Origin of the sequence: Coprothermobacter proteolyticus DSM 5265 (genome assembly GCF_000020945.1) — a bacterium.
Lineage (GTDB): Bacteria > Coprothermobacterota > Coprothermobacteria > Coprothermobacterales > Coprothermobacteraceae > Coprothermobacter > Coprothermobacter proteolyticus.
In genome coordinates, this window is the sequence record NC_011295.1 from 230687 (window position 1) to 343078 (window position 112392).

Below are 112392 nucleotides of genomic sequence, written 5' to 3' on the forward strand. Positions count from 1 at the left end.
TTGACCAAGATTATGATGGTCCCTTCAGCATGTATCTAAAGAGAAATGCTGTTAGGTTAGACAGGGTAGAAGATGTTACAAGCTTCATCTCGGGCGAGGTAGCAGAAGTGGCTTTACTTGGGAACGAAGATAGAATTCTCCGGGTTCTGCGGCAGTTAGGCGACGGTGACAACTTTACTGTTATTAAATCCCTCACAAGGGAAGATGAAGCTTTCTACGAGATTTTCGGACCGAAGGTTGGAAAAGGTGAGGCTTTAAACTACCTTTGTCAGCACTTTGGTGTGAGTCCTGAGGAGGTTATGTTTATAGGGGATGCTTATAATGACATCGATATAATGCCGCTGGTGGGTTTCCCTGTTGCCATGGGAAACGCCGTAGAAGAGGTTAAGAAATTTGCTAAGGCAGTAACCAAGAGCAACAATGAAGGAGGAGTGGCTTGGGCAATTAGGCACTTTGTGCTGTCGCCCAAGGGGGACTTCACTCGTTAATGCTTGTTAAAGACCTTTCACGTCTATAATGGGTACAGGAATAGGAGGTGGATTACGTATCATGAGCAAGAAAAGCATGTGGTCAATTAGTTTTTCCACGCCAGTTTTGGTGCTTATACCCGTTGCCGTAGGTATTAACTATGTGGGGAAGTTGTTTGCACAACTTCTCAAGCTTCCATTGTGGCTTGACTCTATTGGAACTGTAATTGCTAGTATGCTTTCTGGTCCGATTGTGGGTTCCATATCTGGAGCAATCAACAACATCATTTATGGACTAACCATGGATCCAATTTCTTTCGTTTACGCTCTTACAAGTGTTGCTATTGGTCTTACCGTGGGTATTATGGCTTACAAGGGACGTATTAATAATTTGTGGAGAGCTGTAGTAGTCGGCTTGGTGGTGGCGCTGGTGGCGGCCGTGGTTTCCACTCCGCTAAACGTCATATTTTGGGGTGGACAAACGGGAAACGTGTGGGGAGATGCTCTGTATGCCTATCTCATCGCACATGGTGTCCCTGTTTGGCTTTCCTCCTTCTTGGATGAGCTAGTGGTGGATTTGCCTGATAAGGTGGCTACTGTAATCATCGCTTTTCTAATCTTTGCCAGCTTGCCTAAGCGGTTGGTCCAGATGTATGAAGGAGAAGAGGCTTTGGAGAAGCTTGACTGATTTTTGATGTATCATGGCTCGTGTTTTAAGTTTATATGTTGAAACGAACACATTTGTGCAGAGGCTTGATCCCATGGTCAAGCTTCTGTACATTCTCGTTGCAGTCTTAATATCCTTCGTTATCCTGCCCTTTAGGTGGGTGGGTGCTGCTTTTATTGTGTTAAGTTGCTTGGCGCTTCTATATGCCAGAGTGTTTGCAAGAGTAGTGCCACTTCTGGGCTTCAGTTTTCTCATACTTATTTCCATCGTTATCATTCAAGGCTTATTCATGCCTGGTAATAAGACGCCCGCTATTAACATTTTGGGGCTGACCTTTTACAAAGAAGGCCTGCTTTACGCCTTAACACTGTGCATAAGGGTTTTAGATGTTTTACTTGCCTTCGCGTTATTGGTTCTTACTACCAGACCGTCTGATCTAATTCAGTCCCTGGTGAAGAGGGGTTTATCTCCGCGTTTTGGTTATGTGCTGAGTTCGGCATTGCAGGTTATACCCCAAATGATGTCGCAAGTAGGCAGTATCATGGATGCACAAAGATCCAGGGGATTGGAAACAGAGGGCAACTTATGGACCCGCTTAAAAGCTTTCTTGCCTCTAATTGGCCCAGTGGTAATGAGCTCTCTTCTGGAAACCAGAGAACGCGCCATGGCGCTGGAAGTTAGGGGCTTTAGTGCCTCTGGCAAGAAAACGTTTCTTTACGAAAGAGAATCTTCCACTTTAGATAGAGTCCTGCAGTGGACTCTAATTGTTGTGCTCATTTTGTCCATTGCAGCGAGGTTTATGCTGGTATGAAAGCTGTTGTGGTGGAGAATCTTAAGTATCGCTATCCTTCCACGGAGCGTCTGGCACTCAGCGGTGTGAGTTTTGAAGTGGAGCAAGGTGAGTTCATAGGCATAATCGGCAAGAACCTTGCTGGGAAATCTACTTTGTGTGAAGCTTTGGTTGGATTAGTACCTCATTTCTATAAAGGTGCCTACGGTGGTCGCGTGGTTGTGGATGGCGTGGAGGTACTCAGCAGTAGTGTGAGCGAGCTGGCACGCCATATTGGTATAGTGTTTCAAAACCCTTTCACTCAGATCACAGCTGCAAAACTTACGGTGTATGAGGAAGTGGCTTTTGGTTTGGAGAACTTGGGTTTCCAGCGCGAAGAGATGGTTAAGAGAATTGATTATGTGCTAAAACTGTTGGGTCTTTACGCGTATAAAGACAGAAATCCTTTTGAACTTTCAGGTGGCCAAATGCAGCGATTGGCCATAGCAAGTATCATCGCCATGAAGCCCAGTATTATTGTTTTGGACGAGCCCACATCACAGCTGGACCCTTTAGGCTCTGAGGAAGTTTTCAAAGCGGTGCAAAGTTTGAGCAAAGAAGGCATAACCATAATCATGGTTGAACAGAAAATGGAGAAGATTGCGCAGTATGCCGACAAGATCATTCTCCTGCACGAGGGCCATTTAGTGGACTTTGGCGTACCAGAAGAGGTATTTTCGCGTCCGGACCTTGAAAGTTATGGTGTGGAACCACCTGTGTTCACGTCTATTGCCAAAAAGTTGGGCATAAAGGATAATAACACCGGTTTGTACCCGGTCACTTTGGAACAAATGCGGAGGCTAATGATTGGTGAACCTCATAGAAGTTGACAATGTAAGCTTTGCTTACACAGAAGGAATACCTGTTCTAAAGAATGTGACCTTTTCCTTGAATAATGGCAGTGTGGCTATTATTGGACAAAACGGATCTGGCAAGACCACTTTGGTCAAGCTCCTAAAGGCACTCCTTAAACCGATTAGTGGCGACATTTTTATCAATGGTATCAATACGAAGGAGACTACAGCTGCTAAATTGGCTAGAACTGTGGGGCTGGTGTTCCAGAATCCTAATGACCAAATATTCAAGAACAAAGTTCTGGACGAAGTCATGTTTGGTCCACTAAATATTGGTCAAAGCATGGAGGAAGCGAGGGAAAATGCCATCAAGGCTTTGGAAACTGTCTCATTGGTAGATAAGAAAGAGGAAAACCCATACGACCTCAGTCTATCGGAGAGAAAATTGGTGAGCATTGCATCCATATTGTCCATGGACACGGACATAGTCATTCTTGATGAGCCCACCATTGCACAAGATTACTTGGGTAAAGCAAAGATCAGGAGTATCGTTCACGAGTTGGTGCAGAGGGGAAAACTTGTTATCACCATTACGCACGATATGGATTTTGTGGGCGAGTGTTTCCAAAGAGTTATTGTGCTTAGTGAGGGGCAGCTTTTGCTGGATGGTCCCGCACGTGAAGTTTTCTCAAAAGAGGACGTACTAAGGAGTGCAAATTTAGAGCCTCCTTATGTGGCGCAGCTGAGCAAAACAACGGGTTATCAAGGTGTTTTACTAAGCGTTGAAGAATTCGTGGCTTATTACCGCAGTGCTATGGAGGACTGGGAACGAAGGTCGTAATGGCGAAACAAAAACGCTTTGTCTTAAGTTTGTTGGTAATACTTGTGCAAACTGCTTGCTTAGTAGTTAGGGTCTTGAAGCTTGACGGAGTATGATGTCCAAGAGATCAGCTTGGGACGTGTATCCTCAAAAACGGTAAGCTTATCTAAGCCAACCAAGCTAAGCAATTGCTCAGCACGATCAAAGTTTCTACCGATGGCTTCCAGCTTATGGGCATCACTACCCACAGTAACCATGTAGCCACCTAAGTTTGTATACTGCTGTAAAATCCATTGCATGATTTTGAAGTTCTCTGACTTATCTAAACGAGCTGTGTTCAGTTCTAAGGCTTTTCTTCGTTCTATTAGTGTCCTCAATACTTTTTCTACCAAATCGGCATTCTGTACGTAGTCTTGCAGTGTAAAAGCTGTGTACCGCGCTGGATAGTCCAAATGTGCTAGGACTTGATACTGTTCCATGTGAGTCACGCAGAAAAGTGTTTCTTCAAGGTATGCTTTTATAAACGAGACGCTATCCAGATATGGCAGTGGTTTCGCCACATTGATTTTGTTAAAGACGTGTATGGAGAGTAAAATCACGTCAAACTTATGAGGTGCAATAAGTGATTCTGTTTCCTGAAGATTATCCTTGTTCACACCAGCTTCAAGCCCTTTTAGGATTTCCATAGTGGGGAAGTTACGACCTGTGTATTCAATGTCAGCTAAGTACCTGTCCAAGTCTTTTACACCTTCATCACCAGATGGGTCGTGAAGGTCTAAGTGATCCGTTATGGCTATGTGAGTCAGATTTTTCGCAGCACATTCTGAGAAAATGTGAGACAAAGGTTCCTGGCCATCTGGTGACCATAGGGAATGCAGGTGCAAATCAGTGGAAATCATTTCACAGAGATTTCCTTTGTTACAGTTCTGACGTTGTACATGTTGTCACTAGCTGCCACCTGTATAACGTAGTTCCCCGGTTCCAGGTGAGCAGAAACTGTCACAGGTCCATCGTACTTTTTATCTTCAGGCGTAGTATAGAGATTGTTTTCAAGGTAAGTTCCATTTGGCTGCGGTATCAATGCAGAAACAGTTATCTTGGTGGGTTTAGAGTAGGGTCCGTCAGTGGCAGTTACCGTGAAAGAGAATGTTGGTGTTACCACTGAAGGTAAGTCGAATGTTACCTGAGGCGGTGCATTAAGTACGATTTCAGTAGTGCCACCAGACTCCTCTAATACTCCAAAGAATGTGGCTACCTTGGCTGCAGCCGTTGCTACTAGCAGTGTGTCTTTGAGCTGTCCACCATTTTCCAATGCACATGCACTAAAATCGACGCTGGTTCTTATGTTAGACATGGACATGGTGACGGGTGTCCACTGTTCTCCTGTTGAGGTTTGGGTTTCGCTGCTCAGGGTGTACTTTACCCCCAGCTCTGAAGGTAAACCGCCTTGAAAAAGTATCCAGCTGCGAGTATTGTCTCTTTGAACGGCGTAGCTCATGTCCACACATTTGTTTTCATCCTCCACGTTTATATAGTTTCTTTCTTCATCTTCTGCTGGTTCCACATCGTTTAGTATTTTCAGGTTCAAAGCGTAATTGGCTGGTAAGCGATCTTCTGAAGCAAAGAGTAAAGGTATGAGGTGTGCATATGATATGAAGAACAGCGCAGCTATTACCAACACTACGATGGCAATGCGCGCCCATAGTTGCAGTCCTTTTTGTTGCTTAGATTTGTTTTTCTTGCTTTGTTGCTGTTGTTTTTTCGGTTTCTTCGAGCTCATAGCACTTAAACTATTATACCAGAGCACCAACCAGCCAAGCCAAGAAAATCTGGATAAGTAAAGCCGGGAGATAATTTCCCACCTTTATCTCCTTAATGCCCAACATTCTTAACCCTATCATGGCAATCAAAAGGTTGCCAACAGCAGAAAAATCGTTTACATACATGGGCAACTGCAAAAAGGACAATTGCGCACTGAACAGTGCAATGGCTCCTTGCACAATCAACACTGCGAGAGCGCTTAGAAATACACCTATCCCGTAGGCGGCTGATAGAGCGGCAGCGGAAAAACCATCCATCACCGATTTTAAAAACAGAATGCTGTAATCTTTCATAAGTCCAGCATTGATACTGCCGATTATGGTCATTGGACCTACCACAAAGAGCGTAGTAGCATAGACAAAGCCTTCAGTGATCTGCTGTCCTTGAAACCTTTGTTGCAGCGACTGCGTAAGGCGACCCAAATGCCCTTCAATGTCCATGACTGCACCAATTAGACCACCCACCAATAGGGAGATGAGTACAATGGCTGGACTGTTCATGTCTTTTATGCCGTATATCCCCAGTGCAAGCACTAAGACACCCACAGATTCTGTTATGACGTGCCGATATGTCTGCAGCGGCTTTATGAAAACCAGGCCTGCAAAAGCACCAGCCAAAACAGCGAGTGTGTTCACATAGACGCCTAGCATAGTAGTTAAACAATATTCTAACAGCATAACAGCATCTGAAATGGAAGAATTTCACAGCCGGAGTTAGAATGTTTCTAGATAGTATGGGAGGTGAGTAGTGTATGGCCATTTGGAAATGCAGCGTTTGCGGCTACGAAAAAGAAGGCAAGTGCAAACCGAAAAAATGCCCAGAATGCGGCAGTACTGGTACTTTTGAGAAAAAGGAGGGCTAGAGCTTTTCTAAGAACTCTTTAGTAGCTTCTTGGTACAGCTCTTGGTCAAAAACTCCTAACTCGGCTTTCAATACGGCTTCAATATCATGTACACCCATAGATTTGCTGAGGATGATGGTTTCTGCTAGTAGAATGTCAAGATTGTTTTGTTTTTCTTTGTAAGTACGAGCTTTCAAAAAGTTGGATATTTGCCGATTCTGCAGTGGCATAACGGGCTTGAATGGAGAGGCAGCTTGGCTGGGACGCCAGCTGGTTTCAAAATCAGTATTTAGCCTGCTGTTGAGAAAATAAGCCAATATTTCAGCGCCAGAGGGGTTCTTAGCCAGTTCGGTACCATAAATGTGGTGAGCCCAACCTTTGACAATATTTTCCTCAGGTTTGTCCAATGCGTTTATGGTCATAACGACAGCATCTGTTATCATTTCGAACACGTTCCAGTCGGTTTTATCTAAGTAATCGCTGGAGGAATGGTAATAGCGGTCGGGCCATGTAATGGGCATGATACCAGGTATGCCCTTTAAAGTGAAGGGTGCATGGTCAGATCCCAGTCCATATCCCTGCTCAGCCACCTTCAGCATATTGGATGGGTGATTGGCAAGTTGTTGCAGGTAAAACCACATGTAAGCGTCAGACGGGTGAAGCAAAGGCCATGGATTGTGGTTCAAGTTTATGGCACTGTTACTAAGGAGCTGTGATGCACCAATCATGTCTAAGTTTATATTCGCTTCCATGGGCAAGGTAGCATCCTTTTCTAACCACTGCACTGTGCCGTAGTGTTCGGGAACCCATAGGAAGATAACTCCGAAGTTTCTTGGCGGGTTCTTAACGAGTCTTTCCGCTACTCGGATCAAGCCAGCACTACCTGAGGCATTGTCATCGGAGCCCGGACCCACATGGCAGTAGTGAGCAGTTAGCACAATATTTGCTTTCTCAGAGGGATTCAGTCTGGCTTCAACTACGGGCATCTTTTCTACTTTAAAAGAGCTCTTTACTTCCAAGTGTGCTTCCACATTGTTTTGGCTGTTTAGTAGCCTTTTTAGCTTCCTTGAAATACTGGGTTTTACTTGTACCATGGGAATCATTTTTAGTTCCCTTAAGTGACTCTCATTTAGAAACAAACCCCTGTAGGTGTAAGCATCTATATCGCGTTCTTGGTACCATATAACGCCCAATGCGCCTTTTTCTGATGCTTTGTACAAAGCCACTAGCGGTTCCTCATCAGTGAGTACTATCTTTCCGGTGGTATTTGACCAATCTGGCAAAGGAATTACCAAAGAGCCCTCAGCTGTTCCACCAGGTGAGTAAGGCACTACAGCCAGTGTATGTTCCTGAGTGGAACAAAGCAGCTCCTTATGGGGACTTACCAGTTCACAGTATCCATCGGTTAGTTCCCAGCCCAGAGGCATGGTCAATCCCATAATGGTTTCTTTCCCGTCGTATTGGTAAGTACGTGCGACTACATCTAGCTCTAAATTAGAAGCTTCTTGTGAAATGATTTCTGCAGCCTCAATTAGCCCAGCAGTTCCTTGTAAACGATCCATTGAAGACAAAAGCCCCCAAACCTTTTTTGCGGGATCCATTCACGCATCACCTCAAGAACAGTTTATCTCACTTATTGCATAATATAATGAAATTGTGAGGCCGTTAGTTGCCAAAGTTATTCGAGATCCTCTTTACGGTGACATAAGGTTGAACTTCTTAGAAGCTGCCATTATGGATCATGTGGCTTTCCAAAGGCTGAGAAGGATAACACAACTGGCTGGAGCCCCTTTTGTGTACCCAGCTGCTGTCCATACACGTTTTTCACATTCTTTAGGAACCATGAACGTGGCAAAGCTTTACGCTGATGCGCTGGAGCTAAGTCCAGAGGATTATTTGATTACAGCGCTATGTGCCCTTTTGCATGATGTTGGTCATGGTCCCTTTAGTCACTGTTTTGAAGATGCAGCTTCTAGCTGGTTAGGTATGAACCATGAGCAGCTTGGCATGAGCATAATGCAGCTAATTGGTAGTACCCTGCTTGATCAGTGTTCTGCCAAGCTTTTGCAGGGCTTGGAGAGGGAATCGCACATTTATGGATTTGATAATGCGAGGGATTATGTGCAATGGGCTTTTGAGGAAACCATTTCAGCTGTAAAGAACGAAGACTACAGAGCTCACATTGTTGATGGTCCCATGGGTGCCGACAGGTTGGACTTTATAACTCGAGATGCGTACTTTACTGGTGTTAGTGCGTTTAACACAGTGGATATTTTCAGGCTCACAGGTAATGCGCTTCTAATGGATGGTCAGCTGGTGTACAGGGCAAAAGTTGTGGACAATATCTATGGTCTGACACTGGGGCGTTTTCTCATGTACAAGAATGTGTATTACCACAAAACCAGCAGGGCTGCTGAGCTTATGATGCAACTCATGATCACGGAAGCCATTGAGGAAGGGCTTCTAGATGGCTATCGAAGTGTGAAAGAGTTTAGCAACCTAGATGAGCCTACCCTCTTGGGTTTAGTGAAGATAAAAGGCGGTAAGAGCGCGCAGATTTATGACCAGCTTCTCCGAAGAAAGTTGTGGAAGGTGGTGGAAGAAAGAATTGTAAAGGCTGAGCAGCAGAGCCAGATTTTAGAAGAGCTTTATTTGTTGCATGCACCTTGCCATATTGACGTACCTGAGAAACTTAGCCTTATTAGTCCCATGGATCGTGGCGAGGTGCTCATCTTGGATGAAAAAGGTGTGGTCATGCCACTTTCACACTACGAAGAAAAGACTGGTTATTCGTTGCTTCAACAGGAAATGAACGTTTTTGTTAGAGTTTACAAGGAGGTGTAAAACACATATGAAAGATTTAGAGGAGTTAGTAAAGAGTTACGAGCAAGAGATGGTGGAAACGCTGTCCAAGTTAGTCAGTATTAAAGCTGTGAATGTGCGTTCTGGTGAAGGGCAGAGCGAATGGGACAGAGTGAAGTTCTTGGAACCCATCCTGAAAGAAATGGGCTTGGATACGAAGGTAGTTGTAGCTCCTGATCCGTTGGTGCCTGAAGGAAGACCCAACCTGCTAGCTGTGCTGCCCGGCAAGGACACGTCTAGAACCCTTTGGTTCATAGGGCACTTGGATACTGTGCCAGCAGGTGATCCTAGCTTATGGAGTCATGATCCGTTTGAAGCTCACGTGGAAGATGGAAAGATCTATGGGCGTGGAGCTGAAGATAACGGTCAAGCAGTGATTACCAGCTTGTTCGCAGTGAAAGCCTTGATTGAAGCCGGTATAAAACCCAATGTGAATATTGGACTAGCTTTTGTGGCAGATGAAGAAACCGGCTCAGAGTACGGTATCATTTACCTTATTCAGCAAGGTATTTTTAAGTCTACTGACATGGCCGTAGTCCCAGACTCAGGGGACAGTGAGGGTTCTTTTATCGAAGTAGCCGAAAAATCCATGATGTGGCTGAAATTCAAGGTCATGGGAAAGCAGACCCACGCGTCCATGCCTGGAAGTGGCATAAACGCTCACAAGATTGGTATGATGTTTGCTTTGTCAGTGGATGAAGCTCTACATGACAATTTCAGTGACAGAGACGAACTGTTTGAGCCACCATTTAGCACCTTTGAAATCACAAAGAAAGAAGCGAACGTGGAGAACATCAACACCATACCGGGAAGCGATGTTTTCTACATGGACATGCGAATTCTGCCTGATGAGAATTTGGATGACATACTAAGAATCATTGATGAAATAAGAACATACTTCGAGTACGAATACAAGGTGCGTATACAGTTGGAGATTATACAGCGGAGCGATGCTCCGGCTCCCACTGATCCAGAGCACCCCTTGGTAAAGACTCTTGCCAGCGTTATCAAGGAAACGCGAGGCATTGAACCGAAAGTTGGCGGTATTGGTGGCGGTACCTGCGCGGCGCCTTTACGCAGAGTTGGTATACCTTCAGTGGTTTGGGCCACCATTGATGAGCTGGCACATCAACCTGATGAATACGCAAAAATAGAAAATTTAACAAAAGATGCACTGGTTTTTGCAAAACTCATGAGTAGAATGGAATAAGGATAGGTCTTTTCGTGTATGACGAAAGGAGGTTGATTCAATTGCCATATGCAAAAACCAAAGACATTCTCAGCAAAGCTCACAACGAAGGTTACGGTGTGGGCGCTTTTAACGTTAACGATTTGGAGTTCATACAAGCCATTGTAAAAGCTGCGGTTATGGAGAATTCACCAGCCATCATTGAGGCTTCCGAAGGAGCTTTAAAGTATGCTGGTGATGGCGATGTGGAAAAGGGAGCTTTCATCTTAGCTGACATGGTACGTCGTTACGCCGATGCTGTTTCTGTGCCCATTTCCCTTCATTTAGACCACGGCCACGATCTTAAACACATCATGGCGGCTATAAAGGCAGGATTTACTTCTGTCATGATTGATGCTTCCGACAAGCCTTTGGAGGAAAACATCAGAATTACTCGCCAAATTGTGGAAGTGGCACATGCTGCTGGTGTGGCTGTGGAGGCCGAGCTCGGACGATTAATGGGCATTGAAGACAACGTTGCCAGTGCCGAGAGCGTTTTGGTGGATCCAGATGAAGCTAAGAGGTTTGTTACTGAAACTCAAGTAGATTTCTTAGCTCCGGCGGTAGGGACAAGCCATGGCGCTTTCAAGTTCAAAGGCGAAGCAAAGATTGATTATGAAAGGATTTCCAAGGTAAAGGAACTAACCCAACTACCACTCGTACTTCATGGAGCAAGTGGTGTGCCTGCCCAGTGGGTTGAACTTGCTGAAAAATACGGTGCTGACCTGTCAGGTGCTAAGGGTGTTCCTGATGAAGTGCTTCAGGAAGCCGTTAAGAGAGGTATTAACAAAGTCAACACCGATACGGACCTCAGGATTGCTTTCTTGGCTGGTTTAAGGAAGCATTTGGCTGAAAATCCAAAAGAGTTCGACCCCAGGAAATACTTCGGAGAAGCTAAAGATTTTGTTACTGAAGTAGTAAGAGACAGAATGAAAATGCTTGGTTCTTCGGGAAAAGCTTAAAAAGAACGTCAAAACAACAAAAAAAGGGGCTCCCCGTATGGGGAGCCCCTAATCAATTTCCTAAGCCTTTAGGGAAGCTATGGTGTTACTGATTTCCACCAAGTGCAGCAAAACCTGCGATGGCCATTAGGATACCAACAATGATGTTGTTCCACATGTAACCTGCACCCTGTGTTAAGAAGAATGCCGCTATTATTGCCCAAATTCCCATTAATACGCCAAGCCATTTTTGCCATGATTTCTCAGCTGGGAACATGTAAGCGCAAATTGCTACTATGATACCGACGATAATTCCATTCCACATTGCTGCAGATGCTGCCTTAAAGATCCAAGGAGATAGCAAATACCAAATACCAAGTAAACCGACTAACCATTGCATGTTTCAACACCTCCTTAGGCAACACATGGTTCTCTCATTGCCCACATGTTTTATACCCATGTGCACCCATTCTTATGCGCCATAGTTCAGAAGGTTTTGCAAGGTTATGCTGCTATGGATTTTATTATGTCTTTAACGGGCAGGATCTCTTTTATTAATCCGGCGCTTTGCCCCATCATGAAAGCACCGTTTTCTAAGTCACCTTCAACCGCTCTGATAAGAGCTCCCAGCATGAGGTTGGAAAACGTTTCTTCATCACCGTTGTATTCTGCCTCAATAAGCTTTTGTGCTAACTGGTTCCTCCATATGCGCACAGCGTGTTTGAACCGTCTGCCCACTTCCACAGTGGACCGTTCGTTAGCTTTTAGCACCACGTCCTTGTATGCAGAACTAATAGGTGCCTCTTCAGAGGCTACAAAACGCGTACCCATTTGAACGCCTGCTGCGCCCATGGCTCTCATGGCGCGGTAACTATCTTTATCTACTATGCCGCCTGCGGCTATGACAGGAATGTTCGTAACTGACTTAAGAACTGCGTTTACCAGTACGATGGTAGTCACATCGCCAATGTGCCCACCCGATTCTTTACCTTCGGCAATTACTCCGTCAGCACCAGCTTTCTCCAACAAAAGTGCTTGGTTTGCAGAACCAACCAAAGGCAATATTTTGATGCCTTTTTCTTTGAGGGTTTTCATGAAACTGGAAGGATTCCCTGCTCCCGTAGTAATCACTGGAGGCTTTTCTTCCAGCACGACCTTTATTTGGTCTTGCCAGAACTCGCTTTGAAGCATCAGATTCACGCCAAAAGGTTTAGATGTGTTTCTTCTGACTTCGCGAATTTGATCCCTGAGTTCTTCAGGTGTCATAGCAGCGCCGCCTAGTACTCCTAAGCCGCCAGCTTCACTCACTGCTGCCACCAGTGGTGCTTTTGCAACGCGTGCCATGCCACCTTGTATGATGGGATATTCAATACTAAGTAGTTCTTCTAAAGAGATCATTATTCCACCGCCACCTTAAAAACTATTTTCGCTTCACTAACCAGCGTATCCCCTTTGAAAATTTGTCCGCTTCCAAAATAGAAGCCCGCTTTTTCGTTTTCCAGCTTCGCCTTTATGGTAATGTTGTCACCTGGGAAAATGGGCTGCATGAATTTAGCCTGCTCAATCCGTGCCAGTAGTGGTAGTCCAGGTGTTTTAACCAATAGCCCCAGCGTCTGAGCCATGGCTTCAACGTGCAGTACACCTGGAAAGATAGGATAACCGGGGAAATGACCCTGAAAAAAGGGTAAATTAGGGTCCACATAATACTGCGCTTCACACATATTCCCTTCCGCCTTAAAGCTGTCAACAAACAAGAATGGCCAGCGGTGGGGAAGGGGTATCACTTTTTCCTCCAAAGCAAGGCACCTCCTGCTGCTAGTAGTACGCCCACACCCAAACCAACACCGCCAACTATCCACGGTGTTAAGGAAGATGTCTTACCTCTGGTTAACTGTGCTACTTTCTTCTCTGGCTTGTGGGTGTAGCTAACCAAACTTCGAAGTTCGGCAAACAGCTCTTCCCATTTCTCAGCCTCTTCATAGCAACTATTGCAATTTTGCAGGTGCTCAGAGACCTCATTCATTTGATTTCTCGTCAGCTCGCCCTTTACGTAGGCTGGTATTAGTTCCACTACTTCTTTGCATTCCACCGTTCTCACCTCCTTCTAATCTCTTTCTTAAGGCTTTCCGAGCCCTATGGAGTTGCACCCGCACGTTTTCCTCTGATATGTCCAACATTCTTGCGATCTCTTTCATGGGGAAGTTATAGATGTCACGTAGAACTATGAGTGTGCGTTGATTTTCTGGTAAGTCCATGACAGCCATTTCTAACATGAGATGCATGTCCTCTGCTGTATGAGCACTGGGCTCGACATAAATGATTTTTCGCTTTTTTCTAAGAAGTTGAAGAGCAGTGTTTGCTGTTACGCGGTAAAGCCACGTGCTCAAGCTGGATTCGTTTCTGAAGGACTTTATCTTGGACCACAAGATCCACGCTACTTCTTGGGTCACATCCTCAGCGTCCTCTCGGTTTCCCAGCAGTCTGTATGCTAACGTGTAAATATCGCGCTCAAAACGACTAAAGAGTTCCTGAAAAGCTTTTGGATCACCACGTTTTACTTTTTCAATGAGCACATGTTCAACCTTCATAGCGCCTCAGCACCAATACGGAGTTATGACCACCGAAACCCAATGACTCCTTTAGAGCATAGTTGATAGTTCTTTTCTCGCCTTTGTTTGGCACATAGTAAAGGTCACACTCTTCGGCAGGCTCCTGGAAGTTTATCGTGGGTGGCACCATTTGTTCTTGCAAAGCCAACACAGTTGCTACCGTTTCCACGGCGCCTGATGCCCCCAGCAAATGTCCTATCATGGATTTTACGGAGCTCACAGGTATTTCATAAGCATGATCTCCTAAAGCTTGCTTTATTGCTTTGGTTTCAATAACGTCGTTTAATGGAGTAGACGTTCCATGAGCACATACGTAGTCAATTTGTGCTGGTGTTATGCCTGCTCTCTTTAATGCTTTTTCTATGGCTATTGCTTGAGGCTCAGCAGAAGGGTCTGGAGCTGTCACGTGATAAGCATCGCAGGTGGCAGCATAGGCTACTACTTCGGCTAATGGTTTAGCGCCACGTTTTAGTGCATGTTCCAAGCTTTCCAAAACCAAAGCACCAGCGCCTTCTCCCATAACAAATCCGGAATGCCTTTTATCAAATGGTCGTGATGCAGTGGGTTCATTCAACGGTGATAGAGCTTTCATATTGTGGAAACTAGTGATACCCAAGGGAGTAATGCTGGCTTCAGAGCCTCCAACTAGTACTGCGTTTAGGTCTTCTTCTTGTTGCAGTAAGGTGTATCCTTGTCCGATGGCATCTAAGGAAGCTGCGCATGCTGTAGTGGGAGCGAACGTGGGGCCATGAAAACCGTGTTCTATGGCAATGTTTGCAGCTGCTATGTTAATGATGGAAGCTGGAACAGTGAAAGGCGAAACTGTTCTTTGTCCCTTTGTGTACAGGTTCACTATTTGGCTTTCCAAGTACTCCAGACCACCCATGCCAGATGCGAAAACCACTCCCACCGTGTATGGATCTACATCCTTTAACTGAGCAGCCTCTATTGCCTCTCGAGCTGCCACCAGGGCAAACTGAGTGAAGCGATCCAATCTTTTGACATCTTTCTTATCAAAGTACTGCAGGGGATCAAAATCCACTTCCCCTGCATATTTCACCGGCAGATCACTGTATCTGGTTATGGGTTTTATGCCGTTTCGTCCTGCAAAAATACCTTCTTTGAACGTTTGCAGGCCTACGCCGAAGGGTGTTACCACACCTACTCCGGTGATTACGATTCTTTTCATGCATTACCACCTAGCACCCGGAGCAGATCGCCCACGGTCTTGATTTCAGATAGCTTTTCTTCGGGAATTGTATAGCCCTTCTGTTCCAAAGAAAGAGTTAGATCCACCAAACCCAAGGAATCCACACCCAAGCTTTCAAAACTGGTCTCCTCAGTCAAGCCCTCTGTTGGGTAACCATTTTCTTCCAATAAGCTCTTTACCATTTCCATCATGTTTTTTCAAACCTCCTTGTTTTTCTTTTTAGTTTTTATCTCGATAGTATTAACGCACTTGAATCACGCAGTAAAAAAGCCTCCGTCTACGTAAATGACTTGCCCAGTCATGAAGGAAGACAGAGGTGAGAGCAAGAAACAGATGACATTTGCCACCTCTTCAGGTTCAGCCAATCGCTTTAGCAGTGTGTGCTGAGTAAAGCCATCGACGACCATTTGAGGCAACTCTGTTGTCATTTTGGTGTTAACTAAACCTGGCGCTATGGCGTTGACCCTGATACCCTTTCTTGCCCATTCTTTTGCCAGTGTTTTCATCAGGGCTTCCAAACCTGCCTTAGAAGAACTGTAGGCTGCTTGTCCAATATTTCCCCACTGAGCTACTATGGAACTCAAGAATACCACACTGCTGTTTGGCTTTAAGGCCATGTAAAAATGTTTGGCTGTTAGGAATGCACCGGTCAGGTTCGTTTCTATGACTCGTTGCCAATCAGCCAATGTGAGGAGTCCTACTGGTTTGTCCACCGTTATGCCTGCAGTATATACCAATCCATCCAATATCTTGGACCACGATCCATACTGCTTAAAAGATTCTTCGTCAGTGACATCCAAATAATGTTGGCTTTTTCTACTAAGCAGTATGGCTTTGGCACCTTCTTGTTCTAGAGCTTGAGCTGTGGCTTTTCCGATATCGCCACTTCCTACAATGGCAAACGTTTTTTCACAGAGTTGCCAGTTCATGAACTAATACCACCTTCTGACCGGTGAGTTTGGCCAGCAATGGTTCCAAGTTGATTTCCACAAGTATGTCAAAGTTCCTGCTTTCTAAGAAGGCAACAGTTCTTGTCCAATCTACTGGCTTTGCGAGAGATTCTGCCAAGAGTTTAACAATTTCCCCGTAGTTTGTTACTACATCGTCTGCAATGTTCAAGTACACATCAAATTCGGGGTCCTTGCCTTCAACAGTGAGAAGGAATTCGTAGAAAGCTTTTGAAGCCTTTTCCAAGTAAGGTGTGTGGAAGGGCTTGTTTCCTTGTATCCTCTTATAGGCAATACGCTCTTCCTTCAATGTAGCTTCTACTGCGGGCAAATCTTCAATGATACCTCCCACAAGTACCTGCCTTTGACTGTTAATGTTCGAATAGAAAACTCTTCCCTTGAATGCGTTTACTACAAAATCTGCAGATTCTCTGTCCCTGAGTGCAATTAGCCACCCATCTGGGCAGAGTTCTTGCATGTAGTATCCACGTGCTTTTACAACCTTGTACAAGGATTGCAAATTCCAAACCCCGGCCTCCCAAAGTGCTGCGTATTCCCCCAAACTGTGTCCCACAGCCAAATCTGGTTTGTCTAAGTCTTCTGCCAGCGACACTTGCATTAAGGTTATAGTTGGTTGAGCATTAATGGTCTTATTTAGTTCCTCTTGAGGGCCTACCCAGGCAACTTCCAGCAGCTTGGGATCTTCAGCCATTAATAAGTTTTCTACTGTTCTACTGAAGTACTTTCCCATGCCCACTTTCTGTATGCCTTGTCCTGGAAAAAGATGAGCCATTTTTTGCACGTTTCATCACCTCAATACTATTAGATGCACCTGGGGGGTGAAATGTTACAAAGTCAAATGGTAGAACTCCGACACGTTATAGGTTGGAAAGGAGGTAAATTTGCTTAAATAGGGGCGTGGGTACACTTCCACCAATGTGCTTATTTCACTTCTCTTTAGGTACTCTTGGGTTTCCAACCAGTTGATAGGTTTTGTCAGACCAAGAGTTAAACCTTCGATTACATCATCATAACTCTGTACCACGCGTTTTAGGGCGTTCAGGTAGACAGATATGGCAGGCATTTTGCCCGGATTGATTTCCAAGAAGGAACGTAGCCTTTGTGCGGCTTTTTCCATGTAGGGTGTGTGAAAAGGTGCTGACACGTGTAGCAATGTGTATTCCACGTGGTTTTCTTCTAGAAACTCTTTCAACTTTTTCCAATCAGCTTCAACACCTGCTACGACTACTCGGTCTTCGCTGTTAATGGCAGCCAAGTATACGGACTTGAATTCTCCAAGCACCTGTTGTCTGCTGTTTGAGGGGATTTGCACCATGAAACCCTTGGGTGCGAAGGAAGCGCTGAAATGGCCCCTAGCTCTTATGATTTCAAATCCAGTTCGAACATCCCAAACTCTGGCTTCCACCAAGGCTGCATATTCTCCTGAGCTATGCCCTAAGACTAGGGATGGAGATGGCAGCTTTTCCATGAGGGACGCTTCTACTAGGTAAACAGCAGGCTGTACGAATTCTGTTTCTGTGAGTATTTCTTTATCTTGTTTTTCCAAAGCAGTTATTAACTTTTGGAAGCTTTCAGTAGCAATTTGCAATGCCTTCCTTGAAAGGTACTTTCCCATTTCAGGGAACTGTGCACCTTGTCCCGGGTACGCATGTGCAATCTTTGTTGCCATAAAAATATTATAGATCCACTAAAATGAAATAGTATGAGCATGAACTCCTCTCCTAAGGAGGACTAATTGTGAACGAACGGTATGTGGTTCAGGAAAAGTTTCCCCCACTGGGGGTGGAAGGCCAGAAGCTGCTTAGAAAAAGTAGTGTTGTTTTAGTTGGCGTGGGCGGTTTAGGAACTTTTATTGCTCAGTACTTAGTCAGAGCAGGCGTGGGTCGTCTTAGGTTGATTGATTTTGACGTTGTTGAGCTATCAAATCTGCAAAGACAGATTTTGTACGACGAAGGTGATGTGGGAAAGTCCAAAGCCCAATGTGCTTATACACACTTGAGACGAATTAACAGTGAGGTAATCTTGGAGCCGGTGGAAGATAAACTCACTGGCCAAAATGCTGAGAGTCTTCTTACGGGCTTTGACGTAATTATGGATGGGACGGACAATTATCAAGCACGTTTTGTAATGAACGACGTGGCCAAGAAGAATGGCATCCCTTTTGCATTTGGTAGTGTTGCTGGCGCCTATGGCATGTCGAAAATGTTCCTTCCTGATGAAAAGATATGTTTGCGCGACGTAGTGGGAGACAGCCTTGATGTTTCTAACGCACCTACAGCCGCCACAGGAGGGCTAATAAGCCCTATTTTAGGTGTGGTCACCGCTTTCATGGCTACCGAGACCATAAAAGTACTCACAGGCGCCTTGGATAAAGTGGAAAGGAGGCTCATGGTTTTCGATCTTTGGCAAAACCAATGGAGTCAACTCTACATTGCTGAAAATCCCCAATGCGAGGTCTGTTCCGGTAAACGTTATCCAGCGTTAGAGGGCGATTTTTAGGTAGATGGCATGAAAGGAACCTACGCGAAATACTTCTTGATGAGTCTTGGTTACATGGGGATTTCGGTCATATTGAGTTTGTACGAAGCAGATGTTCCAGTGATGTTGGAAGAAACATTTAGCTTGAGCAACCTTGCTACAGGATTGGTCATAAACATTGATGCTTTTTTCGCAGTGGCTTTCATGCCGATTGTTACGGCATATTCTGATATCGTGCGAACGAGAACTGGAAGACGATTGCCTTTTTTTCTGACAGCCATGCCATTAATGGCTTTCTTCTTTGCTCTAAGTGCGTTGATACCGATGGTACTGGGCAGTAGTACTTGTTCACTTTTAGTGTTCATACTCATGCTAATACTAACTAATGTTTTTCTGGGTGTAGCTAAGGGACCATTTATGGCTCTAATGTGTGACGTCACTGAACCAAGGGAACGCTCTGTTGCTTACGGGTTTCTGAACTTTATGGGCGGTTTGGGTTCTATTTTGGTTTATTTGGGTATCGGACACATTAGCAGTTACAACAGATTTGCTGGTTTCGCTATGGCATCTGCGGTAGCTCTCCTCTGTGCCTCGGTGGTAGGTTCTTACGTAAAAGAAGTTCCTCGCGTGTCGCCTTTGGTCAATAGCGGCAGTTGGTGGCATGAGGTTCAAACGATCATGAACCCGAAATATACTGGCCTTTGGCTGGAGTTGTTCGGTGTTTTCCTCTGGTTTATGGCAGTAAGCGGCATAGAGGTTTTTTACGTTGTATTCGTTGCTATGGAGTCAGGATTTCCTGAAGCCATCGCTGAAACGTTGGCGAAACTTAATCTTGGGATTATGTCTTCAGCTTTCGCTTTTTTTGCTGTTCCCGCGGGCTGGCTCGGAGCACGATTTGGCAGCAAGCGCGTCATGATACTTGGTCTTCTGCTTACTGGATTTGCAGTATCCGGTATCATGTCCGCTGGAAGCCCGGTAACGTCACGAGGTTATTTCGCCATAGCGGGTGTTGGCATGGCCATGGTCGGTATTAATTCTTATCCCGCAGTTATGGACATGGCCAAACCAACACAAAATGGTACTTTTACGGCTTTCTACTTATTTGCCTCTCAAATTGCTTACCTCATATCAGCTCCATTGATAGGATTTGCATCTGACTTAGTGGGAAGTCGAAGCGTTGTTTTTGAGCTAACGCTTGTTTTTGTTTTTCTTGCTCTCGTTTTCATGGTTTTCGCAAAGACCGAAAAGATTCGTGAGGATGTCCAGTGAATGCATCATTGGTAGTCGAACACCTGTTCTTTCTTATAGTGAGGTCTTTTTACTATGACACTATGTTTTTACTCAGTAAGGCTATATCCAGGTTTAGAATGGGTGAATATAGTATTGTGCTGTTCACGTGAGGTGAAAAAGGCACGTTCAACACGGCCAGAGGAGGTAAGGGAATGAAAATCGATTACAAGAAGCTTTTCCTACTGGGGTTTGGTTTTATGGGTATTTCGGTGGTATGGGCTTTGTACAATGCGGATGTGCCTGTCATACTTCAAAGTCAATTTGGTATGAGCAACTTTGCCACCGGTTGGATCATGAATATCGATAACATCTTTGCAGTTACACTCATACCCATTATAGCTGCTTATTCAGACAAAGTCAGCACCAAAATTGGAAGACGCATGCCTTTTATCATAACTGGTATGCCGCTCATGGCTGTATTCTTTGCATTGGTTCCATGGATTCCCTTGTTTTTTGGTACATCAACGACGGGGTTGGTCATTTTCATGATTACTGTCATCGTCATGAACATATCGGCTGCAGTGAGCAGAGGCCCTGTCATTGCACTCATGCCTGACATTGTTCCACCTGAGCAGCGTTCACCTGCTAACGGTGTGATTAACTTTATGGGGGGTTTAGGGTCTCTGCTGGTGTATTTTGGTATTGGTCGAATAAGCAGCCAGAACCGCCCATTGGGTTTTGGTATTGCTGCTGTTATCACTCTTGTGGCAGCATTTGTTGTCTATAAGGCCATCAATGAACCACGGGATGCCATTTATTACAAGTCGCAAGCTGAAGAAACACCTTGGTGGAAGAACATTGGCTCCCTTCTGAATAAAGAACACAAGGACTTGTGGTTCATGCTTTTGGCAATTTTCCTGTGGTTCATCGCTTACAACGCAGTGGAAACGTTCTATGTGGTCTACATGAGCTTGGAATCAGGCATGGATCCTACAGTGGCAGAAAACCTCGCTAAACTAAATCTTGGCGTCATGTCTTTGGTTTTCATGGTTTTTGCTTTACCTGCTGGATGGTTGGCAAACAAGTTTGGTAGAAAACGTGTCATGTCCTTTGGACTGGTTTTTATGCTTCTCGCGGTAACTGGCATCATGTTTACCAGAAATGCTCTATGGTTGAACTTACTGTTTGCAATGGCAGGTGTGGGTTGGGCCATGATTAACATTAATTCGCTACCCACGGTGGTGGACATGGGCTCTCTTGCTGAGGTTGGTACGTTTACCGGTTTGTATTACTTTTCTTCCCAAGCTGCATCAATTGTTTCTCCGCCACTTATTGGCTTTATCTCCGATCTGGCAAAAAGTAAATACGTCATGTTCCCCTATGCATTGATTTTCTTTTTACTGTCACTTATTTGCCTTTCAAACGTGAGAAAGGGTGATATTGTTACTAAGTAGCGTCCAAAGAAGACGTTTCAAGATTGCAGGAGGCAAAGGTTGATATCAATACTAGAGATTAAAGACTTGCGGAAGTACTTTGGTAAAACCAAGCCTGTAGATGTGATTTCATTTTCTTCCGCTGTCAGAGGCGATCTCCCTCTACAGTGTGGTAGTTGCCAATGTGATTTCTCCACGCAGATGCGAAGGTGTTTATGATCTGCTCGCTTACTTACACATGCTTGTGGTGTTTTTGCGTTTGGTTGAATAAGTGCTTTAGCTACAGTCTTATGTGGCATGGAATCTGCTTTTCTACGGTTTCAGTTTGGAGTCGGCGCGCTCTTTTGCCACTATTAGCTATCTCAACGACAATTGTTCGGCCGCTTGGAGATGATTTAAGTGCGGGTTAATGCATGCTTGAATACTGTAAAAATTGAATGGTTAAAAATGGTATGGAAAGGCTTTGTGAACTCTGACCAACGAATGGAGGAGTGAGTATATGAAAAAAGTTGTTGCCATAGGGGGAGGAGAGATTTCAAAATTTGAAACTTTGAAAATAGATGAAGAAATAGTTAAACTAACTGGTAAAGCCAATCCAAAAGCTCTTTTTATACCAACTGCGAGCGGAGAACCTGAAGGTTACTGTGAAAGTTTTGACCTTGTCTATGGTAAAACGCTTGGATGCAAGACAGATGTTTTGTTTTTAATAAAAGATAGTTTGGATAGGACGCTAATAGAAGATAAAATCTTGTGGGCAGATTTGATTTATGTTGGCGGTGGTAACACAAAGAGGATGATGGAAATATGGAGGTCCAAAGGTGTTGACAAGATGTTGATTGATGCTTATCAGAGAGGAACGGTACTTTCAGGATTGAGTGCAGGAGCTATATGCTGGTTCAAATACGGTTTTAGTGATTCACTAAGATTTCAGGATGTAGAAACATGGAGTTATATTAAAGTTGAGGGTTTGGGGCTTTTTGATGCCATACTATGTCCTCATCTCGACGAAGAAAATAGAAGGGAATATTTTGAAAAATTTATGATGAACTTTGATGGTACAGGAATAGGATTAGAGAATGGCTGTGCAATTGAAATCATAGAAGATACTTTTAGAATTATTAAGTCTTTTGAAAATGCTCATGCCTATGTATTTAAAAGAAGAAGAGATAAATTGTTTGTTGAAGAGATAAAGAATGACGATTACCTTCCATTTAATTTGCTAAGTTAGATATTAAAATCAAACACCGGGGACGGTTCTTCTTGTTTGATTTTCAAACTTCAAACAAAAAGAACCGTCCCTTTGTTTGATTATTTTTATTGTTTATCGATAAAAATATATTGATTTTCAATAAATTATGTGTCATAATGTGAGTAAAATAATTGAAATTGAGGTGTAGTTATGAAAAAGTGGATGTTAAATTTATTAAAAATTTCTTTGGTGGTTATAGGCTTTGTAATACTTATGCTGTCTATTTTCTGGCTTCCAAGTGTAGCAAATACATTAGCTGAACAAAATCCAGAATACGCCTATCTAAAATATCCTCTTCTATTTGGTATTTATCTTACATGCATTCCTTTTTATATAGGTGTATACAATGGCTTTGTTATTTTAAGACTTATTGAGAAGGATAAAGCTTTTACAGAATATACCAACAAATCTCTCACTTATATATTTTACTCGTCCATTGCTATAATTTTACTTTATGTAATAGGCATGGTATATCTCATCTTTAACAACGCCTTACATCCGAGCCTATTTTTATTAGGTGTGGGTATAATTTTTATGTCTTTTATTATAGCATCTGCGGCAGGAGTGATTAAAGCTCTTTTAATAAAGGTTATAGAAATAAAAAACGAACATGACCTGACAATTTAGGAGGTTGGATTGTGATTAGAGTTAATCTTGATGTAATGTTAGCGAAAAGAAAGATGACGCTATCAGAACTTTCAGAAAAAGTCGGCATAACGATGGCAAATTTGTCAATTTTAAAGACAGGCAAAGCCAAAGCTATTCGCTTTTCGACTTTGGATGCTATTTGTAGAGTTTTAGAGTGTCAGCCAGGAGATATATTAGAGTATGTAGAAGATGAATGAAGAGCTATTTGCGTTGCCTTATATTGATAAGCAAAGGTGCTTGGGGACAGAAAAAAGGCTTTTGAGTAAACCCATAAGAAGTAAGTTTATTTTACTTCCTATGGGTTTTTAATTTATAGAGAAAAAAGGAGTAAAAGTTTGAAATTGAGAGTTTTTGAGAGATAAATTGGCTTAATCAATAATAACAAGCTTTTTTGCTACTTTAATAAATTTTACTGGAAATTTAAATAATGTTATTATTAAAGCAACAAAGTTTAAAAAATTTAAATTGAAATTTATATAATTTAAAGAAGTAAAATGAAGAATAGGAGGGAGTCAATTGGATTTTATAAAAAGGGGGAAAATTTTTATAGGCTGCTTGTTTATAGGTACGGGCCTAGGAATATTTTTAGGTCATTTCATGGGAGGTCTTTTCTTAGGATTTGGAATGGGAATTGTATTAGGAGAAATTTTTGGGAGGTGAGGGTGTGAAAAAGTACTTTTTCAAAAATAAATTGCTTTTGACTGGGAATATAATTTTAACTCTGGCAGAAAGTATTTTGAGCGTTATGTTAGCATTCATTTTAGCAAATTTTGTAGATGCAGCAGTAGAGTATGACATGGCACTTTTATATAAAACATGTATAATTTTTTCGCTGTATTTAATTTCTGTGTTGATTGTATGGTATTCCCTTAGGATTGTAAGAGCAAGCTATATAAGGCAAATGCTTTTTGATTTAAAAAATGACATATTTTCTAAGGTAATAAATAAAGAGATTGACCAGTTCCAGAAAGGCAACAGCGCTTCGTATATTTCCACATTAAATAACGATATAACGATACTGGAGCAAGATTATTTTAAAAATATATTGACGATGGTAGCGCTAATATTTTCTTTTATAATTGCAACAGTTGCAATTTTTAAATTAAATTTTTTCATCGCTGTAGGAGTTTTTGTTATAAGTATTTTTCTTGTGGCTATTCCTTATCTTTTTAGAGAAAAAATAAGTAGAGCTAAAAAAGAATTTTCAGATAGTTTATCTGATTTGACTGTGCAGACAAACGACATACTATCTGGTTTTGAAGTAGTAAAAAGCTTTAATGTGGAAAAATTAGTAGAGGGACAGTATAAAAAATACAATAAAAAAGTGGAAGATAACCGATTTTTCTTTGAAAAAATGCTTGCTTTGGCAAATTCTCTGACAGAGTTCTTTGGATATTTAATGTTTTTTGCTTCACTGGGGCTCGGTGCATATCTTGTAATAAAGCGCATTTTAGAACCTGGATTGATGATAGCTGCGGTGCAGTTAATGAATAATATTGTAAATCCCATGATAGGAATTATTGAAAGGGTAAATGCTTTGAAAGGGACAGAATCAATACAGAAAAAGATAATGGATATTATGGAAGATAAAGAACAGCAGGAAGGAGAGTTTATCTCAAAGACAGATTTTAATGACGCAATAGTTTTTGAAAATGTAAGCTTTTCTTATGGGAGGAGAGAAGAACCTACTTTAAAAAATATATCTTTTACGGTAAAGAAAGGAGAAAAATGTGCGATTATTGGTCCAAGTGGCAGTGGCAAATCAACAATAGTAAAACTTCTTTTAAAATACTATAACAATTTTGAAGGAAGAATTTTAATTGACGGAATAGACATAAGAAATATAAAAACTGAAGATTTGTACAACAATCTAATTTCTGTGATACACCAGAACGTGTTTATGTTTGATACAAGTATTAAAAACAATATAACTCTTTTTAAGGAGTACGATGAAAAAGTTATTGAGAGGGCAATTTCCTTATCTGGGTTAAAGGAATTTATAGAGAAATTACCGGATAAAGAAAATACAGAAGTGGGAGAAAAGGGCAGTAATTTATCAGGAGGGGAAAGGCAGAGGATAAGCATTGCACGGGCATTAATCAAAGGTACACCTATATTGGTTTCAGATGAGCCTACCTCATCACTGGATAAAAAAACAGCTTTGAGCATAGAAAATTCCATTTTAAGCATAGAAGGATTGACAGCACTGGTAATAACTCATAATACTTCTGAAGAAGTTCTTAAAAAATATGACAAGATAATTTTTGTAGAGGACGGGGAAGTAGTAAAAGTAGGGACTTTCGATGAAATTTTTACTCCAGCAAGTGTAGTTTTATCTGTAGTAGGTTAATGAGTATAAACTAAAAAGAGTTGAGAATCATGGCTATTACGCATTTTTAAACTTAAAAAATCGTTTTAATATGTAATACAATTCTTCAGATAAGGTGTATTATGGAGGTGTATAGAGTTGAACAATACTGAGAGTAAGAACCTAAAACGTGGAGCTTTTTATTTCATAATACTTTTAGGGTTAGTAAGTCTGCTGGCTGACGTTACATACGAAGGAGCCCGCAGCGTCACTGGCCCTTATCTGGGTCTGTTGGGAGCAAGCAGTGCTGTGGTGGGATTTGCAGCGGGCTTTGGTGAAATGCTTGGTTACGCTTTCCGCTTGGTCTCAGGCTATTGGGCAGATAGAACCCACCGTTACTGGCTCCTAACCATTGTGGGATATGCACTTAACCTACTAGCCATACCATTGCTGGCATTTGTGGGCAACTGGCAAGTAGCCGTTCTGCTTCTCATCTTAGAGAGGCTTGGTAAAGGGCTACGCACCCCTGCGCGAGATGTCATGCTTTCTCAAGCCACGAAGCAAGTAGGTCGCGGCTTTGGATTTGGCTTGCACGAAGCCATGGACCAGATCGGGGCTGTAGCAGGGCCTGTTTTTGTGAGTATCGTGCTTGCCCGCAACCTGGGTTACAGGGACGCGTTCTTGTTTTTGGGCATACCAGCTATTCTTGCCATGATTCTTGTGGTAACGGCAAGATTTCTTTATCCAAAGCCACAGGAATTTGAACCAGCATATAAAGGTATAGAAACGAAGGGTTATTCGAAAGCTTTCTGGATTTACTTAGGTGCTGTGGCGCTCATTGGAGCAGGTTACATTGATTACCCACTTATTGGGTACCACCTGCAGCAAAACGGCATACTCCAGGCGCAGTTCATCGCCCTTCTTTACTCTTTAGCCATGGGGATTGATGCCTTGTCTGCGCTCGTATTCGGTGCATGGTTTGACCGAGCTGGGGTCAGTGTGGTTGGTGTCTCAGCATTAATTGCTGCGCTGTTCTCACCTTTTGCATTCTTACTCCATGTATGGTGGGGTCCAGTCATTGGTATGGTTCTCTGGGGCATTGGCATGGGAGCGCAAGAGTCTGTGATGCGTGCTGCACTGGCAGAGATGATACCTACAGAGAGGCGAGGAGTGGCTTACGGGTTTTTCAACACCGTCTATGGCCTGGCTTGGTTCGCTGGAAGTTTTGTCATGGGCATCATTTATGGTTTTTCTCCAACGCTCATGGTCATAGTTTCCGTAACGCTGGAGCTTTTGGCGGCCCTACTCATTTTTGTAAATAGGCATAGTCTGGAGCATGGCCATGGAGTATAGTGTGAAGGACACTACTAAGCAGTTTTTACTTCTGGGGCACAGGGGATCATCCTTGCTCTGGCCAGAAAATACCTTGGAAGCTTTTTCGAAGGCTTTGGAGGCAGGAGCTGACGGTTTTGAGCTTGATGTTATGGTAACCACTGATGGAACTGCTGTACTGTTTCATGATCCCAACCTTAAGAGGCTTCATGGCATAGATGTGGGCGTGGAAGAGTTAAGCTATGATCAGCTCAGAGACTTACTCAATGGGAAACAACAAGTCTGCACCTTACAGGAGGCATTATCATTAGCTGACGACTATGACTGTTGGGTGGACATTGAGATAAAAACTATGCAGTGGCATGTAGTACGTGAAACTGTAAGTAAATTCAGCCCCAAGAAGAAGATAATTTCATCTTTTAGGCATGACGTGGTTAGTGATTGGGCAAAGCTGGACAACGGACGGTACTTGTTTGCTTACATCTATCAGCACTTTCCCAAAGACATTGATGCCTACCTTAGTGAAGTAGACCTGCTTAAGCCGGAGATAAGCTTCTTGGACGAACGCTATGATGGAATAGCTGACAGGGTGCTACCTTGGACAGTTAATGAGAAGAATAAAATTGTTGAACTTAAGCAAAAGGCATTCTTTGGTGCTATAAGTGATTTTCCCAACCTTCTAGAGGAGGAAAACCAGCGAATCAGCCAAAACGCGGGTTATTTAATCTCTGCAGTCAAGAACATAGAAATCACAGCTGATGGCATTAAGCTGGTTCTGGTAAACACGTTAGCTCCAGTACAAATTAAAGAAATTTCATCTGATGCTGAGGTGGAAACTTCGGAGCAGCTTCCCACTTGGTGGGATGTGGGCAAATCACTGACGGTGGTCATAAGAGGAAACCCTTCATACCTGCTCGTGGATACCAGCTACACGGGGGTTATGAGTTTTCCCTTTAACCAACTGATGAAGTGGCTACAGAAGGGTATCAACGAGAACTAAGAAGGTCTTAATGATGACTTCAGCTGCCTCAGGGGAAGGCGAATGTCCCTCCTGAGGCAGCGTTATGAAGAACTTCGTCGTTCTTAATCGGTCGAATAGCCACTGCTGATAAGCGTGAGGTATGAGTTCATCTTCTGAAGAGGCAAAAATGATTACTGGTACTTTGACATGTTTGAGGTCATTTCTTACACTGTCAATGGTTTTTCTCAGAGCCCGAAAGGGCTTCATTGATATGTCCAGCTTTTTTTCATAAAAGCGCCCAAACGTTATGGCACGTCTTTGCTCAGGTGTGAGCCTTACCGCTGGATTAATAACACCTGCCGCTACTAAACCATCTTCTTTTGAATAATGCTGAGCTAAATAAAGTGCTAGTGTTCCGCCCAAGGAGTGGCCAGCTATGACAACATGTTCTACTTCAGTCCTAAGCTGTTTGAATCCTTTCTCGGCATCCTGTAGCCAATCTTCGGCTTTTACATTTTCCAAACTATCAGGTAAGTTCTCATGTCCAGATAATCTTGGTAAAAGGCAGGTGATACCATATTTGTTCAGCTCTTGGGCAAAAGGAAGCATCTGCTCAGGCGAAGAAGTAAATCCATGGATTAGCAGCACTCCCAAACTGCGTGATTTAAGTAATATGGAACTCATAGCAACTTTTGAATGAACTCCAGACTTTTTTGCTCAATGAGCTCTAAATCGTAATCCATGGTAGCTACATGGTAGCTGTTCTCCAATGTTACAAGTTCTTTGGTCTGTGAGCTTACGTTTTCGTAAATCCATCTTTGGTTCTCTGGTGGTACCACATGATCTTCCTTGGAAGAGAAGATAAGTATGGGTTGATCGACATCTTTTATATTGTTTCTGACCAATCTTAGCAGTAAAGCAAGCTGTTTTGTGGCTCGTATCGGTGTAAGCTCATATGCTGGCTCTTTGATGCCTTTCTTGATGTCACTACCTACGCCCTTTGCAAATCTTGGTATACCCAAGGACCCTAATATGAGCATGGAGGTCTCATTTGGCATTCGTACTGCTGCGTTTATGGTTATAAGCCCCGTAATGTCTTTGTGCTTTTCGCCCATATAGAGTGTTAACGTACCGCCCATAGAAAGTCCTGTCACAAATCGTTTACTAGTGCGCTCTTTTAGCCATTCATATGCTTTTTCCACGTCTTCTATCCATTCTTGATATTTACGCTTTTCAAGGTCTTCTGGAGTTGTACCGTGACCAGCAAGTCTTGGCAAAGCGACAGTGAAACCTTGATCGGCATAGAATTGAGCCAGGTCGCGCATGCTTCCTGGCGACCCCGTAAAGCCGTGTATAACCAAAACACCTACATCATTTCCCTCTTTGAAGAAAGCCTCCTCCATGCGCTTGGTCACCTCCTTGTTACTGCTTACTACATTATATGCCGTGCTCGGCTGCATAGGGATTTCGAGTAGCATCTAGCGCCCGTAAAGAAGGAAACACAGCGCATATTGGTAATCTATAATAGAGGTAACAACAATGAAAGTCGCTGTGCATTATGGTTTTTTCTCATTTTGTTGCTTACCAAGGCGGATGGGGAGGAGAGGTGCAATTTCATGGAACAAAAGAAATATGTTTTATCCTTTGACCAGGGTACGACCAGTAGTAGGGCCATGATATTTGACCAAAATGGATGCATAGTAAGCATGGCTCAGAAAGAATTTCCACAAATTTTTCCAAAACCTGGTTGGGTTGAACATGACCCAGAGGATATATGGAATAGTCAAATAGATGTGGCAAAGGAAGCCATGCTAAAAGCGGGTCTTACTGCCGAAGACATTGCCGCTTTGGGCATAGCCAATCAACGTGAAACCACAATCCTTTGGGACAGAAATACTGGTAAACCGGTTTACAATGCCATTGTTTGGCAGTGCCGTAGAACTGCAGAGTTTTGTGACGAGCTCAAGGAAAGAGGATGGGAAAAACCCATAAGGGAAAAGACAGGCTTAGTCATTGACGCTTATTTTAGTGGGACAAAGATTAAGTGGATACTAGACAATGTGCCAGGGGTAAGAGAAAGAGCCGAAAAAGGGGAAGTGCTTTTTGGCAACGTGGACACCTTCCTCATTTGGCGTCTCACAGGCGGTAAGGTGCATGTAACTGATTACACCAATGCTTCCAGAACTATGATCTTTAACATACATGCATTGGACTGGGACGATGACATACTCCAGGAGCTGGACATACCCAGAGCTATGCTTCCAAAGGTGTGTCCTTCATCTCACTTATTTGGTTATACTGATGCCAAATTATTTGGCGGTGAGATTCCCATAGCGGGTGATGCAGGTGACCAACAAGCTGCGTTGTTTGGGCAAGCCTGTTTCGAACCCGGTTCTGCTAAGAACACCTACGGCACTGGTTCTTTCCTGCTGGTTAACACTGGCAGTAAGCCGGTGGAGAGCAAACACGGCTTAATTACCACTGTTGCTTTCGGGCTGGAGGACAGCGTTTGCTATGCTTTAGAAGGTTCCATTTTTATCACCGGTGCTGCTGTTCAGTGGCTTCGTGACGGTTTAGGAATTATAAAGGTAGCAGATGAAGTGGAAACCTTGGCTAGGCAAGTCGAAGATACAGCTGGCGTTTATTTTGTACCAGCCTTTGTGGGGTTAGGTGCTCCTTACTGGGACATGTATGCCCGCGGTATGATCATTGGAATTACACGGGGCACAACAGCATGCCATCTAGCTCGAGCAACGCTGGAGGCCATGGCTTATCAAACCCGAGACGTGTTGGAAGCAATGAAGAGCGATTGCGGTTTTGACTTAAAACTACTTAGGGCCGATGGAGGAGCCTCTGTGGATAATCTACTGCTTCAAATCCAAGCGGATGTTTTGGGGCTCGCAGTACAAAGGCCAGTAGTAAGAGAAACTACTGCACTGGGTACGGCCTACTTGGCAGGATTGGCCACAGGCTTCTGGCATAATCTGGAAGAGATCGCGAACATTTGGCAACTGGATAGAACTTTTGAGCCTCAAATAACAGCAATAAAGAGAGAGGAGATGTACGCTGGATGGAAACGAGCAGTGGAAAGAGCTCGGGGATGGACCCAATAGCTGATACCACTTCGTTTGATGTGGTCATAATTGGGGCGGGTATTGTAGGTGCCGCTGCATTCCGTGAGCTATGCAAGTACGACTTGAAAGTGCTGCTACTAGATTCATTGCACGATGTAGGAGGTGATGCCAGCAGAGCTAATTCAGCCATATTGCATGGCGGATTTGATCCCCAGCCTGGTACGCTCATGAGCATTTTCAACAAACAGGGTGTTCAGCTCTGGTTCCAGTGGGCGCAGGATCTTTCCATTGATGTGGAATGGACAGGCTCATTGGTGCTTGCCTTCAATGATGCTGACATAGCCGAAATTACCAGACTTTACCACAATGGCAAGAAGGTAAGGGTTCCTGTGAAATTCTTAGGACGAGATGAAACGCTAAAAAGAGAACCTGTGGTTAATCCGGAAGTAAGAGCTTCCTTATATGCGCCGGTTTCAGGTATTATTGATCCTTTCCAAGCGGTGATTGGTTTGGTTGGTAACGGTTTGAAAAACGGCGGTCAGCTTATGCTGGATACGGAGGTTACAAATCTTAGAAAGTCACCTGATGGTTACATAACTGTGCAAACAAACCATGGCGAACTAAGAACGAAAGTGGTCGTAAACGCTGCTGGGTTGAATGCTCATCACATAATGCACATGGCTGGTGAAGACTGGTTTTCCATTCATCCCCGCCGTGGTCAGTATTTTATCTTGGACAAGAATGTGGGTAACTTGGTGCGCCATGTAGTCTTTAGAGCCCCTACACCAAAAGGAAAAGGCGTTTTGGTTAGCAGAACCACCCATGGCAATTTACTCATTGGGCCCACAGCTGAAGATCTTACTGAGCCTGACAGGAGAACAACTGCCGAGGGTTTGGCTGAAGTCCTTGAGGGCGCAAAACACTTAGTTCCATTCCCCTATGAACGCTATGCCATTGCGCAGTACGCTGGACTAAGAGCCATTGGTTCAGTGGATGACTTCGTGGTACAGCATTCCAAAACCATGGAAGGCCTTGTAAACGCAGCAGGTATAAAGTCTCCGGGATTAACTGCAGCACCAGGCATTGCACAGGAGTTAGTTAAGCTGGTGGCCGATTTATTGCCGTTAGAAGAGAAAAAGAACTTTGACCCTTATTTTGAGTTTCCACCCATACTAAGAGAACTGCCCTTTGCGGACCGCGAAAAATTGATAGATGAAGATCCCGCCTACGGACACATGGTTTGCCGCTGTGAACTGGTGACTGAAGGGGAAATCAAAAGTGTACTCAAGATGCAACCAGCGGCCAGTGATCTGGATGGCATCAAGCGGCGCGTGAGAGCCACAGCTGGTCGGTGTCAGGGCGGTTTTTGCACGCCAAGAATTATCGACATTCTGTCGCGGGAGCTGAACCTGAGTTATGACCAGATAACGAAATTTGGCAGGAATTCGAAGCTTATTTACGGCGATAACCGACGAGGTGATGAATAGTGTTTGTGGCAGTAGTGGGCGGAGGCCCTGCTGGCATGGCAGCCGCAGTGTCTGCGAAAAAAGCTGGGGCAGACCATGTGGTAATCATTGAGCGTGCAGAGCGTTTAGGGGGCGTATTACCCCAGTGTATCCATTCGGGGTTTGGTGTGAACTATTACGGTGAGGATTTGACTGGTCCAGAATTTGCGGAGCGTTTGCGTGCCGATGTAAAGGCAGCCAACATTGAGGTGTGGCTCAATGCCATGGTTATCGAAGCTTACCCAGATAAAACACTCACAGTTTCAAGACCAGAAGGAATAAGTTCAGTTAAGCCTGACGCTGTTATTTTTGCTGTGGGTGCCAGGGAACGTCCTCGTGGGGCTATTGCCATACCAGGTACACGTCCTGCGGGCGTTTACACAGCGGGTACTGCGCAGTACATGATAAACATTCAAGGGTTTGAAGTTGGCAAAGAAGTCTTTGTACTGGGTTCAGGTGATATTGGACTCATAACAGCCAGGAGGATGGCTTTAGAGGGAGCCAAGGTACATGGTGTAGCGGAGCTTATGCCTTTCCCTGGTGGTTTGGCTAGGAATGTGCAGCAGTGCCTAAAAGACTTTGACATACCTTTACTACTTTCTCATACTGTTACTGAAGTTTTAGGATCAGAGCGCGTGGAAGCTGTAAAGGTGGCCGAAGTTAGAAATGGAAAGGCTGTGCCTAATACTGAGAGAGTATTTCCTGTGGATACGCTTGTGCTGTCGGTGGGTTTGCTTCCTGAAGCAGAACTTCTGAGACAGATCGGTTTGCGCATATTGCCCTATACCGGTAGCGCCGCCGTGGATCAATTCTTTCAAACGGACATACCTGGCGTTTTTGTTGTGGGTAACGGAGTGGGCATTTGGGACTTGGTTGATAACGTGGCAATTTCTGCTTCCATTGCTGGAGCACGCGCTGCAAAATCCCAAGGTGACAGGTCAGAATTTGCTGAGGTTTCGCCTACTGACACTGTTAGGGTGGTCATCCCTCAGCGTTTATCCTTGGGAGAGTTAGAGCCACCACGTCTTTGGTTTAGGGTAGCCTGTCCCATGCCAGTTGGTGTGGCATTGCTCACTCGTGGTGAAGATGAGGTCATTGCCAGGAAAGGTTTTGCTGGATTAAAACCTGCTGAAATGGCTGAATTCCCTCTAAAGGAAGAGCAGTACCGTGCCATAAAACCGGGCGATAAGCTTCAATTAAAGGTGGCACAGCCATGACTGAGGAATATGAGCAAAACAAAACAATGGCGTTTACCTGCATCGTTTGCCCAGTGGGCTGCACCCTAAACGTTACTGTGGGAGAAGGCAATAACATAAAGGTTTTAGGTAACAAATGCCCCAAGGGAGCCGAATACGCACTTAGGGAAGTAACAAATCCTCAAAGGTATGTTCAGAGCACAGTGGTTCTGCTGGGTAGCAAGACTGAGCGTAGGTTACCCGTAAAAACTGACAAACCTGTTCCTAAAGACCGCATTTTTGACGTCGTTAAGGAAATACGAAAGGTAAAAGTAAATGCTCCTGTGAAGGTGGGCGACGTGGTTCTGGAAGATGTTCTTGGACTTGGCGTAAATGTGATTGCCACTAGAACAGTGGAGGAGTAAAGGAAAAAACTCACATAAATTGGTCGGCTGTTTCTAATTATTCTAGCCTGTCCTTATCTTAGCTCTAACGTACTTACCGCCTGAGTACTCTTTTTGCCGCTTTGAATACCCTAGGCATATGCATTCTTACGTAGGATTTTATATCCTCCCAGGCGAACATGTAGCTTTCTCCAATGGAAATAAGAAACCTGATTGGTAGTTTTGGTGAGAGGATAATGTTGTCCATCATTCGGCTGAGTCCAGAGTTTTCACCGTGGCTTCTGTAAAAACGCCTGAGGAAACCAAAATACACGGCAAAAAATGCGACTTCTTCCTTTGAAAAATTGGGCTGGTCAAGAAAAGTGAACTGGGTGTAATCAATGGGAAGTTTCACGTAACCTTTTTCCACACTGATCTTGTAAAGTATGGTTGAGGGGTAAGGAGAAAATACACTCACTATGGAATCGTCAACCTTTATAGAGGCGTTGAGTTTAACCGTGGAAAGAGCTTTTTGTCTGTTTTCTCCGGGTAAGCCCACCATGTTGAACGCAAAAGCGCGTATACCGTTATCGTGCAATCGATCTACGCCTTTCTTTAGGAGCTCGTTGCTAATGGTTCTTTCAAGCACTAACTTACGGAGCTCTTCATCGCCTGACTCCACTCCAAGATACACCTGCTTGCAATTGGCTTCTTTGAGCAACTTTACCCGGTCGTCAGTTAGTAGTTCGACTCTCTCGTCACAGGAAAATGGTAAATTCACACGGCGTTTGTACAGCTTTGTAGAGTGCTGATTTATGCTGTCCAGTTACATTGTCTTGATGTAGAAATCGATAACCCATGGTGAAGTAAATGTGTCGGAAATAATGTGCCAACACCAGTCATTATCGGTACGAGATTGAAGCACTACCTTGTGGGCTTTTGAGGAATAGAAGAAGGACGTTCAAAAAAAGATAAGCCAGCCCTCAGAAGTACATAAGCTTCAGTCAGCTAACCAGGGGCTGGCTTACTTATTGTGTTGGTGTTTCACGGTTTTCCTCTATTGTTAGAGGATCTCTACTTTACCTGCTTTCAAGCACTTTACACACACGTAAGCGGTGCGCACTTTCCCATCTGGAAAACGCCCATGTACACGCTTAAGGTTGGCTACCCAACGCCGATTGGTTCTTCTGTTGGAGTGGCTCACATTATGACCGAACGTGGTTCCTTTTCCACAAACAGAGCAAACTCTTGCCATATCTATCTCCTCCTGATATGCGTTGTGGTCTACGAGTTTTTATTATATCATGTGATTGAGATTCCTGCTTTGGTTCAAGCGAGATTTTGTCGCATGTTAAAATAACAGCCAGGTGGTGGTAAACATTGAAAATAAGAATAAAGGCAAAAGCAATAGCTCAATACTTGTCTAAGGTTATAAAGAGTTGCTACGGGATCACGTCTGTCCCGAAATCTTCGCTGAAAGACTATGCCAGTGGTCTGGTGGGGTTATATGCGTACGATGAAGGCGTCTTGGTTCGCATAAAGGATAATGTGGTTTATGCCACTGTGCATGTGGTAGTGGATCCGCTTAGCCCCATAGCAGCGATTGTGAAGAACCTAAGAGAATCCTTGGATTATGCTTTCAAGAAGCTGTTAATAAAAGACTATGAAGTTGACGTGAAAATACACGTCGCCAAAGAGAGGGCTTAACGTAATGAAAGATCATCTTACTGTGAGGGAGTTTATTTCTGCTTTTGATAGTGGCTACAGTCTGGTTAAGCAGTTGCAGGACGACATAAACGCGCTAAATGTGTACCCTGTGCCAGACGGTGATACGGGGATCAACATGTCCTTGACTTTGGAAAGTGTCGTAAATGAAATCAGGAAAATGGAAGAGGCAGACTTCTCTGAAGTGGGGCACGCACTTATAAAAGCTTCTTTGTCCGGAGCACGTGGTAATTCTGGTGTCATTCTTTCGCAAATACTTAAGGGTTTCGGCAGGGTTTTACAATCCACAGATGGCAGGCGGCTCACCTTATCAAATTTCCTCCTAGCTATTGTGGAAGGTAAGAAAACTTCATACCATGCTGTCATAAAACCCGTTGAGGGAACCATCCTTACGGTCATAAGGAAGATTTCTGAACGTATTGAGACAAAAACTTATCAGTCTTTCGAAGAAGCTTTGCACGACGTAGTTGAGGTGGGCTGGCAAACCGTATTGGAGACGCCAGAGATGTTAGATGTTTTAAAGAAAGCCGACGTAGTTGATGCTGGCGGATATGGTCTTTATGTGTTCTTTGAGGGTTTTAGAGCAGCTGTGGCTGGAGAAACTCCTAAACCTCACCGAGTAACTCAGAGAGTGTCAGAAACGTTTATTAGTGAAAGTGGTTATGGAGAGTATAAGTTCTGCACAGAAGCTTATTTCAAGTCTGACAATATGGATTTTGAGTACGCTAAAAACTTTTTGTCCTCTCAAGGTGATTCCATTGTTCTTGGACAAGAAGGCGGATTGTGGCACTTTCATGTTCACACTAACGAGCCTTTCTTAGTTTTGCAGGAGATGGGCAAGTTCGGAGAGCTCATACAGGTAAAGATTGACAATATGGCGGCCCAAGTGGAAGGCAGATTCCAAGTAGAGGAAAAGCCTTTTGCAGTGGTAGCTGTGGCTCCCTCACCTAAATGGGCTGAGTTGTTTCGTTCCATAAAGGTGGATTTTGTGGTGATGGGTGGTCAGACCATGAACCCTTCAGTGGGACAAATACTCGATGGGGTTAAACATGTTCACAGCAACAAAGTCTACATTTTGCCCAATAATCCAAACATCATTTTGTCGGCAGAGCAGGTAAGAGAATTAACAGATAAAGAGGTTGTTGTCATTCCAACGAAGAATCCTGCACAGGCTGCAGTTGGGCTTTCCTTGTATTTCGGGGTTGAGGATCCGTTGGATGTATTCTTTAAACAGATCCTCGATCATACGAATTTTATCGAGCTTACTAGAGCCACAAAAGATTCGCACGTAGATGGGCTTGACGTCAAAGCTGGAGACTGGCTCGTCCTCTGGGATGATCAGTTGAAAGCAGCTTGCAGCAGATGGGATTGTGTACTTGAAACACTGCAGGAGCTGACCAAGAACTCTGGCTACACCATTGCCAGCATTTTCAAAGGCTTGGATGCGAAAGAGCAAGAGACCCAAACCATGAAAGAGCTTTTTGCATCACTAGGCATGGAAGTTGAAGAATACGACATGGATCAGCCTTTTTATCCTTATTGGGTGCTGGTAGAGAAAAGTTGAAAAGTGAATTACAGAACAAGCTCTCTTTGGCTCTAAAACGTGAAGTGGACAGCAAGTTTGCTGTTACGCAAACCGAAGACGAATGGTTCCACTATGTGGTAGTGGAATATCTCAGTGAGCTAAGAAAGTCTGTGAACACACCTCTTGAGCTTGTCCAAATAGACGAGCTTATTGCGGAGTTTAACCGTTACCCCTTACTCCCTCTATCGGAGCGAAAGAAACTTTGTCAGCATTTAGTCGGCCTTGTGAAAAAGCACTCCAAAGAAGCTGATGAAGGGGGCGCAGGCGTTCAACAGCGTCCATATGAACCAGCTGAACTTTGGGAAGAGCCTGTGAGCAAGTTAAAGGGGGTTGGCAGCAAAGTAGGAGCTTCTTTGGAAAAACTTGACGTAACTACCGTTTGGGACCTTATCCATTATGTGCCCATGAGGTTCGTAGATAGAAGCAAGATACTTAAAGTAAAGCAGCTTCGGACGGGTATTGATGCCACGGTGTTAGGGACAGTGGTGGATGTGAAGTTGCAAAAGACATATCGTGGATACAGATTGCTCACTGTGACCTTGCAAGATGACACAGGCAGGGTTGACTTGGTTTTCTTCAATCAAGAGTTCTTAGCTAGGAAATTCCGCCGAGGTCAACTTGTAATGGTTACTGGTAAAGTTGAATCAAATCATGGACGCTTGCAGCTAACAAATCTTCGCTCTGATTCCTTTGAGGTTTTGGAGCCTGGGAAAGAAATACTGCCCATGATTCCTGTCTACAGAGCTGGAGCAGGAACTACGACTAACACAATAAGGAAGGTAATCTTCAACGCCCTAGATCAGTATTCGCACAAAGTACCTGAGATTTTTCCATATTGGCAAGAAAAAGGTTTTTTAAGTTACCCTGATGCAGTTGAAAAACTGCATCGTCCTGAAAATCAGGCGCAGTTTGAAAAGGCACGTTCTGAAATTGCCTACAGAGAGATTTTTGTACTCCAGGTGCTCCTCGCATTAAGGAAAAAAGTCATAGGTCAAGCACAGGGTATCAGTTTTAGGGTGGAACGAGATTGGATCGAAGAACTAGAGAGAAAGCTACCTTTCACTCTGACGAATGCTCAAAAACGTGTGATTTTAGAAATACTAAATGACATGCAAAAAAGTAAGCCCATGAATAGGCTCCTGCAAGGCGACGTAGGTTCTGGAAAGACCGTGGTTGCCATGTTTGCCATGTTTGTGGCAGCAAAGAATGGCAAACAGTCGGCTGTCATGGTACCCACGGAAGTGCTGGCTTTTCAGCACTACATGGTGTTTTCTCAGTGGGCTGAACAGTTTGGGCTAAGAGTTGGGCTTTTGGTTGGTTCACTATCTGCATCAGAAAAGAGTAAGGTGAAGCGTTACCTTAAGTCAGGTCAACTGGACATCGTGGTGGGTACCCATGCGCTCATTCAGGAAGATACAAGTTTTAAGGACTTAGGACTGGTGATTATTGACGAGCAACACCGCTTTGGAGTTTATCAACGAGCTGCACTGATTAGCATGGATAAAAGCAAACAGCCTGACGTACTAGTGATGAGTGCCACCCCCATACCCAGGACTTTGGTGCTTACTTACTACGGTGACTTGGATGTGTCGGTGATTGACGAACTTCCTCCCAATAGGAAGCCAGTCAAAACCTTTTGGGTTTCAGAAAAGAGGCGTAGTTCCGTTTATGAAGCTGTGAAGCGTGAGCTTGATGAAGGTCGTCAAGCTTACGTAGTAGCCCCTCTCATTGAGGAGTCAGAATCCATCGAGGCAGCGGCAGCTACCAGCCTCTATGAAGAACTGTGCAGTACTTTCCTGAAGGATTACAAAGTGGGGCTTTTGCACGGAAAAATGAACAAAGAAGAAAAGAAAAACGTCATGGATGAATTTAGGAAAGGTTCATTGCAGGTTCTTGTTTCTACCACTGTGATTGAAGTAGGTGTGGATGTGCCAAATGCCACTGTCATGGTTATTGAGGGCGCTGATCGCTTCGGGCTTTCACAACTACATCAACTCAGGGGTAGGGTGGTACGAAGTTCTTATCAAGCTTACTGCTATTTAATAGCAAATGCGAAGACGCAGGAGGCTGTTGAACGTTTGGAATCCATGGTCAAATACAGTGACGGTTTTGCCCTTGCTGAGAAGGATTTGCTTCTTAGAGGACCTGGTGAACTCATGGGGGAGCGTCAACACGGTTTTTCCGGTATGCGTGTGGCTGATCTTATAAAAGACATGAAAATGCTGGAACCGGCTCGTCAAGATGCTGAACGTTTAGTAAGTGAAGATCCAAATTTGGAACGACCTAGTTCCAGTTTCCTAAGACGTTACCTCCTTAAGGAGTTTGGTGACGCCAGTTTCCTTCTGGGTGTGGCTTGAGAAGATGGTAGAAGAGGAAAGTCGACGGCTTCATCTTAACGAAATGCAACTTCCTTTGCCACCAGCGTTGTTCGAAGGTTTGGATTTGGATTGTGTTAGATTCTATCCTCCTGAAGAGCTTGAAGAACAACTGCGCTTACAGATTGCCGACTACGCAGGTGTGGATCCCTCTTTCGTTTTTATTTATTCTGGCATTGATGGTCTTATCGAGCTCATGTACAAGGTGTTTTGGGACAGAGCTTTTCTCATACATGATCCTGCTTACTACGTCTATGAGCATGAAGCATTAAGGCAGGGAATATCTTTATCTAAGGTGAAACTTAGATTCTCTAAGTTGCCTAGCGACTTTTCAGTGCAAGCTCAGGGAAAAGTGACCGTGGTGGTGAATCCCAATAACCCAACTGGAAACATACTAATGGATGAAACCTTGGCTGAGAAACTTCTTTCAAATGTTGAACTGTTGGTAGTTGATGAAGCATACTATGAATTTTCAGGTGTCACCTTTGCTCCCTTGCTTGAGAAATGGCCGAACTTGGCCATTTTCCGTACCTTTTCCAAGGCTTTTGGTCTAGCTGGTGCCAGGGTTGCCTACATGTTGGCGCATCCAAAAACTGTTGGCCTTTTTTCACAGTACTCAGAGGTTTACAGAGTTTCCACTCTTTCACTAATGCTGGCTAAAAATGCTTTAGCAGATACGAGCTATGTAACTGAGTATGTGCAAGTAGTAAAAACGCAGATGGAGCGTTTAATAAATGCCCTGAGCACTCTTCATATCAGTTCAAGACCCAGTGTCTGCAACTTCATTTTGGTGGACAAGGACTTTGCTGAATTCTTGGTTTCAAAAGGTTTTAAAATAAAGTTCTTTGAAAAGTGGGGCAGGCTGACAGTGCCAAGCCCAAGCGTTACGGAAGAGGTGATTGCTCTTGCTGAAAATTACAGGCGGCTCACTTAAGAATTTATCCATGAACCCACCTGATGTGCCTGCTCTAAGGCCTCTTCCGCAAAGAGAACGGCTTGCCCTTTTTTCCATGTTGGGAAATGTGGAAGGAAGCCGCGTCGTAGACCTTTATGCTGGTTCAGGCATTGTCGCTTTCGAGTTCTTGTCCAGGGGAGCAGTAGAGGCTGTTGGCGTTGAAAACAATAGAAAACTGTGCCAGTTTATGCGAACACAGGCTAAAAAATGGAACGTGAATTTGAAAGTGGTTTGTGAGGATGTGTTTCGTTTTCTTAGGCGTCCCCTAGAAGCCGATTATTTATTTATGGGACCTCCAAACCACAAAGGCCTTGTAACAAAGACACTGGATGCGCTTAGCGCTATTGAGTTCACAGGCATTGTCATTATTCAGCACTCCTCCCGAGAGCCATTGCCACCGAGCGTAAAGGTGCTTAGGTCTACTGGTAAAGATGAAAGTGTAGTCGATATTGTTAAGTTAATTTTAGATTAGCGGTATAATTGTTTTACAAAGGGGGTGAGGAGTTGGTTAGCGAAGGTTTGGCTTTTGGGGAAATCGTTATCCAAGGCAAGTCTTATCGAGACGATGTGTTCCTTGGATATGGCGAGCCGCAACCTTGGCAAAGAATAGAACCCCATCAAGTGGTATTGGAGGATGTACAGGAGCTAATTCCTTCTGATGTTTGCTATGTAGTTTTCGGAACAGGTTTCACTGGGCGTATGGTAGTTTCGCCTGTTGTGGCAGAGCACCTCCACAAGAAAGGTATAGCTTGTGTGGAGCAGAAAACGCCACAGGCTTTGGAGACTTACGAGAAGCTCCTAAGCAAAGGCGAAAAAGCTGTGGCGTTTCTGCATTTGGGCTGCTAAACGTCTAACAACTGCCAGTGCTAATTAAATAGATTCCTTTATCTGGTCATAAAGATCAGGGAACTGTTGCAAATGTTTTCTTCGGTCGTTTCTGAGTGCTTCCATCATGTTCTTGTATTCTTCTTTACCATAGATCTTATAAGGGTCAAATTGTGAAAGGTCTAAACCAGGTACTTCTACAGGAATTTCGTATCCCAGATCTTCGTTGTATTGCCACTTTATGGTACCTCTGGCTATGTTTTCCACTATTTTAAGTGTGACTTCAGGTGTAATCTTTATTCCGTCCAATCCACCAATTTTACCTGTGTTCACAATGTACACATCAATGGGATGGTTGCTTAGTATTTCGTAAAGCCTGTTCCCACTTTTTTCTGGTTTGTTTATGATAAATGGGTCGAAACCTACCACACGAGTCGTCTCGCCCACACGTGTGGGGTCATCGGCGCTAGTAATAGTACTCTCACCGAGCATGAAGAAAGCGGCAGCCTGTGCCGGACCTGTGAGTTTACCTACAGGCGGAATATCATAGCGCCTTGTGTTAAATAGGAAGAAATTTACTTGCGGAAGATCGATGCGGTCGCTGGTGTTAGGAATACGCCTTCGGTTTATCACAGCCCGGCCGTTGGTACTTATGCTCATGTTGTCAAAATCTATTTCCCCTTCAGGAGAGACATACACGTTCTCAAGTATGGCATCTTCAGCTAAACAGGCATCTTGAAGTTCTGGTGTGGAGCTTACTGAATCTGTTTTCACATAAAAGTTCTTTTCAGTGCCGTAGGAATTTCCTTTTGTGGTGAGCATGTTAATGTCGTCTTGCAGTATTTCTACGCCCTCCGGTGCCACCAAATTGTGGCTGTTTACGCTTATGGTAGTTTTACCGGTACCTGACAAACCGAAAATTAAGGCACCTCTTTCAGTAAGTTGTCCTTGGGCATTCTTGACTCGGTATATTTTGCTACCTGCATGTAGCCCAATGCCGCCCCGTTCTTCGCGCATTATGTGCATTGCCATTCTCAAACCAGCCATCTTCGATTCTCCATAGTAATCTGAACCAAGAATCATGGTGAAGTGCAAATTAGGGAACACCAATATGCGTCTGTCAGGCCAATCAGGGAATGCAGCAATGTAAATGTCAGGATCTTTTTGCCCCACTGGGTCAAAGTTATTATGAGTCATCATAAAGGCAAGGCGTGCGTATTCCGATGGCACAATATAAAGCTGTCTGAATAAGTTTTCCGGTGACTGCCCAATGTTTCTTTCCACTTTTATCCATTTTCTGGATTGGTAGTGCTGGAAAACCTCTTGAAATAAAGTCTCCAAGTCAGGCGTAATCTCATAGTGATACTCGGTAAACTTGGCACTCCTGGACTTGATTTTCGAGTGATACACCGGGATACCATAACGATTTGGAATTTCATCCTTCTTAGCCATCTGCCGAAGATCAGAAAGCTCAGGGTTCTCCATAAATGAAAAATCGGTAAAGAACTTTTCCCACATGGCGCAGCCTCCTATTAAGTAAAAGTTAATACCTTAACCTTTACTTTACATTATATCAGCTGCCAGCCAAATTCCTCCAGTAGTGCTAGTTCTTTGCTCCAGTCACCTGGTACAAGCACCATGTGGTTGCCAATGCTACGCTTGAATGGGTTCTGCTTTAGCCTCAGCGTGATCTGGGTTCGGCACATGTTTTCCACATGCGGTTTTTCCACAGTTTCTCCTACAAAGTACTTGTATTTTTTGTCTTTACCCATTCTAAACGCTGTGTAAACGCCTTCATGGAATTGTCCATTGATGCCCACGTTGTAGCCTGTTTCAAAATGAGTGGTCAAGGAGTAGCTATCTACTAAATCAAGCGCTATGGTGCAATGAGCAAAGGTATACTCGGGATGGTTTTTGCGTGCCAAGTTTATCATGAAGCCCGGTGTCCCCATTAGCTGATTCGCTATCATCATTGTTACTAGGCTTTCTACATCCCCTTCACAGGCAGCTGGTATTTTCTTGGTATTGAATAGGGAAAGAGATAAGCAGCCTGTTATCTTGAGTTGAACTGCCATATCAAAACATCGGAGTGCAAAAGCGGTCAGCTGGTATTTATCGATAATCTTCTGCAAGGCAGTGTAAACCTTTGTGCCCTTTAGGACTTCCTCTTTCTCAATACCTGAGGACGATGCCTTATCCCAGATTTCATCAGCTAGTGATTCCTGTTCTTGAAGCAAACTATTCAACTCTTCCAAAGGTATTTCCATATAAGGTATCTGTAACTGATTGAGGATGGTGTAATCACCACTCTTTATGAGCCATGAACTGGGCTTACCAATGAGGCCCGCTTTCTGCTGCTTTAAATTTTCAAAAACACTAAGCCACTTAACGTAATTATCTGAAAGTTCACTAACTAAAGGGACATTAAACCCTTGCTCCAAGGCGTAACTTTGAATCTCTAAACTAGCAGCTAGACCATTGGCAGTACCGAAAGGTATGAGGATGACGCCTGGTTTTAAGAAGTCTTTTGCAATCTCTTCGCTTCCTCCACTAAGTACAATCAACGCTTCAGGGTCTTGCGATTCTTCCAAAGCGATCCCGTGAGCGTTAAAGAACTCCGTAGCTTCCTTTTTCATCGATTCCGCTAAGTTCATGATGGGACTTGCAACGAATTTGACTTTCACGTTTTCACCTCGCAATTTGCATAGCAGACCATGTTATGAGCGTAACCACTGTGCAAGCTATTAGCACGCCAGCAGCCAGTGAAGCCCATGCCAGAGGTCTTTTTACTTCTAGTGCTTCTGCAACTACTGCCCCTGTGAATGCACCTGTACCAGGCAATGGAATTCCCACAAAGATGGCTAAGGATACAGCTATACCCGTTTCGTATTGTTTGAATCGCTTTAAGGCGTTTCTCACATAGTTCTCATAGTAATTCCTCAGTTTTGGGTACCTTAGTAGCCAGGACTTGAGTAGCTTTACTCCTTCGTAAACTACTATGCCCATTAATGTGTTACTGAAGAACGCTACTATGAAAACTCCAACTACGGGCAGCCCTGCTAATAATCCGTATGGAATGCTGCCTCGGCATTCCACAATGGGGCTCATAGAAATAAGTGTTAAGTAGATCCATTTATTCAGGTTCACAGTGGCTATTATACAATACTGTTATGGTCAGTCAGGTTAAGGCTTTTATTTTAGCTGTTGTTTTTGCTTTGGGGTCTTTTTTTGGTTATGCAACTTTGGGACCTTTTACTGATTTGGAACGTCAGAAGGCATTTGACTCATATCAAACGTTAGTTGAAGACACTGTAAGGGAGCAGCTAGAGCGCATCTCGTCTTTCACTGGGGAGCACACTGTGGGTCATGACTCACTGGTTTTCAAGGGCGTTGGCTATGCGGATACGGATTTTGAGAGTTACAACATGGTGCTGGAGATGAAAGGGTATGTTGTGGCCAAGTATGAGATTCGTCTAGTTGACGGTAACCTTATGTGCACTTCAACGCTAAGTTCTTATGCTGCATTCTTCAAGGCTCACGATGAAATCAAAATGTCTAGTTTTTCCCTTGCTCCCGCTGGCGAAAACAGCAGTAGTTGTTCACTTTCAACTTTTAATGCGGCTAGACAGAATCATTGAGTAAACTTTGTCTAGGATTTCTTCAAAAGCCTTGTCACGAGAATCACGGGGTCTTGGTAGGTCTACACTTATTTCTCCAATGATGTGACCAGGTCTGGCGCTTAGCACTAAAATGCGGTCTGCCAAAAAAACAGCTTCTTCCATGTTATGAGTAACCATGAGTACGGACTTAAGGGGCAGACGTTTCTCTAGCCACAAATTCACTACTTGTTCTCTGAGGTCCGCTGCGGTTAGTACGTCCAAAGCAGAAAATGGTTCATCCATGAGTAGAATTTCAGGCTCCACTGCCAAAGCTCTAGCTATTCCTACTCGCTGTTTCATGCCACCAGAAAGTTCTCTTGGGTAGGCATCTTCAAAGGAATCCAATCCTACCATGTCGATGTATCTTAGGGCTGTTCTTATCCTCTGGCGTGGGGCTATACCTCGAGCTTCCAAAACGAGCTCTATATTCTCTTGTACAGTTAGCCAAGGTATGAGTGCGAAGCTTTGGAAAACCATGCTCACGTTTGGGTTCGGTTGAGGGTTAGGCTCTCCCTTGTAGAGAACCTCGCCAGTGTATTCATTCAGGATACCACTTATGATTCGCAGTATGGTGGATTTTCCAGAGCCAGAGGGTCCAACCAAACAAAGGAATTCGCCTTCGTCTAAGGTAAAACTAATATCTTCCAATACAGAAAGCTCTTTTCCCTTCTCTTTAAATGTCAGGTTTAAATTTCTAACATCCAATAACGTCACCGCACTCATCACTCCGTTATATTGTACTTTTCCGCTGCTTTGCTGTACCAAGGTCTCCAAAAGAGCATGTTAACCAAAACAATCAGCGCTGTCATGCTTAGCACGATAAGGAGCAGTGCCTTTGTATCAGCAGTTGACTGTACTAGCAGTGCCCCAATACCTGGTATGGAATACACCTTGTCACCAAACTGCACATGCTCAGCCACAATGGAAGCGTTCCATGCTCCTCCCCATGCTGTTAGAGCTCCAGTTATTAAAGGTGGCAGGATAGCTGGAATGAGTATGTTCTTGTAGTAAAGCCAACCTTTTATATTGAATACTTGTGCCATTTCTGTTAACACACCTGGTAAAAGCATGGCTCCCTTGCTCATGTTAAACAATGCATACCAAAATGAGCCTGTAAGTAAAAGTAATATGGACAAAGGCTCCATGTAAGCACGCCCTCCTAAAGCCACAATTGGAGGATAAAAAACAACTGCCGGTATGCTCCCTAGTATAGAGGCCAATGAGTAAATGTTTTGGGCGGCCGCCACGTTTTTAACGCTTCTTATTACAAAAGGTAAAGCCAAGAGGACAGCAATTACTACTGCAGCTACTACGCGCATTGTGGTAACTGTGAGAGCAGCAGGGATTTGTGAAAGAATGTTACTAGGATAGGGAGGCGAGAACAACCAGAAGATAAGATACCCCAGACCTCCTACTAAGGCAGCACCTATTACATAAAAAACGTACTTAGCTACGGCACTCAGTTTCTTAGTGCCTAGGCTAACCAGTTTTACCAAAACGGTATCGACCTTTAAAGCTTTTCCAAAGTCGAAGAGCACGTCTGCCACAGTAGGCCATTCAGGTGCTGTTCCAACAGCATTGTACTGGAACAGCTCGGACCATTTAACTAATGGTCTAAAAATGAGTACTTGAAGCAAAGCGTTTATCAGAACGATGGTTCCAATGCACATGACTACGCCCAAAATGTTGCCTTGCGCCAGGTAATTCATCATGCTAGACCCCAAACCAGGCAATTTTACTTCTTGGCTACCCAAGGTTATAATTTCACTTGCCATCAAGAAATACCAGCCATTGGCCATACTAACACCGCTGTTAAACACGATGGTTGGCACCATGGCTGGCAAATAAATACGTTGGATTGTAAACGTTTTGCTAAAATTGAAAGCCTTACCTACTTCCACTAATTCCCTTGGTAATGTTTTGACTGTCTCGTATACACCGAAGGCGATGTTCCACGCTTGAGAGGTAAAAATAAGAAATATGGCTGCCAGTTCTAAGCCTATACGCTGGCCTCTAAAAACAGCGACGAAGAACGCTATAGCAACAGGGAAGAAGCCTAGTATGGGGACAGACTGAAGTATGTCCAAAATGGCTATCATGATTTTTTCTCTTCTGGGACCCGAGCTGGCAGATACTCCGTAAAAGATCCCAAAAGCCAAAGAAAGAAAATATGCGACAAAAATACGATATGTAGACCACAAAGCAGCTGATATCAGTTGCACACTTCTCTATACCTCCTAGTAAAAACGTTGTTCTAGGTATTATCTATCTAATTCACTCTTCTGCTTGGTCGTTTTGCTCAGGATTGTTTTCTTCGTCTTCCTCGGTTTCCAGGTGGATGGTTTGTTCGTCAGAATCCACCCAGATAAGCTCAGCAAATCTCGCCCAGTCCAAGAGATTTCTAACGAAGTACTTAACTTCTCTTTCGCTGTATTCACCGTCAATAATTCTCTCTAAGTATTCCATGTCGACACTGTGTTCCTCAGATTCTGCCAGTGCCGTGAGCAATTCCACCATATAAGGCAGTTTACTTAGTACCTCGGAAATATAGGTTTTACGCTGTTCCATGTTCTGGTCAGTGAATTGTTTTCCTACTTCTGTGAACACCACGTCTCCGTTATCCACTTCCACCAGATTGAACAGTTGGGCAGTCTCAATGGTGGATATAAGCTCGTCAATATCATGTCCCAATGTCCTTCCCAACTTGTACAAGTCCACATGGCCGCCTTCATCATCCAGGATCTCCAAGAGTCCTAATACTTCGCTAACACGAGCTTTTGGCAATGGAACGTCCATTTTATGCATCAGTCCTCCCTAATTGGGTATATCTACGAACATCTTTACATTTTTTGATTTTACCATGTTAGATAAAGGTTTAGTTCGTGTTGGGTTAAAATAACAAATAGGAGGATAGGGAGGGCGCGGGGCCCGCCTGGGCTCCGCGTTTTACAGTACATCCCTTGTTTTGGAGTATTTATAATTATGGCAAAACGAAAAGAACCAAAAGTGGGCGATAGAGGAATTCTCAGGGTTAGGGAACCGGGGGAAACTGGTGTTGAGTACTATTCTACCCGGATTGAGGACGTGAGGGACGGTTTGATCGCCTGTTCTCAGCCCATGCGCGGTCAGGTTTATGTGAAGATCCTATCTAGTCCAGTGGAGCTTACGTATCTAAAGGGCGATAGTGTCTTTAGTTTGATGTGTGAAGTCATTGAACAGGGCAAAGGCGATCCTCCCTTAATTGTGCTCAAACCAATTAGTGGTATTTATAGGTCCGATAGGAGAGAGTACGTGAGAGTTCCTTGGATGCTTGATGCTGAGTTGTTATTTGTAAAAACGTTTCCTGCTGATGTAAAAAAGTTCTGGGAAGATCATTCCCATGAGTCAGTTCGAGCTGTCATATTGGATCTAAGTGCCGGCGGGTGCCGGCTTTCGCTAGCAGAAGCTTGCATGGTGGGAGAGAAAGTACTGATTCGTTTCACAGTCCCGGAACCAAACCCTGACACTTTTCTGTTACCTGCTCTTATAAAACGTGTTGAACCTGGTAGTGAGCCTGGAGTAACCAATGTAGGTTTGCAGTTTGTTGATGTAAAGGACGTTATTCGAGATAAGCTGTGTAGGTCAGTGTTCTGTAGGCAGAGAGAACTAATAAAGAAAGGCTTTTACGAACTTGAGGAAGAATGACTCTCTTTCCATGCCAGGTACAATGCACCTATTGTCCACACCAGTGCTACTATCCACAGAACAACAGATTCCATGGCCACAGAAACGCCCATCAGAAAAAGTGATGTGCCCAAGTACATGGGGTGTCTCACATAGTCGTAGATACCCTTGCCTTCCTTAGTAAAAACGTAGTGTTCCTCGGCTTTTCCTATTAAATAAGCACCGAAGGCTGTAAAAGCCATACCAAGCGTTACCAGGCTGGGATGCAAACTCTCCTTACCAGAAACTGCAAAACCGAAAACAAGAGAGATCACTAACCACACAGGACTTATTTTTCTAGGCAGCATAAATCGTTCCACCTCATATCATCCTATATAATAGATGACATGGAAGGCGTTTACACTAAAAAGCTCACGTGCCCTGTGTGCAAGAGCGAAGTGTACGTTGCGCGTTTGAAACATGGTGCTTATACCGTTATTTCCAGGGATTCGGACTTGCATCCTTGGGTAAACGGAATTAATCCCATTTATTACGTTGGTGCTGTTTGCGAGAATTGTGGATATGCTGCTTTGGAGTCCCATTTCGAGGAAGTCCCTCCCGATGAGATTAAGAAACTTCTACCTTTACTAGCCAAGAAACGTTTGGCAGGCATAAAAGGTGTGAGGGAAGAAAGAACATGGGAAGACGCTCTGTACGTACTGTCTTCTGTTTTTGAGCAGTACGAGATTAGAAATACTGATCCGTATAACCTAGGCTATGTGGCTCAAAATATCGCCTGGCTGTACAGGGAAATAAAAGACGAAGAGAACGAGCAGGTTTGGCTTGAAAAAGCTCTTCAGTACTATTTGAAGGCCTATGAATCCAGTGCACAGTTACCGTCAACGCTTGGTGAGGCAGGTTTGGGTTATCTTATAGCGGATTTGTATGCAAGGTTAGGCAATTACAGGGATGCTTTACAGTGGGCATCACGAGTGGTGCAGATGCCCAAAAACAGAAAGAAAGTATTGTTCGACCAACTTTCCAGGGAACTATGGCAAGACCTTAGGGAGAAATACAAATCCTCATCTCAAGAGGAGAGAAATTGGCGCACCACTTTGAGGACAGATGTGCAAAGAACCTTGCAGAGTAAGGGAGTTCTAACTACAACAATGGACTCGCTTATTAGAAATGTGGGGCTATGGGCTAGTGGAGAAATTGTTAAGGATTTACAAGATCTTACTAAAGAGGATATCGAGGCTGTGGCTTCTTTCGAGTGGTTTAATAAATTAATAGAGATTAGTTCAGGACATAAAATAATAGGAGACATCCAGTTGGCAAAATTATTGTCCAGTGGGCAGGAAGAACCTGCAGTGTATCTGATGCCGGAACGCTGGCCTGAGCCTCCTGCCATGGTTTTAACGGACCAACCCTTAAGCTCAGGCAAAAAGATTTTGTGGCAAGGGTATGGCTTTCTGAAAGGGAAAGTGAGGAAGTTGTTCATTATGGAGGTGTAGAAGTGGAGGAATATGTTGTATTTACCCTTGGCGACAGGAAATATGCCATAGCACTCTCGAATGTGGTAGAAATACTACTGCCAGGTTCTGTATACCCGATACCGAACAGTGCTGCAAACGTACTTGGCCTTACTAATATAAGAGGCAATATTTTGCCAGTGTTGGATATAAAGCCACTGCTTGGAGAAAGAGAAAATTCAAGCTCTGAATTGAGGCGGCACGTTTGGATACGATCTGGCAATGAAGATATTGTTATCGTGGTGGACAAAGTCGATGGTATAAAGAGAGTTAGCGAGGAGGATGTGGCTCAGCCTCCAGAAGATCTCACTGTAGGGAAGCGCATTAAGAAAGTGATACTGGCAAATAATGATCTCATATTGGTAGTAGATCCTCTGGATTTGGTGGGGTGATCAGTATGGACGATATGAACGAGTACCTTCCCATCTTTCTTCAGGAAAGCTACGACTATATAAATTTGTTGAATAACAACTTGGTTTTATTGGAGCAAGATCCCAGTAATAAACAAGCGTTAGCAGAAGTTTTTAGGGCTGCTCATACACTCAAAGGTATGTCTGCTACAATGGGTTTCCAATTCTTGGCTGATGCGGCACATGAATTAGAAAGTGCTCTACAAATTTACCGTGATACACACGAACCTGTGGATGAGAAAGCTATTGAGCTTGGCTTTCGAGTTCTCGACTATATGGAGAACCAAATGAAAAGAATCGAGGCTAACGAGTCACTTGAGCCGTTTCACGTTACTTCCTCAAATGAGGTAAACGAGAAGGGAAAAAAAGAAACTACCCTTGAGGTTACGTCTAGCTTTGCCTTAGGTGCTTTTGAGGAAGAGGTTGTTCGCGCAGCGTTGGAGCAAGGGCAAAAGGCAGCCATCTTAGAAATCAATTTAGAACAAGGTGTTTTGATGAAGGGTGTCAGAGCTTTCATGGTATTCAAAGCCATTGAGGATTCTGGTTTTGAAGCTATAAGTTCTCAGCCCGATGCAGAAAGTCTTGAAAAAGAAGAGTTCGATCTAGAGTTTAGAGTGCTCGTGGTGGGTAGCGGAGATCTTGACAGCTTAAGGAACAAAATTCTTCGCATTGCTGAAGTAGCTTCTGTGGATGTAATTGAGATCGGTCTCAACGAACAAGCATTTCCCAGTAGTAGCAATGAGCTACGCGAACAAACTTCAACCAAGCAGTCCGATAGCGGAGAAGGGACAAAAAACCCGAACTCTTCAGACAGCTTGGCTCAAGCCTATGCGGCCAGCGCTGCAGCAACAGCAGAAGAAGTTGACCAGCAACAACAGAAAAAGCCCATAAAGAACTATATCAGGGTGCCTGAAGAACATGTTAATAATCTCATGTCTGCTATTTCTGAACTGGTACTTGAAAAAGCTGAGCTGGAACTAGCCATAAAAACGGGAAACGAGGAAGCTCTATGGTCACTGTATGAACGCTTGAGCCGTTCTATTAATTTGGCGCAAGGCGAAATCACGGCGCTACGTATGACTCCTTTGTCTTTTGTATTTGAGCGTTTCCCAAGGATGGTGCGTGATCTTTCCAGAGATTTACAAAAACAGGTTAGGTTCATTATGGAGGGTGGGGACACTGAAATAGACAGAACAATAATCGATCGACTGGGTGACCCGTTAGTGCACCTATTAAGAAATGCAGTAGACCATGGTATTGAAAGACCTGAAGATAGAATAAAGGCTGGCAAGGATCCAACGGGAACTGTTAGATTAAAAGCCTATCATGAAGGCAACAACGTTTACATAGTAGTGGAAGATGATGGTGCAGGGATTGATACTGCGAAGGTTCTTGCAAAAGCTGTGGAGCGTGGTTTGGTAACTTCAGATCAGGCATCTTTTCTTTCTCAAGAAGAAATATTTAGTTTCTTATTCTTACCTGGTTTTTCTACGTCGGATACTGTTTCAGAAATATCAGGGCGTGGCGTGGGTATGGATGTTCTAAAAAACACTGTGGAAGAGTTAGGAGGAACTGTACAAGTGCGCTCAGTTCTCGGTAAGGGGACCACAGTAATTATGCGCTTACCTCTGACCATGGCTATCATTAGTGCTCTGCTCGTAAAGGTGAATGGATTGATCTTTGCACTGCCTCTTTCGGTGGTCGAGGAGATTAGCAATGATGTTGAAGCTGTTAAAGAAACACCGCAAGGGAATGTGCTTTTGCTCAGAGGTGAGCTTTTGCCTGTGTATTCTGTGGCAGGTTTGCTGAATTTACCTGATAATGGACAGAATAACCATATTGTGGTCATAAGGAATGGTCAGAAAAAAGCTGCACTCTTAGTGGCTGAAACAGTTGGCAAACAGGAAATCGTTATAAAACCTTTGAAATCGAGGTTTGTACCACGCTACGTTGATGGTGCTACCTTGTTGGGCGACGGAACAATAGGTTTAGTTGTAAACACATCCATGTTATTGGAGGGCCACAATAATGTCAAAAGATGACTTGTCAAATCCAGTAATACTTGATGTCTTGAAGGAACTAGCTAATATTGGTACCGGTCACGCTGTTACAGCTTTGTCTTCCATGATTGGCAAGTTTGTTGGGATAACGGTCCCAGAGGTCTATTTGGAAAGCCTTGGGAAGGTAGCCAATATACTCGGTGATCCTGAAGAAGAAGTAGCAGCAGTTTATGTGGGCTATCATGGTGAGCTCGATGGAGGTGCCATGGTCATATTTGATGCTAGTTCCACTCATGGTTTGTTTCAGGCACTTATGGGTTCTGATATGGACCTTTGTGATCCCATGGGTTTATCCATGATACAGGAAGTTGGGAATATTTTAGTAGGTTCTTTTGTTAGCGCTCTGGCAACTTTCTTTGGTAGCACCATTTTAGCAGAGCCACCTGGGGTTGCTGTGGATATGCTCGGTGCTGTGTTAAACGTTCTACTTGCTGAGGTGGGGCAACACGCAGATTATCTCATAGTTGCAAAGACTACCATTTCCATTGAAGACGTGAACATTAGGGGTTGGATAGTGGACATCCCCACGCCAGAAAGTTTCAAGAGGATTACTGAAAAGCTCGGGTTATGACTAATATGTTGAATGTGGGCATTGGAGAGATAGCGGTTCTTGACAAGCCTGGGAAGATTGGAGCAATTGGACTGGGTAGTTGTGTTGCTGTCGCCATGTACGATCCCATAGCCAAAGTAGGCGGCATGGTTCATGTTTTGCTACCTGATTCTAGGGGACAAAAAACGGAACTGCCTGGTAAATTTGCTAATACGGGAGTTCCTTATTTACTGAAGCTCATGGAACAAAAAGGAGCCAGAAAAGACAGAATCATTGTGAAAATTGCTGGAGGAGCCTCTTTGATGAATGTTAGTGTGGGCAATTTTGGAGACATCGGTAAAAGAAATATCGAGGCTGTGAAAGAGCAGCTCAATGCTTTGGGACTCCGCTTGCAAGGTGAAGATACTGGTGGTAATGAGGGTCGTACGTTTATTCTGGATTTAGCCACGGGTACCTTTACTGTAAAAACGGCGCGCAGCGGTTTGCGCCAAATCTGATCATGATGGTGGAAAAGGGATGGATTATAGCAGCTAGGAAAGGCGATGACAAAGCTCGCGAACAGGTACTTATGAGCTTACAAAGGGTCATAGAAAGGCAGGCATCTCAGCTTACCTATTACAACATTTCGTTGGAGTGGGATGACCTTCTGGCGGTAGGACTCATAGCTGCAAATGAGTGCATTGATTTATATAACTTGGAAAGCGAAATTCCATTTGAGGCTTTTGCTTCAAAGGTAATAAGAAACAAAATGGTGGATTACCTGCGCACCACAGGCACATTTACTAAGAGCGATGTGGCAAAATACAAACAGGGGCAGCTCACCTTGAATAAGGAAGAACTTTCTTTGGAAGCGCTCATTGAGCAGGGTATTGAAGAAGTCGGAGAGCAAGGAATTATTCTGGAACTAGAAGAAGCTTTGAACCGTTTAGATTTACGGCATAAGCAGGTGTTACAGTTTAGATATGTTGATAATCTCTCAGTCAAGGAGGTTGCCGATATATTGGGTGTCAGTCCTGGCAGAGTTTCTCAACTGGTGAATGAAGCTCTAGACCTGCTAAGGGAAGATATTGGTATAAAATTCAATAAAGGTGATAACTAATGCTTAGAGGAATTTACAATGCTGTGTCGAGTAATCTCATGCTACTTAGGGCTCAGGATGTAATTGAGGACAATTTGTTACACATTCAAACTCCAGGTTACAAGCAGAAAAACTTCGCCTTCACATTAACTGAGCAGCGTCCTATTGTAGGGCTTGGGAATGTAAGTTTCGGTGGCCTTCTAAGCTACCCATATGTGTCTATTGAGCAAGCATCTCTAGAAGAAACGGGACGTAATCTGGACTTGGCGGTCTCTGGTGGTTTCTTGGCTGTGGATGCAAATGGTCAACGCCTCTGGGCAAGTAGTTTAAGAATGCTTGTGGACGAGCAAGGTTATCTTGTAACTCCGGAGGGCTACCGAGTACTGGGAAAGAACGGCCCCATCAAATGGAATGAAAACTACAACGTGGATCAACAAGGTAACATTTTGTTGAACGATCAAATAGTAGACAGTTTTCTAATTTCTGACGTGAACGTTCAAGAAGTTGTGAACGATCGATACTTTGTAGGTGAGCAGCTTCAGTCAAATTTCCGTGTCTTTCAAACATATTTGGAGACAAGCAACGTGGATGAGATCGGTCAGGTAACCGCACTTATGACCATTTTGAGGCATTATCAATCCAATGTGAAAGTGGTTCAAGCAGAAGATGCCGCTTTAGCCAAGATTATCAATATTATGGTGTGAGGCGTAATAAGGAGGTGCATATATGGTAGAGCTGTATGGAATAGCCAGGGCGGGCATGCGTCTCTCAGTGGGTTATCTCAATGTGGCTGCGTTTAATATTTCTAATGTTAATACTGAAGCTTTTAAAGCCTTGGAGCCTGTTGAATCTTCTGGTAATGCTCATGAGTTTCCTGTGGCTAATGGGAGAGCGAATATTGTTGATAATGCTTACCTTTTTACAGTAAATCGTGATAACATGGGCCCTCTGAGCAATACCTCAGGCTATGCTTTAACAAATCCACAAGCCTACTTTGTAATAACCGACGGAACAAACAGATGGCTTACTAGAAAAGGCAACTTTGAGCTGGATCGGGATGGTAATGTCAGCTTACAAGGATTTTACGTAATGAACAGAGATGGTGCAGTTGCTAAGGCTACGGATCTCTATTCTGGGAATCTTTTGCTTGTTGAGGCTGATACCTCTCAGTACGATAGAGATAGCATTGGGTTCGTTTCTACAGGACAAGAACGTATCATAAACGTTGATGAAGCGGGGCTCACAGCAAACGCTTTAGAAATGTCTAACGTTGATCTTTCTGCGGAGATGGTCAAACTTATTGCTGCTCAAAGGGCTTATCAGTTCTCAGCAAAAGCGTTTCGCAACGCTGACGAGCTAATAGAAGCAAGCATAAACTTAAGAGGAGCCTAAGTGCATGCCCATACCTTCTTTGGACCAGCTTATTGATCAAGTAGACAAAGTTTTACCAGTACCGTCTGTAGCTATGCAGGTGATCAAACTTTTGGATGTACCAGACAGTAGTGTAAAAGACGTAGCTGAAGTTCTTTCTCAAGATCAAGGGCTCACGGCAAATGTGCTGAAGCTTGCTAATTCAGCTTACTATGGGATGCCTCGAAGGGTAACGTTACCTATGGAGGCAGTGGCTTTGCTGGGTTTTAAGACTGTTAGGAGTATTGTATGGTCTTCTGTCATGGAAGTTCTTTACAGTAAACCGCTGGTGGGTTATAAACTGGAAAGCGGTATGTTGTGGGAACACTCATTGGCAGCAGCTGTAATAGGAAAGTATTTGGCTAAAACTTTTAAACTTAGAGATCCTGAAAGTTTTTATGTTTCTGGTCTTCTCCATGACGTAGGCAAACTCATATTGAATATATATCTTCCCGTGGAATTTAGTAATATCATTGCTCTTGTAGAAGAAGGAAAGACTTTTGCTGAAGCGGAGAGAAAAATTCTTGGTTATGATCATGCCCAAGTAGGGGGTATCATTTGCGATAAGTGGCAACTTCCTGAAGTCATAGTAGAAGGCGTTAAGTACCACCATACCCCCAAATTGGGTTCTCAAAGCAGTCATATAACCCATTTGGCTAATGCTATGGCCTTAATGTTGGGACACGGGACAATGGGCGTGGCTACAATGGCTGCCAGTCTTGATGAAGAGATACTTTCTCTTTATGTGCCAAGCGAGGATCAATGGTTTGATCTTTTGGAAAAGGCAGAAGAACAAGTCATGTTAGCCTTGCATGCATCTAAATACTAAAGAACAATGAGGTTTATCCGAATAAACTGTTGGGTGATGTAAGCCATGAGAATAGATGGTAGCGGATCAATAGATCCAAAACATGTGGAACTTGTAAAACGAGTCTCAGAGCGTTTCAAGTTAACTGATGCGCAAAGTGTGGAAAGAACAGATAAAAGAATGTCTGATATTGTGTTGGCAAGGGTCCTACAAAGCTTCAAAGAGAGTAGAGTCAATCACCTTGACGAGGTGCGTGAGCGCTCTAAAGATAATGCAGTGGACGTTGAAAGAATAGCACGCTCTTTGGTGGAAAAAACAAAAGAAGATGCAGAAGTCTGATGAATTAGAACTTGTGAAGAAAGCTCGTCTCCTGGCTGCGGAGCTCACAGCATCCTATGCTGCGCTTCGTTCTGAAAATGTAGAAAACACATCCGCTGAGCTCGAAGAAACGGTAAGAGCGTTGGCTGAGCGAATAGAGTCTTATGAAGGACAAGAGCTGCCAAAGGAACTTGTTGATGAAATCGTTGCCTTTGTTCACGATTTAGAGGGGCTGGTTGACCTAGGCCGTGAAGTGCTGGGGTTTTATGAGTCCTTGCTTTCGCCCTCTGTCCAGGTTTACGGCCCGTCAGGTAAGGTGAACAAGAAATGATCTGGTCCTTAGAAATAGCTAAACGTAGTCTTCAAGCTCAGATGCTTGCACTGGATGTCACTTCCCATAATATTGCCAACGTTAATACGCCCGGTTATAGCCGCCAAGAAGCGGTTTTTCGCCCAACGCAGCCCTATGGTATAGTCTCATGGCTGGGTACGATAAACCCCGGGCAGGTGGGTACAGGCGTTCAAATAAGCAGTATTCGGCGGCTTCGTAATGACTTCGTGGACATGAACTACCGGAATGTGACGTCGGAAAGTTCTTATTACAGTGTGAAGGATCAAGTATTTAGCATTTTGGAGAGCTCCATCAATGAGATAAAAGATTCGGGGCTTCAGAAGGCGCTGAGCGATTTTTTTGATGCATGGCATGAGGGTAGTGTAAGTCCTGAGGATCCCACAGTAAGGCGCATTATTGTTGAACAAAGCCAAAACTTGATTGATGCTTTTAAATATGTGCAAAACCAACTGGTTTCCACACGTTCTGATGTGGACTTTCAAATAGTGAACTCTGTGGCACGTATTAATGACATAGGTAAAGAAATAGCAAAACTCAACGAGCAGATTTCCTTATCGACTTCTCAAGGACAACAGCCCAACGACCTTCTAGATCAGCGAGACAACCTATTGGATGAGCTTTCGCAGTACGTAAATATCCAGAAGGTTGCTTTGCCTACTGGTTCCGTGTCGGTCTTTATTGGTGGCCTATCTTTTGTAGATGATAGAACAGTAAATGAAATAAAAGCTATTGACAATGACCGCCTTATCGACAGCGGGGAAGGTTATAAATACACAGAAGGATTAGCTACTTACAGTGTGTTACCTGGCTTGATTCAAAATGATAAGTGGAATGAAAGCATTGCCTTAGGAACTGAAGATATCTACAATGGCCATGTATCCACCCTGTGGTTGACCATGGGGAATTCATTGGTTCCTTTGGATGATAGACATTTAGCTGGTGGCAAGCTGAAGGGTTTAGTGGAAATGCGTGATGACGTAATCGCATATGGTGAGGAACCCGGACGCGGACTGCTTGGGAAGATAAACGAGATGGCTTATTATTTCTTCGACAAGATAAACTTGATGCTCAAACAAGGAAAGGACCTTAATGGCGATGCCTACAGTTCAAACTTCTTCAACTGGGATGTTAATGTAGTTCCTAAAAACATCATATCTGCAGTTGCATTGGATCCCACAGTAGTCAGTGACCCAACGAAGCTCCCTATTGGGGTTACTGGTTTGGCCGGCGATGGCTCTTTAGCTTTGCTCATTGCTCAAGAGCAGAACAATGCCCTTGAGACAGTTCCCGAGATTCTAAATTCGACGCTGTGGAATCCCAGTCTTCCCGGATTTCTTAAGGGGCAAAGCGTTGCTCAGAGTTGGCGGACACTAGTTGCTGAGTGGTCTGCAGATATTTCCCGTAATAGGGCTTTCATGGAAGGTACGAATAATGTGAAAAGCGAGCTAACACTTTTAAGGACTTCCGAGTCCGGCGTAAACCTCGATGAAGAGGCAGTCAACCTGATTCGTTTTCAAAAGGGTTATGCCATGTCTGCACGCATTGTTTCAGTGGTGGACGGCATGCTGGATCTCATCATAAATATGGGGGCACGGTAGGTGATATTAAATGCGAATTACGACAGCATATCAGTATGAACGTAGTGTCCAAACGCTTCAAACCGTTCTTGGCAAACTCACGCAACTACAAGATCAATTGTCCACATTAAAGCAAATTCAAAAGCCTTCAGATGCTCCCTTGGACAGCGCGCTGGTAATGAACTGGAAAGCCTACAATGCACAGGTTGAAAGGTGGCAGAACAACATAAAGGAAGTTGAAAACCGTTATTCTTATACAGAACAAAACCTGACGCACATAAAAGATCTCATGCTTAATGTACGTGATTTAGTAATAAGGGGCGGCGGTAGCGACGCTTTAGGCCCTGAAGAAAAGATGGCTGTAAGCCGGCAACTAATCCAGCAGGCTGATGAGATGCTTAGCAGCTTAAATGCAAAGTACGCTGGCAGGTTTGTTTTGGCAAACGCACAGGTAACGAAACCTGAAGATCCTGCATGGAAGCCTTTCAAAGTACTAATACAGGATTCAGGTGGAAACTTCACTTTTGTAGACACCATTACACAGGCCGAGGATATGGTTCAGAAGGATCCAGGTAGTAAGTGGATGGTGGTGTTTGAGCCGAAAACGTTTGATGAGCTGAACGATCCTTCACGTAGAGCTGTTTCAGTGGAAATAGGTAATAACAGTACCATTCCGCAAGTTTTAGCAGTTGAGGATTACTTTAAGTTCTCAGGTACTGTGGATGTAAACGGAGCATCTTATCATCGGATGGATATGTTTGATAAGCTTTTTACCTTTTCTGAAACCTTAAGAAATGGCGGAAGTTTGGCTTCTCCTGATAATACTGGAAAGACAGCTCTGGATTACACCGACGAAATCCTGGATGGACTCACAGATTCCATTGCCAGCATCGGAGCTCGAGTGCAGCGGCTGGGCTCTCTGGACGATTTTTACAAAAATGTTAGTACGAATGTAGAAGCGTTGAGGAGCTCGTATGAAGATGCAGATTTGGCTAGGACATATGTTGAATACACTAAATTTCATACCAGTTATCAATCTTTACTTAAGGTCATAGCATCTATTACGCCTATGTGCTTGGTTGATTACCTCTAAGGTAAACTGTATCTATAATGTACATACTCAGGCGCAAGAGCGGTGAGGGAATTCGAATTTCGAAGGATATAACGGTCTATGTGCTTGGTATTAGTGGCAACGAGGTAAAGCTTGGTATTGATGCTCCAAAAGACATACCAATTATTCGCTTGGAGATTCTGGAGACCACAGCCAATGCCTCTGCGGTTTTTTCTGAAGAAAAGCTCAGGGAGATTTTGAAAAGTGAAGATCAGGGAACTTAGGGATTTCGGTTTTTTTGCTATAAAGGAAGCTTTGCTTATCCTCCCCATCGTATTATCTGTGGCAGTGCCTAAAACGTTTTTGGGTACCTGGGGTCTTTTATACGCTTTCACGGCACCATCAGCGGTGGTCTTGGCATTTTCGAGGCGCACATGGAGCTCCTTTACTTATCCTAAAGCTCACTTCTTGAGTGCTATGGCTGTTTTGGGTGGTATCATATTGTTTCGGTCACAGACCAGCTTCTTTGCCTCCTGGGCCGTGCTTCTGTACGCTATTTTGCTGGCTGTCCATCCTTTCTTTAAAGGCATGGTGACGGCTGTAGGAAATTCAGAAAGATCTACAGGAGCTTGGATAAGATTATCTGCTTTGTTCGTGGGCTTAGTCATTTGGAATCTAACCCGATTCTCTCCTTACGAGGTAAAGTTGTGGATTCTTACTGTTCCTCCCTTGGTTTTGTCTTTAAGTATCATATTTGCAGGAAGAAACTGGATTTTCCTTTCAGGGAAGGCGAGTTTTGGAAGAGAGTTTGGAAGCATGGGCAATCCTATGCCAGCAAGCAGTTTACTTGTCATGGCATTGCCAGTTGTGTCTGAGCTAACGTTTTTGGGGGTCAGTACGGGGCGGTATTGGTACTTACTCGTTCTTCCACTATACGCCTACGGTTTTTTTGCCTCTGCTGGTAGGGGCGCTGTGTTTGGAGTTCTTCTGAGTGTACCCTTTATCGCATATTTGGGCTTTCAGTACAGTCCTTGGTGGTTACTCATTGGCATACTTTTCTTTGTGGTAGCCGCACTTGCTGCACGGAAATACTTAAAAGAACTATGGCAAAGGGTTGTCTGGACATTTAAAAGGGGGCTTACGAAGGAGCCAAGATTTTTCTTATGGCGTGATACTCTCTATTTCTGTGTAAAGGAGCCCTTAGGTAGTGGTTACGATAACTTTAGAAGGTCATTTATGCCTTATAGGTCTAAGGAATCATATCTAGCCGAGCCCACCGTTCATTATGACAAAGTACATAACGTTTTTTTGGAGGAGTGGGCAGAAGGTACCGTTGTTGCGTTTGTGTTATTGATTGTTATTCTAGTGGAACTGTTCTTGAAGGGAACTTTGACTTTGAAAGGAGCCATTTTTGCGGTCATAGGAGATGGCTTTTTTGGTATTTACAACCCCGCAAACTGGCTTTACTTATGGATGTTAGGGTCGTTAGCTCCTCTTAGCAGTGTTTTTAGTGTGTACTGGCTCTACCCTTGCTGGGCATTAGTGGTTTTTGCATTTGTGCTGACGTCTTTAAACCATATGCCGCAGGTTACCGCTGGAAATGCACACAGCTCACGCCTCGCTGGACAGCGAGACATAGCAGCACAGCTTTTCAATGCTGCTTATACCGTTTTCCCTTGGTGCGTGGACTACCTGTCCGAGTGGGCTCTTCTTCAAATGGCACTACTCAATGAAGCAAAACTTAATGATGATATGGCTGTTGGCTACCACAATACCTTCAAGGGACTACAACCCTACCTAGATCGATTCGCTTCAAACATCGACGACATCTATAGCTCTTGGCTCATGTTCTGTGGTAAGTACGCTTCACTGAGAAAAGAAGGAGAAGCGATCTACGGGCGTCTGCAGCAGGTGAATCCTTACAGCTTTCGTGTCCGAAAAGCTTGCGCACATTACTTGGGAAATGTTGGAGATTGGGACTTAGCTATGTCTTTTCTAGAGGAAAACATAAACGAATACCCCTTTGATGCTGACTCCTATTACATGCTGGTATTGGCCTGTTATGAACAACATTTGTGGAGCACTGGAAGAAAGTATCTCCAGCTTTGGCGTGATAGGTTCCCAAACGATAGCCGCCTAACTGAGTTGGAAAGAGCTCTGGGTATTTAATAATCCATCCAATTTTCCGAACAATGTAATAGCAGGAGGTGTAAAACAAAAATGGCAAATGCTTATGGAAAGGCTCGTCAACGCTTTGTTGAACAGGAAATAATGAATGCTCCAGTGCAGAAGCTCGTGCTCATGGTTTACGATCTCATCATAACATCGCTGCAGAAGGGTGACATATTTAAAGCCAGATCAGCTATCAAAGAACTCATAGATGGCCTGGATTTCGAAAATGGCGGTGAGGTGGCAAAGAACTTAATGAGCCTTTATGAATATGCTTACCGACTCATAGGAGAAAATCAGATAGAGGAAGCCTCAAAGGTATTTGAAGAACTTAGAGAGGCCTGGGTTCAGGCTTTCTTCCCCAACGGTTATTAGATTAAATTCTAGAGGCACAATACCGAATACATGATTGGAATGGGCATGAAGCCCATTACCTAAAAACTCCATGAAGGAGGTAAAGAAACTATGGCACAAGCAGATTTAAGTAGGATTAACTCGAACATCGGTGCTTTGAATGCGCTGAACTCCCTAAGGATTATCCAGAATGACATGGCACTCAGGCAGCTACGCCTTGCTACTGGCAACCGCATTACTCAAGCAGCAGACGACCCTGCTGGTTTTCGTATTGCTGTTAAGTTGAATGCTCGCTCAAGAGGTCTTTCTCAGGCAGTGGACAACATTGGCGACGCGAGGAACATGCTTTCCACTGCAGAAACAGGTTTGACCAAGATTAAAGACCTACTGCTCACCATCCGTGACAAGTTGGTTTCTGGTGCTAACGACACACTGGGTTCGGAAGAGCGTTTAGCTATTGCCCAGCAAGTGCGTGAGTACATGCATGAAATCACGCGTTTGGCTCACGAAACTAGGTGGAACGACATTGGCTTGCTAGACGATTCTTCTCCAGCTGCTTCTACAACTACAGCATCTACCACATTCTACTTCCAGACGGGTTCTGATGCAAATGAAACCACTATTTGGTCAAGAGGCTTCAAGATTGTCACGACCCCATTTACCGAAAATGATTGGAACGTCAATTGGACTACTGCTGCTGCTACTTTGGAAGTGAAGTTGACCACAGCAGCGAACACAGCTTCAGTGCAAACTTACAAAGTTTATGACAGTGCTAGTGGCTCGGTAAGTGCTTCTGCGAGTTTCTCTGTAGCAGATGTTTACGCTGCTTTCGGTGTGGCGCAGCAGGCTGGCATTGGCTCCGCAAGCGACAGCACCAACGTTAGCGCTTCTGTTAACGCTCTAATTAAGAATGTGGATGCGGCCATAAGAGGGGTCTCTGACTGGATTGCAGGCATCGGTGCTTTGAGTGCAAGGTTGGACACCAAGGCTCAATCTGTATCAGCCATGCAGGTAAACGTTGAAGCGTCCTACAACAGAATATTCAACGCTGACATGGCCTACGAGCAACTGCAGCTCACCAAGGCTCAGATTTTGCAGCAAACAGCAGTAGCTATGCTTTCTCAAGCTAACCTTGCTCCTCAGCAAATCTTGACACTCTTTAGGTAATCAGCTAAGCAGTATTTAAGCAAAAACACATTCTGTGGGAGAGCCATTGTGCTCTCCCACAGAACTAAATGGGGGAGGTAAGCATGGCTCAAGATCCTGAGGAAGTAGCAAGAATTTCTGGTGTGCGTAATATTGGAGTGCAGGGTAACCAGATGCAGTCTTTTTTAGCCAGCGATCAACTAAAAAACGTTACTGAAATCCCTGTTGATATAAACAGGAGACAGGTAGAACCTACTAAAGAAGAAGATATTGAGTCTACAGTGAATAAAGTGAAGCGTGTGGTGGAGATCATAAACCCCAATATTGAGGTAAGAATGGAGCATCATCCTGCAATTAGAGATGTCATACTGGGTACCAGACTTGTTTTCTATGACAAGGAAAAGGATAAAGTAATAAAAGAGGTTCCTACTGAGAAAGCTCTAGAACTTTACGCTGAAGTCTTAAAGAAACTAAATTCATTGTTTGTTGACACCGAAATATAGTCATGAAGGTGAATAAGGTTGGTTAACTTCGATCCCACACAAGTACAGACAAACATACAAAAGTATGTAGACACGCTTTTGGTTTATGATAAGAAGAAAATAACAGAGCTAGAGAACCGTCAAAGTGCTCTGCAGCAGAAATCTTCTGCTGTCTCCCAAGTTATCTCTTTGCTGTCTTCGTTTTCCTCATCATTAAGCGTAAACTTTGATTCCTTAGCGGTGCGCTCTACTAACGAAAGTGTTGCCCAGGCTACAGCTTCTGGAAAAATAAGTGGTAGTGTCTCAATAAATGTAGACAGATTAGCCAGTTATCAAGTTTTAGATTGGACCAAACTTTCTGGGAGTGATTCTTCAAGTGCTTTCCACTTTGATAGTTCTAGCCAGGTTTCTGCTAACAGTTTTTGGAGTTCATTGGTAGGTTCAAAGTTTAATATTACCTTCGAGCTGGGAGATGGTAGCTCTGAATCTATTGAAGTTGACCTAACACGCTTTAGCCAAGATTCGGTTCTTTCTCAGGTTTTAGATGATTTTGCTTTCCAAGTCAATGCTCACTCTAGTAAGGTGCGCCTGTACAAGCAGAAGTTGAATGATGGCACCTTTATTCTGCAAAGCAGTGCTCTGGGTAGCGGTAAGAACAATGCGATAAAATCTGTAGCTTTCGGGAGCATGATTTTTTCTAATGAAGAAGATCTCAGTGCTTTGGATGCTTCTTTTACTGTGAATGGTTACTCTTACACTCGCAGTTCGAATACGTTTTCAGACATCATTCCCAATTTGACAGTAACATTGAAGGGCATTGGTTCTACCATGGTTACAGTATCTAGCGATACTTCCACGATTCTACAAGGCATGTCAAACTTTGTGCAGTCCTTTAAAGCATTTAGTGACAAACTTCGAGGTCTCATAAACGTTGACCCTTCTAACCAAGGCGCTCTAGCCTCGGATGCTTCTACATTAAGGCAAGTGCTGGATGGTATACGTACAAGACTAATGAGTGCAAGAGCTGTCAACGTAGACGGTGTTGAATATGGTTTCAATCCCAGTCTTATTGGCATCTCTTTTGACGAATATGGAACTATATCTTTAGACACTAGTAAGTTGAATAATTACCTTTCCTCAAATGTGAAAGGGCAAGACATTCTCCGCAATTGGTGGGCAGATGTGTCTTCTGATATCCGAAAGTACATCGACAAGGCACTTGGCAGTAATGGTACTATTGGCAGGTTGCAGTCAAACTACAATAGCAGTATCAAAGGAATCTCTGATCAGATTAAGCAGCTAAACGCTCAGATGGAAGAAAAGAGAGCCACGTTAGTAAGTCAGATGGGGGTGATATTTAACAGTCTCTATCAGTACCAGAGTATGTTCGCACAAATGAACTCCTATTTTTCTGTTTCCTAGAACGCCGGTCTTATTAACGTTTTTCTTTTTCTGAACACCTGGCTGAGTCGGTGAGCAGGACAGGTGTATGTTATAATTTTTCACATGGAAGGTGTGGATGCACTTCTAAAGCGTTACTCTGAATTATTGGACGATGTTATCGATGCCATTTCTCATTCTGACTTAGATAAAGTTTCAAAGTATGTTTTGGTTCTGCAAGATGTTATTACTTTGATAGCTCAGGAGCTAGAGGAACATCCCGAAGAGAAGCATAAACATGCAGATACCGTAAAAGTTATCCACGAAAAACAACAGAAGATCATCTCTCTTCTAGAACTGCAGGCTCAAGACTTATTACGAGAAGTGGAAGAAACCACAAATACGTATCAAGCAAGAAAGACCTATGAGCAAAACAAAGGCATTCGTTAGCCTTCTTTTGATTCTTTGTTCGGTTGGTTTAACTGGCTGTAAGCCAAAACCCTTTTCTGAAACGGATATCAGCCAATCCAAGGTTGTTTTGCAGGATGTATTGAATGCTTTTGCTAAGAACGATGTAAATGCATTGCAGGGTAATTTTGTCCCCACCGCTACGGAACTGATTAGCACTGTTGTAGAAGTTAAGAATGTGTGATTCGACACCTTAAAGTCGATTGGCGTCGAGTCAGCTTCGGTTTCTGGTTATCGGGTTGATCAATTTGATGTAGTAAAAAACGAACCTGATCGCTTAACTGCTTCAGTTCTGTACACGGGGACATACACCTTCACAGCAACGAAATCAAGCAAAACCTATGTGTGTTCACACCAAGTGGAGGTCGTTTTTGTTAAATACGAGGGGAAGGTTCTTGTAGGTAACCTGCAGCAGCAGGGGGCGCCGCCTTCTTGCAAGGAGGTGAAGTGATGTCCGTTGATAGCCTTAAAACAATGATGGGTATTGTTTTTCAGAATCTGCAGGCAGTACAATCAAACTTGGCAAATGTCGATACGCCTGGATATAAAAGGCAAGAAGTTGATTTTCAAACTGTTTTCATGGAGCTACAGAATCATGGAGAATTACTTCAACCGAGTAGTAATTATGTAAAGATTGATAACACCACGTCTTGGAGGCTAGACGGTAACAACGTTGACCCTGATAAGGAGATAACAACCCTCATAGAAACAGCTTTGTGGTATCAAGGCATTACGGAAATGCTCAGTCGCCATTTTTCTACTGCCAGGCAAGTTTTACAGATGTTGAGGTGATGAAAAGTGTCAGGATTCTCTTTGCTGCGTATTGCTGGTTCGGCACTGACGGCTCAGCGCTTTAGAATGGATGTAATTTCTTCAAACATTGCTAACTTGGAGACCACGCGAACTCCAGAGGGAGGCCCGTATCACCGAAAAATCGTTAGTTTTCAGTCTATGATGGTAGGAGAAAATCAAGGGCAGGGTGTAAAGGTTGCTCAGCTCACTGAAGATCCTTCAGAACGATTGGTTTATGATCCTTCACATCCTGATGCAGATCCCGAAACGGGCATGGTGCATTACCCCGATATGGATCTTATTACGGAGCTCACCGACCTGATGTCTGCTCAGAGATCTTTTGAAATGAATAGTAATGCAATTGCCATAGCACGCCAGGTCTACACAAAGAGCATGGAAATCGGCAGATAGGGAGGTAAGATGAATGGGCATTGATCCTGTTAGTGGCTTTGGTCCCATTAAACCCATAAGTCCCATAGATGTTTCTAAGACAGGAGAGACGCAAGGGGCGACTGATGCTTTTTCGAAGTTGCTTGACCAACTAAGCGCAAAAGAGTCGGAACAAGACCTCTACAGAAATGCTATTGCGCAGGGCAATATGGACATACTGCCGGAAGCCCTCGTTTCAGCCACAGAATTTCAAGTGGGTTTGCTTCTTGTTACTCAAATACGTAATCAGCTGGTCAGCGCTTTTCAGGAGTTTATGAGACTACCATTATGAAACAGAGGCTACATGAGATAAAAAATGAATCTTGAAAACATTCCGGTTCTTAAAGATCTAGTGAATTTTTGGAAAAACCTGGAGAAGAACCAGAAGCGAAATATCATCGTCGTTCTTGTCGTGGCATTGGTTGCTATTGGAGGGTTGGTGTATTACCTTAATCGTCCTCAGTATGCGCTTTTATTCAGTGATTTGATGCCTGAACAGGCACAGGCTATTGTTTCACAGCTGGAAAGCCAAAATGTTCGCTATAAGCTATCTTCGGATGGAGCTTCTATTTACGTGCCCAATGATAAAGTTACCAGCTTACGTCTTGAACTGGCATCTTCAGGTTTAGTAGGATCTACAAAACCAGGCTATGAGCTTTTTGACAACATATCCAACATATTCCTTACTCAGGAAGAACAGCAGATCATGTATCAAAGAGCGTTGGAAGGTGAGTTGGAAAGAACGATATCAGGCATGCCTGGGGTGAAATCGGTGAGCGTTCACTTGAGCTTGCCACAGCGCTCTTTATGGACAGTGACTTCTACTCAAACTGCTCAAGGTGCTGTGTATTTGACTTTAAAACCAGGCTACAGCTTGAGTGCAAACCAAGTGGAAGCCATAAGGCAGTTGGTAGCTCACGCTGTGGAAGGGATGAGTCCAGAGAACGTTGTTATAGCTGAAGCTAGCACGGGTATTCTAGCTGGTGATCTTGCTCAAAGCGGTGTTGACAAGGGCTACCTTGAAATAAAAAAGCAATTGGATGAGTTGTATGCTTCCAAGATAAGAAGCTTTCTGGGACAGACTTTTGGACCAGAGAACATCATGGTTAGTGCCGACGTTGATGTGGAAGTAACAAAGCAAAACATACAATCTGAAACCTGGGGAAACACGGCAACAAAAAACGTGTCAGACACAGAAAGTTGGAGCAGCAGTTCGTCCTCCGGAGGTCCTGTGGGGACGGCTACCAACGTACCTGGAGCTATACCTTCTTATGTGTACACTAGTACCGGTGAGGGGCCTTATAACTACTACAGGCAGCAACAAATCAATTATGAGATTTCTAGGACAATTTCAGAAATTGTGCCGCAAGAAGTTGAAATTAAGAACGTGAAAATAGCGGCCATTGTTGATTCCAGTGTTTTTAAGGATTACGCAGTAACGGCGTCCACTGTGGAGAGTCTCATAGCCAGCGCAGCAGGACTCGATAACGCTAGAGGAGATGTGGCTTTGGTAACGTCCATGCCGTTTGCTTCATTAGCTCGTGAGAAAGAAGCGCAGGAGGCTCAGCTGCTAGCCGAGGCTCAGAGAAGAGCTCGGCTCTACAGCTACATAGCCATAGCAGTTGTAGCGTTGCTAATATTGGCTATGGTTTTCATTTTGTTGAGACGCAGCAGAAGAACAGCTCCCGCACCTGTACCTGCTGGAGCTGGCTTGGGAGAAGCACTTGGTCAACCTAGACCAATTATTAGCCTAGAAAGGCCACTTACACCTGAGGAGGAAAAAATAAAACTTGCCATGGAAGAGATACAAAAAGCTCTGCAAGAGCATCCCAATGACGTGGCAGATCTGGTGAGAATGTGGATGCAGGAGGAGTGGCGGTAAAGCTAATATGGCGGAAAAGAAGAAGATATCAAAAGCTGCTATTCTCATGATTGCTTTGGGAAGGGATCTAGCAGCCAAGATTATGCGGCAGCTCAAGGAAGAGGATGCGGAAAAACTAGCTCTGGAAATATCTTCTGTCACGGACTTGGATGAGCGGACGAAAGCCAACATATTGGAAGAATTTGTTAACGTGGTCAAAGCTAAAGAATTTCTTGGTCAAGGCGGAATAGAGTATGCAAAGGATCTTCTTGAGAGAGCCTTTGGCCCACAAAAGGCAAAAGAAATCTTAGAAAGACTAATGGAAGCGGTTCAGGTTATGCCTTTCGAGTTCTTGCGAAAACTAGATGGTCAACAAATAGCCAACCTTATTCAGAATGAACATCCCCAAACTATTGCCTTAGTAATGAATTACCTGAATCCTGACCAAGCTGCCATTGTTTTTACATCGCTTCCACCTAACCTGCAAGCTGAAGTTGCTTTCAGAATGGCGGTGCTGGAAAGAACGTCTCCTGATATCATAGAAGCCATCGAAGAACAATTCCGGCAGCGTTTTGCAACGGTTGCTGTTCGTGGCGACTTGACCAAGGTAAATGGTATCGATGCATTGGTGAAAATTCTTAACTCATTGGACCAGCAAACACAGTCCAATGTGCTCAACTACTTAGATTCTCAAGATCCTGAGCTAGCAGAGGAAGTGCGAAAGAAAATGTTCACCTTCGATGATCTCATTCTTCTTGATGATAGGGCTATTCAGCGTATCCTCAGAGAAGTTGATACCAAGGATTTAGCTTTGGCTCTTAAGGGTGCTTCAGAGCAAGTTAAAGAAAAGATGTTCAAAAATATGTCTCAGAGAGCTCGTGAAATGCTGCAAGAAGAGATGGATTTCATGGGTCCTGTTCGACTGAGGCAAGTGGAGGAAGCTCAATCAAAGATCATCACCGTGGTAAGGCGATTGGAAGAGGCAGGCGAGATCATCATATTCCGAGGTGGTGAGGAAATTGTCACGTAAACTATACCGTTTGGAGAAGCCTTCACAGGAAGACGTCTTGGGGTTTAGAAGGGGTTATTTACGCGGCTACAAAGAGGGTTACGAACGTGGGTACAAAGAGGGTTTCGATAACGGATTCAAAGAGCTTTATGAGATAAAGGAGCAATGGGAGAAGGATCTACAAGAATATATTGGGCAGCTTTCCACCTTGGTCTCCAGACTAAATGAAGAGAAAGAACGCTTGCAAAAGGAGTATGAAGAGGCAATTGAGACCTATAAGCGCGGAATTGAAGAGGAGCTTGCAGAGGTTGTCTCTGTGGCGGCCAGTAATTACCTAAATCGCTCGTTGGAGCACGACGCCACACTCATAACAGGAATTTTGGAGAAATGCCTGCAACGTTTCAGTGGCGATTATCCTTTGGAGATCCATGTTGATGAGCGTTTTGTAGGCGAGGTGGAGAAATTCTTGCAGAGTTCAGAGTTGCTGTCTAGGAATCTAAAATCAGTGCAAATTGTCAAAGACAATCGTATTGGTTTTGGAGTTCTCATCGATTCTGAGGAAGGACGTGTGGACGCCCGTGTGGAAACGTTATCAAGAAACTTGAGAACTTTAGTGGAGTCATCCTTACATGACAACCCCGAAGATCAGTTATATAAAGGATAAAGTTGCTAACGTAGATCTTTTTGAGGTCTATGGAAAGGTTTTGAATGTTAGTGGCTTAAGTATTGAGGCTTTGACCCCTGCTTCTTTCGTGGGAGAGCTTTGCTCAGTGAACAGGTTTGACGGTAAACCCATGTTCGCTGAAGTGGTTGGTTTCAAAGAAGGTAAAACACTTCTCATGCCCATTGGAGATGTACAGGGTATTGGTCCTAACAGCCTTATCAGGGCCATGGGGCGACCTCTTTGGATAAAAGTAAGTGACGGTTTGGTAGGCAGAGTAGTTAACGCCATAGGTGAGCCTTTAGATGATAAAGGGCCCGTATATGGCGAAAAGAGAAGCGTCTATCAAGATCCTCCTCATCCGCTAAAGCGAAAAATCATCACTGAACCCTTGCAAACCAGTATCAAAGCCATAGACGGACTCTTAACCGTGGGTAAGGGGCAAAGGGTTGGTATATTTGCAGGCTCAGGTGTGGGTAAATCGACACTTCTTGGTATGATCGCTCGTAATTCTTCTGCGGATGTGAACGTGATCATATTGGTTGGAGAACGTGGTCGTGAGGTAAGGAAGTTCATTGAAGAAGACTTAACCGAAGAAGGTGCTAAGAGATCGGTAGTAGTGGTGGCTACCAGTGATCAACCAGCGTTGTTAAGGGTAAAGGCTGTACTCACAGGAATGACCATCGCTGAGTATTTCAGAGATCAGGGTAAAGATGTTCTGGTTATGATGGATTCAGTCACCCGTTTAGCCATGGCTCAACGGGAGGTAGGATTATCTATTGGTGAGCCTCCTACCACCCGCGGCTACACACCTTCTGTGTTTGCACTGCTTCCCAAGATTCTTGAAAGGGCTGGCAATTCTGATAAGGGCAGCATAACAGCTTTTATCACAGTGCTCGTGGAAGGTGACGACATGAATGAACCCGTTGCCGATGCTGTAAGATCCATATTGGATGGCCACATTGTGCTTAGTAGAGCTCTTGCTCACCGAGCACACTACCCAGCCATAGACGTTTTGCAGTCCATAAGCAGGGTCATGAATGATGTGGTTAGCGCTAAGCACTTAAAATTGGCGAACCGAATGAGAGAGCTTCTGGCTGTCTACACCGAGGCTGAGGATCTAATAAACATAGGGGCCTACCAACGGGGAAACAATCCTAAAATTGATGAAGCACTAGATTATATCGATGCCATAAATCATTTTCTTTTGCAGCAGGTTAAAGAAAGTTACACCTTGGAACAGACTGTTAGCCTGATGGAGGAAGTCCTTGGCACTGTCAGCTAAAAAAGCAGCTCGCATTCTCAGAGTTAGAAAAATTGAGGAGGACATAGCAAAGAATGACTTTTTCTTAGCTGTTAAGCAATACAGATTGGCAGCTGAGCAGGCAAGAGATGTAGGTCGTTCATGGCTGGAAGTAAGAGCTGCTCAGGTTAATGACCGTGTGGTGACCTATGATGCCTATTTTCATGCTCGTGAAAAAGCTAAGGAGACGGTAAAAGGTACCTACAGATTGGTTTTGGAGAAGCGGGAATTGTTACTTCAGAAGGCTGTTTCTCGAAGAAGTGGGGAAAAACTGTTAGAATATGCCAAAAGAGAGGCGCAAACAAAGGCGTTCCGTCAGGAGCTGTCTTTGTTAGATGAAATAGGATCGCGCAAGAAAGGAGGTGAATTGTGACGAGTGGTGCTGCAAACCTCAGTTTCTTGACACAGTTTTGGGATTCTGATTTTTCTGCTATGCCACCGAAATTAAAGAAACAAAACTCTGGAGTATTTGAACAGACAAGTGAACAAGCTGTGGACTTCTCAGCAATGCTTGCTTTGATTAGTGGACTAGCGCCTGATCTTGTAGAATGCTTAAGTTGTGTGCAAGGCTCCCCAGAGGCCGGAGAAAATGGCTTTCAATCTGCGGTTTCCATTGAGGCTGTTGTGCCTTACGAATCGAATACGCATGTTTGCTTTACCGCTTCAATGGAAAAACTGCTTGCAGACGCTGAACCTCTTTTAGATGTGCCCGAACCTACAACCAGTGAAACAAAGGAAGTTGCTACGCTATCTGATAAGCCTGAATACGGAATACATACAAACTACGCTATTTCTTATGAACAATCAAGTGATGTTGATCTTACCGTTGCTAGCGAAATCACTGCTAGTCATTCTGGCGCGTCGTCAGAAGATGATTTAGGATTCAAGCATGCTTCCATGCAAGAGCGGGGCTTAGGAAAAGAACGTGAACTGCCAGTAATGGATCAATATGCCGATCAACGAATCTCTGAGTTTCAAGTGGGGGATTCTAGAAGCACTGGTGGAATGGCAAAGAACGCTGCCCAGGAGGAAACTAGTAATTGGACATGGCCTAATAAAGAAGTGGACAGCAAAGTTGTTAACTACTATGGCGTTATCACGAACCGAGACGGTGGCGTGCTAGCAGGTGATGGGCCAAAGAACGATGAATTGAAGGAAGAGCATTTCTACTCAGAGGAAGCAGCTGATCCAAAGGTTGACTTGGTAAAGAGCAAAGTACCTGAAGGGATTGATTTTCTTTCTGGAGTTCAAACGCAGTCTTTATCTCAGGAGAACGTTTCTAGCTTAGCTGAGCCCGATCGTTTTGGTATTGGTACCTCCCCGAACGCTGAAGAGGTTGTAGAATTATCGGCCTCGACGGGAAAATGGCTTGCTGGGTGTGAGTCTGATGCAGATGCAGATTCCGTTTCAGCTATGGAACCAAAGCATTTACAGTTTGGAAAGGCCGTCGACTTCCTCAAAGAACAAGCTGCATCTATCCAAGTTCAAGAAGCGGTTGAAGTTTTTGGATCTACGTCAGGAAGTATGCAGTTAATGGACGTAGAAGGTCTTAACCCGGCGTATGATCTGGATGCGATAGTTGGAAGGGAGAATACTTTTCCAGTTGACCCAAAGAAGGAAGTAAATCTTGCTGCGCAAGGCGTTGAGGCAAGGTCCAAACAAGATGGTAATGATGAACTTTCAAAGGGACAAAGCTTAAAAGGGTCAGAAGTTATCGAAGCGTCTTCCAACAAAGCACCAATAACGGATGACGATGTGCCTAGAAGTGTTCTATTAGGGGCAGAAAGATCGGAAAAATCAGCTGAAGGTAGCGAAGGAAAGAGTGTTTCTTCAACCGATGAAGTAAACAAAGTGGCTGAAATGCCGGCTTTCCCTTCAGGCGGATCTGTAAAGGAGACAGCTACTACAACAGACCAATTACGCAAAGGCGAAGTTTTTAACATCACCTATCCAGAAATGACAGAAAACGTAGCACTAAGGGTGCCTTATCAAGAAGATGCTGCAGCTGATGAAACCGCAAGGATGAGTCAGGATCAGACTGCTAAAAATGTCAAAGCAAAAGATAAAGCTCCGGATGAAGCTAAACAAGTGACAGATGAAACCTTGTTTGTAGATAAAAACGCTTTAGAAACTCTGCATTCAAGGGAAGAAGTTTCTGGACAAATGCGAGAAAGTGGCGGAACCGCTTTTGAGCAACACGATGTTCTAGTAGCTGAAGAAAGTCTCTCGGGAAAAGCAGAAAAGCAGACTCAGCTATCAAAGGAAAAAGATGAAACAAGTGCTGTGCAACGAGCTCTTGAGTCTTTTCCAAGGAGTGTTGAAGATGCTGCGCATCAGGACATTTCTTCCAGTTTGAGACCCGAAGGGCAATATTCCCCGGGCAAACTTAGCTCCGATGCGACTAACGTTAAGCTATCCAATGAGGCTCTTCTTGAACAAAAGTCGTCTTTGGCGATGCGGTTGGCAGAACTTCCGCTAAGGTTCGGCATCGATGTGCGTGGTGGTGAACTTCTGCTTACCATAATGGCTAATTCTGACCAGGATGCGAGTCACCTAAAGGAACACAGTGGCTACATTAAGCAAAGGTTGGCAAGAAAAGGCTACGAATTTGATGCTGTGAATGTAGTTAACAGTTCTCAGGTGACTGTGCAGGACTACAAAGTTTACCATTACGACATGGTAGTTTAAAGCTTGAATGATGGAGGTGAAAACTGGTGTATGTACCGCCTACAAGTAGTAGCCAAGGTGCAACAGGCTCAGAGCAAAAAGTGCCAGGCTTGAATCGTGATGATTTTCTAAAATTGTTGCTGGCTGAATTGAAAGCTCAAGACCCGCTTTCGCCCATGGATACTAATACCATGACGACCCAGATTACACTACTGAACGTGCTTCAGGAGCTTATTGAAATTAAGACCATGCTGCAAAACTTAGTATCTGCTAAGTCACAAGAAGGTACAGAGTCCAGCACTACTGACGGAGCCGAGGAGGTAGCAGGTGATGGATCTTAGGATTGGCCCCACAAGTGGTGTGAACCAGGTTAGCAATCTTAAAAAGGCGCCGGCTAAAAGTTCTGTTGATTTTACCGAAGCGTTATTGAACGGTTATGGAATAAAACTTTCGAATCATGCTAATAGTCGCCTAGTCTCCAGGGAAGTTTCTTTGGATGAGGAAAGAATCCAAAAAATAGCTCAGGGTATAGAAGAGCTCAGTAAGAAAGGCATTCGAGAAGGAGTAATCATACTCAAGGATCTTGCAGTAGTAGTCGGTGTGCCGAGTAGGACCATTGTTACGTTTAAGACGCCTCCTTTTACCAAGGGAGGAGTGTTTAGCCAGATTGACGGAGCAGTCATTCTTGAATAGGAAAACGGGGCTGGACCGCTTTGCGGAGGCTCCCAAAGGAAGCGTCGATCGACTGAGACGCGCACACAATTGGGAGGTGAATCATAAGTGTTAAGAAGTTTCTTTAACGGCATATCTGGTCTGAAAGTTCATCAAATAAGGATTGATGTCATATCAAACAATATCGCTAACGTGAATACCACTGCTTACAAAGCAGCTCGGGCCACTTTTAGTGATGTTGTGGCTTTAACGCTTAAGGGCGCTAGAGCACCTTACGGTGGTCGAGGCGGAACAAACCCGTCCCAAGTGGGCTTAGGTGTGGGACTAGCTACTATTGATAACATCATGACGCAGGGCCCAACAAACAATACAAACCGAGCTTCAGATTTGGCCATACAAGGTGATGGCTTCTTTGTAGTGTCAGACGGCCAGAGGAACTGGTTTACTCGTGATGGTGCTTTCGATATTGACCTCACTGGTAGACTCATACAATTGTCAACGGGTTTGAAAGTCCAAGGATGGTCTATGATACCCACGCAGAAGATCAGGTTCGGTGGCACTGTTGGTACTGCTTCCACATCCTTTGGTTTCAGGGTGTACGACAATGAAGGTAACGAACATGTATTCACAGCTTTGGTTCAACCTACGCCAAGCGGTAGCACAGCAGCCATTCACATTTATGAAGGCACGGATACCGCCTCTCCTAACCTTGTGCTTACTCAGACCTTGGGTTTTGCAAATGGAGTGGTACAAGCCGGTCAAACAGGTGTTCTCAATTGGAACAATATGTCTATAAACTTGGATTTTACATCTTTAGGTATGAGTAATGCTACTGTAAGTGCGCTTGTGGCTGATCCGGTGGTGGAGCCAGACACTAATAAGGTAGGAGACATTGTCATACCTCGAAGTCTGACCATACCTCCAACACCTACCACTAATGTCCAGTTCCAAGGTAATCTAAATGCAAACGCTCCTGAGGGCGCTAATGTTACTTTTACAGTGAGCAACGTTATAGACAGTCTGGGAGTCACCCACTCCATGCTTATCAATGCGGTTAAGAGTGCTAGTCCAAATACCTGGGATGTCACGGTGTCCATGGAATCTGCAAGCCCTGTTCAATATGTGGTCACTTTTGATTCAGACGGGAGGATTAGTGATGTAAAAAAGGATGGCCAAAGTTATGGAACCACTCCTACAATCGATTTCGACCCGGGTAACGGAGCACAGACGAGACAAATAACTTTGAATTTCTCCGCGATAACACAGTATGCTGCCGATTCCAGGGTGGTTGGCCTTGTAGATGGCAATGTGAACGGTAAGCTACTAAGCTGGTTTGTCACGGACGAAGGTAAAGTCATGGGCGAATTCGATAATGGCCAAATTAGGGAACTGGCACAGATCGCTTTGGCTAACTTTCAGAATCCCGCAGGGTTAAGCCGTGAAGGAAACAACTTGTGGCAGAATACTGCTAACAGCGGTTTTCGTGGTTACGTGGAAGCTGGTGACCTTGGTTCTCTCATTATTCGAGGTGCTTTGGAGTCTTCAAACGTTGATTTGGCTGAAGAATTCACTAACCTTATTATTACGCAGCGTGGTTTCCAGGCGAGTACTAGAGTTATAACCACCTCAGACGAAGTTACACAGGATATAATTGGATTGAAGAGGTAACTATGAATGATTAAACTGACTTCGCCAAAAGACGAAGAATTTTACCTCAACGAAGATCTAATTGAAAAGGCGGAAGAGCGCGGTGATTTCACCGTGCTCTTCCTGGTTAACGGTCATAAGTACTTGTGTAAAGAATCTGTAAGTGAGATCATCAAACGCATAGTGCGGTTTAAAAACATGGTGAAAGATCAATGGACATAGGGGTATTAGGTGGACTTGCGATAACGTTTGGTCTGATAGTACTATCCGTAATAGCTGATCTGAATTCTTTTATTGATTTTAACAGCATGCTTGTTACCATTGGTGGCTCCTTCGGTTCTACTCTTGTAGCTGTGGGTTTTGACCGCATGAAAAATCTGCCGAAGTATGTTATGGCAGCTTTTAAGAAGAAGACTTTTGATAAGGCAGGTACTATAAAACTCTTGGTGGATCTGTCTAACAAGGCAAGAAGGGAAGGACTGCTGGCTTTAGAGGATTCACTCGAAGAACTGGAAGATCCTTTTGTTAAACGTGGCCTACAATTGGTCATCGATGGTGTAGAACCTGAGTCAGTTCAAAACATACTGAATTTGGACATAGAAGCCATGCAAAACAGACATGCCGATGGCAAGATGATCTTTGACGTCTGGGCGGGTTTTGCCCCATCTTTCGGTATGTTGGGAACCATAATGGGACTAGTGCAAATGCTTAAACGGTTGGATGACCCTTCCACCATAGGGCCCGCTATGGCACTGGCGTTAATCACAACGTTCTATGGTGCTGTGCTGGCCTACGGCGTCTTTCAGCCCATGAGTAACACATTACAGCGTAAGAGTGACATGGAAAGTGATTTTAGAGAAATGATCGTGGAAGGCATATTGGGTATCCAAAGCGGTGAAAATCCTCGGCTTTTGGAGGAACGTTTAGTTTCGTTCTTGTCACCTGCTGAACGGGAGCAGTACGAGAGAACCAGGGCTCAAAAGACTGAAGAGGTGGCAGAAGTTGCCTAAGAGAAAGGAGTCTTCGGGCCCGGGCGCTCCTCTTTGGTGTCTGTCTTACGGAGACCTAGTTACTAACATGTTAGTATTTTTTGTCATGTTATTTGCTTTCTCTACGCTGAATGCAACTAAATTCGAGCAGATGGCATACTCTTTTGTGGTGGCTCTGGGTGGAGGCATGGGCGTTTTGCCATCAAATCCTACCTTTAGTCCACCCATGCCCATACCGCCTGACTTCATAATGCAGGGTCCAATGACTGTGGCGGAGCTCTATAGTAATTTGGGGGGAGTTGAGAAGAGTATTCAGCAGCAGTACGGATCTGAGGCGATCGAAGTAATAGAAGGCGTCAATGAAGTCAGAGTTAGGATCTCAGGGGACCTTTTGTTTATGCCCTGCTCAGCCTCTATCAGACCCGAGACTAGCCAGATACTTTCTGCTTTAGCACCAGAGCTTGTTAAGGCACAGAAGGAGGGCTATCGAGTTTACATCGAGGGGCATGCCGCCTATACCTTATCAACATGCCCTGGCTACATAGACGATTTCCACATATCTAGCGATCGGGCGTTAAATGTTTTGGAGCGATTCAAGTCTTTGGGCTTAGACGACTCTAAAATGGCGTTGGTTGGGTACGGTGATAATGTCCCGGTGGGAGATGTGAATACCCCTCAAGGACAGGCAAAGAATCGCCGAGTGGAGATTACCATTAGGAGGGACTGATGAAGAAGATATTAGTTTATTTGCTTGTGGTAATACTGTTGCTTGGTGCAGGTATGGCACTTGGCGTTTATGTACTTGCCCCTGTTGTCAAGGATATGGGTTCGAATACAGCAGCACAAAGTAAGCCTGAGCCTGTGCTTCAGCCTTTGGGCAAGTTCACTACAAACCTAAGTAACCCTAAATACATTATTCAGGTGACAGTGAATTTGGAATTCTATGATAAAAAAGCGCTTAGTGAGATTCAAAAAATGGATCCAAGTTTCTTGGTAATTCAGGACGAACTCTTGAAGTATTTCAAGACGTTAAAACCTGAGGATTTTTCCACAGATAAAGGCCTTAGCCAAATACAGGACAATTTTGTAAAAAGGATAAACAACTTGTATGGAAAGACCGTTTTAAGTGATGTGCTTTTTGGGGCTGATACGGTTATAACGGTGATGCCATAATGGCAGAAACGCTGTCGCAAGAAGAAATTGATACTTTGCTAAGTGCTATTAAAGCCGGCCAAGCAGAGCTTGTTCAAACCAAAGAGAAAGTAGTTCGTAAATACGACTTTAGAAGACCTGACAAGCTCTCGAAAGAGCAGTTAAGGACCATTCAAATGCTGCACGAGAATTTTGCCCGTGGAGCAAGTACGGAGCTTGCAGGGTACTTAAGGTCTGCCATGTCTATTTCCATTGTTTCCGTAGACCAAGTAACTTACCAAGAGTACATAAGATCCTTATCAGACCCTACGTTCATGTATTTGGTGCCCATCATCGATGTGACCAGTGTGATTTTCGAAATGTCTTTGGATTTCGTTTTCGCCATTATTGACAAACTTTTAGGCGGACCTGGTAAACCGTTAAGAGAAGTTAGAGAGCTTACCTCTGTTGAAGCAACCTTAATGAATCGGGTTATGGACGTTTACTTAAAGCATTGGTTGGAAGCATGGAAGCCCATTGTTCAGTGGAATTTGGGTAAGCCAACACTAGAATACTCTCCAGGGTTCGTGCAGATAATGCCTGGCAGCGATGTGGTCATAGTTATCACCTACGAAGAGAAGCTTGGTGAGAAAACTGCCATTGGTACCATATGTGTGCCATATATGGCTATGGAGGGTTTTGTTCAAAACCTTACTGCTCACCGTTGGTTTGGGGTAAGCAAGCCAACGCCTGATGATTGGAAAACTACGCTCATGGAGGTTATTGAGGACATAACAGTAGAAGTCTCTGCAGTCTTAGGAGAAGCGTCCGTCGGTATTGGTGAGATCTTGAAGTGGAATGTGGGCGATGTTATTGAGCTTAGCAGGAGAAGTGATGAGGAAGTGGACCTTTTAGTTGAGGGGAATCTATTTGCCAAGGGTATACCTGGGATTTACCAGCGAAGGAAGGCTTTGCTTGTTACTGGTCGAAGCGAAGAAGACAGGAAAGAGGAGGTGGGCTAAGACCATATGTCAGATTTCATTGGGAGTTTGAAACGTTTGCTAAGTGAGATTACGAATGGCGCTGTAAAGTTGGGTAATTTCTATAAGACAGAAAATTTGCCTTCTGAACAAGGAGAGTTTGTGATTGTTGACTTTGCACTTGGTGACTTTGGTGATGGCTTCATCGTGCTTAGTGAGGACTTAGCTAAAACATTGGGTAATGAAATGCTTAGAATATTCCAGCTTACCGTAGATAATCTTAATGATGATTTAGTGCTTAGTACTATTGGAGAAGCAATAAATCAAAGTGTCAATGGTGCTGTTCAGGAAAATGCAGAACAGTTTGGGATGATCCCTTCTGTTAGTGTGGGTGCAGCTCAAGTCGTGACAGCTGAAGCCCTAAAGGAAAAAGTGAGTGGTTTATCTTTTATTGAAGTGGAAGGTGGTTTATGGTTTTGTGTGCCCAATAAACTTTCCTCCATACTCTTGATGGGATACAGTGATGTGTCGGAAAGAGCTGACGCTGTGTCTAGCGAAGTCGAGAAAACATCAGCCTCAGTTATGCAAGAAAATGACGTTGAAGATGTTACCTTTCCACAGCTGCGACCTGAAGGTGACATTCAGCCCTTACCTAGGAACTTGGAGCTTCTTCTGGATGTAAAAGTTAATGTGTCCGTAGAACTGGGGCGTAGTCGAGTAAGCATCAAAGACCTTTTGTCATTAGGGTCGGGCTCCATAATCACACTGGACAAATTGGCAGGAGAGCCCGTTGACATTTTAGTCAATGGTAAGCCTATAGCCAAAGGGGAAGTGGTTGTAATTGACGAGTCTTTCGGTGTTAGAATTCTTGATATAATAGCTCCCAAGGAAAGGCTAAAGGCAGAACTTTAGACAGCAGGAGGTTAAGATGAGTAAACGGGTTTTAATTGTGGACGATGCAGCTTTTATGCGAATGATGATAAAGAACGTTTTAACGCAGAACGGTTATGAGGTTGCAGGAGAGGCTTCCAATGGACAGGAAGCTTTAGTTTTGTATGAAAAAGTTAAGCCGGATCTGGTAACGTTAGATATAACGATGCCTGAGATGGATGGTATCCAAACACTTAAAGAACTCCTGAAAATGGATCCTTCTGCTAACGTGATCATGGTAACTGCTATGGGACAGCAGCAATTAGTAATCGAGGCTATCCAAGTGGGAGCAAAGGATTTTGTGGTAAAACCATTCCAACCTGACCGTCTTATAGAGGCGGTAAGGAAGGCTCTGGGGGATGAGTAGTTTTTGGCAGTGGTTCTTCCTCCTGCTGTTTTTTGTTGTTCTTATTGGCGTTTTATGGTTTTTAAGTAGATACGGCAGGCGTTGGCTGGGCAATTTCCGCGTACCCGCTCAGGGGAAACAGCTGAAGGTATTGGATGCAGTCTCCTTGGATTTTCGAACGCGGGTATTCCTGGTTTTGGTGGCTGATAAGCAAAAGGTGCTGGTGGCTGATAACGGAAATCATATCAGGATTGTACTCTTGCCTAGTGACGAAAAGGACGCTGGTACAGACTGGCAAAGTTCAACGTTTGAGAAAATACTGAAAGATGCAGACGGCAACACCACTAATTAGTATTAATCTAGGTTCTGGCGGACTATCTATGGTCCAGCTCATTGTTCTTCTTACTGTATTCACATTGGCTCCATCTTTTATAATGTTTTTCACAAGTTTTCTAAGGATTTTGGTGGTTTTTGCTTTTATGCGTAGTGCTCTTGGTCTGCAGCAGTTCCCTCCTGCTCAGGTTTTCACAGCTCTTGCTCTAATACTTACGTTTTTGATTATGGGTCCAGTTTTCTCTCAGGTTTACCAGCAGGCATGGGTGCCTTACAGTCAAGGCCAAATGGATTTTCAGCAATTTTTGTCAGCTGCAGAGAAGCCTGTGGGTGATTGGATGTTAAAACAGGTCAAACCAGAAGAATTGAACACCATGGCATCAATTTCTGGAACGGATCCTAAAAACCCTAACTTTACAACCTTGGCCAGTGCTTTCATGGTTAGTGAACTAAAGACGGCTTTTACCATGGGGCTTCTGCTTTATTTGCCTTTCATTGCGCTAGATGTTATCATAGCATCGGTTCTCATGTCATTAGGTATGTTCATGATTCCTCCTGCCATGATCAGCTTACCTTTGAAAATACTACTTTTCGTTGCAGCTAATGGGTGGGATACAGTGATAATGGGACTTGTGAGGAGTTTCAGATGACGGATTTCATATTCAGCTGGTTTCGGAGCTCAGTTCTCCAGATTCTGATCATTGTGGGCCCTGTTTTGCTTGTGGCCTTGGTTTTGGGCATTATCATAAGCATATTGCAGGTTCTTACACAGATACATGATCCTTCAGTGGCTTTCGTACCGAAGTTCTTGGTCATCATGCTTCTGGTTTTGTTTTTTGGTGGTACTGTCGTAAATGTCATGGTCAGGTTCTTTAACGGCGTTGTATCGGCATGGCAGACGCTACCTTAGGTTTCTGGCCCGTCTTTTTTAGACTTTTAGGTTTTGTTCTTGCCACTCCCATACTACCCACAAGGTTTTTTAATCTTAGGACAAAAGCAGTGCTTTCTTTTGCCATATCTCTCATATCTGTTCCCGATTTTGTGGCTGTTCTTTCTTTGCAGACCTCTGTTTCCTGGGTTCAGATTTACATTACTGAATTTGCTTTAGGTCTGCTTTTAGGAATTTTCAGTGGTATCGTATATTGGGCTCTGGTGTTCGCTGGGGATCTTTGGGACATCATGTCAGGCTTTCAAATGATGACAGCTATTGATCCTTTTACCTCTGTACCGCAGCCAGTGATGACTCAGTTTTTTTCACTCATGGCTGCAGCTGTCTTCGTGGTAGGTGGAGGCTTAGATAGTTTCATAGCGCTTGTAATAATGAGCTACAGATTGATTCCAGCTGGTAGTTTCATTCATTTGGCTCTTTCGGAGCCTGCTTTATTCTTAACGAGAGTCTTTTCACTGGGACTAGCTGTGGCCATTCCCATAGTAGTGCTTGTCATATTGCTTGAATTCATCATGGGTGTCGTTTCAAAGGGGGCATCGGGGTTCCCAGTTTTTGTGGTTTGGATTCCTTTGCAGACAGCAGTTGCTTTGCTTTTGCTGTTCGCCATGCTACCACTTATGAAGGTTTTTACCCAAAACTGGACTCGTTGGGCGGTACAGTATCTTACTTCACTTCTTTCAGCGGGGTAACAGAGGATGCCAGAGGGAGAACGTACAGAACCACCTAGTCCGCGACGCCTGGAACGAGCTATCCAGGAAGGGAATGTTCCTCAAAGCCCTGAGCTTACCGGGGCTATTGGACTTTTTGTTTTTGTGCTCATACTGCGTGTGTATTACCCACGATTTGTGTCTAGTTGGCAACGTATGTGGTTTGGTGTGTTTTACAGTGTATCTCCAGAAACTGCTGCGCATGATCTGGCAGTGGTACTGCTATCCACCTTGCCTGTGCTGTTAGTTCCTTTATTAGCTGTTGTACTTGCCACTCTTGTATTGTCTGGAGTAAGACTTTACCCAAAAAAAATGGTACCCAAACTAGACGGTCTTAACCCGGCACAGAACATTAAACGTATTTTTTCTTTGCAGTCACTTGAACAAATGGGTATAGGTCTCTTAAAGGTTATCCTGCTTTCGGTGGTAGCATACTTTCTTGCAAAAGACAGGCTAGTTGGAATAATGAGTGGCACACAAGATCCCATTCAATTTATGAGTTTATCTGCATCTATTCTGACTGACATACTGCTGTATTTGGTGGCGGTTTACTTGCTTATAGGTCTTGCAGATTATGCATTTCAAAGACGTCGGTGGTGGAACTCGCTAAAAATGACAAAAGAGGAAGTAAAAGAAGAAATGAAGAGTATAGAAGGAGACCCCACTGTTAAGGCACGGCTTCGCTCCCGTATGCGACAATATGCTATGAGGCGTTCCCTGGCTGATGTTAAAAAAGCTACCGTGGTCATCACGAACCCTACGGAATATGCTGTGGCCCTACGTTATGAAAAAGGCATGGTTGCTCCCGAGTTGGTCGCTAAAGGTGCTGGATGGTTGGCTCAGCGGATCAAAGATGAGGCACGTAGGTATAATGTACCCGTGGTAGTCAGACCAGAACTGGCAAGGACCATTTTTCGAAAAGTGGAAGTGGGTGATTACATAACTCCTGACCTTTATCAAGCAGTAGCAGCTGTGCTTGTGGAAGTCATGAAGAAAAAGAGGCAGAGTAGCAAGTCATGAGCGGTTTGTACACAACCTTATTTGTCATTGTAGGCATCTTCATGCTAATGGTTCCAGTGCCCTCAATGGTGCTGGATGTGTTGTTTGCCTTTAACCTTGTTTTTTCGCTCCTTGTACTCATGATTTCCCTCTATACACGATCAGCTACTGAATTCTCCTCTTTTCCCAGCTTAATGTTGTTTGCAGTGTTCTTCCACTTAGTGCTCATAGTTAGCAGTGCCCGAGCCATATTGGTCACAGGTAATCCGGGCGCATTGGCTACAGCTTTCGGAAAGCTTATCATGGGCCAAGGTAATTGGGTAGTTGGTTTGGTGATCTTTGTGGTGTTGCTCATTGTGCAGTACATGGTTATTACCAGTGGTCAACAGCGTATCTCAGAGGTAGCAGCTCGTTTTACGTTGGATGCCATGCCAGGACGCCAAATGGCAATTGACGCTGACCTTTCTGCTGGCTTCATTACGCCAGAAGAAGCTCGTCGACAAAGAGATTCACTTAGGAAGGAATCTGACTTTTTCGGTGCCATGGATGGTGCTTCCCGCTTCGTGCGTGGGGAGACCATGGCTTCGGCTTTAGCTGCTGTGGTTAACGCTCTAGGTGGAATGGTGGTTGGCCTGCTTAAAGGAGAGGCTGCTGTGGATGCTTTGCTTCACTATCTTGGCGTTGCCATTGGCGTTGCTCTGCAAATTGCTATTTCCTCACTGGCTTTGTCGCTTTCAGCCGCCCTTTTAGTGGCTCGGGTTTCTTCAGAACAGAGTTTGGGAGAAGAAATCACTTCCGAACTCATGGCTTTCCCTGGTTTGGTAAGAATACTTGGCATTGTCCTTCTGGTGACTTCACTGCTACCCGGCGTGCCGAAACTGCTCTTGATCCCGCTGGGCGTGCTACTTATTTGGTTTGGCCGGACACCAAAACCTGCCGCGGAAACCGCTTTACCCGAACAAGTGGAAGCAAAGAGATTGTATGAGCAGCTGTCTGAACCCGAAGCCATGTTAGGTTTTGTCGGTGTAGACGCAGTTGAACTGGAGTTTGGTTATGAGCTCCTTCCACTTTTCGACACTACTAGTGGACAAGACATTCTTGACAGTATTGCTCTGCTACGTAAGAACTTATCCGAGGAGTTTGGTTTCCCCATACCCGGAATTCGTATACATGACAATCTGGGGCTTAAGCCTAATCAGTACCGTATAAAACTTCGTGGTGTAACCGCTGGTGAAGGTATTTTGGAGATGGGGCTTCTTCTTGCCATGGGAGAGGGGAGTGACCTTGAGAAAGTCTCTGGGGTTCCAACCAAAGAACCCGTCTTTAACCTGGACGCAAAGTGGATACCCCCAAGTGACAAATTAAAAGCTGAGGCAGCAGGCTTAACAGTTGTGGATTGCGGGACCATTGTTATTACACATCTGGGTGAAGTGTTGAAGAGCAGCCTTGCCGATTTGATCACTAGGCAAAATATCAAGGACATTGTAGACTATGTGGGACGCTCTCACCCTGCCGTAGTAGAAGAACTTCAACAGGTAGCCTCCCTGGGCGATGTGGAATTCGTATTCAGGTATCTTTTGCAGGAACGTTTGCCCGTTCGAGATGTGGTGCGGGTTTTTGAACTTATTACTGATTCATTGCGCGCTAGTCGGGACCTGCGTGAAGCAGGAGAACTGGCTCGAAAGGCCTGCGTACCCTACTTATTGGAAACCTTAGCCGAAGAAGAGGGGACTATTAAGGTTATTACTTTGAAACCAGATATGGAACGAGCGTTGATAGAAAGCTATCAACCTGGATCGGAGATTGGATTTGCACTTTCTGGTGAAAATTTGAGAAAAATCATTGACGAGATTAAGAAAGCATGGGAAATGTCTCATAGCTACGCAGAAAACGCCGTTCTGGTGGTGCACCCACGCATACGAAGAGCACTATGGGAGCTTCTTAGCAGGCAAGGTCTAAAGGAGTTAACAGTTTTGTCTTATAATGAGATCATGGATGCAAAGTACGTAGTTGTGGGAAGTGTGGGCGCTTAATGGAGGTCATTAAGGTAAAGGACACTGATATCCAAAGTGCTCTGGACATGGTTAAGCGTCAGTATGGCAGTGATGCCATGATCCTAGAAATTAGGAAGAAGCGCAAGTACGTTTTTGGGCCCACCTATTATGAGCTGCTTATCGGCATTGAGCAGAGTTCTGCAAAAGGAAACCTGGATAATCTTGAAGCTTTGGAAAAAGCAATCAAGAGATTGGATGCTGCAGTAAGCGCACTAGCGGTGAAAGAAGACGAGCTTGATGCACTTTCCAGACAAACTGGGTTTTCCAAGGAGCTTTTGGTAAAAGCAAGGGCTGTTCCTACAGAAGATTGGAAAAATACTTTACGTCAGTACCTAAGTAACAAACTTGAGTTTGTCCGTTTGGAAAGTATAAAGTTCCAAACGTTTCCAAAAGTTGTTGTTCTGCTCGGGCCTACCGGGGTCGGAAAAACCACTACTGCTGCTAAATTGGCAGGTTACCTGTTGCTTGAAAGGAATGTATCTTCTGGGTTTGTTACCATCGATACCTTCAGAGCTGGTGCAGTAGAACAAACAAAACTTTTTGGTAAAGCTATGAACTTACCTGTGGAAGTTGTACGTCGACCACACCAGATGCAGAAAGTACTTGCGAAGTTGCCAGATGCCCACTATGTTTTTGTAGATACCATAGGCAGGAACCCTAAGGAAATTGGCAAACTTACCGAAATAAAGATGTATCTTGACGAACTTGAAGAATGGATTCCTGTGTTATGCCTAAATGCAGGCTTGAGAAAAGAAGAAATGCAAAAAGCTTTTGAGTACTTTAATAAGGTTTTTCACATTGAGTATTTCATACTCACAAAAGTGGATGAGGCAGAAAACATAAGCAGTGCTGTGGAGTTCATGGCTGAAAATGGACTAAAGACATTGGCCTTGACAAACGGGCAAAATGTACCAGATGATCTTTTGTTCCCCGACATAGAGAATGTTTTAGGCATGGTTGGTTTGTCTTTATGAAGAGTGAGCAGGTAAATAGGGCCGAAAGGCGATTGCGGAAGACCAGGGTTATTGCAGTCTCCTCTGGTAAGGGCGGCGTCGGTAAAACCTTAGTTGCCTTGGGACTGAGTATGGTGTTAGCGAACATGAAGAAGGATGTGCTACTAGTTGATGCTGATTTAGGAACTGCAAATGTGAATGTGGCCTTAGGTATACCCGTGGAATACAACCTGTGGGACGTGGTTAAGGGGAGAACGGACGTTGACAATGCCATCATGAGTGTGGAAGAGCATTTGGACCTTCTTCCTGGTGTTAGTGGTGTCTATGAAGCTACTTTCTGGCGTATGCGCGATACTGAAAAACTGTGGCGTGAACTGGATGGTGTTCTAACCAGATATGACTATGCCATAATCGATACCGGCTCGGGCATTGGAAACACGGTTGTGCAGTTTTGTATAGCCGCAGATGAAGTAGTTGTGGTATTTACCCCAGAAGCCACATCCATAACGGATGCCTACGCACTCATCAAGACTCTCCACAAAGAGGGGTATGATGGCAATATCTATGCTCTGGAGAACATGGTTAGAAAAGTGCAATCCGATTTGGTGCTTGCTGTGTCTTTAAAGTCCATGGCTCAGCGGTTTCTCAACCGCGAAATAGAGATTCTGGGTACCATTCCTTTTGATCCACAAATTTCTAAACAGGTTAGATATCAAGAGCTTGGAAAGTATTTGCATCAGTCTGACGAATTCATGTTTTATATGGGAACCGTAGTTAAGAACCTCCTGAAAAGTGGAGAAGATCTTGGTTCATATAAACCTTCTTTTTGGAGCAAATTAAAGAACCGCCTTAGCAAAATGATGGGTACTTAAGGAGTTTCTCATGCGGAGCACTGGTCGCATTCTAGTTGTGGAAGATTCTACTTTTGTTAGCAAAGTTGTGTGCGATATTCTACAAAAAAACTTGAATGTGGTTTGTGATACCGCATCCAGTGTCAAAGAGGCGTTAGTCAAAATAAGGCTTTACCCTTACGATGTTATTCTCCTTGATTATGTTCTGCCTGACGGTACAGGCATTGATATTCTCAGAAAGGGCAGGGATAGTTTAAAAGGTTACGTGATTCTGTTTTCATCATTGGCCCAGGAAGGGGCTGATATAACTGTTCAAGCTCTCTCAGAAGGTGCTGTTGATTTCATATTGAAGCCTGGTTGGGGTGGTATGCTCGCAGACGACTTTAGTCGCGAACTAGTTGCCAAAATTGAAGTGCTGCTTTCGAAGAAACCTGTCGAATCTACTGAAAAGGTCTTAAAGCAAGTTAACACGGCAGAACTGAAAACAGGGATTAAGCTGGTTAACTGTCCGGGTAAGGCAGAAGGCATCGTTGTGGTAGCGTCGTCAACCGGAGGCCCTCAGGCCCTTCGGAAATTTCTTGGCAAGTTTGAGCGTGTTAATGTTCCCGTGGTTATAGCGCAGCATATGCCCCCATTTTTTACAAAAAGCTTAGCTGAGCAACTTTGCAAGACGACTAAGTTGGATGTAATGGAAGCCACTTCAACAGTAGAGCTTGAGCCTAACAGAGTTTACGTGATTACTGGAGGCAAGCACGGAGTTGTAAGTGGTGGTGTTCTTGAGATAATAGATGGTCCTGCTGTTAATGGGGTAAAGCCAGCTGCTGATCTGCTTTTTGCTTCTGCCGCTGAAGCCTATGGAACTCAAACGCTGGGTGTAGTGCTTACAGGCATGGGTAAGGATGGACTAGAGGGAAGCAAATTCATCAAACAATTAGGTGGCAAAGTTATAGCGGAATCTCAAGAAAGTGCTGTGGTTTGGGGAATGCCTGGAGAAGTGGTGAAGTGTGGATTAGCAGATGCTATTGATCATCTGGAAGTTTTACCCTATCGTGTTGAGGAGATCATCAAGTGGTGGAAGTGAACCTTGAGCCGCTCATTGCGTTGTTAAGAAAACACCGCGACCTGGACCTCTCGGGTTACAGTAAGAGCACGCTCGGCAGAAGAATCACGTATTTTATGGGGCTGAACAAGATAAGTTCCATTGACGAACTGGGAAGGCGTTTAGCTGAGGATGATTTATTGTTCCAAGAGTTTCTGGACAAACTCACTATAAACGTCACGGAGTTTTTCAGAGACCCCCCCTTCTGGGAGAAGCTTACGGAACTACTAAAGTCTTTACCGTCAAACCGAATTAAGAGTTGGTCAGCTGGTTGCAGTATAGGATGTGAGCCTTATTCATTGGCTATGGTATTCTTAGAACACAAAGTTTTCCATGAACCGATTTGGGCTACGGATTTCGACAAAGGGGCTTTGGAGAGAGCCAAGGCAGGTGTTTACACACAAAACGAGATAAGAAATGTGCCTCAGCGTTATATGAAGTATTTCACCGAAGAGGATGGAAACTACCGTGTACATCCTCGCATAAAGGCTTTGGTTCGTTTTGAACAACACAATCTTCTTCAAGACGATTTTCCAGTGTCCGAAATGGACTTAATTCTATGCCGCAATGTGGTTATCTACTTCGGTCATGACGTGCACGAGTATCTTTGGCAGAAATTTGCTAAGGCTTTAAAACCTGGTGGAATTCTGTTTGTGGGGGCATCAGAAATCATCTTTGATCCTGGTAAATACGGTTTATCTTTAATTAGCCACGGATTTTATCGTAGACGATAATAATTTGCAAGAACTGAGCTATTGGTTCTGAATACCCTATTTCCCTATGCCCGTCCGTTATAAACAGGGCTTTGGATTGTATTAAACCTTTGTCTAGAAGAAAGGCCAATAAGTCTGCCACAGTCTCCTTTTCATCTACTGGTACCTGGAGGCTTGGTCCACCATTAATAGTTACAGTTACAAAGGTGTAATCTATTTTCTTATACAAGCTACCTGGCTGTACTAAAGAGGGTCCTCTTAGGCGCACTAATCTGTGCTCTTTACGTGAAAGTAGATCTTCCAACTCTTCCTTAGTGCTGGGGAACAGTCTATAAACCTTTTCTTTTTCGGGAGCAGTTACAATGTGTCCTTCTTCATCTACAAGCGACAGAGGAAGCTTTTGTCTAATTTCGCCTTCCACAATTACGTACAGATCTAATTTAAGCTTTCTACCGCCTAGTTGGAAGCGTACTACATCTCCATCGGTTAGGAATGTTCCCCAAGAGGCTGGTGTTCCATTAACATATGGCTCTATCTCGTTCTCCTCATACACAGCAAATTCTTGTAGTTCAGAACCTACCTTTATACTAATGGTGGAGACGTCGCGCTGCTGCATTCTGTTTACGTCCGTTCCAGCACGTAATAATGCACTGTTAACTGTTGGGTGTTCATTTGTAAGAAAGAAAGCCAATTTATCTTCTACTACTGCGTGGATTACGTTGTGTCTTGGTTCTAGCATGGCTAGACCTAAGGCAACTGCCCATGCTGGTTTGCTTAGCTCGCCTTTTGCAGACAATTTCGCCACGTGGACCATTTCATTTGGTATCTCCAATGCTTGCGCCAAAAACTCATCCAGCTTTGGCGTAAGTGCCGCACCTCCCACTAGGGCAACTGCGGAAGGTGCCTTACCGTTGTTTGCTTCAAGTATTTTCGCAGCCAAGGCAGAAGCAAGCACTGATGCTGCGTCCTGTATGCATGTAAGAATAAGGTTTTGATCAACTTGTATTCTTTTTCCAACAATGTTTTCAACGGACCTTTTCAAACCCGGTTTTATTTTCATTTTCTCAGCAGTCTCCAATGGTACCATGAACCGCTGCGCTAGATGTTCAGTGATATATTGGCCTGCCATCGGTATGGAAGCGAAATTACAAACTTTGCCTTCCTTAAATATGGTGATGTCCGACGTTCCGGCGCCCGCGTCCACCAAAGCAATATTGAAGTAGCGCAGTTCTTTTCTAACTGCAGCTTCTTTGCTAGCTACTGCCTCACTAAAAATGCTGGTCACTTTTAAGCCTGCTTCCTGCAGAGTCTTGATTAAGGAAAGTACAGTGTCTTTTCTAAAAAACTGCATTACCAACGTTACTTCTAAACTATGACCATGGCGTCCTATGGGATTTTCGACGATCATGTCATCTAATGTCCATTTAGCAACATCAAAGTCTGAAAGAAGGTATCCCTCCAGCGATGCCTTCTCTGTGATTTCTGCAAGCAAATCATCCACATCTTCTTGTTGTACGAAATCGGAGGTAATCCTTCTACGGCCTTCGACAGTTTTGACTATCATACTTTTTCCAGCTACAGCTGTCACGACTGGTAAGGTCATGTCGAAATCGTTCTCGGCTAGAAATTCGCGAAGTTCTTTTGCAGCCATGGGAACGTTCTCAATCTGCCCATTCTTTAGCAGTGAAAATTTGTGCTTTTGCATAGCGTATTTAACGATATTGCCGGTATCATCTACCTCCATGGCAGCGAATTTATGTGTTCCCATGTCCAAACAAAGTCGTTTCATCTTGATATGATCACCCTCGGTATGGGCGGTGGACTGCTAAATGGATAGAACTTGACTTGACCATCTTCGAAAACAAAGGTGACAAAAGACAGTTCATTTCTTACTAAGTAAACACTGGAACCAAACCTTATTTCCACATTCGGATATACTATTTCCCTGACGAATATGCGTGCTTTCTTTAGAGAATCCTGTATCCTTGTAAGAAGTTCTTTTATGCGCTCGTCCAAGGTCTCAATTTCTGTTGCTGTCATAGCCATCTTTTCCTCATACAACTTTAGCATGGTCGGGGATTTTTTTGCTAGTTCTTGTATCTCATTGTATTCTTTTCTTTTCTCAGACAAAACTCGAGCTACGTACTCGTACTCTTGATTTAGGCTTTTGGGAGCAGTGATCTGCAAGACTACGCGCTCTGCTAAGTCGTTTCCTACATTTGGGGCAACAATGAATCTTTCAGCTAGAACAGTGGAGCCTGCTATGCGTGCTTTCGAATGTGTAAGGTACAAATCGGTGCATTCAACATGGCTAAATAGTACACCACTTTCGGCAATTACAATGGGCGCTTGAACCCGTGCCTTTGTGATTTGGCGAGCCATTACTGCATTTCCAGCTACCAAAACAGCTTTATCATTTCCAGCTACCACACCGTCTATTTTAATATTTTGTCCCGCTTCTAGTTGCGCTCCTTCCACAACGCCATGCACTTGTATACTGGTTTTCGCTTTCACCTTAAAGCCTTCTCTTACTGTTCCCATTATTTGTACAGCATCCACAAAATCTTCGATGTTGCCTGTGTGGTAATCCACGTCGCCAGATACTATCAGCTGAGAGATAATACTAACGCGCGTGCCTTCTTTTACCACAACACCATCTATTTTGGCTATGATCTTTAGTCCATCTTCCGTGACCAAGGTGTTCTTTCCTGCCATCTTTCTTAAATCAATATCTCTTCCATCTTTAGCAGCGATTATACGCCCCTTCACAGTTTTACCCGGCGTTCCTCTTTGAGGGGGGTTCTTTTCTACAAGAACTGTGCCGGCAGTAACATAATCCCACTTGGAGATGATTTCTTTAAAGTCAACATACTGTGCGTCCTCAGCTACAGGGTTAACAGGTTTTTGGTAAACCCATTCTAATGATGCGTCTTCCCCATCCACGGGTGGCACCCCTTTAGCTACAAGAATTCTTTCTAAAGGAGCATGCAGTAACATTTTTGCCACATCATCGCTTATAAGTTCTAAACTTTTATCTTTTAACAACTTAAGGATCTCTTCTTCACTCAGTTGAAATGAGCAAAAACCTGGTAGATAAGTGGCATAGGCTTCCATTTCATCATCGGTTATTTCGATCATCACGTCAGGGATTGTGGGTTCCTTAGTTATCACCACCCATGAACCAGGATTCTTTATGGCGTCAACAATCACCTCGGGTTTTTCTACATTAATACGCATTTCCATGAGCGTGCTTAGAACCTTTGTGGGGCTCATGCCGGATTCTTCCATGCACAGCTCAATTCCTTGCTCACCACACCTTACGGCGACACCATCTTTTTTGATCATATAAGGCTGCTCATCATTCACTACGCGATTTACCTCCCTGAATGGTAATTTCCGTTACCCCCAAAGGCTTACAGCCCAATTCAGACAACAAGTCGATGATGTGGTCTTGAGTTTCGCGGCTCATAGTAAGTAACTGACTGGTTTCTGCGACGGCACGAACAGTTATTCTTATGCCTTTTTCAGTGAGCTCACCAAAAACAATGGGGTCTTCCAGTACCCGTTTATCAGCTTTAAGTAAGTTTACTATGTGGGCCTTTATATCGGGGTATTTTTCCCAGCAATCTACGTAAAAGGAGAAATTCCACATTCTCGTAGGGCTTTTTGTATTGTTAACAATGGCACCATCTACCAGCATCTTATTGGGCATGGTTATCTCTAATCGCTCCAATGTTTCAATAGTGGTAGTTAACACATTGATGGCCTTTACAGTTCCAGTGTAGTTTCCCACTGTCACAGAGTCTCCTATATCAAAAGGCTTCTGAGCTAGAATCATCATTCCTGCAAACAAGTTCGAGAGAATGTTCTGAGTAGCTAACCCAACGATGAGTCCTGTTATACTGACACCTGCAAGTATGGAGGTGTAAGAAATACCTGCAATTCTCAGGGCTCCCAAGAATGCCACAATAACTATGACGTAATAAAGAAAGGAAAGCCAAAAACTGACGCTTATACCTGAGATTCCTGGGCGACCTTCAAGTTTTTGTTTTGAACTGTTTATTAGAGATGCAGTAATGCGCTGGATAACAATAAAGAAAGCAATAGCTACGAATATGTACGCACCTTTTACAGCTATTTGGTTTAGTAGTTTGAGCATTTCTTCAGAAAGATTTAATTCCCCAAACATGTTATTTTTAATGTTACCATTAACATTATGATCGTGAACAAATCACACCGAGAAAAGATGTTTCGTGTAGTAGCTTGTGTCGTCATCGGCTTACTCTTGGTGTCATGTACAAGAAGAGAATCCGTTTCACAAGTTGCTGTTTTGGGGAGCCCTGCCTATGCTGTGACCAGTGAGATCGCTGCTGAAGGTGAAATCGTAAACGCTACACCGCTGGGAAGTGATCCGCACTATATGGAGTTTACCTCGTCGGTGGCTAGGGTGCTCGAGCAGTCAAAGGCTGTCATTGCGCTGGGTGCTTCAGCTGATAGGAAAATGGTCAGCGAGCTGAGCAAGCCAAAGCTTTTCCTACTGCCAGAAGGACTTGAGGACCCCCATGTTTGGCTCTCACCGAAAAGGGTCTTGGCATGGGTGCCACAAATACAATCCTTTCTGGATGAGCAGTTCCCTAATACAAAAAATGTACATGCACAAAACGCTGAAAAGTTCATGGCTGCCCTACAAGAGCTTGACGCCAACTTTGAAAAGCTCAGGGGGTATTGTTTTGTGACCCAGCATCCGGCTTTCACTTATGTGGAGCAGGATTATGGTTGGCGCGTTCTGGGGACTTTGGAAGTGGGGGAGGCAGAGATTTCTCCTAAGCAGCTTACCGCTCTTATGGAAGCGCTGAAGAGCGAACAAAATTGCCTGCTTTTACTCAATCCTTACGAACCATCAAAAACAGCTGAAATGTTAAGTGAGCAACTGGGTTTGCCTTCGGTTGATTTTGATATTCTGGAAGTGGCTACAAGAAGTTATTCTTCCATCATGGCAGAGAATATTGACGGTGTCCTCCATGCTCTTAGGCAGTGAGTGTCATGTTTGATGACTCAATCATATTGTCCGTGGAAAACTTATCTGTGGGCTATGAGAAGCCGTTGGTTAGCAATTTGCGTTTCTTTGTAAGAGAAGGTGACTGCTTAGGTATTGTAGGACCGAACGGAGCAGGGAAAAGTACGCTGGTGCGTACTCTTCTTGGTCTCATACCTCCGCTATCTGGTTCCGTGAGCTTTCTTGGCGAAAAGATGGAAGAAGTGAAACCCGAGAAAAGAATTAGACTGGGGTATGTACCTCAACGCACAACGGTGGACCTTTCCTTTCCGGTGAACCTTAGAGACGTGATTTACGTGTCCCTTGTAAACAAACTCCGGCTAAATATGCTAAGCTCAAGTACCCTTGACGATGTAATCCGGTCTGTGCTTAATAGATTCGGGTTCGATGATCCCAACACCCCTTTGAGAAAACTATCGGGTGGTCAGCTCCAAAGACTATTGATCGCACGTGCCTTTGTTAACGAGCCAATACTAACCATCATGGACGAACCCACTTCCAACTTAGACCCGGCCTTTACCGAAAGGTTCTATGAGATTCTTGCTCAAGAAAAAGAAAAAGGCAATGCTTTCATATTGGTTTCGCACGACGTGGAAGGGATCAGTCGGATTGTGAACAAGTGCCTTACCATAAGCTTTGAAGGATGGGAGCTGAAAGATCATGCTTAGCTTTGATTTTGTTCAACGTGCCCTGCTAGAAATCATGCTTCTCTCAGTCGGTTTGGGGTTGCTCACCATATTGGTGAACTTGCGCGATCTGGGAGTACTGGGTACAGGCATTGGGCATGCAGCTTTCACAGGCGGAGTTATAGGAATTCTACTTGGAGCTCCGTGGCTTTGGACCATTTTAACAGGCATGCTTGTAGCTTTGCTGTCTCAAAGAATTGAAGGAAAGAGAGTATCTAGCGCTAACTCAGTAATTGTGGCTTTTACCTTTATCTTGGCCTTCGGGCTCATACTTTCCTACTTTGTTCCGGGGCAGGTTTCTACGGTTATGGGTCTACTTTTCGGCTCCATGTTGGGCGTTGATTCTTTTGATATTATGCTCACGTCGGTCGCTACGTTGCTGCTTGTAGTTTTTTTTGTAAGGCACTATTGGGAAATACTAAGTACCACTTTTGACGAAGAATATTCTTCCGTGGTGGGTATGCCTGTAAAGATGCTCAAGATTGTCATCTCAGTTCTCTTGGCCTTTTACATTACGGTCACCATAAGAGCAGTAGGCACGCTCATGATGGAAGCACTACTGGTGATCCCGGGTGCTGTGGCATTACAGTTGACAGATTCCTACCACACATCCTGGAAGATATCCATGGTTTTAATAGCCGTTTCTGGGGTAGCTAGTTTGATCCTGGCATTTTACTGGAACTTACCAGTTTCTCCTTTAATGGTAGTCATCTTGTCTCTCTCTTTCCTTGTTGCTCGTTTCGTATTTCCGCAAAAGTAGTTCTGTGAATTAGTTTATGCCTTAGTATGTGTGATATAATTATCACAAAGCACTAGTAGTACTTTATACATTGTCCAGGTTTTTTTTGTAAAGGAGGCGCCGAAGTGATTGAAGTTCGGGAGCTACGAAAGAGTTTCGGCCAGGTTCAAGCGCTCAAAGGTATTTCTTTCCACTGCGAACCCGGAAAAGTGACAGGGCTTTTAGGCCCAAACGGAGCTGGGAAAACCACCACCATAAGAATCTTAAGCACCATTCTCAAGCCCCTAAGTGGTACTGCCACAGTAAATGGTTTCGATGTTGTAAGAGAGTCAGACAAAGTGAGAGCATCTTTGGGTGTGGTTCTTGAGAATACAGGTCTTTACCGTCGACTTAGCGGTGACGAGAACGTGCTTTATTTTGCAGATCTTGCCGATGTGCCCAGGGGCGAAGCTCTAGAAAGGATGCAGTTTCTCTACAAACTGCTTGAAATTGATTACGGGAAGCGGCAGGCTGGAACTTACTCCAAGGGGATGGCACAGAAGATTAACTTGGTGCGGTCCGTTATTCATGATCCCCCTGTTCTGATCCTTGACGAGCCAACAGCTGGATTGGATGTTCCCAGCACTGTAGCGGTTAGAACATTTGTGGAGCAGCAGAAAGAAGCTGGGAAGACTGTACTATTAAGCACACATCTGATGAATGAAGTAGAGCTACTGTGTGACTATGTGTACATAATCAACCTGGGCCTCATAGTGGCTGAGGGAACGCCTGAAGAACTTAAAAAGCGAACTCAGAGTAGTAACTTGGAAGAAGCATTTATGAAGGTGGTGAAGGAATGAAATCCATTTTTGCTGTCATGAAAAAGGAAATTAAGGAGGCCTTCAGGGATAGACGTACGCTCATAATGAGTGTACTCCTTCCAGCAGTTCTCGTTCCTGCCATTGTGCTTGGCATCTTCTATTTTGAAGGGAGAACGGTGGAAAAGCAAAATGCAGATGGCTTTACGGTAGCTTTCCAAGGGAGCCAGGAACTTCGATCATTTCTAAGTCAAGCTAAATTAGAAGTCATAGAAGTCCAGGATGTGGAAAAAGCAGTTTTGGAAAAAGAGGCGGACGTGGGACTCATTGAAGAATACACATCGTCTCAATCTAAGGTTGTTGTAGTTACGTCGTATGCCTCAGGTACCAGTGGAGATAGTGCAGCTAGTTACCTTAACAGTATTCTTCCTCTTTATAGGGAGCAGCGCATCAAAGATTACTTGAGCCAAAAGGGCATAAATGAGGACGTTTTTTCTTTGGTAGTGGTGCAGAGTAAACAAGTAGGGGAGCCTATGGCTTTTGCCAAGTTCTTCTTGGCCTATCTGGTTTCACTGGTCATGCTTACCAGTGGTTTTGTGGGAAACGTGTACCTCGGAACAGATATTGGAGCAGGTGAAAAAGAGCGAGGCACACTGGAGAGCTTGCTGGCTACACCCGTATCCAGATTCTCTATTGCTATGGGCAAGTGGCTTGCTTTGTCCGCCCTAAACTGCATGGGTACACTCATTTCACTGCTTTCCTTCACGTTTTCCTACTCCTATGCTATGACCCATTTCGACATGGGCTTAGGCCTTGCCACTGGAGGTTCAGCACTTGCCATCTGGGGTGCTGGTATCTGGGCCATGATCATAGGCGCAGTTTTGCTTTCCCTAACAGGTGGTGCTCTTCAGTTTATTATCTCCATGTACAGCCGCAACATGAGGGAAGCTCAGCTTTATTTGGGACAAATGGGCATGGTGATTCTGCCTTTTATCTTCATACTCATGCCGGCGTTTACCAATGCTTCAACCATGCCTGCCTGGGTTTTCTTCGTACCCATTGTCAATGCTTCTGCAGTTACATATAATGTCATCATTGGCAGCGTTGTATGGCCCTTGGTAGGCGCTGCTCTTCTCATAGATGTGGCTGTAGCTGTACTTCTGGCGTTTGTCATAAGCAAATTTATGAATAGGGAAAGCGTAATATTGAGAATGTAATTTTGATGGTATAATGTTATTACCTGCCGTGTGCGTAAGCAGGGGCAGAAGTGCATCCAACAAATGCGTCTTGGGAGCTCGAATCCTGCTACTGCTCAGGTAGCAGGAGGGAAGCACCCACCTGTGTGACAGGGACGCAGCTTTCTGGCCCTTTACGGCACGGCGGGTTTCTTTGAAGAGGGGAGGCATGATGTTGACAAATTGGCAAGTGTTTTTTATCGCTTTTCCGCTTTGGGTATTTGCCGTTACGCTAATTGTGTTTCTCTTTTTAATTCTTCAAGCTTTAAGGAAGTATGGTGACGAAATAAAAAAGAGTTTAGAAGATTTGCAGGTGGACATAAAGCAGATTACCAGCAGCGCGGCTACAGAGGTTCCGGAAATCTTAAGAAATGCCAGTGAGACTTCCGAAGAAGTCAAGCAAATTACGTCCAACTTAAAACAATTCAGCGCAGTCCTTCCATATGTGGTAAGACCAAATTGGACAACGATTGCTTTGAAGGTGCTCCCGTCCGTTCTATCGTTCTTGCACATCGGCAAAGGTAAGAAGGTAAAATAATACAAAGGGGGTGTTTGGCATGTTATTAGGCAGGCTTATGGCAAGAGGTGACCAGACGGTTGAAAAGAGAAGTTGTTCCTGTTGGGGTCCGTTTTTTGCTGGACTCTTGCTCGGCGCCATAATTCAAGGTGCTTTGACTCTGTTAGCTCGCTGCAAAATGGAGAATGAATGCCTATGGTGCGAAGAAGATGAAGAGTGTGAAGAGTGCCAGGAACATGAAGAAGAAAAAGAGTAGTAAAAGTCTGGCTTCATCAAATATGAAGCGAAACAAAGGAGGGGAAAATATGGATGATATCCGTGATACTCTTCGGGTAGCGGGCTTGTTTGCCGCTGGTGTTTTGATCGGTACTGTTTGTGGGCTTCTCTTAGCTCCCATGTCGGGAGCTGAAATGAGGGGAGTAGTTAAAGAGAAAGCTCTTAGTCTTAAGGAAAAAACTCTCGAGAAAGCTGAACAGCTAAAAGAAAAGGCTCAAGAGCTAACAAAGAAAGCAGAAGATATGATCAGTGAACAGGTAGTAGAAATCGAAGAAGAACTGGCAGAAGAAGAGGGAAAAGAAGACTAAATCGAAAAACTTCGATTTGATGAGTTGTTGACTGCTAATACTTGAACATGGGGAACGCCCCAGTTAAGGGCGCTCCCGTTTTTAGTTGAATAAGCCAAACCTCTTCTTGTTGTCACCTTCGTGGAGTTTTCGTATCTCTTCAAGGAACTTACGCTCCTGAGGACTTAGTTTTGACGGCAAATCCACCTTAATGGTTACATGCAAATCTCCTCTGTAACGACCGCTTTTGTCAGGAACGCCTTCGTTAGCCAGAATGTACTCTTGGTCTGGTTGTGTTCCTGGTTCAAGGAGTAGCTCCTTTTCTTCCCCTGTGGCAGTGGTCACTTTAATCTTTCCACCCAATATGGCATGGTAATAAGGCACGTGCACTTCCGTGTAAAGATCCTTTCCTTTTCTGCGCCATGGTGGAGGGATAATTATCTTCACTGTGACGTTAATGTCTCCGCTTGCGCCATCTTTTACGGCGTTGCCTTGTCCCTTTAATGTAATCACATCGTTATTTTCTATGCCAGGTGGAATCTGCAAATCCAAGGTTCTCTGCCTTTTAACCACACCAGTACCATGGCACACTGGACAGACTTGTTCAGGCACTGAACCTGCACCATGGCACGTGGGACACGTGGTTTGGGTGATGAATACACCAAAAGGTGTACTCTGTCTGTTTTCCACTACACCAGTGCCGTGGCATCTTTCACAGGTTTTTGTCTTGCCATCTTTGGCACCTGTGCCATGGCATTCTTCGCAGAGTTCATCACGGAAGAAACGTAGCGACTTTGTGCAGCCTGTTACAACGTCTTTGAGTGATAGCGTTACTTCCAAGTTTATGTCAGTGCCCCTCGGCTTTGTTTTAGTGGCAGTTCTATTGAAGAAAGAAGATCCGAAAGGAAAGTCAGTAAAGAAATCACGGAATATGGAGTCAAAGAAATCAAAACCCTGTCCTGGCCTGTAGTACTCAGAACTAAAGCCAACGCCACCTTTGCGCATGGCGTCGTACTCAGCCCTCTTCTTTGGATCGGTGAGAACCTGGTACGCTTCGTTTATTTCCGCCATGCGCTTAGCGGCTTCCTCGTCACCCTTGTTTAAGTCAGGGTGGTATTGTTTTACCAGTTCTCGGTACTTTTTCTTGATTTCATCTACTGATGCGTCTTCCGGTACACCAAGAATTTCATAGTAATCCTTCATTAGTGGACTTCTCCTTGTGGCCCTTGATCGGTGGTGTTATCACTGCCATCTCCTCCGGGCTGCTGTCCACCACCGCTCTGGTACAAATAAGCACCTGCCTTTCCCATGGCGGTAATTACATCTTCCATGAGCTGTTTTAGCTGTTCTGCCGGCTGATTGTCTCTTAGGGCTTTCTCTAAGTTATCGACCTTTTCTGTTATCTCTTTGACGATGTCATCGGGGAGCTTCCCTTCATTTTCCTTTAAGAGTTTCCTGGCTTGATAAACATATGTGTCAGCTTGGTTTCTTGTTTCAATTTCTTCCTTACGTCTGCGGTCTTCGTCAGCGTACATCTCTGCCTCTTTCCGCATTCGCTCGATTTCTTCTTCAGTCAAGCGTGTGCTGTTGGTGATGGTGATTTGCTGACTCTTTCCTGTGGCTTTGTCTTTTGCCGTTACGCTTAAGATACCGTTAGCATCAATGCTAAAGGTGACTTCTATTTGTGGCACACCACGTGGTGCAGGTGGTATACCATCTAGGATGAATTGCCCCAAAGATAAGTTGTCCTTTGCCAGTGGCCTTTCTCCTTGGAGCACATGTATTTGCACACTGGTTTGGAAATCTGTTGCTGTGGTGAAGATTTCTGATTTTGTTACTGGGATAGGTGTATTCCTAGGGATCAGCGTAGTCATGATGCCACCAACCGTTTCTACACCCAGTGATAGTGGGGTAACATCCACCAGTACAATATCGTTAACGGTTCCCTCGATTATACCAGCCTGTATTGCAGCGCCCATTGCTACAGCTTCCATGGGGTCGATGCCTCTTTCCACTGGTTTTCCCATGAACTGTTCAACAAAATCTCTCACGATGGGCATACGTGTAGGTCCACCTATGAGAATAATCTTGTCTATGTCATTGGGTGTTAATTGAGCATCTTTTAGTGCCTGTTCAATGGGCCCAGCAGTTTTTTCTACGATGGGTCTCACCAATTGCTCTAGTTTTGCTCGGGTTACTTTCATTTGAAGATGAACTGGTTGTCCGTCCTTCATTGCTATGAATGGTAGGGATATGTCAGTTTCTAAAACTGAGGATAGTTCAATCTTTGCCTTCTCCACAGCTTCATTGACCCTGATCATTGCCATTCTGTCATTACGCAAATCGATTCCCGATTCTCTCTGAAACTCTTCAAGAACGTAATCCATGAGCACTTTGTCCATGTCACGTCCGCCTAGCTGTGTATCGCCACTGGTGGAAACTACCTGAAACACTCCGTGACCAAAGTCCATAATGGTCACGTCCAGCGTACCACCACCAAAATCAAAAACCATGATCTTCAGTTCTTGGTTCGCTTTGTCCAAGCCGTATGCAAAAGCAGCTGCCGTGGGCTCGTTAATAAGTCTGACAACTTCCAAGCCCGCAATGGCACCTGCATCCTTTGTGGCCTGTCTTTGGGCATCGTTAAAATAAGCAGGTACGGTTATGACAGCTTTGCTAACAGGCTCTCCTAAGAAAGCCTCCGCGTCCTTCTTTATCTTTTGTAGAATAAAAGCTGAAATTTGTTCAGGCGTGTATGTTTTACCGAAAACCTGGATAGTTTCCCGTGTGCCCATTTTTCTCTTTATGCCCGTTATAGTTCCTTCGGGGTTCATGGCTGCCTGCCTTCTGGCTGGTTCACCCACGAGTATTTGACCATCTTTAGTGAATGCAACAACCGATGGCACTGTCTTGCCGTACATGGTAGTTCCTTCGGCAGATGGAATGATTGTAGGTTTGCCACCCAGCATAACTGCGGCACAAGAGTTTGATGTTCCCAGATCTATTCCTATGATCTTGGCCATAATTGCACCTCCTGCATTTACTAGTTCCTTTACGCTTCTACTTATGATATTTACCAGCCTGAGACCTCTTTTATGCACCCAAGGCCTGCTGATTGAGCGCATTTCTTAACAATGATTTAAGAATTATACGCAGCCCTTTGCGGTATGATAGTTATCGAAGAACGGAAGTATATCTTCCGAGTAAGCCTCCCTGTGAGATGCATACCCCTGGCATCTCACCCACCTCCTTTCCTCACCACACCTACAAAGGGACGGTTACCCCCACCGTCCCTTTTCTTTTTTATCTATTTGTCTATTGGAGTTTGTTCACAGCAATCTGTCCGTTTACCATAACGAACATTGGCTTTCCGTCAACAGATAGTGGATCTCCTTCCCAAAGTACTAGATCTGCATCCTTACCAGATTCAATGGAGCCCAAGCGCTCGTCCAATCCTAGGATCTTTGCAGCATTGATGGTTATGGCTTTTATGCCTTCATCATATGGCAGGCCGTACTTTACAGCCAAGCCCACAGTTAGAGGAAGGAACTGTATGGGGATAACAGGGTGATCTGTCATTATAGCGAAGAGAACGCCGTGTTTATGGAGTACTGCGGGTGTTTCGAAACTTTTGTTCATGAGTTCCACTTTGCTTCTATTGGTTAAGTTTGGTCCAACAATACATGGGAACTTGGATTCAGCAATTTCCTCAGGTACTAAGTGTCCTTCAGTGCAGTGGTCAATGGTTATGTTTATGTCGAACTCTCTAGCTATTCTGATAGCGGTTAGGATGTCATCAGCCCTGTGAGCATGGATCTTCATGGGGATTTCCTTACGAAGTACCATGCAAAGATGTTCCATACCCAAGTCAAAATCAGGTTGCTTTTCGGGCTCATTGGCGTATTTTTCTTTCTTTTCCATATAAGATTTTGCTTTGAGTAGCGCCTGCCTCATCAGTGATGCTGTGGCCATTCTGGTTACTGGAGACTTCTTCATGTCCCTGTAGACCCTCTTGGGGTTTTCGCCAGTAGCAGCTTTCAATGCAACGGGATCTTTAATAACCATCTTGTCAATGGCTTTTCCAAAGGGCTTGAAGACGCAAGCTGTGCCTCCTATGACATTTGCAGAACCAGGAGCAGCACAAATGGTGGTTATGCCGCCTTCTAAAGCATCTTTGACGCCCTGTTCCATGGGATTGATTCCGTCAATAGCTCTAAGGTAGGGCGTTACAGGGTCTACCCATTCGTTGTAGTCTGCACCTTCCCATCCGAAACCTTCTTCAGAAATGCCTACGTGTGTGTGAGCATCAATGAACCCAGGCATCAGCGTCAAACCTTTTCCATCTACAACATTTGCTCCTTCTACTTGAATGTCTCCTGCAGAAACCTGGCTGATTTTACCATCTTCTACTAGAACGCTGCCTTTGTCAATAACACCATGGGAAACTGTGTAAACCTGGACGTTAGTGATGAGTACTTTCACACTTACACCTCCCAAATGCGGTAAGTAATATTAGTTAGCACACTTAAATATTAGCACTCATTAGCACTCAGAATAATGCAAGGACAACAGGGAACAAACCAACTACGAACACAGCCATGAACAGTTTGTTATAAAGGGCTCCCGCTCTTGCTTCAAAGTAATCCCGTGACAGTATCAAACACAAATGTGTGGGGCTTGCCATTACACCTATGAAGGCAAAAATGAATGCCAAGTTAAGCATGGCGACACGGTTTGCAGGTGTTGTCAGGCCGATTAGCAAAGGCAGTGAGGTGCCAACACCAGCTTGGGTTAAACCAGTTATCATTGAAACGACAAAAGGAAGGGCTATAAAAAATACAATTGTAGGTAAATGTAAAGCACTCAAACTCGAAGCTACAGCTTCATTGGCACCTGTGGACTCCAAAATGTTAGCAAAGTAGTACACCGCAGGTATTATAGCTAGCATTTTCCACTTCAGGGCTTCACTAAGCAATGTTCCCATCTTGGGTAACGCCTTGGCGTGCAAAATGTATATAAAAGCGCAAGCCAAAAGTATGGCTATGGGCACTGTAAAGTCATTCTTTATAGTAACGCCTGCCACAATGACTGCTAAGAGAGGTCCCAAATCCAAGATAACCTCTTTCCACGAAGGGTTCTGAAATCTCACAGAAGGTAAGGAGAAACCGAACACCAAAACCCAACCAACTACTATCATCAAAAGTGGTATGTACCAGTTCATTTGGGCTAAGTGGCCTGGTGTAATGCCCATGAGCATGGCTGCCATCAAAGTACCTGGGTACACAGGCAAGATAGGTTCCCATATGTGGCGAAACCAGAAATTTATGAAAGCTTTTTCTTGGTTAGATACTACTGAATTTTCCAATGTCTCTGCTACTAATGGAGCAGAGAATCTAGCCCCTCCAGGTGAGGGGAGCAGCCCCATAATTGCAGGCATTACAACACTTGTTAGCCTGTAATCTCCGAGCATTTTGATAAAATTGTGAGTCAGCCTTGCCAAAGCACCGCTACGGCGTAAAAACACTTCGTACAAAGACATTAAATATAGCGTTAGCAGCACAGCCACTGTGCGCTGGGCAAATAAGCTTTCCAAAAAGCCTTTACTTAAATCTGCAAAAGACAATCCCCCTATAAAGCCAAGGAATACGGTGGCACCTAAAAACAGTAGGTAAAGGTCTATCTTGTCAAGTAGCAGTACAATAACTACAAAGATTACTAAGAGCCACAATGCCAAATTCATTATTGAATTATATGATACCTTGCATTTGCTTGTAAAGATGCCCTTACTTTTTGTATCAACAGTTTCTTTATGCTGTTGATTAAGAATTTATACTTGTTACCCGATTACGGATTGGGTGTTCCAGGTGGACGTTTAGATGTCTTTGTCTTGTCCACTTCGTCTAAGTGGGCTTTTCTGTTGTAGCAGGACGTTGCGAACCGTTCAAGTATGGCAGGAAAGTCGCTGCCCTCGATTAACTCTTTTATGCGTTCGTCTTTTTTCATTTCCTCTGGAATAATGTAATATGGGGGTTTTGTGGAGTCAAACTTTATCTGAAACCCTGCTTTGGGACTGTAATCAGGCAGTATTTTACTTAGAAGCTTTTGCGCTGTTTGGCTGAAAAGATCGCTAACTTCAATGGTAGTCTCCGTTTTTGCTAACTTATCCCTGAATTCTGCTGCTAGTTCCTTTTCGAATTGAACAAAGGATCTCATGGCATCACCCCTCTTGACTAGTTACTTATATCATACCCCGAATAAGGCAGGATTACTAGAAAACATAATCGGGTAAAATAAGTAAAAGATGGAAAGAGCTCATCACACTTCGACGTTATGGCAAGTTATTTCTGATTTCGGGAACCCCATGGTGTGGGGAACCTTTTTGTTCGTTTTGCTTATGTGGATAAAAGGGCTTTCGTTGAGCCACATATTGCTCTCTTTGGCTATATTCTTACTGACTGTGGGAGTGGTTTCCGCCATAACCTTCAACGTGGCTCGAAGCAGACAGTTTTCGGATACCAGAGACTTAATAGAACGTGAAATAAGATCTTTACCTTATTTTTGTACGTTTTTGGCTTACATGGTTGTTGCCGCCATTTTTAACCGTCAGGACTGGTCCCCAAAATGGTTGGTATTCCTGACTTCTACCATGGGCATTGGCTTGGGCATATGCGGCTTTATAAACCTTTTCTGGAAAGTCTCTTTTCACACATTTGCTTCCTCAGCCATGGCAACCATGTTCTTCATGGTCACCAGCAGTTGGTGGAGTTTGGTGCTGCTGCTATTAGTTAGTTTGGTTATTGGCTGGTCAAGAATCCGGCTGGGTGTACATACGCCCATGCAGGTGCTCATAGGTTTTCTATTGGGTATCTTTTTGCCCATATTATGTGCAATGAGTTATTTAGGAGGTTTTCTGTGGACATAAGAGTCATACCGGATAAAATGTTAAGAGCAAAAGCACAAAAAGTAAAGTCTTTTACTGAAGAAGATCGAAGGATTGTGGAGGACATGTTCCGCCTCATGAAAGAAAACGAGGTGGAAGGCGTAGGCTTGGCTGCACCTCAGGTGGGTATATCTAAACGCTTCGTAGTTATAGACCTGGATGAGTTCCATGAGGTGCTGATCAACCCAAGGTGGGAACCCTTGGGGAAGGAGAAAGAAGAAGACATTGAAGGCTGCTTATCCGTGCCGGGAGTTTACGGTCCCGTGGAAAGGTTTAAGAAAATAAAAGTGAGTTTTACCAATCTTTATGGCGAGAAAATCACCTTAAAGCTTGACGGTATGCTCAGTCGTGTGGTGCAGCATGAAGTAGACCATTTGGATGGTGTGTTGTTTATCGACAAGATCACAGATTGGGATCGCATCGAAGTTATGCCACTGGCATTGCATTATCCAGGAGTCGTGGAGCTCCTAAAGGAACACGATCGATGAAAATAGCTTTCTTTTCCTCAGGGACTTTCGGTCTTCCAGTTTTAGAGGAGCTAAAGAAAGAGAACCATGAAATTGTGTTGATTACGAAAGTTGATGCCCCTTCAGGGAGAGGCTTAAAGTTACAGCCTTCGCCTCCTGCTGTTGTAGCTGAGGCACTTCAGATTCCCATTGTGAAGGTGAATTCGCTAAAGAACGATTTTATAGAATGGTATTTTAGTCAGGGATTCGATGTGGCCATTGTAGTGGACTTCGGTTTTTACATTCCCAAACAATTATTCCAAGCTGATAAGCCTGTCATGGTAAACATCCACCCCTCACTGCTACCAAAATACAGGGGACCTAATCCCATACGAAGAGCTATTTGCAGCGGCGAACTTGAGACAGGCGTAACCTTGATAAAGATCTCGGAAAAAATGGATGAAGGTGATATTTATCTTCAGGAACGAGTACTTATTGACCCAGACGATGACTATGTGTCCCTTACTCCGAAGTTGCAGCATGTTTCTATGGAATTGCTAAAGAAGTTCTTCTTGGAGCTAAAGCAGGGAAATTTACGTGCTTTTCCACAGTTGGGAGATCCTTCTTATGCTCCAAAGTTCACTCCTGATGAGCTATGGATTGACTGGCAAAAACCAGCTCATGACATACAAAATCAGGTACGTGCTTTAGCTGATGTAGGGGCGAAAACAACTTTGGGGTCAAAGCTGGTGAAGATTTTCAAAGTTCGCATAAGCGGCATGGAGGACTCACTGCCACCAGGCCACTATGTAGCTGAAAAAGAAAGTCTTTACGTTGGTACTGGACAAGGTTCGCTGGAAATACTGAGTTTACAACAGGAAGGAAGAAAGAAGCAGGACGCCGCCTCGTTCGTAAAGGGTCTTAGGGAAAAAGAGGGTGTGTTTGGTGGTTAACCTACTGGCCATATTACCTGGTATTGTACTTTTTGTCTACTATGCAGCAGTGCTTCTCATAAATAGTGGCGTTTATAACAGTTGGTCCAGAGAAGTAGTACCACTCGCGGAGCGTCTTAGTGACGTGTTTCCGCGACTTCTTCCGTGGAACTCACTTGTGCGTTTTAAGGTTAGACCTGACATTGTTTTTCCTTATATGGATCCGCAAAACGATTTTGTCTATTTTCCTGAACGCATGCTCATGTACAACAATGTGTGGAATCTCAATTTGATTTCCAGAGCCGTGGGTGAGGCTTTGCAAATGCGTAGTAGCTTCTGGCATGTTTACTACAAGGCTAAGCCGGTGCTACGTTGGATTTTTTTGGTGGGTTTCTTTTGTTCGCTCTTTTTTGGTGCCACTAAGATTTTGTATTTTTTCGCGGTGCTAGGTGTCCTTCTTGATTACACAAGTTATATACTCTCAGCAGATGCTCTAAACAGATCCAAGTTGGTTCTGGCACAATACTCCCCTGAAGTGGCCGATCGCATAAGGCTTATACCACCCAGTTTCATATTTGAGTCTTTGGGCGAACCGTACCGCATTTTGCGGTACGTGGTGTTCCACTTGAGGTGGCGGAACCTATGATATTTTTCCTTTATACTATTTTGGCGTTGTTTACCTTTATGTTTTTCTTGATGCTGTTCCTTCCGTTAAGTTTCTTAGGTGTGGCCATAATGACACTCATAAACGCACCTGTTCAATTGTTTTACTTGTTGACTCACCCAGAGGTTAGAAAGAACCACGCTTTGGAACACGCAACCATTCACGTATTGGAAGAGCTTGTGCCCGTGAAGCTTTCAGGTGTGAGTAACCCCAATGGGTTCATCATACAGGGTGTCAGTGATCCGTATTTGGTGCTACAGGCCGCACACGAGGCAAAGAGGCGCTTGCTCAGTGGTGAGAAAGATTTGGCTGTGCATCCTCGATGCGGTACCACGACGGTGGTTACGGGATTAGTATTTGCAATATTGTTCATCGTGTTTTCCATAGTCTTTGGCTTGTTCTCATTTGTCAATCTTTTACTTTCACTAGTGCTTGGTGCAATATTGGGTAGCGTTTTGAGTCCTTGGGTACAACGTCACGTTACCACTGACTGGCGTGTCCATGATGTGGAAATAGAAAATGCAGAATTAATAATTAGAGGGTGGTCCGTTCATGGAGTTTTTGTGCACACAAGGAAGGGTGATATTAAATGGTCCATAAGGTGAGCGTACTCCTCATGTTATTTTGCTTGCTTGTAACACTGCCTGCAGGGGCACAGAATGTGGGACGAGTTCCTACAGTTACAGGTTTAACAGTAAATCAAGCTTTGGAGGAGATTGCCAAAGCAAAATATGCTGCTTCAGTAGAGTACGAATATGCGACTGTGGCTCCCGGTGTTGTGATTGCCCAAAGCCCTGACGGCGGCATCTTGGCACCAGCTGGGCAACAGGTCAAACTCATTGTCTCAAAGGGGTTAAAACTGGTAGAAGTTCCGAACGTGGTAGGTGTTGTTGCTGCTGACGCCATCGACAAGATCAAGGACTTGAACCTACGCATAGGAACCATTACAGAGGTGCAGACCGGAGATCGCTTTGTTGTTAAAAGCCAAGATCCAACATCGGGTAAGCTAACCGTGGTTGGTGACGTGGTGAATATAACGGTCGGTATACCAAAACTGGTACGTGTTCCTCCTCTAATCGGGTTAACGCTGGAAAAAGCTCGCTCCAGCGTAGAAGCTGCCGGGCTCAAAGTAGGCGATATAAAACGCACAGCGACTACAAGCACCGATTTAGAAATTGTAAAAACACAGAACCCACGCAGCGGTGTGTACCGTTATGAGGGAACACCCGTGGATATCGAGGTCTGGTCACCAAAATGAGGGCCTTACTCTTAGGCAGGGTGCTACGCAGAGAACGGTATAACGTGTTAGTTTCCTACGAAAACAGCGTTTATTTGGGTTTAGTAAAAAAGAAGGTTTGGGAACAAGATAAGGTTTTGGTCAACGATCGTGTCTGGTTTGAGCCAATTACCGATACAGAAGTATCTGTTGAACGTACAACTGGCAGGAAGAATTATTTCCTCAGGCCCCCTGTGGCAAACTTGGATTTGCTTGTTTATGTGCATTCTTTCAAGAATCCTCAGTGTGATGTAAGATATCTCGATCTTACGCTGGGATTAGCGACTCTACAGAACATACCCGTTTTGGTCTTGTTTCACAAAGCCGACCTCCTTCGCGATGAAGATATTCAGCCTTGGACAAGTTTATACACCAGTCTGGGATATGACGTAATGGTAACGTCAGTGTACTATGATTTGTCTGCGTTAAAGGAGCGGTTACGTGGAAAAACAGTGCTTTTCAGCGGTCCCACAGGTGTTGGGAAAAGCAGTCTGGTAAAGGCTCTTTGGAAAGATGCGTCAGTGCGTGTGGGCGACATCTCTAAAGTTGGTCGCGGTAAGCACACTACCAGTTGGGTAGAGCTGTTGCCCCTAGATGATACTTACGTTGTAGACGCGCCTGGTTTTTCTCTTTTGGAAATGCCTGCAATGAATCCTTGGGATATCCAGCGCATGTTTCCAGAGATCGAGACTACGGCAAAAGGCTGCTTTTTCTCAGATTGTTTGCATTTGAAGGAACCCAGTTGTGCAGTGAAAGAAGCTGTTAAAAAGGGACTCATAGCAGAATCGCGCTATAACTCTTACCTTTATTTTCTTGACAAACAACAGGAGGAGGCAAAGAAAAGATGAGAAAACTTGTTCCTTCCCTCTTATCTGCCGATTTATGGTGTTTAAAGGATCAGCTGGATGTATTAAAGCAATATCAAGTAGATACCTTGCATGTAGATGTCATGGACGGCAATTTTGTGCCCAATATTTCCATGGGAGTACCGTTGGTGGAAAGTTTGCGCAAACACAGTGATTTTTCCCTTGATGTTCATCTCATGATTGCAAATCCAGAGCGTTTCATTGAAACCTTTAGGGAAGCTGGAGCAGATCTTTTAACAGTACACATAGAGGCTACTTATCACATTCATCGGCTCATTCAGCAAATAAGAAACGTTGGATGTAAGGCTGGGGTTTCTCTTAATCCGGGGACTCCTCTGGAACTTATAAAACCCATACTGCACATGGTGGATTTAGTGCTTGTAATGAGTGTTAATCCAGGTTTTGGTGGTCAAGACTTCCTACCAGAAACACTGAGCAAAGTAAAAATGCTTCATCAGTGGAAGCAAGAACGTGAAGACTATAAATACATCGTTGAAGTAGACGGCGGTATTAATCGCTCAAATGTGGAACAGGTTTTGAATGCAGGCGCAGAATGGATTGTAAGTGGAAGTGGTGTCTTCAAAGGCGATTTGAAGACAAACCTCGACCAGCTAAATGAAATTCTGCTAAAATACAACTGAGGACTGCTAATAATGCAACAGTCCTTCTGGCACCCACATATGAGTGCCAGAGAGGAGGTAAGGGTATAATGCCCGGAACCGTTATGGGAAGAACTGGAAGCTTGTTCTTGTTAGGTGTTGGGATAGTTTGGCTCCTTATATGGCTTATCCTGGCTTATTCTTCAAAACAGAAAAGCACACTGGCCGTGTTGGCAGTTTTCTCATTGATTTGGGCTGGTCTTGGATTTTGGCGAGCCATGGCTGGCGATGTTGTAAGCATGGTCATACTTTTTGTCATACTTGTTATTACCCTTCCAGGTATGCTGAAAGTGGTGAACCAGTATCAGCGTGCAGTGCTGCTACGGTTTGGGAAGTTCCAGTCAGTGCTGGAACCCGGGTTAAATGTCATACTGCCTTGGGGAATTGATAGGGCGTTGTATGTGGAAATGCGTACTACCACCATTGACGTTCCAAAACAGGACATAATTACACGGGATAACGTTCCAGTATCAGTGGATGCCGTGGTCTATTTCAATGTGTTTGATCCTAAGTTGGCTGTACTAGAGGTTCAAGACTACAGACAAGCTACTACCCTTTTGGCTCAGACCATATTGCGCTCTGTCTTAGGGTCCCATGAATTAGATGACATGCTCAGCCAACGAGAAAAGCTGAACGAAGTGCTCAAACTGGATCTTGACAAAGCCACTGATCCTTGGGGAGTTAGAGTCACTGGTGTGGAGATAAAAGCAGTGGATTTACCCGAGGACATGAAGCGCGCCATGGCCAAGCAAGCCGAGGCAGAGCGTGAACGTCGCGCGAAGGTCATATCCGCTGAAGGTGAATACCAAGCTTCTGAAAAACTGGCTCAGGCTGCTGAGGTGATCGGCTCCACCAGAGTCGGTGTCATGCTTCGTATGCTGCAAACACTATCAGAGATAGCTGTTGAGAAGAACAGCACCATAGTATTTCCACTCCCCATGGAAATCTTAAGGTATTTCGATGTTAAGGGAGAGAGGGAAGATGAAACAGGTTCTTAAGGGTTTGCTCGTAGTCGGTTTACTGGTGGCTCTCATATTTGGTGCCCTGTACATGGTGGGCTATTCCCATTCTTCAGGTAACGTGACTACGCCAAGTCAACTGGATTGGGAACATTACTTCCAGGAGATCATGAAACAAGTTACTGGACCTGGAAAGGCAACCCCCTACAGGCCAACACAGTAGAAAAGAGGAGGTAAT

Annotated in this window: 132 protein-coding genes and 1 other RNA gene (1 of these 133 running past the window's edge); 100 read left to right on the top strand and 33 right to left on the bottom strand. The window is 44.1% G+C overall.

The genetic code is table 11. The features are described 5' to 3' along the window. From COPRO5265_RS01050 to COPRO5265_RS01070, 5 genes are all read left to right on the top strand, one after another. Nucleotides 1-488, top strand: partial view of a Cof-type HAD-IIB family hydrolase gene (locus tag COPRO5265_RS01050; RefSeq protein ID WP_041735537.1) — the 3' portion only. Its footprint begins 349 nt before the window's first position; 488 of the gene's 837 nt are visible here — the last part of the coding sequence; its start codon lies off the left edge, out of view; it ends in the stop codon at nt 486-488. 61 nt (nt 489-549) lie between these two features. Then, on the top strand, nt 550-1155 hold the full coding sequence (locus COPRO5265_RS01055) for an ECF transporter S component (protein WP_041735539.1): 606 nt from the start codon (nt 550-552) through the stop codon (nt 1153-1155). 13 nt (nt 1156-1168) lie between these two features. Continuing rightward, nucleotides 1169-1945, top strand: a complete 777-nt coding sequence (locus COPRO5265_RS01060; protein WP_012543691.1) for an energy-coupling factor transporter transmembrane component T family protein — start codon at nt 1169-1171, stop codon at nt 1943-1945. Then, on the top strand, nt 1942-2793 hold the full coding sequence (locus tag COPRO5265_RS01065) for an energy-coupling factor ABC transporter ATP-binding protein (protein ID WP_041735541.1): 852 nt from the start codon (nt 1942-1944) through the stop codon (nt 2791-2793). Before COPRO5265_RS01060 ends, COPRO5265_RS01065 begins: the two co-directional genes overlap by 4 nt. Beyond that, a complete protein-coding gene (locus COPRO5265_RS01070; RefSeq protein WP_012543429.1) occupies nt 2774-3598 on the top strand; it encodes an energy-coupling factor ABC transporter ATP-binding protein in 825 nt (274 codons plus the stop codon). Before COPRO5265_RS01065 ends, COPRO5265_RS01070 begins: the two co-directional genes overlap by 20 nt. A gap of 59 nt (nt 3599-3657) precedes the next feature. Here COPRO5265_RS01070 and COPRO5265_RS01075 read toward each other — a convergent pair whose 3' ends face one another. The 3 genes from COPRO5265_RS01075 to COPRO5265_RS01085 are packed head-to-tail and all read right to left on the bottom strand — an operon-like array spanning nt 3658 to nt 6048. After that, nucleotides 3658-4476: a histidinol-phosphatase HisJ family protein gene (locus COPRO5265_RS01075; protein ID WP_012544274.1), complete on the bottom strand. Its 819-nt coding sequence runs from the start codon at nt 4474-4476 to the stop codon at nt 3658-3660. Then, the gene (locus tag COPRO5265_RS01080) at nt 4473-5357 is read right to left on the bottom strand and encodes a hypothetical protein (protein WP_041735543.1); all 885 of its coding nucleotides are present in this window, start codon (nt 5355-5357) and stop codon (nt 4473-4475) included. The genes COPRO5265_RS01075 and COPRO5265_RS01080 overlap by 4 nt, the downstream gene beginning before the upstream one ends. Nucleotides 5358-5370: 13 nt before the next feature. Continuing rightward, complete coding sequence (locus COPRO5265_RS01085; protein ID WP_012543680.1) at nt 5371-6048, bottom strand: DUF554 domain-containing protein; 678 nt, start codon at nt 6046-6048, stop codon at nt 5371-5373. Between the two features lie 101 nt (nt 6049-6149). Here COPRO5265_RS01085 and COPRO5265_RS01090 point away from each other — a divergent pair, with 101 nt between their 5' ends. Continuing rightward, entirely contained in the window at nt 6150-6260 is a 111-nt protein-coding gene (locus COPRO5265_RS01090) for an RCKP-type rubredoxin-like domain-containing protein (RefSeq protein WP_012544375.1), read from the top strand. Here the strand turns inward: COPRO5265_RS01090 and COPRO5265_RS01095 are convergent. After that, nucleotides 6257-7840: a DUF4910 domain-containing protein gene (locus COPRO5265_RS01095; RefSeq protein WP_012544178.1), complete on the bottom strand. Its 1584-nt coding sequence runs from the start codon at nt 7838-7840 to the stop codon at nt 6257-6259. The genes COPRO5265_RS01090 and COPRO5265_RS01095 overlap by 4 nt on opposite strands. Before the next feature lie 55 nt (nt 7841-7895). Between COPRO5265_RS01095 and COPRO5265_RS01100 the strand changes: the two genes are divergently transcribed. Genes COPRO5265_RS01100 through fba form a run of 3 tightly spaced genes read left to right on the top strand, consistent with a single transcriptional unit; the run spans nt 7896 to nt 11291 of the window. Further along, entirely contained in the window at nt 7896-9083 is a 1188-nt protein-coding gene (locus tag COPRO5265_RS01100; protein WP_012543677.1) for an HD domain-containing protein, read from the top strand. Nucleotides 9084-9090: 7 nt separating this feature from the next. After that, the gene (locus tag COPRO5265_RS01105; protein ID WP_012543958.1) at nt 9091-10311 is read left to right on the top strand and encodes a M20 family metallo-hydrolase; all 1221 of its coding nucleotides are present in this window, start codon (nt 9091-9093) and stop codon (nt 10309-10311) included. A 41-nt stretch (nt 10312-10352) separates the two neighbouring features. Further along, nucleotides 10353-11291 carry a class II fructose-1,6-bisphosphate aldolase gene (fba, locus tag COPRO5265_RS01110; protein ID WP_041735545.1) on the top strand — a complete coding sequence of 313 codons (939 nt, stop codon included), beginning with the start codon at nt 10353-10355 and terminating at the stop codon, nt 11289-11291. A gap of 85 nt (nt 11292-11376) precedes the next feature. Here the strand turns inward: fba and COPRO5265_RS01115 are convergent, their stop codons facing one another. The 10 genes from COPRO5265_RS01115 to COPRO5265_RS01160 all read right to left on the bottom strand — a co-directional run bounded on the left by COPRO5265_RS01115 (nt 11377) and on the right by COPRO5265_RS01160 (nt 17726). Then, nucleotides 11377-11670 carry an SPW repeat domain-containing protein gene (locus COPRO5265_RS01115; RefSeq protein WP_012544155.1) on the bottom strand — a complete coding sequence of 98 codons (294 nt, stop codon included), beginning with the start codon at nt 11668-11670 and terminating at the stop codon, nt 11377-11379. 104 nt (nt 11671-11774) lie between these two features. Beyond that, on the bottom strand, nt 11775-12668 hold the full coding sequence (locus COPRO5265_RS01120) for an NAD(P)H-dependent flavin oxidoreductase (RefSeq protein WP_012544807.1): 894 nt from the start codon (nt 12666-12668) through the stop codon (nt 11775-11777). Beyond that, nucleotides 12668-13066: a 3-hydroxyacyl-ACP dehydratase FabZ family protein gene (locus COPRO5265_RS01125; RefSeq protein WP_041735546.1), complete on the bottom strand. Its 399-nt coding sequence runs from the start codon at nt 13064-13066 to the stop codon at nt 12668-12670. Before COPRO5265_RS01125 ends, COPRO5265_RS01120 begins: the two co-directional genes overlap by 1 nt. Beyond that, nucleotides 13051-13368: an anti-sigma factor family protein gene (locus COPRO5265_RS01130; protein WP_322785165.1), complete on the bottom strand. Its 318-nt coding sequence runs from the start codon at nt 13366-13368 to the stop codon at nt 13051-13053. The genes COPRO5265_RS01125 and COPRO5265_RS01130 overlap by 16 nt, the downstream gene beginning before the upstream one ends. Continuing rightward, entirely contained in the window at nt 13286-13858 is a 573-nt protein-coding gene (locus COPRO5265_RS01135) for an RNA polymerase sigma factor (protein WP_012543596.1), read from the bottom strand. The genes COPRO5265_RS01130 and COPRO5265_RS01135 overlap by 83 nt, the downstream gene beginning before the upstream one ends. Next, nucleotides 13848-15068 (bottom strand): beta-ketoacyl-ACP synthase II, encoded by a 1221-nt coding sequence (gene fabF / locus COPRO5265_RS01140; RefSeq protein ID WP_012544236.1) that lies wholly within the window; start codon nt 15066-15068, stop codon nt 13848-13850. The genes COPRO5265_RS01135 and fabF overlap by 11 nt, the downstream gene beginning before the upstream one ends. After that, nucleotides 15065-15280, bottom strand: coding sequence for an acyl carrier protein (locus tag COPRO5265_RS01145; protein WP_012543757.1), 216 nt, complete (start codon nt 15278-15280; stop codon nt 15065-15067). The genes fabF and COPRO5265_RS01145 overlap by 4 nt, the downstream gene beginning before the upstream one ends. A gap of 63 nt (nt 15281-15343) precedes the next feature. Beyond that, on the bottom strand, nt 15344-16018 hold the full coding sequence (locus tag COPRO5265_RS01150) for an SDR family NAD(P)-dependent oxidoreductase (RefSeq protein ID WP_012544410.1): 675 nt from the start codon (nt 16016-16018) through the stop codon (nt 15344-15346). After that, nucleotides 15999-16829 carry an ACP S-malonyltransferase gene (locus COPRO5265_RS01155; protein ID WP_234400398.1) on the bottom strand — a complete coding sequence of 277 codons (831 nt, stop codon included), beginning with the start codon at nt 16827-16829 and terminating at the stop codon, nt 15999-16001. The genes COPRO5265_RS01150 and COPRO5265_RS01155 overlap by 20 nt, the downstream gene beginning before the upstream one ends. Nucleotides 16830-16883: 54 nt before the next feature. Next, nucleotides 16884-17726: an ACP S-malonyltransferase gene (locus COPRO5265_RS01160; protein ID WP_012544309.1), complete on the bottom strand. Its 843-nt coding sequence runs from the start codon at nt 17724-17726 to the stop codon at nt 16884-16886. A gap of 68 nt (nt 17727-17794) precedes the next feature. Here COPRO5265_RS01160 and COPRO5265_RS01165 point away from each other — a divergent pair, with 68 nt between their 5' ends. The 10 genes from COPRO5265_RS01165 to COPRO5265_RS01205 all read left to right on the top strand — a co-directional run bounded on the left by COPRO5265_RS01165 (nt 17795) and on the right by COPRO5265_RS01205 (nt 27735). Continuing rightward, nucleotides 17795-18556: a HesA/MoeB/ThiF family protein gene (locus COPRO5265_RS01165; RefSeq protein WP_012543479.1), complete on the top strand. Its 762-nt coding sequence runs from the start codon at nt 17795-17797 to the stop codon at nt 18554-18556. A gap of 9 nt (nt 18557-18565) precedes the next feature. Continuing rightward, nucleotides 18566-19804 (top strand): MFS transporter, encoded by a 1239-nt coding sequence (locus tag COPRO5265_RS01170; RefSeq protein ID WP_049750672.1) that lies wholly within the window; start codon nt 18566-18568, stop codon nt 19802-19804. Nucleotides 19805-19977: 173 nt separating this feature from the next. Further along, nucleotides 19978-21219: an SLC45 family MFS transporter gene (locus COPRO5265_RS01175; RefSeq protein WP_012544038.1), complete on the top strand. Its 1242-nt coding sequence runs from the start codon at nt 19978-19980 to the stop codon at nt 21217-21219. 478 nt (nt 21220-21697) lie between these two features. Next, nucleotides 21698-22426, top strand: a complete 729-nt coding sequence (locus COPRO5265_RS01180; RefSeq protein ID WP_011026705.1) for a peptidase E — start codon at nt 21698-21700, stop codon at nt 22424-22426. A 171-nt stretch (nt 22427-22597) separates the two neighbouring features. Next, the gene (locus COPRO5265_RS01185) at nt 22598-23074 is read left to right on the top strand and encodes a DUF2975 domain-containing protein (RefSeq protein WP_011026704.1); all 477 of its coding nucleotides are present in this window, start codon (nt 22598-22600) and stop codon (nt 23072-23074) included. A 35-nt stretch (nt 23075-23109) separates the two neighbouring features. After that, nucleotides 23110-23292, top strand: coding sequence for a helix-turn-helix domain-containing protein (locus tag COPRO5265_RS01190; RefSeq protein ID WP_259082545.1), 183 nt, complete (start codon nt 23110-23112; stop codon nt 23290-23292). A 319-nt stretch (nt 23293-23611) separates the two neighbouring features. Further along, nucleotides 23612-23755 (top strand): hypothetical protein, encoded by a 144-nt coding sequence (locus tag COPRO5265_RS07555; RefSeq protein WP_162828800.1) that lies wholly within the window; start codon nt 23612-23614, stop codon nt 23753-23755. 4 nt (nt 23756-23759) lie between these two features. Then, on the top strand, nt 23760-25445 hold the full coding sequence (locus tag COPRO5265_RS01195) for an ABC transporter ATP-binding protein (protein WP_012544349.1): 1686 nt from the start codon (nt 23760-23762) through the stop codon (nt 25443-25445). Nucleotides 25446-25562: 117 nt separating this feature from the next. Beyond that, nucleotides 25563-26756 carry an MFS transporter gene (locus COPRO5265_RS01200; RefSeq protein ID WP_012544051.1) on the top strand — a complete coding sequence of 398 codons (1194 nt, stop codon included), beginning with the start codon at nt 25563-25565 and terminating at the stop codon, nt 26754-26756. Further along, nucleotides 26746-27735, top strand: a complete 990-nt coding sequence (locus COPRO5265_RS01205) for a glycerophosphodiester phosphodiesterase (RefSeq protein WP_143708076.1) — start codon at nt 26746-26748, stop codon at nt 27733-27735. The genes COPRO5265_RS01200 and COPRO5265_RS01205 overlap by 11 nt, the downstream gene beginning before the upstream one ends. On the opposite strand, the gene COPRO5265_RS01210 is transcribed toward COPRO5265_RS01205, so the two are convergent. Both COPRO5265_RS01210 and COPRO5265_RS01215 read right to left on the bottom strand, forming a co-directional pair. Further along, nucleotides 27709-28380 carry an alpha/beta hydrolase gene (locus COPRO5265_RS01210; protein ID WP_012543624.1) on the bottom strand — a complete coding sequence of 224 codons (672 nt, stop codon included), beginning with the start codon at nt 28378-28380 and terminating at the stop codon, nt 27709-27711. The two genes, COPRO5265_RS01205 and COPRO5265_RS01210, sit on opposite strands and share 27 nt — an antisense overlap. Next, nucleotides 28377-29099 (bottom strand): alpha/beta hydrolase, encoded by a 723-nt coding sequence (locus tag COPRO5265_RS01215; RefSeq protein WP_012544121.1) that lies wholly within the window; start codon nt 29097-29099, stop codon nt 28377-28379. The genes COPRO5265_RS01210 and COPRO5265_RS01215 overlap by 4 nt, the downstream gene beginning before the upstream one ends. A 213-nt stretch (nt 29100-29312) precedes the next feature. Between COPRO5265_RS01215 and glpK the strand changes: the two genes are divergently transcribed. Genes glpK through COPRO5265_RS01235 form a run of 4 tightly spaced genes read left to right on the top strand, consistent with a single transcriptional unit; the run spans nt 29313 to nt 33875 of the window. Beyond that, the gene (gene glpK, locus COPRO5265_RS01220) at nt 29313-30809 is read left to right on the top strand and encodes a glycerol kinase GlpK (RefSeq protein ID WP_012544743.1); all 1497 of its coding nucleotides are present in this window, start codon (nt 29313-29315) and stop codon (nt 30807-30809) included. Continuing rightward, nucleotides 30767-32257, top strand: coding sequence for an NAD(P)/FAD-dependent oxidoreductase (locus tag COPRO5265_RS01225; protein WP_012544351.1), 1491 nt, complete (start codon nt 30767-30769; stop codon nt 32255-32257). The genes glpK and COPRO5265_RS01225 overlap by 43 nt, the downstream gene beginning before the upstream one ends. Beyond that, a complete protein-coding gene (locus COPRO5265_RS01230; RefSeq protein ID WP_143708077.1) occupies nt 32257-33492 on the top strand; it encodes an NAD(P)/FAD-dependent oxidoreductase in 1236 nt (411 codons plus the stop codon). Before COPRO5265_RS01225 ends, COPRO5265_RS01230 begins: the two co-directional genes overlap by 1 nt. Beyond that, nucleotides 33489-33875 carry a DUF1667 domain-containing protein gene (locus tag COPRO5265_RS01235; protein WP_012544466.1) on the top strand — a complete coding sequence of 129 codons (387 nt, stop codon included), beginning with the start codon at nt 33489-33491 and terminating at the stop codon, nt 33873-33875. Before COPRO5265_RS01230 ends, COPRO5265_RS01235 begins: the two co-directional genes overlap by 4 nt. A gap of 73 nt (nt 33876-33948) precedes the next feature. Here COPRO5265_RS01235 and COPRO5265_RS01240 read toward each other — a convergent pair whose 3' ends face one another. Both COPRO5265_RS01240 and rpmB read right to left on the bottom strand, forming a co-directional pair. Further along, nucleotides 33949-34614, bottom strand: a complete 666-nt coding sequence (locus COPRO5265_RS01240; protein ID WP_012543616.1) for a radical SAM protein — start codon at nt 34612-34614, stop codon at nt 33949-33951. Nucleotides 34615-34896: 282 nt separating this feature from the next. Continuing rightward, nucleotides 34897-35088 (bottom strand): 50S ribosomal protein L28, encoded by a 192-nt coding sequence (rpmB, locus tag COPRO5265_RS01245; protein ID WP_012544752.1) that lies wholly within the window; start codon nt 35086-35088, stop codon nt 34897-34899. A gap of 125 nt (nt 35089-35213) precedes the next feature. Here rpmB and COPRO5265_RS01250 point away from each other — a divergent pair, with 125 nt between their 5' ends. The 6 genes from COPRO5265_RS01250 to COPRO5265_RS01275 are packed head-to-tail and all read left to right on the top strand — an operon-like array spanning nt 35214 to nt 41319. Then, on the top strand, nt 35214-35540 hold the full coding sequence (locus tag COPRO5265_RS01250; protein ID WP_012544140.1) for an Asp23/Gls24 family envelope stress response protein: 327 nt from the start codon (nt 35214-35216) through the stop codon (nt 35538-35540). A gap of 4 nt (nt 35541-35544) precedes the next feature. Continuing rightward, entirely contained in the window at nt 35545-37122 is a 1578-nt protein-coding gene (locus COPRO5265_RS01255) for a DAK2 domain-containing protein (RefSeq protein ID WP_012543869.1), read from the top strand. Further along, nucleotides 37119-39500 (top strand): ATP-dependent DNA helicase RecG, encoded by a 2382-nt coding sequence (recG, locus tag COPRO5265_RS01260; RefSeq protein WP_012543452.1) that lies wholly within the window; start codon nt 37119-37121, stop codon nt 39498-39500. Before COPRO5265_RS01255 ends, recG begins: the two co-directional genes overlap by 4 nt. A gap of 4 nt (nt 39501-39504) precedes the next feature. Further along, nucleotides 39505-40452 carry a pyridoxal phosphate-dependent aminotransferase gene (locus COPRO5265_RS01265; RefSeq protein WP_012544032.1) on the top strand — a complete coding sequence of 316 codons (948 nt, stop codon included), beginning with the start codon at nt 39505-39507 and terminating at the stop codon, nt 40450-40452. Further along, nucleotides 40424-40945: an RsmD family RNA methyltransferase gene (locus tag COPRO5265_RS01270; RefSeq protein ID WP_012543702.1), complete on the top strand. Its 522-nt coding sequence runs from the start codon at nt 40424-40426 to the stop codon at nt 40943-40945. The genes COPRO5265_RS01265 and COPRO5265_RS01270 overlap by 29 nt, the downstream gene beginning before the upstream one ends. A 32-nt stretch (nt 40946-40977) precedes the next feature. Next, complete coding sequence (locus COPRO5265_RS01275) at nt 40978-41319, top strand: Mth938-like domain-containing protein (protein ID WP_012544403.1); 342 nt, start codon at nt 40978-40980, stop codon at nt 41317-41319. 24 nt (nt 41320-41343) lie between these two features. Here COPRO5265_RS01275 and COPRO5265_RS01280 read toward each other — a convergent pair whose 3' ends face one another. Genes COPRO5265_RS01280 through COPRO5265_RS01290 form a run of 3 tightly spaced genes read right to left on the bottom strand, consistent with a single transcriptional unit; the run spans nt 41344 to nt 44445 of the window. Next, complete coding sequence (locus tag COPRO5265_RS01280; protein WP_012543974.1) at nt 41344-42816, bottom strand: phosphoenolpyruvate carboxykinase (ATP); 1473 nt, start codon at nt 42814-42816, stop codon at nt 41344-41346. 50 nt (nt 42817-42866) lie between these two features. Beyond that, a complete protein-coding gene (locus tag COPRO5265_RS01285) occupies nt 42867-43982 on the bottom strand; it encodes a hypothetical protein (RefSeq protein WP_041735559.1) in 1116 nt (371 codons plus the stop codon). 4 nt (nt 43983-43986) lie between these two features. Then, nucleotides 43987-44445, bottom strand: a complete 459-nt coding sequence (locus COPRO5265_RS01290; RefSeq protein WP_012543955.1) for a COG2426 family protein — start codon at nt 44443-44445, stop codon at nt 43987-43989. A gap of 23 nt (nt 44446-44468) precedes the next feature. Between COPRO5265_RS01290 and COPRO5265_RS01295 the strand changes: the two genes are divergently transcribed. Next, a complete protein-coding gene (locus tag COPRO5265_RS01295) occupies nt 44469-44936 on the top strand; it encodes a hypothetical protein (RefSeq protein ID WP_041735560.1) in 468 nt (155 codons plus the stop codon). Here COPRO5265_RS01295 and COPRO5265_RS01300 read toward each other — a convergent pair. The 3 genes from COPRO5265_RS01300 to COPRO5265_RS01310 are packed head-to-tail and all read right to left on the bottom strand — an operon-like array spanning nt 44904 to nt 47753. Beyond that, nucleotides 44904-45680 (bottom strand): ABC transporter ATP-binding protein, encoded by a 777-nt coding sequence (locus COPRO5265_RS01300; RefSeq protein ID WP_012544632.1) that lies wholly within the window; start codon nt 45678-45680, stop codon nt 44904-44906. The two genes, COPRO5265_RS01295 and COPRO5265_RS01300, sit on opposite strands and share 33 nt — an antisense overlap. Further along, nucleotides 45680-47179: an ABC transporter permease subunit gene (locus COPRO5265_RS01305; RefSeq protein WP_012544035.1), complete on the bottom strand. Its 1500-nt coding sequence runs from the start codon at nt 47177-47179 to the stop codon at nt 45680-45682. Before COPRO5265_RS01305 ends, COPRO5265_RS01300 begins: the two co-directional genes overlap by 1 nt. A 52-nt stretch (nt 47180-47231) precedes the next feature. Continuing rightward, the gene (locus COPRO5265_RS01310) at nt 47232-47753 is read right to left on the bottom strand and encodes an AAA-associated domain-containing protein (RefSeq protein WP_012543712.1); all 522 of its coding nucleotides are present in this window, start codon (nt 47751-47753) and stop codon (nt 47232-47234) included. A gap of 186 nt (nt 47754-47939) precedes the next feature. Here COPRO5265_RS01310 and COPRO5265_RS01315 point away from each other — a divergent pair, with 186 nt between their 5' ends. Beyond that, nucleotides 47940-48641 (top strand): flagellar brake protein, encoded by a 702-nt coding sequence (locus COPRO5265_RS01315; protein WP_012544016.1) that lies wholly within the window; start codon nt 47940-47942, stop codon nt 48639-48641. Here the strand turns inward: COPRO5265_RS01315 and COPRO5265_RS01320 are convergent. Beyond that, entirely contained in the window at nt 48620-48967 is a 348-nt protein-coding gene (locus tag COPRO5265_RS01320; RefSeq protein WP_012544243.1) for a methyltransferase family protein, read from the bottom strand. The genes COPRO5265_RS01315 and COPRO5265_RS01320 overlap by 22 nt on opposite strands. Nucleotides 48968-49006: 39 nt before the next feature. Here COPRO5265_RS01320 and COPRO5265_RS01325 point away from each other — a divergent pair, with 39 nt between their 5' ends. The 50 genes from COPRO5265_RS01325 to COPRO5265_RS01570 all read left to right on the top strand — a co-directional run bounded on the left by COPRO5265_RS01325 (nt 49007) and on the right by COPRO5265_RS01570 (nt 89840). Beyond that, complete coding sequence (locus COPRO5265_RS01325) at nt 49007-50113, top strand: DUF2225 domain-containing protein (RefSeq protein ID WP_012544864.1); 1107 nt, start codon at nt 49007-49009, stop codon at nt 50111-50113. A gap of 2 nt (nt 50114-50115) precedes the next feature. Continuing rightward, nucleotides 50116-50523, top strand: coding sequence for a chemotaxis protein CheW (locus COPRO5265_RS01330; RefSeq protein ID WP_012544538.1), 408 nt, complete (start codon nt 50116-50118; stop codon nt 50521-50523). Between the two features lie 5 nt (nt 50524-50528). Beyond that, nucleotides 50529-52583: a chemotaxis protein CheA gene (locus COPRO5265_RS01335; RefSeq protein ID WP_012544598.1), complete on the top strand. Its 2055-nt coding sequence runs from the start codon at nt 50529-50531 to the stop codon at nt 52581-52583. Next, complete coding sequence (locus tag COPRO5265_RS01340; protein WP_012543577.1) at nt 52570-53172, top strand: chemotaxis protein CheC; 603 nt, start codon at nt 52570-52572, stop codon at nt 53170-53172. Before COPRO5265_RS01335 ends, COPRO5265_RS01340 begins: the two co-directional genes overlap by 14 nt. Further along, complete coding sequence (locus COPRO5265_RS01345; RefSeq protein WP_041735564.1) at nt 53169-53648, top strand: chemotaxis protein CheD; 480 nt, start codon at nt 53169-53171, stop codon at nt 53646-53648. Before COPRO5265_RS01340 ends, COPRO5265_RS01345 begins: the two co-directional genes overlap by 4 nt. A 2-nt stretch (nt 53649-53650) precedes the next feature. Beyond that, nucleotides 53651-54250 (top strand): sigma-70 family RNA polymerase sigma factor, encoded by a 600-nt coding sequence (locus COPRO5265_RS01350; RefSeq protein ID WP_012544868.1) that lies wholly within the window; start codon nt 53651-53653, stop codon nt 54248-54250. Further along, complete coding sequence (locus COPRO5265_RS01355; RefSeq protein WP_012544014.1) at nt 54250-54933, top strand: flagellar basal body rod C-terminal domain-containing protein; 684 nt, start codon at nt 54250-54252, stop codon at nt 54931-54933. The genes COPRO5265_RS01350 and COPRO5265_RS01355 overlap by 1 nt, the downstream gene beginning before the upstream one ends. Before the next feature lie 22 nt (nt 54934-54955). Beyond that, nucleotides 54956-55621: a flagellar basal body rod C-terminal domain-containing protein gene (locus COPRO5265_RS01360; RefSeq protein ID WP_012544664.1), complete on the top strand. Its 666-nt coding sequence runs from the start codon at nt 54956-54958 to the stop codon at nt 55619-55621. 4 nt (nt 55622-55625) lie between these two features. Next, nucleotides 55626-56468 (top strand): HDOD domain-containing protein, encoded by an 843-nt coding sequence (locus COPRO5265_RS01365; RefSeq protein WP_012543763.1) that lies wholly within the window; start codon nt 55626-55628, stop codon nt 56466-56468. Between the two features lie 45 nt (nt 56469-56513). Beyond that, on the top strand, nt 56514-56786 hold the full coding sequence (locus tag COPRO5265_RS01370; protein ID WP_012544139.1) for a hypothetical protein: 273 nt from the start codon (nt 56514-56516) through the stop codon (nt 56784-56786). After that, complete coding sequence (locus tag COPRO5265_RS01375) at nt 56773-57096, top strand: hypothetical protein (RefSeq protein ID WP_012543478.1); 324 nt, start codon at nt 56773-56775, stop codon at nt 57094-57096. The genes COPRO5265_RS01370 and COPRO5265_RS01375 overlap by 14 nt, the downstream gene beginning before the upstream one ends. Continuing rightward, the gene (gene flgK, locus COPRO5265_RS01380; protein ID WP_012544288.1) at nt 57093-58715 is read left to right on the top strand and encodes a flagellar hook-associated protein FlgK; all 1623 of its coding nucleotides are present in this window, start codon (nt 57093-57095) and stop codon (nt 58713-58715) included. Before COPRO5265_RS01375 ends, flgK begins: the two co-directional genes overlap by 4 nt. 10 nt (nt 58716-58725) lie before the next feature. Then, the gene (gene flgL / locus COPRO5265_RS01385) at nt 58726-59787 is read left to right on the top strand and encodes a flagellar hook-associated protein FlgL (RefSeq protein WP_012543529.1); all 1062 of its coding nucleotides are present in this window, start codon (nt 58726-58728) and stop codon (nt 59785-59787) included. A 17-nt stretch (nt 59788-59804) separates the two neighbouring features. Beyond that, nucleotides 59805-60029: a carbon storage regulator gene (locus tag COPRO5265_RS01390; protein ID WP_012544709.1), complete on the top strand. Its 225-nt coding sequence runs from the start codon at nt 59805-59807 to the stop codon at nt 60027-60029. Beyond that, nucleotides 60010-61914, top strand: a complete 1905-nt coding sequence (locus tag COPRO5265_RS01395) for an O-antigen ligase family protein (protein ID WP_012543867.1) — start codon at nt 60010-60012, stop codon at nt 61912-61914. The genes COPRO5265_RS01390 and COPRO5265_RS01395 overlap by 20 nt, the downstream gene beginning before the upstream one ends. 51 nt (nt 61915-61965) lie before the next feature. Then, on the top strand, nt 61966-62289 hold the full coding sequence (locus COPRO5265_RS01400; RefSeq protein ID WP_012543748.1) for a flagellar export chaperone FliS: 324 nt from the start codon (nt 61966-61968) through the stop codon (nt 62287-62289). Between the two features lie 90 nt (nt 62290-62379). Next, the gene (locus COPRO5265_RS01405; protein ID WP_012544550.1) at nt 62380-63435 is read left to right on the top strand and encodes a flagellin; all 1056 of its coding nucleotides are present in this window, start codon (nt 62380-62382) and stop codon (nt 63433-63435) included. An 83-nt stretch (nt 63436-63518) separates the two neighbouring features. After that, on the top strand, nt 63519-63917 hold the full coding sequence (locus COPRO5265_RS01410; protein ID WP_012543491.1) for a flagellar protein FlaG: 399 nt from the start codon (nt 63519-63521) through the stop codon (nt 63915-63917). Nucleotides 63918-63935: 18 nt separating this feature from the next. Further along, on the top strand, nt 63936-65318 hold the full coding sequence (gene fliD / locus COPRO5265_RS01415) for a flagellar filament capping protein FliD (protein ID WP_012543991.1): 1383 nt from the start codon (nt 63936-63938) through the stop codon (nt 65316-65318). A gap of 84 nt (nt 65319-65402) precedes the next feature. Next, the gene (locus COPRO5265_RS01420) at nt 65403-65726 is read left to right on the top strand and encodes a hypothetical protein (protein ID WP_012544650.1); all 324 of its coding nucleotides are present in this window, start codon (nt 65403-65405) and stop codon (nt 65724-65726) included. Further along, nucleotides 65701-65928, top strand: a complete 228-nt coding sequence (locus tag COPRO5265_RS01425; RefSeq protein ID WP_012543961.1) for a hypothetical protein — start codon at nt 65701-65703, stop codon at nt 65926-65928. The genes COPRO5265_RS01420 and COPRO5265_RS01425 overlap by 26 nt, the downstream gene beginning before the upstream one ends. Nucleotides 65929-66194: 266 nt before the next feature. Continuing rightward, complete coding sequence (gene flgB, locus COPRO5265_RS01430; RefSeq protein ID WP_012543704.1) at nt 66195-66536, top strand: flagellar basal body rod protein FlgB; 342 nt, start codon at nt 66195-66197, stop codon at nt 66534-66536. Nucleotides 66537-66542: 6 nt separating this feature from the next. Then, a complete protein-coding gene (gene flgC / locus COPRO5265_RS01435; RefSeq protein WP_012544376.1) occupies nt 66543-66947 on the top strand; it encodes a flagellar basal body rod protein FlgC in 405 nt (134 codons plus the stop codon). 13 nt (nt 66948-66960) lie between these two features. After that, nucleotides 66961-67257 (top strand): flagellar hook-basal body complex protein FliE, encoded by a 297-nt coding sequence (locus tag COPRO5265_RS01440; RefSeq protein WP_012543493.1) that lies wholly within the window; start codon nt 66961-66963, stop codon nt 67255-67257. 24 nt (nt 67258-67281) lie between these two features. Beyond that, complete coding sequence (fliF, locus tag COPRO5265_RS01445; RefSeq protein WP_012544125.1) at nt 67282-68847, top strand: flagellar basal-body MS-ring/collar protein FliF; 1566 nt, start codon at nt 67282-67284, stop codon at nt 68845-68847. A 7-nt stretch (nt 68848-68854) separates the two neighbouring features. Next, a complete protein-coding gene (fliG, locus tag COPRO5265_RS01450) occupies nt 68855-69856 on the top strand; it encodes a flagellar motor switch protein FliG (protein ID WP_012544549.1) in 1002 nt (333 codons plus the stop codon). Continuing rightward, complete coding sequence (locus COPRO5265_RS01455; RefSeq protein ID WP_236608226.1) at nt 69837-70499, top strand: FliH/SctL family protein; 663 nt, start codon at nt 69837-69839, stop codon at nt 70497-70499. The genes fliG and COPRO5265_RS01455 overlap by 20 nt, the downstream gene beginning before the upstream one ends. After that, nucleotides 70465-71781 (top strand): flagellar protein export ATPase FliI, encoded by a 1317-nt coding sequence (gene fliI / locus COPRO5265_RS01460; protein ID WP_012544306.1) that lies wholly within the window; start codon nt 70465-70467, stop codon nt 71779-71781. Before COPRO5265_RS01455 ends, fliI begins: the two co-directional genes overlap by 35 nt. Further along, on the top strand, nt 71765-72172 hold the full coding sequence (locus tag COPRO5265_RS01465) for a hypothetical protein (RefSeq protein ID WP_012544394.1): 408 nt from the start codon (nt 71765-71767) through the stop codon (nt 72170-72172). The genes fliI and COPRO5265_RS01465 overlap by 17 nt, the downstream gene beginning before the upstream one ends. Next, nucleotides 72169-74487: a hypothetical protein gene (locus COPRO5265_RS01470; protein WP_012543741.1), complete on the top strand. Its 2319-nt coding sequence runs from the start codon at nt 72169-72171 to the stop codon at nt 74485-74487. The genes COPRO5265_RS01465 and COPRO5265_RS01470 overlap by 4 nt, the downstream gene beginning before the upstream one ends. A 26-nt stretch (nt 74488-74513) precedes the next feature. Further along, on the top strand, nt 74514-74807 hold the full coding sequence (locus COPRO5265_RS01475; RefSeq protein WP_012544206.1) for a flagellar hook capping FlgD N-terminal domain-containing protein: 294 nt from the start codon (nt 74514-74516) through the stop codon (nt 74805-74807). After that, on the top strand, nt 74797-75159 hold the full coding sequence (locus COPRO5265_RS01480; protein ID WP_012543590.1) for a flagellar hook-associated protein: 363 nt from the start codon (nt 74797-74799) through the stop codon (nt 75157-75159). The genes COPRO5265_RS01475 and COPRO5265_RS01480 overlap by 11 nt, the downstream gene beginning before the upstream one ends. Nucleotides 75160-75246: 87 nt before the next feature. Next, nucleotides 75247-76806, top strand: coding sequence for a flagellar hook protein FlgE (locus COPRO5265_RS01485; protein WP_012544900.1), 1560 nt, complete (start codon nt 75247-75249; stop codon nt 76804-76806). Between the two features lie 6 nt (nt 76807-76812). Beyond that, nucleotides 76813-77007: a flagellar FlbD family protein gene (locus tag COPRO5265_RS01490; protein WP_012543970.1), complete on the top strand. Its 195-nt coding sequence runs from the start codon at nt 76813-76815 to the stop codon at nt 77005-77007. Beyond that, nucleotides 76998-77795 carry a motility protein A gene (locus tag COPRO5265_RS01495; RefSeq protein WP_012544277.1) on the top strand — a complete coding sequence of 266 codons (798 nt, stop codon included), beginning with the start codon at nt 76998-77000 and terminating at the stop codon, nt 77793-77795. The genes COPRO5265_RS01490 and COPRO5265_RS01495 overlap by 10 nt, the downstream gene beginning before the upstream one ends. Then, on the top strand, nt 77788-78501 hold the full coding sequence (locus COPRO5265_RS01500) for an OmpA/MotB family protein (RefSeq protein WP_012544169.1): 714 nt from the start codon (nt 77788-77790) through the stop codon (nt 78499-78501). The genes COPRO5265_RS01495 and COPRO5265_RS01500 overlap by 8 nt, the downstream gene beginning before the upstream one ends. Beyond that, entirely contained in the window at nt 78501-78947 is a 447-nt protein-coding gene (locus COPRO5265_RS01505) for a flagellar basal body-associated FliL family protein (protein WP_012544452.1), read from the top strand. Before COPRO5265_RS01500 ends, COPRO5265_RS01505 begins: the two co-directional genes overlap by 1 nt. Continuing rightward, the gene (gene fliM / locus COPRO5265_RS01510) at nt 78947-79927 is read left to right on the top strand and encodes a flagellar motor switch protein FliM (RefSeq protein WP_012543426.1); all 981 of its coding nucleotides are present in this window, start codon (nt 78947-78949) and stop codon (nt 79925-79927) included. Before COPRO5265_RS01505 ends, fliM begins: the two co-directional genes overlap by 1 nt. Nucleotides 79928-79933: 6 nt before the next feature. Then, on the top strand, nt 79934-80797 hold the full coding sequence (gene fliN / locus COPRO5265_RS01515) for a flagellar motor switch protein FliN (RefSeq protein ID WP_012544622.1): 864 nt from the start codon (nt 79934-79936) through the stop codon (nt 80795-80797). 16 nt (nt 80798-80813) lie between these two features. Then, nucleotides 80814-81182 carry a response regulator gene (locus tag COPRO5265_RS01520; RefSeq protein WP_012543641.1) on the top strand — a complete coding sequence of 123 codons (369 nt, stop codon included), beginning with the start codon at nt 80814-80816 and terminating at the stop codon, nt 81180-81182. Next, a complete protein-coding gene (fliO, locus tag COPRO5265_RS01525) occupies nt 81175-81513 on the top strand; it encodes a flagellar biosynthetic protein FliO (RefSeq protein WP_012544785.1) in 339 nt (112 codons plus the stop codon). Before COPRO5265_RS01520 ends, fliO begins: the two co-directional genes overlap by 8 nt. Beyond that, entirely contained in the window at nt 81488-82144 is a 657-nt protein-coding gene (locus COPRO5265_RS01530; RefSeq protein WP_012543977.1) for a flagellar type III secretion system pore protein FliP, read from the top strand. The genes fliO and COPRO5265_RS01530 overlap by 26 nt, the downstream gene beginning before the upstream one ends. Further along, the gene (locus COPRO5265_RS01535) at nt 82141-82404 is read left to right on the top strand and encodes a flagellar biosynthetic protein FliQ (protein WP_012544147.1); all 264 of its coding nucleotides are present in this window, start codon (nt 82141-82143) and stop codon (nt 82402-82404) included. Before COPRO5265_RS01530 ends, COPRO5265_RS01535 begins: the two co-directional genes overlap by 4 nt. Beyond that, nucleotides 82386-83132 (top strand): flagellar biosynthetic protein FliR, encoded by a 747-nt coding sequence (locus COPRO5265_RS01540; protein WP_012544829.1) that lies wholly within the window; start codon nt 82386-82388, stop codon nt 83130-83132. Before COPRO5265_RS01535 ends, COPRO5265_RS01540 begins: the two co-directional genes overlap by 19 nt. Nucleotides 83133-83138: 6 nt before the next feature. Continuing rightward, a complete protein-coding gene (locus COPRO5265_RS01545; protein WP_012544426.1) occupies nt 83139-84170 on the top strand; it encodes an EscU/YscU/HrcU family type III secretion system export apparatus switch protein in 1032 nt (343 codons plus the stop codon). After that, nucleotides 84167-86182 (top strand): flagellar biosynthesis protein FlhA, encoded by a 2016-nt coding sequence (locus COPRO5265_RS01550; RefSeq protein WP_012543780.1) that lies wholly within the window; start codon nt 84167-84169, stop codon nt 86180-86182. Before COPRO5265_RS01545 ends, COPRO5265_RS01550 begins: the two co-directional genes overlap by 4 nt. Next, on the top strand, nt 86182-87177 hold the full coding sequence (locus COPRO5265_RS01555) for a flagellar biosynthesis protein FlhF (protein WP_012544603.1): 996 nt from the start codon (nt 86182-86184) through the stop codon (nt 87175-87177). The genes COPRO5265_RS01550 and COPRO5265_RS01555 overlap by 1 nt, the downstream gene beginning before the upstream one ends. Beyond that, complete coding sequence (locus tag COPRO5265_RS01560) at nt 87174-88028, top strand: AAA family ATPase (protein WP_049750673.1); 855 nt, start codon at nt 87174-87176, stop codon at nt 88026-88028. Before COPRO5265_RS01555 ends, COPRO5265_RS01560 begins: the two co-directional genes overlap by 4 nt. Before the next feature lie 10 nt (nt 88029-88038). Then, nucleotides 88039-89088, top strand: coding sequence for a chemotaxis protein CheB (locus COPRO5265_RS01565; RefSeq protein WP_012544213.1), 1050 nt, complete (start codon nt 88039-88041; stop codon nt 89086-89088). Further along, nucleotides 89076-89840 (top strand): CheR family methyltransferase, encoded by a 765-nt coding sequence (locus COPRO5265_RS01570; RefSeq protein ID WP_012544010.1) that lies wholly within the window; start codon nt 89076-89078, stop codon nt 89838-89840. Before COPRO5265_RS01565 ends, COPRO5265_RS01570 begins: the two co-directional genes overlap by 13 nt. On the opposite strand, the gene COPRO5265_RS01575 is transcribed toward COPRO5265_RS01570, so the two are convergent. From COPRO5265_RS01575 to COPRO5265_RS01585, 3 genes are read right to left on the bottom strand one after another with little or no spacing between them, the layout of a single operon-like run. Further along, nucleotides 89812-91608 (bottom strand): cell division FtsA domain-containing protein, encoded by a 1797-nt coding sequence (locus tag COPRO5265_RS01575; protein WP_012543574.1) that lies wholly within the window; start codon nt 91606-91608, stop codon nt 89812-89814. The genes COPRO5265_RS01570 and COPRO5265_RS01575 overlap by 29 nt on opposite strands. Next, nucleotides 91605-93185, bottom strand: a complete 1581-nt coding sequence (locus COPRO5265_RS01580) for a DUF342 domain-containing protein (RefSeq protein ID WP_236608227.1) — start codon at nt 93183-93185, stop codon at nt 91605-91607. The genes COPRO5265_RS01575 and COPRO5265_RS01580 overlap by 4 nt, the downstream gene beginning before the upstream one ends. Next, nucleotides 93178-94008, bottom strand: a complete 831-nt coding sequence (locus COPRO5265_RS01585; RefSeq protein ID WP_012543684.1) for a mechanosensitive ion channel family protein — start codon at nt 94006-94008, stop codon at nt 93178-93180. Before COPRO5265_RS01585 ends, COPRO5265_RS01580 begins: the two co-directional genes overlap by 8 nt. A gap of 27 nt (nt 94009-94035) precedes the next feature. Here COPRO5265_RS01585 and COPRO5265_RS01590 point away from each other — a divergent pair, with 27 nt between their 5' ends. From COPRO5265_RS01590 to COPRO5265_RS01625, 9 genes are all read left to right on the top strand, one after another. Next, nucleotides 94036-94857, top strand: coding sequence for a metal ABC transporter substrate-binding protein (locus COPRO5265_RS01590; protein ID WP_236608228.1), 822 nt, complete (start codon nt 94036-94038; stop codon nt 94855-94857). Between the two features lie 5 nt (nt 94858-94862). Beyond that, nucleotides 94863-95543: a metal ABC transporter ATP-binding protein gene (locus COPRO5265_RS01595; protein ID WP_012544382.1), complete on the top strand. Its 681-nt coding sequence runs from the start codon at nt 94863-94865 to the stop codon at nt 95541-95543. Continuing rightward, nucleotides 95536-96321 carry a metal ABC transporter permease gene (locus tag COPRO5265_RS01600; RefSeq protein ID WP_012543738.1) on the top strand — a complete coding sequence of 262 codons (786 nt, stop codon included), beginning with the start codon at nt 95536-95538 and terminating at the stop codon, nt 96319-96321. The genes COPRO5265_RS01595 and COPRO5265_RS01600 overlap by 8 nt, the downstream gene beginning before the upstream one ends. Nucleotides 96322-96425: 104 nt before the next feature. Continuing rightward, on the top strand, nt 96426-97139 hold the full coding sequence (locus COPRO5265_RS01605) for an ABC transporter ATP-binding protein (RefSeq protein WP_012543939.1): 714 nt from the start codon (nt 96426-96428) through the stop codon (nt 97137-97139). Beyond that, nucleotides 97136-98314, top strand: coding sequence for an ABC transporter permease (locus COPRO5265_RS01610; protein ID WP_012544778.1), 1179 nt, complete (start codon nt 97136-97138; stop codon nt 98312-98314). Before COPRO5265_RS01605 ends, COPRO5265_RS01610 begins: the two co-directional genes overlap by 4 nt. Nucleotides 98315-98331: 17 nt before the next feature. After that, a non-coding RNA gene (ssrS, locus tag COPRO5265_RS07460) (6S RNA) lies at nt 98332-98487 on the top strand. A 14-nt stretch (nt 98488-98501) separates the two neighbouring features. After that, on the top strand, nt 98502-98870 hold the full coding sequence (locus COPRO5265_RS01615; RefSeq protein WP_236608229.1) for a DUF948 domain-containing protein: 369 nt from the start codon (nt 98502-98504) through the stop codon (nt 98868-98870). A 19-nt stretch (nt 98871-98889) separates the two neighbouring features. Beyond that, nucleotides 98890-99105, top strand: a complete 216-nt coding sequence (locus COPRO5265_RS01620) for a hypothetical protein (RefSeq protein ID WP_012544168.1) — start codon at nt 98890-98892, stop codon at nt 99103-99105. 49 nt (nt 99106-99154) lie between these two features. Beyond that, the gene (locus COPRO5265_RS01625; protein ID WP_012544217.1) at nt 99155-99433 is read left to right on the top strand and encodes a YtxH domain-containing protein; all 279 of its coding nucleotides are present in this window, start codon (nt 99155-99157) and stop codon (nt 99431-99433) included. A gap of 81 nt (nt 99434-99514) precedes the next feature. Here the strand turns inward: COPRO5265_RS01625 and COPRO5265_RS01630 are convergent, their stop codons facing one another. The 5 genes from COPRO5265_RS01630 to COPRO5265_RS01650 form a co-directional block, all read right to left on the bottom strand. Continuing rightward, the gene (locus COPRO5265_RS01630; RefSeq protein WP_012543663.1) at nt 99515-100615 is read right to left on the bottom strand and encodes a DnaJ C-terminal domain-containing protein; all 1101 of its coding nucleotides are present in this window, start codon (nt 100613-100615) and stop codon (nt 99515-99517) included. After that, entirely contained in the window at nt 100615-102435 is a 1821-nt protein-coding gene (gene dnaK / locus COPRO5265_RS01635; protein ID WP_012544548.1) for a molecular chaperone DnaK, read from the bottom strand. Before dnaK ends, COPRO5265_RS01630 begins: the two co-directional genes overlap by 1 nt. 292 nt (nt 102436-102727) lie before the next feature. After that, a complete protein-coding gene (locus COPRO5265_RS01640; RefSeq protein ID WP_012543905.1) occupies nt 102728-103894 on the bottom strand; it encodes an amidohydrolase in 1167 nt (388 codons plus the stop codon). 67 nt (nt 103895-103961) lie between these two features. Beyond that, nucleotides 103962-105152, bottom strand: coding sequence for a DUF401 family protein (locus tag COPRO5265_RS01645; RefSeq protein ID WP_012544728.1), 1191 nt, complete (start codon nt 105150-105152; stop codon nt 103962-103964). Nucleotides 105153-105256: 104 nt separating this feature from the next. Beyond that, nucleotides 105257-105625 (bottom strand): hypothetical protein, encoded by a 369-nt coding sequence (locus tag COPRO5265_RS01650; protein ID WP_012544094.1) that lies wholly within the window; start codon nt 105623-105625, stop codon nt 105257-105259. A gap of 88 nt (nt 105626-105713) precedes the next feature. On the opposite strand from COPRO5265_RS01650, the gene COPRO5265_RS01655 reads away from it, so the two are divergent. The 10 genes from COPRO5265_RS01655 (at nt 105714) to COPRO5265_RS01700 (ending at nt 112377) form a co-directional block, all read left to right on the top strand. Beyond that, complete coding sequence (locus COPRO5265_RS01655; protein WP_012544613.1) at nt 105714-106334, top strand: phosphatase PAP2 family protein; 621 nt, start codon at nt 105714-105716, stop codon at nt 106332-106334. Then, nucleotides 106325-106840 (top strand): peptide deformylase, encoded by a 516-nt coding sequence (gene def / locus COPRO5265_RS01660; protein WP_012543912.1) that lies wholly within the window; start codon nt 106325-106327, stop codon nt 106838-106840. The genes COPRO5265_RS01655 and def overlap by 10 nt, the downstream gene beginning before the upstream one ends. Then, nucleotides 106837-107751: a methionyl-tRNA formyltransferase gene (locus tag COPRO5265_RS01665; protein ID WP_012544300.1), complete on the top strand. Its 915-nt coding sequence runs from the start codon at nt 106837-106839 to the stop codon at nt 107749-107751. Before def ends, COPRO5265_RS01665 begins: the two co-directional genes overlap by 4 nt. Beyond that, nucleotides 107744-108376 carry a hypothetical protein gene (locus tag COPRO5265_RS01670; RefSeq protein ID WP_012543658.1) on the top strand — a complete coding sequence of 211 codons (633 nt, stop codon included), beginning with the start codon at nt 107744-107746 and terminating at the stop codon, nt 108374-108376. Before COPRO5265_RS01665 ends, COPRO5265_RS01670 begins: the two co-directional genes overlap by 8 nt. Continuing rightward, a complete protein-coding gene (locus COPRO5265_RS01675; RefSeq protein ID WP_041735571.1) occupies nt 108373-108999 on the top strand; it encodes a DUF6391 domain-containing protein in 627 nt (208 codons plus the stop codon). Before COPRO5265_RS01670 ends, COPRO5265_RS01675 begins: the two co-directional genes overlap by 4 nt. Next, nucleotides 108984-109652, top strand: coding sequence for a PASTA domain-containing protein (locus COPRO5265_RS01680; RefSeq protein ID WP_143708082.1), 669 nt, complete (start codon nt 108984-108986; stop codon nt 109650-109652). The genes COPRO5265_RS01675 and COPRO5265_RS01680 overlap by 16 nt, the downstream gene beginning before the upstream one ends. Further along, nucleotides 109649-110518: a ribosome small subunit-dependent GTPase A gene (rsgA, locus tag COPRO5265_RS01685; RefSeq protein WP_012543969.1), complete on the top strand. Its 870-nt coding sequence runs from the start codon at nt 109649-109651 to the stop codon at nt 110516-110518. The genes COPRO5265_RS01680 and rsgA overlap by 4 nt, the downstream gene beginning before the upstream one ends. Next, entirely contained in the window at nt 110515-111177 is a 663-nt protein-coding gene (gene rpe, locus COPRO5265_RS01690) for a ribulose-phosphate 3-epimerase (protein WP_012544797.1), read from the top strand. Before rsgA ends, rpe begins: the two co-directional genes overlap by 4 nt. A 68-nt stretch (nt 111178-111245) precedes the next feature. Continuing rightward, complete coding sequence (locus COPRO5265_RS01695) at nt 111246-112193, top strand: slipin family protein (protein WP_012543907.1); 948 nt, start codon at nt 111246-111248, stop codon at nt 112191-112193. Beyond that, complete coding sequence (locus tag COPRO5265_RS01700) at nt 112177-112377, top strand: hypothetical protein (protein ID WP_012544541.1); 201 nt, start codon at nt 112177-112179, stop codon at nt 112375-112377. Before COPRO5265_RS01695 ends, COPRO5265_RS01700 begins: the two co-directional genes overlap by 17 nt. Nucleotides 112378-112392: the final 15 nt, after the last annotated feature.

Coding starts and splice junctions, on each gene's coding strand:
- COPRO5265_RS01055 (WP_041735539.1), top strand. CDS start 550: ATGAGCAAGAAAAGCATGTGGTCAATTAGTTTTTCCACGCCAGTTTTG.
- COPRO5265_RS01060 (WP_012543691.1), top strand. CDS start 1,169: ATGGCTCGTGTTTTAAGTTTATATGTTGAAACGAACACATTTGTGCAG.
- COPRO5265_RS01065 (WP_041735541.1), top strand. CDS start 1,942: ATGAAAGCTGTTGTGGTGGAGAATCTTAAGTATCGCTATCCTTCCACG.
- COPRO5265_RS01075 (WP_012544274.1), bottom strand. CDS start 4,476: ATGATTTCCACTGATTTGCACCTGCATTCCCTATGGTCACCAGATGGC.
- COPRO5265_RS01080 (WP_041735543.1), bottom strand. CDS start 5,357: ATGAGCTCGAAGAAACCGAAAAAACAACAGCAACAAAGCAAGAAAAAC.
- COPRO5265_RS01085 (WP_012543680.1), bottom strand. CDS start 6,048: ATGCTAGGCGTCTATGTGAACACACTCGCTGTTTTGGCTGGTGCTTTT.
- COPRO5265_RS01090 (WP_012544375.1), top strand. CDS start 6,150: ATGGCCATTTGGAAATGCAGCGTTTGCGGCTACGAAAAAGAAGGCAAG.
- COPRO5265_RS01095 (WP_012544178.1), bottom strand. CDS start 7,840: ATGGATCCCGCAAAAAAGGTTTGGGGGCTTTTGTCTTCAATGGATCGT.
- COPRO5265_RS01105 (WP_012543958.1), top strand. CDS start 9,091: ATGAAAGATTTAGAGGAGTTAGTAAAGAGTTACGAGCAAGAGATGGTG.
- COPRO5265_RS01115 (WP_012544155.1), bottom strand. CDS start 11,670: ATGCAATGGTTAGTCGGTTTACTTGGTATTTGGTATTTGCTATCTCCT.
- COPRO5265_RS01120 (WP_012544807.1), bottom strand. CDS start 12,668: ATGATCTCTTTAGAAGAACTACTTAGTATTGAATATCCCATCATACAA.
- COPRO5265_RS01135 (WP_012543596.1), bottom strand. CDS start 13,858: ATGAAGGTTGAACATGTGCTCATTGAAAAAGTAAAACGTGGTGATCCA.
- fabF (WP_012544236.1), bottom strand. CDS start 15,068: ATGAAAAGAATCGTAATCACCGGAGTAGGTGTGGTAACACCCTTCGGC.
- COPRO5265_RS01145 (WP_012543757.1), bottom strand. CDS start 15,280: ATGATGGAAATGGTAAAGAGCTTATTGGAAGAAAATGGTTACCCAACA.
- COPRO5265_RS01150 (WP_012544410.1), bottom strand. CDS start 16,018: ATGAACTGGCAACTCTGTGAAAAAACGTTTGCCATTGTAGGAAGTGGC.
- COPRO5265_RS01155 (WP_234400398.1), bottom strand. CDS start 16,829: ATGGCTCATCTTTTTCCAGGACAAGGCATACAGAAAGTGGGCATGGGA.
- COPRO5265_RS01160 (WP_012544309.1), bottom strand. CDS start 17,726: ATGGCAACAAAGATTGCACATGCGTACCCGGGACAAGGTGCACAGTTC.
- COPRO5265_RS01170 (WP_049750672.1), top strand. CDS start 18,566: ATGAAAGGAACCTACGCGAAATACTTCTTGATGAGTCTTGGTTACATG.
- COPRO5265_RS01175 (WP_012544038.1), top strand. CDS start 19,978: ATGAAAATCGATTACAAGAAGCTTTTCCTACTGGGGTTTGGTTTTATG.
- COPRO5265_RS01180 (WP_011026705.1), top strand. CDS start 21,698: ATGAAAAAAGTTGTTGCCATAGGGGGAGGAGAGATTTCAAAATTTGAA.
- COPRO5265_RS01185 (WP_011026704.1), top strand. CDS start 22,598: ATGAAAAAGTGGATGTTAAATTTATTAAAAATTTCTTTGGTGGTTATA.
- COPRO5265_RS01190 (WP_259082545.1), top strand. CDS start 23,110: ATGTTAGCGAAAAGAAAGATGACGCTATCAGAACTTTCAGAAAAAGTC.
- COPRO5265_RS01205 (WP_143708076.1), top strand. CDS start 26,746: ATGGAGTATAGTGTGAAGGACACTACTAAGCAGTTTTTACTTCTGGGG.
- COPRO5265_RS01210 (WP_012543624.1), bottom strand. CDS start 28,380: ATGAGTTCCATATTACTTAAATCACGCAGTTTGGGAGTGCTGCTAATC.
- COPRO5265_RS01215 (WP_012544121.1), bottom strand. CDS start 29,099: ATGGAGGAGGCTTTCTTCAAAGAGGGAAATGATGTAGGTGTTTTGGTT.
- glpK (WP_012544743.1), top strand. CDS start 29,313: ATGGAACAAAAGAAATATGTTTTATCCTTTGACCAGGGTACGACCAGT.
- COPRO5265_RS01225 (WP_012544351.1), top strand. CDS start 30,767: ATGGAAACGAGCAGTGGAAAGAGCTCGGGGATGGACCCAATAGCTGAT.
- COPRO5265_RS01235 (WP_012544466.1), top strand. CDS start 33,489: ATGACTGAGGAATATGAGCAAAACAAAACAATGGCGTTTACCTGCATC.
- rpmB (WP_012544752.1), bottom strand. CDS start 35,088: ATGGCAAGAGTTTGCTCTGTTTGTGGAAAAGGAACCACGTTCGGTCAT.
- COPRO5265_RS01255 (WP_012543869.1), top strand. CDS start 35,545: ATGAAAGATCATCTTACTGTGAGGGAGTTTATTTCTGCTTTTGATAGT.
- COPRO5265_RS01265 (WP_012544032.1), top strand. CDS start 39,505: ATGGTAGAAGAGGAAAGTCGACGGCTTCATCTTAACGAAATGCAACTT.
- COPRO5265_RS01280 (WP_012543974.1), bottom strand. CDS start 42,816: ATGTGGGAAAAGTTCTTTACCGATTTTTCATTTATGGAGAACCCTGAG.
- COPRO5265_RS01295 (WP_041735560.1), top strand. CDS start 44,469: ATGGTCAGTCAGGTTAAGGCTTTTATTTTAGCTGTTGTTTTTGCTTTG.
- COPRO5265_RS01300 (WP_012544632.1), bottom strand. CDS start 45,680: ATGAGTGCGGTGACGTTATTGGATGTTAGAAATTTAAACCTGACATTT.
- COPRO5265_RS01310 (WP_012543712.1), bottom strand. CDS start 47,753: ATGGACGTTCCATTGCCAAAAGCTCGTGTTAGCGAAGTATTAGGACTC.
- COPRO5265_RS01315 (WP_012544016.1), top strand. CDS start 47,940: ATGGCAAAACGAAAAGAACCAAAAGTGGGCGATAGAGGAATTCTCAGG.
- COPRO5265_RS01320 (WP_012544243.1), bottom strand. CDS start 48,967: ATGCTGCCTAGAAAAATAAGTCCTGTGTGGTTAGTGATCTCTCTTGTT.
- COPRO5265_RS01325 (WP_012544864.1), top strand. CDS start 49,007: ATGGAAGGCGTTTACACTAAAAAGCTCACGTGCCCTGTGTGCAAGAGC.
- COPRO5265_RS01335 (WP_012544598.1), top strand. CDS start 50,529: ATGGACGATATGAACGAGTACCTTCCCATCTTTCTTCAGGAAAGCTAC.
- COPRO5265_RS01340 (WP_012543577.1), top strand. CDS start 52,570: ATGTCAAAAGATGACTTGTCAAATCCAGTAATACTTGATGTCTTGAAG.
- COPRO5265_RS01345 (WP_041735564.1), top strand. CDS start 53,169: ATGACTAATATGTTGAATGTGGGCATTGGAGAGATAGCGGTTCTTGAC.
- COPRO5265_RS01350 (WP_012544868.1), top strand. CDS start 53,651: ATGATGGTGGAAAAGGGATGGATTATAGCAGCTAGGAAAGGCGATGAC.
- COPRO5265_RS01355 (WP_012544014.1), top strand. CDS start 54,250: ATGCTTAGAGGAATTTACAATGCTGTGTCGAGTAATCTCATGCTACTT.
- COPRO5265_RS01360 (WP_012544664.1), top strand. CDS start 54,956: ATGGTAGAGCTGTATGGAATAGCCAGGGCGGGCATGCGTCTCTCAGTG.
- COPRO5265_RS01365 (WP_012543763.1), top strand. CDS start 55,626: ATGCCCATACCTTCTTTGGACCAGCTTATTGATCAAGTAGACAAAGTT.
- COPRO5265_RS01370 (WP_012544139.1), top strand. CDS start 56,514: ATGAGAATAGATGGTAGCGGATCAATAGATCCAAAACATGTGGAACTT.
- COPRO5265_RS01375 (WP_012543478.1), top strand. CDS start 56,773: ATGCAGAAGTCTGATGAATTAGAACTTGTGAAGAAAGCTCGTCTCCTG.
- flgK (WP_012544288.1), top strand. CDS start 57,093: ATGATCTGGTCCTTAGAAATAGCTAAACGTAGTCTTCAAGCTCAGATG.
- flgL (WP_012543529.1), top strand. CDS start 58,726: ATGCGAATTACGACAGCATATCAGTATGAACGTAGTGTCCAAACGCTT.
- COPRO5265_RS01390 (WP_012544709.1), top strand. CDS start 59,805: ATGTACATACTCAGGCGCAAGAGCGGTGAGGGAATTCGAATTTCGAAG.
- COPRO5265_RS01400 (WP_012543748.1), top strand. CDS start 61,966: ATGGCAAATGCTTATGGAAAGGCTCGTCAACGCTTTGTTGAACAGGAA.
- COPRO5265_RS01405 (WP_012544550.1), top strand. CDS start 62,380: ATGGCACAAGCAGATTTAAGTAGGATTAACTCGAACATCGGTGCTTTG.
- COPRO5265_RS01410 (WP_012543491.1), top strand. CDS start 63,519: ATGGCTCAAGATCCTGAGGAAGTAGCAAGAATTTCTGGTGTGCGTAAT.
- COPRO5265_RS01420 (WP_012544650.1), top strand. CDS start 65,403: ATGGAAGGTGTGGATGCACTTCTAAAGCGTTACTCTGAATTATTGGAC.
- COPRO5265_RS01425 (WP_012543961.1), top strand. CDS start 65,701: ATGAGCAAAACAAAGGCATTCGTTAGCCTTCTTTTGATTCTTTGTTCG.
- flgB (WP_012543704.1), top strand. CDS start 66,195: ATGTCCGTTGATAGCCTTAAAACAATGATGGGTATTGTTTTTCAGAAT.
- COPRO5265_RS01440 (WP_012543493.1), top strand. CDS start 66,961: ATGGGCATTGATCCTGTTAGTGGCTTTGGTCCCATTAAACCCATAAGT.
- fliF (WP_012544125.1), top strand. CDS start 67,282: ATGAATCTTGAAAACATTCCGGTTCTTAAAGATCTAGTGAATTTTTGG.
- fliG (WP_012544549.1), top strand. CDS start 68,855: ATGGCGGAAAAGAAGAAGATATCAAAAGCTGCTATTCTCATGATTGCT.
- fliI (WP_012544306.1), top strand. CDS start 70,465: ATGACAACCCCGAAGATCAGTTATATAAAGGATAAAGTTGCTAACGTA.
- COPRO5265_RS01480 (WP_012543590.1), top strand. CDS start 74,797: ATGGATCTTAGGATTGGCCCCACAAGTGGTGTGAACCAGGTTAGCAAT.
- COPRO5265_RS01490 (WP_012543970.1), top strand. CDS start 76,813: ATGATTAAACTGACTTCGCCAAAAGACGAAGAATTTTACCTCAACGAA.
- COPRO5265_RS01495 (WP_012544277.1), top strand. CDS start 76,998: ATGGACATAGGGGTATTAGGTGGACTTGCGATAACGTTTGGTCTGATA.
- COPRO5265_RS01505 (WP_012544452.1), top strand. CDS start 78,501: ATGAAGAAGATATTAGTTTATTTGCTTGTGGTAATACTGTTGCTTGGT.
- fliM (WP_012543426.1), top strand. CDS start 78,947: ATGGCAGAAACGCTGTCGCAAGAAGAAATTGATACTTTGCTAAGTGCT.
- fliN (WP_012544622.1), top strand. CDS start 79,934: ATGTCAGATTTCATTGGGAGTTTGAAACGTTTGCTAAGTGAGATTACG.
- COPRO5265_RS01520 (WP_012543641.1), top strand. CDS start 80,814: ATGAGTAAACGGGTTTTAATTGTGGACGATGCAGCTTTTATGCGAATG.
- fliO (WP_012544785.1), top strand. CDS start 81,175: ATGAGTAGTTTTTGGCAGTGGTTCTTCCTCCTGCTGTTTTTTGTTGTT.
- COPRO5265_RS01530 (WP_012543977.1), top strand. CDS start 81,488: ATGCAGACGGCAACACCACTAATTAGTATTAATCTAGGTTCTGGCGGA.
- COPRO5265_RS01535 (WP_012544147.1), top strand. CDS start 82,141: ATGACGGATTTCATATTCAGCTGGTTTCGGAGCTCAGTTCTCCAGATT.
- COPRO5265_RS01540 (WP_012544829.1), top strand. CDS start 82,386: ATGGCAGACGCTACCTTAGGTTTCTGGCCCGTCTTTTTTAGACTTTTA.
- COPRO5265_RS01545 (WP_012544426.1), top strand. CDS start 83,139: ATGCCAGAGGGAGAACGTACAGAACCACCTAGTCCGCGACGCCTGGAA.
- COPRO5265_RS01550 (WP_012543780.1), top strand. CDS start 84,167: ATGAGCGGTTTGTACACAACCTTATTTGTCATTGTAGGCATCTTCATG.
- COPRO5265_RS01555 (WP_012544603.1), top strand. CDS start 86,182: ATGGAGGTCATTAAGGTAAAGGACACTGATATCCAAAGTGCTCTGGAC.
- COPRO5265_RS01560 (WP_049750673.1), top strand. CDS start 87,174: ATGAAGAGTGAGCAGGTAAATAGGGCCGAAAGGCGATTGCGGAAGACC.
- COPRO5265_RS01565 (WP_012544213.1), top strand. CDS start 88,039: ATGCGGAGCACTGGTCGCATTCTAGTTGTGGAAGATTCTACTTTTGTT.
- COPRO5265_RS01575 (WP_012543574.1), bottom strand. CDS start 91,608: ATGAAACGACTTTGTTTGGACATGGGAACACATAAATTCGCTGCCATG.
- COPRO5265_RS01585 (WP_012543684.1), bottom strand. CDS start 94,008: ATGTTTGGGGAATTAAATCTTTCTGAAGAAATGCTCAAACTACTAAAC.
- COPRO5265_RS01590 (WP_236608228.1), top strand. CDS start 94,036: ATGATCGTGAACAAATCACACCGAGAAAAGATGTTTCGTGTAGTAGCT.
- COPRO5265_RS01595 (WP_012544382.1), top strand. CDS start 94,863: ATGTTTGATGACTCAATCATATTGTCCGTGGAAAACTTATCTGTGGGC.
- COPRO5265_RS01600 (WP_012543738.1), top strand. CDS start 95,536: ATGCTTAGCTTTGATTTTGTTCAACGTGCCCTGCTAGAAATCATGCTT.
- COPRO5265_RS01610 (WP_012544778.1), top strand. CDS start 97,136: ATGAAATCCATTTTTGCTGTCATGAAAAAGGAAATTAAGGAGGCCTTC.
- COPRO5265_RS01615 (WP_236608229.1), top strand. CDS start 98,502: ATGATGTTGACAAATTGGCAAGTGTTTTTTATCGCTTTTCCGCTTTGG.
- COPRO5265_RS01620 (WP_012544168.1), top strand. CDS start 98,890: ATGTTATTAGGCAGGCTTATGGCAAGAGGTGACCAGACGGTTGAAAAG.
- COPRO5265_RS01625 (WP_012544217.1), top strand. CDS start 99,155: ATGGATGATATCCGTGATACTCTTCGGGTAGCGGGCTTGTTTGCCGCT.
- COPRO5265_RS01630 (WP_012543663.1), bottom strand. CDS start 100,615: ATGAAGGATTACTATGAAATTCTTGGTGTACCGGAAGACGCATCAGTA.
- dnaK (WP_012544548.1), bottom strand. CDS start 102,435: ATGGCCAAGATCATAGGAATAGATCTGGGAACATCAAACTCTTGTGCC.
- COPRO5265_RS01645 (WP_012544728.1), bottom strand. CDS start 105,152: ATGAATTTGGCATTGTGGCTCTTAGTAATCTTTGTAGTTATTGTACTG.
- COPRO5265_RS01650 (WP_012544094.1), bottom strand. CDS start 105,625: ATGAGATCCTTTGTTCAATTCGAAAAGGAACTAGCAGCAGAATTCAGG.
- COPRO5265_RS01655 (WP_012544613.1), top strand. CDS start 105,714: ATGGAAAGAGCTCATCACACTTCGACGTTATGGCAAGTTATTTCTGAT.
- COPRO5265_RS01665 (WP_012544300.1), top strand. CDS start 106,837: ATGAAAATAGCTTTCTTTTCCTCAGGGACTTTCGGTCTTCCAGTTTTA.
- COPRO5265_RS01675 (WP_041735571.1), top strand. CDS start 108,373: ATGATATTTTTCCTTTATACTATTTTGGCGTTGTTTACCTTTATGTTT.
- COPRO5265_RS01680 (WP_143708082.1), top strand. CDS start 108,984: ATGGTCCATAAGGTGAGCGTACTCCTCATGTTATTTTGCTTGCTTGTA.
- rsgA (WP_012543969.1), top strand. CDS start 109,649: ATGAGGGCCTTACTCTTAGGCAGGGTGCTACGCAGAGAACGGTATAAC.
- rpe (WP_012544797.1), top strand. CDS start 110,515: ATGAGAAAACTTGTTCCTTCCCTCTTATCTGCCGATTTATGGTGTTTA.
- COPRO5265_RS01695 (WP_012543907.1), top strand. CDS start 111,246: ATGCCCGGAACCGTTATGGGAAGAACTGGAAGCTTGTTCTTGTTAGGT.
- COPRO5265_RS01700 (WP_012544541.1), top strand. CDS start 112,177: ATGAAACAGGTTCTTAAGGGTTTGCTCGTAGTCGGTTTACTGGTGGCT.